Annotated in this window: 93 protein-coding genes and 5 pseudogenes (2 of these 98 running past the window's edge); 33 read left to right on the top strand and 65 right to left on the bottom strand. The window is 63.2% G+C overall.

The window, feature by feature from the left end:
- Positions 1 to 188, top strand: partial view of a TetR/AcrR family transcriptional regulator gene (locus AL755_RS09825; RefSeq protein ID WP_054010850.1) — the end only. Its footprint begins 469 nt before the window's first position; only the last 188 of its 657 coding nucleotides appear in the window; its start codon lies beyond the left edge, outside the window; the stop codon is at positions 186 to 188.
- A gap of 69 nt (positions 189 to 257) precedes the next feature.
- Here AL755_RS09825 and AL755_RS09820 read toward each other — a convergent pair whose 3' ends face one another.
- From AL755_RS09820 to AL755_RS09760, 13 genes and pseudogenes are all read right to left on the bottom strand, one after another.
- Positions 258 to 1,328: a glycoside hydrolase family 130 protein gene (locus AL755_RS09820; RefSeq protein ID WP_054012981.1), complete on the bottom strand. Its 1,071-nt coding sequence runs from the start codon at positions 1,326 to 1,328 to the stop codon at positions 258 to 260.
- A 2-nt stretch (positions 1,329 to 1,330) separates the two neighbouring features.
- Positions 1,331 to 2,437 (bottom strand): glycoside hydrolase family 130 protein, encoded by a 1,107-nt coding sequence (locus tag AL755_RS09815; protein WP_237762650.1) that lies wholly within the window; start codon positions 2,435 to 2,437, stop codon positions 1,331 to 1,333.
- A gap of 11 nt (positions 2,438 to 2,448) precedes the next feature.
- Positions 2,449 to 3,387, bottom strand: coding sequence for an ABC transporter permease subunit (locus tag AL755_RS09810; RefSeq protein ID WP_082369058.1), 939 nt, complete (start codon positions 3,385 to 3,387; stop codon positions 2,449 to 2,451).
- Positions 3,384 to 4,355, bottom strand: coding sequence for a carbohydrate ABC transporter permease (locus tag AL755_RS09805; protein WP_054010849.1), 972 nt, complete (start codon positions 4,353 to 4,355; stop codon positions 3,384 to 3,386). The genes AL755_RS09810 and AL755_RS09805 overlap by 4 nt, the downstream gene beginning before the upstream one ends.
- A 5-nt stretch (positions 4,356 to 4,360) precedes the next feature.
- A complete protein-coding gene (locus AL755_RS09800) occupies positions 4,361 to 5,656 on the bottom strand; it encodes an extracellular solute-binding protein (protein ID WP_237762649.1) in 1,296 nt (431 codons plus the stop codon).
- Positions 5,657 to 5,671: 15 nt separating this feature from the next.
- A complete protein-coding gene (locus AL755_RS09795; RefSeq protein WP_054010848.1) occupies positions 5,672 to 6,709 on the bottom strand; it encodes a LacI family DNA-binding transcriptional regulator in 1,038 nt (345 codons plus the stop codon).
- Positions 6,710 to 6,871: 162 nt separating this feature from the next.
- Complete coding sequence (locus AL755_RS09790; protein WP_054010847.1) at positions 6,872 to 7,309, bottom strand: hypothetical protein; 438 nt, start codon at positions 7,307 to 7,309, stop codon at positions 6,872 to 6,874.
- Positions 7,310 to 7,342: 33 nt separating this feature from the next.
- On the bottom strand, positions 7,343 to 7,795 hold the full coding sequence (locus tag AL755_RS23705) for a cupredoxin domain-containing protein (protein WP_202813549.1): 453 nt from the start codon (positions 7,793 to 7,795) through the stop codon (positions 7,343 to 7,345).
- A 1,070-nt stretch (positions 7,796 to 8,865) separates the two neighbouring features.
- Positions 8,866 to 9,069 (bottom strand): hypothetical protein, encoded by a 204-nt coding sequence (locus AL755_RS09780; protein WP_054010846.1) that lies wholly within the window; start codon positions 9,067 to 9,069, stop codon positions 8,866 to 8,868.
- Positions 9,070 to 10,018: 949 nt separating this feature from the next.
- A complete protein-coding gene (locus AL755_RS09775) occupies positions 10,019 to 13,885 on the bottom strand; it encodes an NPCBM/NEW2 domain-containing protein (RefSeq protein WP_150117086.1) in 3,867 nt (1,288 codons plus the stop codon).
- Positions 13,886 to 14,600: 715 nt separating this feature from the next.
- Positions 14,601 to 15,512 (bottom strand): hypothetical protein, encoded by a 912-nt coding sequence (locus AL755_RS09770; protein WP_150117085.1) that lies wholly within the window; start codon positions 15,510 to 15,512, stop codon positions 14,601 to 14,603.
- Positions 15,509 to 17,875 carry a tetratricopeptide repeat protein gene (locus AL755_RS09765; RefSeq protein ID WP_054010843.1) on the bottom strand — a complete coding sequence of 789 codons (2,367 nt, stop codon included), beginning with the start codon at positions 17,873 to 17,875 and terminating at the stop codon, positions 15,509 to 15,511. The genes AL755_RS09770 and AL755_RS09765 overlap by 4 nt, the downstream gene beginning before the upstream one ends.
- Positions 17,833 to 18,719, bottom strand: a pseudogene (locus tag AL755_RS09760) (DUF5107 domain-containing protein). The gene AL755_RS09765 and the pseudogene AL755_RS09760 overlap by 43 nt, the downstream one beginning before the upstream one ends.
- A 203-nt stretch (positions 18,720 to 18,922) precedes the next feature.
- Here AL755_RS09760 and AL755_RS09750 point away from each other — a divergent pair.
- A complete protein-coding gene (locus AL755_RS09750; protein ID WP_054010840.1) occupies positions 18,923 to 19,780 on the top strand; it encodes an AraC family transcriptional regulator in 858 nt (285 codons plus the stop codon).
- Between the two features lie 56 nt (positions 19,781 to 19,836).
- Here the strand turns inward: AL755_RS09750 and AL755_RS09745 are convergent, their stop codons facing one another.
- From AL755_RS09745 to AL755_RS09730, 4 genes are read right to left on the bottom strand one after another with little or no spacing between them, the layout of a single operon-like run.
- Positions 19,837 to 21,561, bottom strand: coding sequence for a glycoside hydrolase family 36 protein (locus AL755_RS09745; protein ID WP_160318882.1), 1,725 nt, complete (start codon positions 21,559 to 21,561; stop codon positions 19,837 to 19,839).
- Between the two features lie 9 nt (positions 21,562 to 21,570).
- Complete coding sequence (locus AL755_RS09740) at positions 21,571 to 22,416, bottom strand: carbohydrate ABC transporter permease (RefSeq protein ID WP_054010838.1); 846 nt, start codon at positions 22,414 to 22,416, stop codon at positions 21,571 to 21,573.
- Positions 22,416 to 23,348: a carbohydrate ABC transporter permease gene (locus AL755_RS09735; protein ID WP_054010837.1), complete on the bottom strand. Its 933-nt coding sequence runs from the start codon at positions 23,346 to 23,348 to the stop codon at positions 22,416 to 22,418. Before AL755_RS09735 ends, AL755_RS09740 begins: the two co-directional genes overlap by 1 nt.
- A 60-nt stretch (positions 23,349 to 23,408) precedes the next feature.
- Complete coding sequence (locus tag AL755_RS09730) at positions 23,409 to 24,752, bottom strand: ABC transporter substrate-binding protein (RefSeq protein WP_054010836.1); 1,344 nt, start codon at positions 24,750 to 24,752, stop codon at positions 23,409 to 23,411.
- 156 nt (positions 24,753 to 24,908) lie between these two features.
- Here AL755_RS09730 and AL755_RS09725 point away from each other — a divergent pair, with 156 nt between their 5' ends.
- A complete protein-coding gene (locus AL755_RS09725; protein ID WP_237762648.1) occupies positions 24,909 to 27,002 on the top strand; it encodes an alpha-galactosidase in 2,094 nt (697 codons plus the stop codon).
- A complete protein-coding gene (locus tag AL755_RS09720; protein WP_054010834.1) occupies positions 26,999 to 28,405 on the top strand; it encodes a hypothetical protein in 1,407 nt (468 codons plus the stop codon). The genes AL755_RS09725 and AL755_RS09720 overlap by 4 nt, the downstream gene beginning before the upstream one ends.
- A gap of 19 nt (positions 28,406 to 28,424) precedes the next feature.
- Here AL755_RS09720 and AL755_RS09715 read toward each other — a convergent pair whose 3' ends face one another.
- The 13 genes and pseudogenes from AL755_RS09715 to AL755_RS09660 form a co-directional block, all read right to left on the bottom strand.
- Positions 28,425 to 29,495, bottom strand: coding sequence for a LacI family DNA-binding transcriptional regulator (locus tag AL755_RS09715; protein ID WP_082369055.1), 1,071 nt, complete (start codon positions 29,493 to 29,495; stop codon positions 28,425 to 28,427).
- 153 nt (positions 29,496 to 29,648) lie between these two features.
- A complete protein-coding gene (locus AL755_RS09710) occupies positions 29,649 to 30,425 on the bottom strand; it encodes a crotonase/enoyl-CoA hydratase family protein (protein WP_054010833.1) in 777 nt (258 codons plus the stop codon).
- A gap of 61 nt (positions 30,426 to 30,486) precedes the next feature.
- Positions 30,487 to 31,419 carry a cytochrome b/b6 domain-containing protein gene (locus AL755_RS09705; RefSeq protein ID WP_054010832.1) on the bottom strand — a complete coding sequence of 311 codons (933 nt, stop codon included), beginning with the start codon at positions 31,417 to 31,419 and terminating at the stop codon, positions 30,487 to 30,489.
- Positions 31,420 to 31,548: 129 nt separating this feature from the next.
- Entirely contained in the window at positions 31,549 to 32,523 is a 975-nt protein-coding gene (locus tag AL755_RS09700) for an electron transfer flavoprotein subunit alpha/FixB family protein (RefSeq protein WP_054010831.1), read from the bottom strand.
- A gap of 12 nt (positions 32,524 to 32,535) precedes the next feature.
- Complete coding sequence (locus AL755_RS09695) at positions 32,536 to 33,042, bottom strand: electron transfer flavoprotein subunit beta/FixA family protein (RefSeq protein ID WP_337589598.1); 507 nt, start codon at positions 33,040 to 33,042, stop codon at positions 32,536 to 32,538.
- A 116-nt stretch (positions 33,043 to 33,158) separates the two neighbouring features.
- Positions 33,159 to 33,311: pseudogene (locus AL755_RS24375) on the bottom strand (electron transfer flavoprotein subunit beta); the annotation flags it as partial.
- A gap of 58 nt (positions 33,312 to 33,369) precedes the next feature.
- The gene (locus tag AL755_RS09690) at positions 33,370 to 34,533 is read right to left on the bottom strand and encodes a thiolase family protein (protein ID WP_054010830.1); all 1,164 of its coding nucleotides are present in this window, start codon (positions 34,531 to 34,533) and stop codon (positions 33,370 to 33,372) included.
- Between the two features lie 42 nt (positions 34,534 to 34,575).
- Positions 34,576 to 35,343 (bottom strand): SDR family NAD(P)-dependent oxidoreductase, encoded by a 768-nt coding sequence (locus tag AL755_RS09685; RefSeq protein ID WP_054010829.1) that lies wholly within the window; start codon positions 35,341 to 35,343, stop codon positions 34,576 to 34,578.
- 35 nt (positions 35,344 to 35,378) lie between these two features.
- Complete coding sequence (locus tag AL755_RS09680; protein ID WP_054010828.1) at positions 35,379 to 36,527, bottom strand: acyl-CoA dehydrogenase family protein; 1,149 nt, start codon at positions 36,525 to 36,527, stop codon at positions 35,379 to 35,381.
- Between the two features lie 52 nt (positions 36,528 to 36,579).
- A complete protein-coding gene (locus AL755_RS09675) occupies positions 36,580 to 37,779 on the bottom strand; it encodes a CaiB/BaiF CoA transferase family protein (protein WP_054010827.1) in 1,200 nt (399 codons plus the stop codon).
- Positions 37,779 to 39,068, bottom strand: a complete 1,290-nt coding sequence (locus AL755_RS09670; protein ID WP_202813548.1) for an MFS transporter — start codon at positions 39,066 to 39,068, stop codon at positions 37,779 to 37,781. The genes AL755_RS09675 and AL755_RS09670 overlap by 1 nt, the downstream gene beginning before the upstream one ends.
- A gap of 441 nt (positions 39,069 to 39,509) precedes the next feature.
- Positions 39,510 to 40,538 carry a LysR family transcriptional regulator gene (locus AL755_RS09665; RefSeq protein ID WP_237762707.1) on the bottom strand — a complete coding sequence of 343 codons (1,029 nt, stop codon included), beginning with the start codon at positions 40,536 to 40,538 and terminating at the stop codon, positions 39,510 to 39,512.
- A gap of 288 nt (positions 40,539 to 40,826) precedes the next feature.
- Positions 40,827 to 41,483 carry a GntR family transcriptional regulator gene (locus tag AL755_RS09660; protein ID WP_054010825.1) on the bottom strand — a complete coding sequence of 219 codons (657 nt, stop codon included), beginning with the start codon at positions 41,481 to 41,483 and terminating at the stop codon, positions 40,827 to 40,829.
- Between the two features lie 135 nt (positions 41,484 to 41,618).
- Here AL755_RS09660 and AL755_RS09655 point away from each other — a divergent pair, with 135 nt between their 5' ends.
- Together AL755_RS09655 and AL755_RS09650 are read left to right on the top strand one after the other, a co-directional pair.
- The gene (locus tag AL755_RS09655; RefSeq protein ID WP_202813547.1) at positions 41,619 to 42,752 is read left to right on the top strand and encodes an ATP-NAD kinase family protein; all 1,134 of its coding nucleotides are present in this window, start codon (positions 41,619 to 41,621) and stop codon (positions 42,750 to 42,752) included.
- Entirely contained in the window at positions 42,753 to 43,511 is a 759-nt protein-coding gene (locus AL755_RS09650; protein ID WP_054010824.1) for an SDR family NAD(P)-dependent oxidoreductase, read from the top strand. It abuts the gene before it with no gap.
- A gap of 343 nt (positions 43,512 to 43,854) precedes the next feature.
- On the opposite strand, the gene AL755_RS09645 is transcribed toward AL755_RS09650, so the two are convergent.
- The 12 genes from AL755_RS09645 to AL755_RS09590 all read right to left on the bottom strand — a co-directional run bounded on the left by AL755_RS09645 (position 43,855) and on the right by AL755_RS09590 (position 60,949).
- Positions 43,855 to 45,594: an amylo-alpha-1,6-glucosidase gene (locus tag AL755_RS09645; RefSeq protein ID WP_054010823.1), complete on the bottom strand. Its 1,740-nt coding sequence runs from the start codon at positions 45,592 to 45,594 to the stop codon at positions 43,855 to 43,857.
- Complete coding sequence (locus AL755_RS09640) at positions 45,594 to 46,490, bottom strand: carbohydrate ABC transporter permease (RefSeq protein ID WP_237762647.1); 897 nt, start codon at positions 46,488 to 46,490, stop codon at positions 45,594 to 45,596. Before AL755_RS09640 ends, AL755_RS09645 begins: the two co-directional genes overlap by 1 nt.
- Positions 46,491 to 46,495: 5 nt before the next feature.
- Positions 46,496 to 47,434: a carbohydrate ABC transporter permease gene (locus AL755_RS09635; RefSeq protein ID WP_054010821.1), complete on the bottom strand. Its 939-nt coding sequence runs from the start codon at positions 47,432 to 47,434 to the stop codon at positions 46,496 to 46,498.
- Positions 47,435 to 47,438: 4 nt separating this feature from the next.
- Positions 47,439 to 48,731 (bottom strand): ABC transporter substrate-binding protein, encoded by a 1,293-nt coding sequence (locus tag AL755_RS09630; protein WP_054010820.1) that lies wholly within the window; start codon positions 48,729 to 48,731, stop codon positions 47,439 to 47,441.
- Positions 48,732 to 48,817: 86 nt separating this feature from the next.
- Entirely contained in the window at positions 48,818 to 50,380 is a 1,563-nt protein-coding gene (gene gcvPB, locus AL755_RS09625; RefSeq protein ID WP_054010819.1) for an aminomethyl-transferring glycine dehydrogenase subunit GcvPB, read from the bottom strand.
- Between the two features lies 1 nt (position 50,381).
- Positions 50,382 to 51,752, bottom strand: a complete 1,371-nt coding sequence (gcvPA, locus tag AL755_RS09620) for an aminomethyl-transferring glycine dehydrogenase subunit GcvPA (RefSeq protein ID WP_054010818.1) — start codon at positions 51,750 to 51,752, stop codon at positions 50,382 to 50,384.
- 190 nt (positions 51,753 to 51,942) lie between these two features.
- Positions 51,943 to 54,018: a beta-galactosidase gene (locus AL755_RS09615; protein ID WP_202813546.1), complete on the bottom strand. Its 2,076-nt coding sequence runs from the start codon at positions 54,016 to 54,018 to the stop codon at positions 51,943 to 51,945.
- A gap of 669 nt (positions 54,019 to 54,687) precedes the next feature.
- Entirely contained in the window at positions 54,688 to 56,151 is a 1,464-nt protein-coding gene (locus AL755_RS09610) for a CYTH and CHAD domain-containing protein (RefSeq protein WP_082369053.1), read from the bottom strand.
- Positions 56,152 to 56,210: 59 nt separating this feature from the next.
- Positions 56,211 to 56,483, bottom strand: coding sequence for a hypothetical protein (locus tag AL755_RS23485; RefSeq protein ID WP_054010816.1), 273 nt, complete (start codon positions 56,481 to 56,483; stop codon positions 56,211 to 56,213).
- A 214-nt stretch (positions 56,484 to 56,697) separates the two neighbouring features.
- Positions 56,698 to 57,381, bottom strand: coding sequence for an alpha/beta fold hydrolase (locus AL755_RS09600; RefSeq protein ID WP_054010815.1), 684 nt, complete (start codon positions 57,379 to 57,381; stop codon positions 56,698 to 56,700).
- Positions 57,382 to 57,472: 91 nt separating this feature from the next.
- Entirely contained in the window at positions 57,473 to 60,232 is a 2,760-nt protein-coding gene (locus AL755_RS09595; protein ID WP_082369052.1) for a LuxR C-terminal-related transcriptional regulator, read from the bottom strand.
- Between the two features lie 105 nt (positions 60,233 to 60,337).
- A complete protein-coding gene (locus AL755_RS09590) occupies positions 60,338 to 60,949 on the bottom strand; it encodes an NADPH-dependent F420 reductase (RefSeq protein ID WP_054010813.1) in 612 nt (203 codons plus the stop codon).
- 369 nt (positions 60,950 to 61,318) lie between these two features.
- Between AL755_RS09590 and AL755_RS09585 the strand changes: the two genes are divergently transcribed.
- On the top strand, positions 61,319 to 62,149 hold the full coding sequence (locus tag AL755_RS09585; protein WP_054010812.1) for an alpha/beta fold hydrolase: 831 nt from the start codon (positions 61,319 to 61,321) through the stop codon (positions 62,147 to 62,149).
- Between the two features lie 60 nt (positions 62,150 to 62,209).
- Here AL755_RS09585 and AL755_RS24555 read toward each other — a convergent pair.
- Both AL755_RS24555 and AL755_RS09580 read right to left on the bottom strand, forming a co-directional pair.
- Positions 62,210 to 62,395 (bottom strand): annotated as a pseudogene (locus AL755_RS24555) (three-helix bundle dimerization domain-containing protein); the annotation flags it as partial.
- A gap of 36 nt (positions 62,396 to 62,431) precedes the next feature.
- The gene (locus AL755_RS09580; protein ID WP_054010811.1) at positions 62,432 to 62,854 is read right to left on the bottom strand and encodes an AraC family ligand binding domain-containing protein; all 423 of its coding nucleotides are present in this window, start codon (positions 62,852 to 62,854) and stop codon (positions 62,432 to 62,434) included.
- 36 nt (positions 62,855 to 62,890) lie between these two features.
- Here AL755_RS09580 and AL755_RS09575 point away from each other — a divergent pair, with 36 nt between their 5' ends.
- Positions 62,891 to 63,322: a hypothetical protein gene (locus AL755_RS09575; protein WP_237762646.1), complete on the top strand. Its 432-nt coding sequence runs from the start codon at positions 62,891 to 62,893 to the stop codon at positions 63,320 to 63,322.
- A 307-nt stretch (positions 63,323 to 63,629) separates the two neighbouring features.
- Here AL755_RS09575 and AL755_RS09570 read toward each other — a convergent pair whose 3' ends face one another.
- The gene (locus AL755_RS09570; RefSeq protein WP_272946711.1) at positions 63,630 to 64,643 is read right to left on the bottom strand and encodes a saccharopine dehydrogenase NADP-binding domain-containing protein; all 1,014 of its coding nucleotides are present in this window, start codon (positions 64,641 to 64,643) and stop codon (positions 63,630 to 63,632) included.
- A gap of 83 nt (positions 64,644 to 64,726) precedes the next feature.
- On the opposite strand from AL755_RS09570, the gene AL755_RS09565 reads away from it, so the two are divergent.
- The 5 genes from AL755_RS09565 (at position 64,727) to AL755_RS09545 (ending at position 70,903) form a co-directional block, all read left to right on the top strand.
- Positions 64,727 to 65,308, top strand: coding sequence for a TetR/AcrR family transcriptional regulator (locus tag AL755_RS09565; protein WP_054010808.1), 582 nt, complete (start codon positions 64,727 to 64,729; stop codon positions 65,306 to 65,308).
- A 14-nt stretch (positions 65,309 to 65,322) separates the two neighbouring features.
- On the top strand, positions 65,323 to 66,201 hold the full coding sequence (locus AL755_RS09560; RefSeq protein WP_054010807.1) for an AfsA-related hotdog domain-containing protein: 879 nt from the start codon (positions 65,323 to 65,325) through the stop codon (positions 66,199 to 66,201).
- A gap of 299 nt (positions 66,202 to 66,500) precedes the next feature.
- A complete protein-coding gene (locus AL755_RS09555) occupies positions 66,501 to 68,072 on the top strand; it encodes a TULIP family P47-like protein (RefSeq protein ID WP_160318881.1) in 1,572 nt (523 codons plus the stop codon).
- Entirely contained in the window at positions 68,069 to 69,604 is a 1,536-nt protein-coding gene (locus AL755_RS09550; RefSeq protein WP_082369049.1) for a TULIP family P47-like protein, read from the top strand. Before AL755_RS09555 ends, AL755_RS09550 begins: the two co-directional genes overlap by 4 nt.
- Positions 69,605 to 69,640: 36 nt before the next feature.
- A complete protein-coding gene (locus tag AL755_RS09545) occupies positions 69,641 to 70,903 on the top strand; it encodes a TULIP family P47-like protein (protein WP_054010804.1) in 1,263 nt (420 codons plus the stop codon).
- Between the two features lie 293 nt (positions 70,904 to 71,196).
- On the opposite strand, the gene AL755_RS09540 is transcribed toward AL755_RS09545, so the two are convergent.
- Positions 71,197 to 71,604, bottom strand: coding sequence for a VOC family protein (locus AL755_RS09540; protein ID WP_054010803.1), 408 nt, complete (start codon positions 71,602 to 71,604; stop codon positions 71,197 to 71,199).
- Positions 71,605 to 73,789: 2,185 nt separating this feature from the next.
- Positions 73,790 to 74,776 (bottom strand): nitrilase family protein, encoded by a 987-nt coding sequence (locus AL755_RS09530; protein WP_054010801.1) that lies wholly within the window; start codon positions 74,774 to 74,776, stop codon positions 73,790 to 73,792.
- Between the two features lie 168 nt (positions 74,777 to 74,944).
- Here AL755_RS09530 and AL755_RS09525 point away from each other — a divergent pair, with 168 nt between their 5' ends.
- Positions 74,945 to 75,835, top strand: coding sequence for a LysR family transcriptional regulator (locus tag AL755_RS09525; RefSeq protein WP_054010800.1), 891 nt, complete (start codon positions 74,945 to 74,947; stop codon positions 75,833 to 75,835).
- A 1,569-nt stretch (positions 75,836 to 77,404) separates the two neighbouring features.
- On the opposite strand, the gene AL755_RS09515 is transcribed toward AL755_RS09525, so the two are convergent.
- Both AL755_RS09515 and AL755_RS09510 read right to left on the bottom strand, forming a co-directional pair.
- On the bottom strand, positions 77,405 to 78,682 hold the full coding sequence (locus AL755_RS09515) for an FAD-dependent oxidoreductase (protein ID WP_054010798.1): 1,278 nt from the start codon (positions 78,680 to 78,682) through the stop codon (positions 77,405 to 77,407).
- Complete coding sequence (locus AL755_RS09510; RefSeq protein WP_107503922.1) at positions 78,675 to 79,886, bottom strand: MFS transporter; 1,212 nt, start codon at positions 79,884 to 79,886, stop codon at positions 78,675 to 78,677. The genes AL755_RS09515 and AL755_RS09510 overlap by 8 nt, the downstream gene beginning before the upstream one ends.
- A gap of 177 nt (positions 79,887 to 80,063) precedes the next feature.
- Between AL755_RS09510 and AL755_RS09505 the strand changes: the two genes are divergently transcribed.
- The 5 genes and pseudogenes from AL755_RS09505 to AL755_RS24550 all read left to right on the top strand — a co-directional run bounded on the left by AL755_RS09505 (position 80,064) and on the right by AL755_RS24550 (position 85,153).
- On the top strand, positions 80,064 to 80,831 hold the full coding sequence (locus tag AL755_RS09505; protein WP_192841665.1) for an IclR family transcriptional regulator: 768 nt from the start codon (positions 80,064 to 80,066) through the stop codon (positions 80,829 to 80,831).
- 149 nt (positions 80,832 to 80,980) lie between these two features.
- Positions 80,981 to 82,114, top strand: a complete 1,134-nt coding sequence (locus AL755_RS09500; protein ID WP_054010796.1) for a cupin domain-containing protein — start codon at positions 80,981 to 80,983, stop codon at positions 82,112 to 82,114.
- Positions 82,111 to 82,935: a fumarylacetoacetate hydrolase family protein gene (locus AL755_RS09495; protein ID WP_054010795.1), complete on the top strand. Its 825-nt coding sequence runs from the start codon at positions 82,111 to 82,113 to the stop codon at positions 82,933 to 82,935. Before AL755_RS09500 ends, AL755_RS09495 begins: the two co-directional genes overlap by 4 nt.
- Entirely contained in the window at positions 82,935 to 83,654 is a 720-nt protein-coding gene (locus tag AL755_RS09490; RefSeq protein WP_054010794.1) for a maleylpyruvate isomerase family mycothiol-dependent enzyme, read from the top strand. Before AL755_RS09495 ends, AL755_RS09490 begins: the two co-directional genes overlap by 1 nt.
- 313 nt (positions 83,655 to 83,967) lie before the next feature.
- Positions 83,968 to 85,153, top strand: a pseudogene (locus AL755_RS24550) (integrase core domain-containing protein).
- Between the two features lie 402 nt (positions 85,154 to 85,555).
- Here AL755_RS24550 and AL755_RS09480 read toward each other — a convergent pair.
- The 7 genes from AL755_RS09480 to AL755_RS09445 form a co-directional block, all read right to left on the bottom strand.
- Positions 85,556 to 85,786 (bottom strand): hypothetical protein, encoded by a 231-nt coding sequence (locus AL755_RS09480; RefSeq protein ID WP_054010793.1) that lies wholly within the window; start codon positions 85,784 to 85,786, stop codon positions 85,556 to 85,558.
- Positions 85,787 to 85,805: 19 nt separating this feature from the next.
- A complete protein-coding gene (locus AL755_RS09475) occupies positions 85,806 to 86,840 on the bottom strand; it encodes an LLM class flavin-dependent oxidoreductase (RefSeq protein ID WP_054010792.1) in 1,035 nt (344 codons plus the stop codon).
- Positions 86,837 to 87,487, bottom strand: a complete 651-nt coding sequence (locus AL755_RS09470) for an alpha/beta hydrolase (protein ID WP_054010791.1) — start codon at positions 87,485 to 87,487, stop codon at positions 86,837 to 86,839. Before AL755_RS09470 ends, AL755_RS09475 begins: the two co-directional genes overlap by 4 nt.
- A 337-nt stretch (positions 87,488 to 87,824) precedes the next feature.
- A complete protein-coding gene (locus AL755_RS09465) occupies positions 87,825 to 88,190 on the bottom strand; it encodes a hypothetical protein (protein ID WP_054010790.1) in 366 nt (121 codons plus the stop codon).
- Between the two features lie 177 nt (positions 88,191 to 88,367).
- Positions 88,368 to 88,649, bottom strand: a complete 282-nt coding sequence (locus AL755_RS23990) for a tyrosine-type recombinase/integrase (protein ID WP_054010789.1) — start codon at positions 88,647 to 88,649, stop codon at positions 88,368 to 88,370.
- A 1,132-nt stretch (positions 88,650 to 89,781) separates the two neighbouring features.
- A complete protein-coding gene (locus tag AL755_RS09450) occupies positions 89,782 to 90,930 on the bottom strand; it encodes a sensor histidine kinase (RefSeq protein WP_160318880.1) in 1,149 nt (382 codons plus the stop codon).
- Between the two features lie 86 nt (positions 90,931 to 91,016).
- A complete protein-coding gene (locus AL755_RS09445; protein ID WP_192841664.1) occupies positions 91,017 to 91,685 on the bottom strand; it encodes a response regulator transcription factor in 669 nt (222 codons plus the stop codon).
- 439 nt (positions 91,686 to 92,124) lie between these two features.
- On the opposite strand from AL755_RS09445, the gene AL755_RS09440 reads away from it, so the two are divergent.
- The 4 genes and pseudogenes from AL755_RS09440 to AL755_RS09420 form a co-directional block, all read left to right on the top strand.
- The gene (locus AL755_RS09440; protein WP_160318879.1) at positions 92,125 to 93,474 is read left to right on the top strand and encodes a ferredoxin reductase family protein; all 1,350 of its coding nucleotides are present in this window, start codon (positions 92,125 to 92,127) and stop codon (positions 93,472 to 93,474) included.
- 12 nt (positions 93,475 to 93,486) lie between these two features.
- Positions 93,487 to 94,011 carry an FMN-binding protein gene (locus AL755_RS22385; protein WP_082369046.1) on the top strand — a complete coding sequence of 175 codons (525 nt, stop codon included), beginning with the start codon at positions 93,487 to 93,489 and terminating at the stop codon, positions 94,009 to 94,011.
- A gap of 20 nt (positions 94,012 to 94,031) precedes the next feature.
- Positions 94,032 to 94,760: an FAD:protein FMN transferase gene (locus AL755_RS09425; protein WP_237762644.1), complete on the top strand. Its 729-nt coding sequence runs from the start codon at positions 94,032 to 94,034 to the stop codon at positions 94,758 to 94,760.
- 74 nt (positions 94,761 to 94,834) lie between these two features.
- Positions 94,835 to 95,182 (top strand): annotated as a pseudogene (locus tag AL755_RS09420) (VOC family protein); the annotation flags it as partial.
- A 364-nt stretch (positions 95,183 to 95,546) separates the two neighbouring features.
- Here AL755_RS09420 and AL755_RS09415 read toward each other — a convergent pair.
- The gene (locus AL755_RS09415) at positions 95,547 to 96,743 is read right to left on the bottom strand and encodes a HAMP domain-containing sensor histidine kinase (protein ID WP_054010781.1); all 1,197 of its coding nucleotides are present in this window, start codon (positions 96,741 to 96,743) and stop codon (positions 95,547 to 95,549) included.
- A complete protein-coding gene (locus AL755_RS09410) occupies positions 96,740 to 97,390 on the bottom strand; it encodes a response regulator transcription factor (RefSeq protein ID WP_054010780.1) in 651 nt (216 codons plus the stop codon). The genes AL755_RS09415 and AL755_RS09410 overlap by 4 nt, the downstream gene beginning before the upstream one ends.
- A 111-nt stretch (positions 97,391 to 97,501) precedes the next feature.
- On the opposite strand from AL755_RS09410, the gene AL755_RS09405 reads away from it, so the two are divergent.
- Entirely contained in the window at positions 97,502 to 98,239 is a 738-nt protein-coding gene (locus AL755_RS09405) for a hypothetical protein (RefSeq protein ID WP_054010779.1), read from the top strand.
- A gap of 233 nt (positions 98,240 to 98,472) precedes the next feature.
- A complete protein-coding gene (locus AL755_RS09400) occupies positions 98,473 to 99,171 on the top strand; it encodes a response regulator (protein ID WP_054010778.1) in 699 nt (232 codons plus the stop codon).
- A 30-nt stretch (positions 99,172 to 99,201) separates the two neighbouring features.
- On the opposite strand, the gene AL755_RS09395 is transcribed toward AL755_RS09400, so the two are convergent.
- Positions 99,202 to 100,983, bottom strand: coding sequence for a molybdopterin-dependent oxidoreductase (locus tag AL755_RS09395; protein WP_082369045.1), 1,782 nt, complete (start codon positions 100,981 to 100,983; stop codon positions 99,202 to 99,204).
- A 218-nt stretch (positions 100,984 to 101,201) separates the two neighbouring features.
- Between AL755_RS09395 and AL755_RS09390 the strand changes: the two genes are divergently transcribed.
- On the top strand, positions 101,202 to 102,680 hold the full coding sequence (locus AL755_RS09390; RefSeq protein ID WP_054010776.1) for an amino acid permease: 1,479 nt from the start codon (positions 101,202 to 101,204) through the stop codon (positions 102,678 to 102,680).
- 39 nt (positions 102,681 to 102,719) lie between these two features.
- Complete coding sequence (locus AL755_RS09385; RefSeq protein ID WP_054010775.1) at positions 102,720 to 104,636, top strand: pyridoxal phosphate-dependent decarboxylase family protein; 1,917 nt, start codon at positions 102,720 to 102,722, stop codon at positions 104,634 to 104,636.
- Positions 104,637 to 104,729: 93 nt separating this feature from the next.
- Here AL755_RS09385 and AL755_RS09380 read toward each other — a convergent pair whose 3' ends face one another.
- Both AL755_RS09380 and AL755_RS09375 read right to left on the bottom strand, forming a co-directional pair.
- The gene (locus tag AL755_RS09380) at positions 104,730 to 104,954 is read right to left on the bottom strand and encodes a hypothetical protein (RefSeq protein ID WP_054010774.1); all 225 of its coding nucleotides are present in this window, start codon (positions 104,952 to 104,954) and stop codon (positions 104,730 to 104,732) included.
- Positions 104,955 to 105,022: 68 nt separating this feature from the next.
- Positions 105,023 to 105,490, bottom strand: a complete 468-nt coding sequence (locus AL755_RS09375) for a universal stress protein (protein ID WP_054010773.1) — start codon at positions 105,488 to 105,490, stop codon at positions 105,023 to 105,025.
- Between the two features lie 171 nt (positions 105,491 to 105,661).
- On the opposite strand from AL755_RS09375, the gene AL755_RS09370 reads away from it, so the two are divergent.
- Both AL755_RS09370 and AL755_RS09365 read left to right on the top strand, forming a co-directional pair.
- The gene (locus AL755_RS09370) at positions 105,662 to 106,117 is read left to right on the top strand and encodes a universal stress protein (protein ID WP_082369044.1); all 456 of its coding nucleotides are present in this window, start codon (positions 105,662 to 105,664) and stop codon (positions 106,115 to 106,117) included.
- Positions 106,118 to 106,120: 3 nt separating this feature from the next.
- Positions 106,121 to 107,761, top strand: coding sequence for an ABC1 kinase family protein (locus AL755_RS09365; RefSeq protein ID WP_054010771.1), 1,641 nt, complete (start codon positions 106,121 to 106,123; stop codon positions 107,759 to 107,761).
- Here the strand turns inward: AL755_RS09365 and AL755_RS09360 are convergent.
- Together AL755_RS09360 and AL755_RS09355 are read right to left on the bottom strand one after the other, a co-directional pair.
- Positions 107,755 to 108,177: a pyridoxamine 5'-phosphate oxidase family protein gene (locus AL755_RS09360; protein WP_054010770.1), complete on the bottom strand. Its 423-nt coding sequence runs from the start codon at positions 108,175 to 108,177 to the stop codon at positions 107,755 to 107,757. The two genes, AL755_RS09365 and AL755_RS09360, sit on opposite strands and share 7 nt — an antisense overlap.
- Positions 108,178 to 108,249: 72 nt before the next feature.
- Entirely contained in the window at positions 108,250 to 109,974 is a 1,725-nt protein-coding gene (locus AL755_RS09355) for a sensor histidine kinase (protein WP_337589580.1), read from the bottom strand.
- Positions 109,975 to 110,156: 182 nt separating this feature from the next.
- Here AL755_RS09355 and AL755_RS09350 point away from each other — a divergent pair, with 182 nt between their 5' ends.
- From AL755_RS09350 to AL755_RS09340, 3 genes are all read left to right on the top strand, one after another.
- Positions 110,157 to 110,627 carry a pyridoxamine 5'-phosphate oxidase family protein gene (locus AL755_RS09350; protein WP_054010769.1) on the top strand — a complete coding sequence of 157 codons (471 nt, stop codon included), beginning with the start codon at positions 110,157 to 110,159 and terminating at the stop codon, positions 110,625 to 110,627.
- A 94-nt stretch (positions 110,628 to 110,721) separates the two neighbouring features.
- On the top strand, positions 110,722 to 111,186 hold the full coding sequence (locus tag AL755_RS09345; protein WP_054010768.1) for a pyridoxamine 5'-phosphate oxidase family protein: 465 nt from the start codon (positions 110,722 to 110,724) through the stop codon (positions 111,184 to 111,186).
- 39 nt (positions 111,187 to 111,225) lie between these two features.
- A complete protein-coding gene (locus AL755_RS09340) occupies positions 111,226 to 112,305 on the top strand; it encodes a zinc-dependent alcohol dehydrogenase family protein (protein ID WP_054010767.1) in 1,080 nt (359 codons plus the stop codon).
- A 62-nt stretch (positions 112,306 to 112,367) separates the two neighbouring features.
- Here the strand turns inward: AL755_RS09340 and AL755_RS09335 are convergent, their stop codons facing one another.
- Both AL755_RS09335 and AL755_RS09330 read right to left on the bottom strand, forming a co-directional pair.
- Positions 112,368 to 113,237 (bottom strand): universal stress protein, encoded by an 870-nt coding sequence (locus AL755_RS09335; RefSeq protein ID WP_054010766.1) that lies wholly within the window; start codon positions 113,235 to 113,237, stop codon positions 112,368 to 112,370.
- 68 nt (positions 113,238 to 113,305) lie between these two features.
- Positions 113,306 to 114,223 (bottom strand): slipin family protein, encoded by a 918-nt coding sequence (locus AL755_RS09330; RefSeq protein ID WP_082369042.1) that lies wholly within the window; start codon positions 114,221 to 114,223, stop codon positions 113,306 to 113,308.
- 381 nt (positions 114,224 to 114,604) lie between these two features.
- On the opposite strand from AL755_RS09330, the gene AL755_RS09325 reads away from it, so the two are divergent.
- Positions 114,605 to 115,343 carry the 5' portion of a lysylphosphatidylglycerol synthase transmembrane domain-containing protein gene (locus tag AL755_RS09325; protein WP_160318878.1) on the top strand. Its footprint extends 290 nt past the window's final position, so the window shows 739 of its 1,029 coding nt (coding positions 1–739); it begins with the start codon at positions 114,605 to 114,607; the stop codon falls past the right edge of the window.

Raw genomic sequence — 115,343 nt, 5'->3', positions numbered from 1 at the left:
GTTGGAGCCCGGATAACCCGGCTACGGAACCGATCCTGCTGCGCGCGCAGCTCGCCATCGCGACGATGCTCGGCGTGGTGATGCTGCGCACGGCTGCCGCCGCGCAGCCGATCGCGTCAGCCGGACGCGACACACTCGGCGGTCCGCTCGGGCAAGTCCTCCGCATGCTGCTTGCCGACGACGACTAGCAAGACATTCGGCGGGGTGCAGGAGCCTTCGATTTGGTCGAACGCGGCACCCCCGCCGCCGCACGCACCCTAGGCCCGTTCCGCTGTCCGGTCCAGGCGGGCCACGCCAATACAGGAATCGGCCATGCCGTAGAACACGTATGGGACACCGTCAACAAGTTCAATGGCGGTGGGAAAGACCACGTTGGGAACGGTCCCGCTCCGTTCTTGCTCGGTTTCCGCGGACAAGAGCGGTTCCGTGGTCCGGGCGATGACTTTCCACGGCTGGTCGGCGTCGAGGATCATGGCGCCGGCAGCGTAGTTCACATCCTGTTGCTGCGCCATGGCGCTGACCAGGGTTCCGGTGACGCCGTGGTGGATCACCAGCCAGCCTTCGGGAACCCGCAGTGGCGCCGGGCCGGCACCGATCTTGAGCTCCTCAAACGGGTATTCCGGGCCGGCCAGGAACAGGTGGCTGGACCAACGCGCCAGGGCCCGTGGGTCTGCGAGGGCGTCGGCGAGGTGGATGAAACTGATCCAGATACTGGGGCGCTCCTCAACCAGCCACCCCGGCTGCGTACCGGACTCCCCCGGCCTGACTTCGCCCAGGTCCCACATCGGCCGGTGGAGCACGGCCAGGCTGGGGACGCCGTCGGGGCCCGTCACCGATTCAGGAAAGAAGACCGTGTCCTTGTTGTGGTACAGGCCAAGGTCCACGTCGAGCGCGTCGTCGTAGTCGAAGGTGGCCGGACCCAGCCGGACCCAGCTCCGCAGGTCCGTGGACGTGGCGACGGCGGTCCGCGGCCCCAGCGGACCAAAAGCCACGTAGGTCATGACATGCAGGCCCAGTTCAGCTATGAAGGTGATGCGGGGGTCCTCGACGCCGGCGTTCTGCGCGCCTTGCTCCCAGCTGCGGTCCGGTTCGAGCACCACTCCTTCCCGGCTGACCGAGGAGGGAACGCCGTCGACGACGTTGACCCTCGCAATGCCGATGCGTGAGACATTGCCGCGGGCCACCAACCGGGGCAGGAGGTACAGTTCGCCATCCGCTCCCCTGCCACTGGCGGGATTCAGGACACCCTCGACTTCCAATTCGTTGCCGTGCTCGGGGGCCATGATCATGCCGGCCCTGGTCAATGCGTATGGAAACTTTTCTGACATGTTCACGCGTTCACTGCTCCTGATCGATGTTTGCGGTGCTTGCGGGACTTAGCTGGATTCGGTGCGGTAGAAATACATTTCCCGGGATCCGGCCGGGGCGTCCCAGCCTTGGGCGAACATCCACTCGCCACCGAACTTGATGAGCCCTCCCCAGGCCAGGGATCCACCCGGGTTGACAGCCTTTTGGGCAAAAGGCTCGTGTACGTCGTACACGGCCTGGGCCGCGGCGAAGTCGCCGTTGGCGTCGCTGTAGAAGAAGTCCAGCACCAGCTCGGTTTCGGCGTCGTCAACGATCGCGCACGCCACCTCGTGCAGCGAACCACCCAGGGGCCGAGGTCGAGGTATTCCTGGGGCGAAAACGTCCAGTTCACCAGGTCCGGGGACCGACCCACGTGGGTGACACCCCCACAGCCTTCCGAGAGGTACATCAGATATTCCCCGGCAATCTTGACGGCCTCGCCATTGGCCCGGCGCGGGATCACCGCACCCTTGGCCCAGAACTGCGAGACCTCGTGCGGCACCACCAGGCCGTGCTTCTCCCAATGGACTAGGTCGTCGGATATGGCCAGGTTGATGTCGCATCCGACGTCGCCGAGCGGGTAGTTATCGGGCTGAAAACCGGAGGGCCGGTCGTCCTTGCCGATGGTGAAGATGCCGTTGTAGAACATGTAGTACCGGCCGCCGGCGGCGTAGACCTTGGGATCCTCGCAGCCGAGGACCTCATTGTCCCGGGTGGGGAAGATGACGGGGTTTTCGGCGTTGTCCCGCCACCCGGTCGCCGGGTCATGGACCGCCATGCCGATGCGGCTGGCGATCGATTCCTTGCGCGGGGAAGCCCGGTAGAACAGGTGGAGCCTGCCGTCGCGCTCCATGAGGGACGGGTTGAAGATCGAGTCCGACGTCCAGCCAATGCCGGTTGGATCGGGCCAATCCTGCTCTTGCCGGAAAGTCAGGCTGCCATCCTGCCGGAATGGTCCCACGGCCCAGGCGGGCCGCTGCGGATACGTCGAGGAGAACTGTTCGGTTGAAATGACGTCGGTCAGCGGATTGCTGAATTCGAGGGCCTGGTTCAGGCTGTCAAGCAGTAATTCTTTGGTGATGGGCTGCACGGAGGTGATTCCTATCCTTTGACTGCGGCACCGATGTCGGTGGAGATGAAGTACCTCTGGAAGGCGATGAAGATCAGCACGACCGGCGCTGCCAGGACCACGGCTCCGGCCAGGATGGCGCCGAAGGGGTTGGCGGTGGAATTTGCCACGTTGCTGATGTAGTTGGCCAGGGAAACTGCCAGGGGCTGCATACTGGCGTTCTTGGTGATCAGGAACGGCCACAGGAACTCGTTCCACGGACCGATGAAGGTAATGAGGATGACCGTCACCAGGGCCGGCCGGACCAGCGGCAGCGCGATGCGCAGCAACAGTTTCACCTCGCCGGCGCCGTCGATCCGAGCCGCATCAAACAACTCCCGCGGCACTTGCAGGAAGTACTGGCGGAAAATGATCACCGCGGTCGAATTGATCGCGAATGGCAGGATCATGCCCAGATAGTTGTCCGCCAGGCCGTAGTCGCGGGCGATCAGCACGTACAGGGGAATGGTCAGCAACTGGAAGGGCACAATCTGCACCAGCAGGGCCAGACCGAACGTCACACCCCGGCCCCGCCATTGCAGGACCGCGAGGGCGTAGCCAACCAGCACGCCGAAGACCACGGTGCACAGCACCACGCCACCCGTGAAGATGCCGGAGTTCAACAGCCCGGTGAACAGGTTGATGCCGGAGTTGATGGTGGCGTAGTTGCTGCCGGTGAGGTTGGCCGGGTTGGGAAATGCGCCGGCGATGGAGGTGTCGGGCGATTTTTGCAGGGACCCGATCAGCATGTAGTAGAACGGAAACAGGAACACGATGGCGCCGATCCCCAGGACTACGCCCTGCAGGACGGACTGGCCGCGGGTCAGTTCCAACTGTCCCCGGCGACGGCGCAGGCGCGGCACTTTCAGCGTTCGGCGAGTGGCGCCGTCGTCGTAGCTTGTGGCGGGCCGATTCGTTGGCTGCGGGCTCATGATTTCTTCCCTCCGGCAAAGCGATTTTGGATAAAGGCCACGATGAGCACGCCGATGACCAGGACAATCCCGATGGCGGACGCGTAGCCCGGGTGCCCCTGTTCGATGCCCTGCTGGTACATGATCAGGACGGGTGATGTCGAGGCGCCGTTGGGCCCGCCGCCTCCAGTGAGCAGGTAGGGCTCGGTGAAGAGGTTGGCGCCGACCACGGTGGAGAGGAGCAGGACCAGGACGGTTGCCGGCCGGACGCTCGGGACGGTGATGGAGAAGAAGGAGCGAATCTTTCCGGCACCGTCGGTGGCGGCGGATTCGTAGAGTTCCTTGGGAACGTTTTGCAGTGCCGCCAGGTAGAGCAGGATGTAAAAGCCAAGCTGTTTCCAGGTGACGAACAGGGCAATGGTGGGCATGGCCCAGGCGGAACTGATGAGCCAGGACGGGCTCGGAGCCAGGGGTCCCAGCAGGTGGTTGACGAGTCCGGAGCCGCTGAAGAGGAAAAGCCAGACGCCGACGACGGCGACGCTCGCCGTGACGTAGGGGACGTAGAAGCTGACCCGGAAGAACGTGGCGAACCTGACCACGCTGTTCAGCGCGGTGGCCAGCAGGAGCGAGAGCACCACGGTTAGCGGGACGTTGATGAGCAGGAAGACCCCGACGTTCGCGAACGACTGCAGCACGGCCGGGTCGGAGAAGAGTTGTACATAGTTTTGCAGGCCGATGAAGGGACGGTCGACCTGGGCACCTGGGGCTGCGAAGAAGTAGTCGAAGAAGGACATGTAGACCGCGTATCCGATGGGATAGGCGAAGATGGCCAGCACGAACACCAGATAGGGTGCGCTCAGGATCCAGCCGATGGGATTCCGGCCGAAGACCCGCAGCTTCAGGGCGCGCCGTGGTTTCGGGTGGGTCCCGCCCCCGGCGGGCGGCACGGGGGCGGCTCCCGCCCTGGGCGAGACGGATAGTTTCGACATTTCTGTCAGTTCCCTGCGGCTTGCGTGTTGATCTTGTTCGCCGCATCCTGCAACGCGGATTCAACGCTGCCCTGGCCGGTGATCACGGCCTTGGAGTAGGCGTCGCGGAGGGCCTGGAGCTCGGCGATCGTGTTGGGGCCCGTGGGGTCGTCAACCGTACGTTCTGACTGATTTGCGAAGGTCTTGTACGCCGGGTTGGCCGCAAAATAGCTCGCATACGTGGTTTGCAGATTGGTCCTGATGGGCATCTGTCCGGTTGCCTGGAGCAGTTTCCCGTCCTGCTCCTTGCTGGTGGCGAATTTCATGACATCCCATGCGGTGCCCTGGTTCTTGCAGGAGCTGTACATGCCCACATTCTTGGCGTCCGGGAACGTCCAGGTCTTGCTGGCCGGGGTGCCGGCCGGGGTCGGGACAGGCACTGATCCCCAGTTGACGGCACCCTTGTAGACCGAGATGGCCCATGGTCCAACAATGGCCATGGCGGCCTGGCCAGTGGCGAAGGAGTCACCTTGGGCTTGTTCCTTGCCGGCGAGTCCGTCGGCGTAGATCGTCTTCCAGAAGTTCGCCACTTCAGCGCCTGCCGGGCCGGCGATGGTTGCCTTGCCGTTGGCGACAAGCCCCTTCCCGCCGGTTGCTGCCGCGTACAACGGCAGGAAGTCAAAGTTGGGCTGGAAGAATTCGCTCGTCGGTGCCGGGTAGATGGCGTAGGGTGCGGCACCGCTGGACTTGATCTTCTGGGCTGCAGCAAGGAATTCGGCGTAGGTGGACAATTTGGGGTTGTTCGGATCAAGGCCGGCCTTCTTGAAGATGGCCTTGTTGTAGAAGATCATGACCGGGTTGGACTTCCACGGCATCTGGAAGAAGTCACCATTGGGAGATTTGTACTGTGCCGCCGAGGTGCCGCTGCGGGCTTCGATATAGGCGTTCGCGCCGGAGAACTTGGACAGGTCAACCAGCCCTCCCTGCTTTTCGAACTGACCGGTGGCGGCCGGCAGGTTGTTGAACACCAGGCAGGGCGTGGTCCCTGCGGTAATTGCCGCACCGATCACTTCCTCCGTGGTCTTCCCGGCCGGAACCTCCTGGCCGGTGATCTGTTCAGACTTGTGGGCGGCGTTCCATTCGCTCACCATTGACTTGCCCCAGGCGACCTCCTGGGCGTTGTTGGAGTACCAAATGGTGATGGGGCCGTGGGCGGTCATAGCGGCTGCGGCATTGGGGCTGCCGCCTCCGCATGCTGCCAGCGAGAGTGCCAATGCGGCGGCGATGGCCGTTCCGGCGAGGATTTTGCTTCGTTGCATCATGGTGTTCCTCTGATTTCAAGCTTTGATGTTCTCTGCGGGGTGAACCGCAGGCGCGGTGGACCCCCTGATGACCAATTCGGCGGCGGGAAGTTCGGCGTTGGGCGCCTCGCCGTCGTCAATCAGCTTCAACAATGTGAGCGATGCCGTGCGGCCCCATTCGGCGGGGTCGTTCTTGAGGGTGGTCAGTGACGGAAACACGTACTTTCCGATTTCCGACCCGTCCATTCCACTGATGGACAAATCCGTCGGCAGTTTCAGGCCCCGCTCTTGGGCCACTGACATGCCGGCTATGGCCATGGGGTCGTTGGCGAAGATGATCGCCGTCGGCCGTTCGTGCAGGTCCAGCAGGTATCGCGTGGCTTCGGCGCCCTGTTCGGCGGAGAAGTCGGTGGGGACCACCACCGGGTCGAATCCTTCCTGTCGCATGACGGCGGAGTATTGGTCGCGCCGATGCATTCCATGGAGCATCCTTTCGTCGCCGGCCACATGCGCTATCCGCTGGTGGCCGAGTGAAATGAGGTAGCTGGTGAGTTCGGCGATGCCGGTGTCGTAGTCACGGCTGATCGCCGGGAAGGGGCTGCGAATGTCTGGGATGCCCAACGTGACCGCCCAAACTCCCAACTCCTCAACCAGCGCGATGCGGTAATCGTCCTTGAGCAGGTCGGTCAGGAAGAATCCATCGACGCGGTTGTCCCCGGCAAGCATGCGGTAGGCCTCCTGCTCCGCCTCGGCGTCCGGGACGACGGTGAGCACCAGGACCTGGGCCTTGTGGGCCAAAGCGGCTTCGATGCCGGCGATGAACGCCGGAAAGAAGGGGTCCGCCTCGATGATCCTGGGGTCGCGTCGCACCACGAGTCCCAATGCGTAGGCCCTGCGGTTGGAGAGGCCGCGTGCGCTTGCGTTGGCCCGCCAGCCGATGCTTTCAGCGGCCTGGCGGATCCTGTCCTTGGTTTCGGCAGCCACGCCGGGCCGGTCGTTAAGCGCAAGCGATACCAGGCCCTTGCTGACTCCCGCCGCGACGGCAACATCGGCAATAGTTGGTCTGCGCAGCATCAGATTTCTCCTTGGGACGTGAATTAAACCGGTTTAGAAGCAATCTATACCGGTTTAAGAGGTGATGTCAATCACGTCAAGGAGTTGCGCTGTCGGGATGGAGTCTGATCCGAAGCACTTCCGTCACTCGGCACGGCGGTGCCGGAGGGCAGCGGGGGCGGGTCAAGCCCGGCGGGTTCTCCGGTGGAGGATCAGCGCGGCGGCCGCCAGGATCACAACGGCGGCCTGGGCGAACGCGGTCAGTGTCTTGTCAAAGAACCACACTGGTTCGTACATGGCGGGGAAGGGCCCGAATGCGGGCAGATCGATGTAGCGGTAGAGCAGAAGGACTGCCAGGCCGCCGCCGGCAACAAGCAGGGCCAGGACCCAGGCCGGCCGGCTGCCGCGGATCAGGACATAGAGCCCGACTAGTGCGGCGGCAACGGCTTCGGCGACAAAGAGGTTCCCTTCCCCGAGGCCCCCGGGTGCGGCGGCCTGGTAGCCCGGGGCGAGCCGGGCATGGACCACGGCGTCCACGCTCAGGGCGGCCGCCGCCAAAACCCTCAACACCACGGCAACTGCGGTTTGGCCGCGATGGCGGGCCGGTTCTGATCGTTCCATTGGGGGGAACCTCTCTGGAGCCTTGGGTCGTGGTTATTTGACTGTCAATGTCCCGTGCATGCTGCCGTGGTAGTTGCAGTGGTAGGTGTACGAGCCTGGTTTTGTCGGGGCGGTAAACGTGACGCTTGCGCCGGGTTCGACGACGGCGTTGAAGGAACCGTCGTCGGCCGTCAGCGTGTGGGCCTGGGAGTCCAGGTTCGTTACGGTGACTTTTGAACCGGCCGAAACACTGTCCGGGCCGGTGTAGGCAAAGGACTTGATTTGGATGACCGCATCGGCTGCGGTCCCAGTGGTCGCCGTCACGGACGCTGTCGGGGCCCCACTCATGTCCGGACCCATCGATGCGGAGGACGGCGCCATGGCAGCCGGAGGGGCGGCCGAAGTGTTGGTTCCCGTACCGGCGCTCCCGCAGGCGCTGGCCCCGAAGATCGTTGCGGCGGAGACCAGGGTGAGAATTACGCGCCGGCGGTTATTTGTCATTGACATGGGATTTCCCTTTCATGGAGCGGACGAGGGGATTCCGGCTCTTGATGTGGCGTCGGAAGTGTCCTCAGGCGAAGTTCGACTCGACTGCGAAGCAGTCCGGTTCCGGCCATGGTTGAGAGTTGCTTCGTCGTCGAGGTCTCCGTTGACATGGGCTTGGCCGATCGGGTCGCGGCGCCCCGGGAACGGCGCACCTCAAATAGTTTTGTCCGCAGGATATTTTTGAGTACTTAGGTTGTTCGTTGCCGTGGACGGTTCGGATTGCCTTGGCCGGCATCTATTACGTGGGGCCGGACCGCCCCGAGTGGGTTTGGCCCCACAGCTTCCCGAATTGGCGCCCAATTGCTCGTTAGCGTGCGGACGGCTCTTCGCCTGCGACAGCGAGGCATGGCAAGAACTTGGAGGAGCTAGCGAAATGGGCCGACGTAGAGCGACCAGGGTGGCTACGGAGGCCCGCTCCAAAGGTGGGATTCGAACCAGCTTCCACCCCTTGCAAACACTGGGAAGCGGCGGCCTCTTGCGGATATTCGATCCATTCCGATGGGGTCCTGGCCAGTCCGGACTGCAAAGTGTTCCCGACGTGAACGCGTCGAGATATCGCCGAGTACTCCGAAATTTGCCCTGTCCGGCGGCTGTCTCAAGACCCGGCAATCGTGTGAAGTGACCGCCGCTTTTCCACTCCGCACTGGTGCCCCTTCCGCAGCAGAGGCGGACCAGAAGCAGCATCCGGCCCGGCGCCTTCCCACGGTCCCGTTCGTGTTGCTACTTCGTCGACGTGGCTAACTGGTCGAGGTCGCCGACGCCCGCATTGGCAGCCCCTCGAGGGGCTCTGGCGCAGGGACGGTGATATCAGCGCGGCAATGATCGCGAGCACGGCAGCTCCCATCATGGAAAGTCCGGTGGCGATGACCCGCCTCGGTATCGACGTTCAACACGCACGGGCACTGCGGGTGGCGGGCCATCCCGGTGACCGCTTCGATGGGCTGGGAGTCGGGTTTGCAGGACTCGCGAAACCCAAAGTGCCGCCGCAACTCCGCGTTGCGACGGCACTCTCTTATTGGCTGGCTGGGGCCCTAACTGAGGTCGATCAGTGAGTCCGAGGAGGTCCCGCCGGCCGCGCAAACCGTGTACAGGTTGGGCCCGCTGCGAGTGATCCTCACCAGGTCCTTCGGTGCGTTTGCCTTTGAGGAAACGTGGGCAATGGCCGCTTCCAACGTGTGGTCGATCGTTGAGTGGTCCCAGATCTTCAGGGTCATAGTGTGCGATTCAAAGTTCATGCGCCGTTGCTTTCTTTGATTGGTTCACCGCCACCTCGTCCTTGAGGCAGCCGCATCAGCCTATGCGACCATCCCCTCGCGGCAGATCGCAATGTGACTGACGGCACAGAAATGCGCCGCCGGATGCGTAATCAAGGCGGCAGTTCTTGGCGAACATGGTGCTGGCGCAAGGGCGGCGACTCAATATTGGACGGCAACGCCACACGGTCCATCGATGGACGACAGAGAACCGACGCGGAGATCCTTGCCACCCATAAGCGCCTCCACTTCGAACGCTGGACCCCAACGAAATCAACGCCGGTAACGGACCCCGGCATGGACACCCGAAGCCGACACCCGAACATTCACTATCCGCGCAAACGTCCACGAGGTCTCCAGCAACGAAACCCCCGACGCCGGATCGGCCTTGGACCTTGGCCCGTGGGTTTTGCGGATCCTGCAGGTCCTGTGACGTCTGCGCCGCCAACTGCCGGCCACTCAGCTGAATTGGATCGTTCGGCGTGCCGGCGGATCCCCGCCCACTCCTCAAGTGCGCACGCGATGTGCCCCGCCTAGCAAGATGCTCCGTGTCGCTTGAAAACGCCGTCCACAGTGGCGAGATCTTGGCGAATTTTGGCCCGGCACCACTGACCCCGGCCGAAATTGCCCCGTCACCAATTTCCGGGCCGAAGGTCGAGAGCCGGGAATTCTTCACATTCCACTGCCGGAACCGCGGAGTCAAGCCCAAAATACGGCCATGCGTCCGCCGCCAAAGGACCTGCATTGGAACAGCGATTCCCAAACAGTCGCCGGTGAGGAAACCCAGCGTGAGTCACGGCCTCTTCAATTGGAATTCGGGCGCAGGGGCCGGGGTATCCCAGCAAAAACGTTGGCCACCTTTCCCCACACCGAATCGATGCGGGGAACGGCGGCCAACGTTCTTAATTCTTTGTCGACTTGCTGCTATTTCTTAGCCGTGGCTGCGGCGGCGGCGAACCAATACGGTTGCCGCACCTGCAAATACGGCCAGCAATGCGAAGGCCAGGATCGGCAAGGCCCCGTTGGCGCCCGTGCTTGCCAGGCCATCTGTTGTTGCCGCAGTCGTGGCAGCTACCGCACTGGCGGGCTGGCCGGCAACGGCGCTTGTGACTGTCAGTGCGATACCGAGGTCCACTGGCTTGCCCCCGGCGCTGGTACCGGCAATGACAACCGTGTGCTTGCCGGCGGGTACGTTGGCGGGCAGCGTGGTGGTCAATGAAGCCGTGCCGTCGGCCGCCGCCACCGAGGTGCCCAACAGGATCGGCTCGGAGTGCAGCGTGAACGTTGCCTTGGTCCCGGGCTTGAAGTTCTTCCCCGTAATTGTCAGCTTCCCGCCCGGTGCCATCGATGCTGAGCTGACGCTGCCACTGACGGTGTTGGCGGGACCGGCCGACGGCGTCGTGCCGGCGCTTGGTGTTGCCGAGGGCTTGGCAGTCGGTGTTGCAGACGGTGCTCCTGACGGCGTTGCCGATGCCGAAGCGCTGGGTGTGGCTGAAGGCGTGGCCGACGGCGTCGTGCTCGGTGTTGCTGTCGGGGTGGCCGTCGGAACCGTTGTGCTGCAGCTGAACTTCGCGTCTGCCCAGTCCGCCCACTCGTCACCGAAGGAGATGACCTTGATCTTGGCAACGTCCAGGTCGATGTAGCGGACACCCGTGACATCGACGTTGAACTTGTAACCATCGCTGTCGACCGTCAGCTGCGGTGAGGTGGCAAGGGTCTTCCCGTCGCCCACAACCGTGAACACGACGTTGCCGCGGTGCGCCTTGGTCAGCTTCGCGTCGTCAATGCCAACAATTGCGCTGAAGTTGGTGCACTGACCGCCCAGGTAGTAGCGGATGCTGGAGTCGGCATGGGTGCCGAGACCCTTCGCGTAGACCTTGGTGTCGATCGTGATCGGTGTTCCGTCGCCGGCGGCATCCTCACCGTTGTTCATGTCGCGTTCGACAGGACCCCACTCATTGGCAGGGGTGCCAACAAATGGCAGGTCGCTGGCGTAGCTGTCCTTCGCGGGTGCCGGCGGAAGTCCGCCAACTATGCTGATGACGACGTAGCCGGTGGCTGCTTTTCCGTTTCTGTCGGTGCCTGCCACGTTGATGGTTGCAGTGCCCACGGCCGCATCCACAGGCAGTGTGCGCTTCAGGGTTGCCACTCCCGCGACGTCGGCCGTTGCCGTGCCCAGCACCGTGGCGCCGAGGGAGAACGTGGCTTCCGTGCCGGGCTTCAGATCGCCCACCGAGACAATGTACTCGCTCCCCTGCCCAATCGGGCCGCCCGGGTTGACCACGGGGGTCAGGACAAGTGGCGCGGCCTCGCCTGAACAATGGAACATGGCGTCCGCCCAGTCGGCCCAGTCATTGCCGTTTCCATCGCCGGCATCTTCAACCACCAGATCCACGTACTTAGCGCCCTTCAGGTCGACGTTGATGGGCAGCGCCGGTGAGGAGCCATGCCGAACATCGGACTTATACAGTTCCGTGCCATCGCCCAGGACGGAGAAGACCACCGAACCGCCGTCCTTCTTGAAGTAGTCAACGCCGATATCGGCGGTCAGCGCGGTGCACTTTCCGCCGGCAAAGAACTTGATGCTGGAGTTTGCGTGCGCTCCCAGGCCCTTGGCGTAGGTCTTGCCATCGAGTGTCAGCGGCGGCCCGTCGTTGGGAGCCTGCTCTCCATTGGCGCTATCCTTTTCAACCGGACCCCACCCGTTGGTGGGAGTGCCGATCCACTTCAGCTCGGACGCGTAGCTGTCCGTTGTGGGTGCCACCGGCGTATTGGTGTCCGGCTTCCCCTCAATGACCGAGAAGTTGTCGAACTGCTGGGTCTGGAAGCCCACCACGCCCATCCCGGCCTGGCCGAAGTCATACTGGCCGTCGGTAGCGCTCCCGACAGTCACGCCGTCGATCTTTGCGGACAACGTGGTGCCCTGAAGTTCGAAGGCAATGTTGTGCCAGGTATTGGTGCCGAGGGGCGCCACGGTACCGCTGGCCAGCGTGGTGAAGGTCCACTTGGAATCACTCTTGAGGATGGACCAATCACCATTGCTGCCGACCCGCATGTGGTAGGCATTGAGGCCGTTGTTGTTACGGTTCTGCTGGTTCAGGCGCCCCAGGAGTTCCACCGATCCGTTCTGTTCCATCATGGTGTCAACGCTGACCGTGTAGTTGGCCCACGTCTGGTCACCGAGGAAGGTATACGGCGCATTGTAGGGCTCGTCGGTCCAGCGGATCGGCGATATCGGCGCCATCTGGCGCACGCACTTTCCCGTTCGGCCGGCGCCACAGTCCACGCGGGCAAAGGCGCCGTTCATGTCCGTGAAGTACTTCGGGGAGGTGCTGCCCGCGGGGGTTTCAAAGTTGTCCGAGTAGGGCAGGCCCAGGTCTGCGCGGTCCGGCGAGACGCCCGCACCCTTGCCCTGGCCGGTGGTGGTTGTCACGCTGTAGACGAATCCGGGCTGTAGCGTCAGGGTGAACTTGCCGTTCGACGGCGTGACGTCCTGGGTGTGGACGAAGTAATCCTTGGTGTCGGTGGAATTTACGTTCGTGGCCCAGACCTTGACCGTCCCCGTGGACAGGCCGCCGGAAACCGTGAACGAGGCCGTTTGTTCGGCAGTGGCGTCCATGGTCTCGATGATGGTGCTGAAGTCGACGTTGTTAGGCGATTTCAGCGTCACGTAGCTACCGTTGCCCCGGTCGCCGCCAAGATACCCGCCGGCTGAATCAATGTAGTGCCAGCCGGGCTTGGTGAACTGCGTGGTGTGCGCCGTGACCCAGCTTGTCTTGCCGATGCTGTAGGCGCCGGACCACGGCTGGTTTGCCACTGCCATGCCGTCGGTTGAGAAGTACAGGTTTGGATACATTGCCCCGATGAGCGGCCAATTCATGTACGAGGTCATGCGTCCGTCGAGGTATCCACGATTGATGGCCCGAGCAACCGGCGCGGCCCCGGTATTGAAGTCCTGGGATCCGCCTTCCGTTGCCCACAAGGGTTTCCCGGAACTCTGAGCGTTCGGCGTGCTGGGACACGAGGTATAGGCCCCCAGGTAGCCGCACGGATAGTGCGTGCCGATGATGTCGATGGCCGCGGCGAACTCCCGGTCCGTCTTCATGGCGTCGGCAACGCCCCAACCGGTGTCATCGCCGACCACCTTGGTTGCGTAGCCCTTTGCCCGGAGGGTCGCATGCAGGTTCTTGTACCAGTCTTTGTCGAATCCGCGTTCGTTCCATCCGCCCAAGGTGTCGATCGTGAATCCATGGCTGTCGGCGCAGCCGAGCCAGCCCATGAGGTAGTCGATCATGTCCTGGGACCAGAAGTTGCCGCCGCCTACCCAGCCCGGGGCACCCCAGGCCAGGGCAGAGAATTTGAGGTCGGGATTGCGCTTTTTCGCCTCTGCCATCATCCACCACTGGTAGCCCTGGTTGCAGTCAACGGCACCCTTGGAGTGCTGGAAGCTCGCCTCGGCGCCATCGGTGGAGTTTGTGTCGCCACCGATCTCGACCTTCAGGATTTGCAGCCCGGCACCGTAGCCGGGCTTGAACAGGTAATCCAAGATCTGGGTGCGCTGCGGCTCCGGATAGTCGATCAGCAGCCGGGAGTTGCCGCCACCACCGGAAATTGCGCCGACACCGTCGAAGGCAAGGCCTGACCCCGAACCATTTACGGCGATGGAGGTGGAGACTGGCACGGCGGCAACTGCCCGCTCCACGGGAGCCATCCCCACCAACCCCACGCCGGCCACCAATACAGCAAGAGCCGCCCCCAGAATGGCTGTGCCGCGAGTGTGGAGGGCACTCCGGCTCACGGGCGCTTGCCCAGCACCGAAGCGCCCGCTTGCACCAGTGGATATGGGCGGGTTACCGCGCTTGCGCCAGGAGAATGCTCTTGCCTTCTCGTGCGGTTCTTTACGCTGGGGGTTCATGGAGTTTCGGGCCTCTTCCTCGGGGCTAAGACGTGCGGATCCATGTCAGCGTAAATGGTTTGTTATCGATACCACAATACTTTTCAAGAACGCTGAAAATAGCTCACGAGCCAATTCAAAGCATGGGCAGGTAGCGGAGCCAAAGGCATGCGGAAGATGTGACTATAGGCATTCCTCGGGCAACAAGTGCGCAAACCAGCCACCAACGGGCCTTCGGGCCGCGATGCGCGAGCCACGTTGCAGTAAGTGCATGGCGATTTACAGCGCGTCGAACTACGCCAATCATTTCGGGAAATCAATCAAAACATTTCAAATAGACGCCGTAATGATGCATTTTCAGGCCGTAACAAACCCGAATCGCCGTCATTTATGGTGAGCTTGAACAGATTACTAACATTTTTGAACAAAAACACCTGCCACGCGCCTTGGCCCGCCCATAGGCCGTCATCACCAACAGCTTCAAAAGGCACGCCAGTGGAAGCGGCCGGACATCATTGAATCATCACTGGATTGATATGTCCGTCGCGCGAAAGCAAGGCATCAGCAATCCTCATGGCTACTACTCCTAGGATCTCCCAGCCTCCTGTCCTCCCGGGCGTCAACAAGAGCCGGGCCTGGTCCCGCCGCCTGATCCCGCAGACAAAGCCAGCACCCAGTCGAGCGGACGCCCGCGGCTGAGGGTCAGCACCCGCCCCTCCTGCGCCGCCGTCGAAAGCCGCTCGCCCCACGCGGTCGACGGTTCGACGGCGATCACGGGTTGGGCGGCAAACTCGCCGTTGTCCCAGAACAGCCCCAGAAACGGCAGCTGATCAGGGTTCCAGCCGATCCGCAGGGTGCGGCCCCCGCCGACGGCGAGGACCGCGGCATCGGCACGGACTCCGGGATCAACGAAGGCCTTCAACGAGGTGTCCGGAGCCAGCCGGGCGTGCAACGGTGCGGTCGGGAACGGGCGCTCCCGCCCGGCGTGCGGGTACATCTCGCAGAGTGCGGGCGCGATGGATTCGCCGCCCGCCTCGAGCGAAACGGCGGTTCCGGCCGGGGCCGCGAACTGCGGATGCGCGCACCACAGCAGCGGCACCGGTTCCGGGGATTCGGTAACAGCACGGTAACTGAGGGTCAACCCCGTTGCACTCGCGGCGATGGTGCGCTCCACAACGACCGGCAGGCTGTGCAGGTGCACCGATGTGGTCAGCGAGGCCGGCGTGGCCTCGTGGACGCTCCACGGGACGTTCCAGACATCGCCGTGGTCGGGTCCAGCGCCTGGTCCCCCGCCGGCGGCGATCCTGAAACCGGGATCCGCCTGCACCGTGGGCGCCACCTCGTCCCACCCGCCCATGCCGGGCCGCACAAACCTTTGGTCGCGGCCCGGGGCTGCGGTTCGCGTGCTGGGTACAAGCCATTCATGCCCGTCGTCGCCGCGAAGGCTTACGATCCGGGCACCCCGGTCCGGTTGCACCTCGGCGCGCAGTCCGGGGCCTGTCACCACGGCGCGCACCATGGAAGTGGTCATGCGGGCTGGCCGCACAAGTCACCGAGCTGCTCCCGCAGCCGGGCGACCAGGCGGTCGCGGCCTTCCTGCGGGTCCTCGTTGAACAGCAACATGGTGGGCAGGGAGGTGGCGAAGTAGTCAATGGTCGCGGGAGCCACGGCAAGTTCCGCGATGTACGCGGCCAAACCGTCGGTCAGCAGCACCGACTCCGCCCCCCGGCCCAGGCGCCGCAGGGCGAGCACCGAGAAACAGCTTTGCTCGCTGTAGCTTTGGACGTTCATGGCTTGGAAATCACCGCGGAACGACGCCGCGTGCTCCCAAGCCGCGGCCGCCTCAGGTGCGCGCCCCAGTGCCGCGAGCGTGTCACCGCGCAGCAGTTGCAGCCGCGCCGAGTTGGCCAGCGGGTGCCGGGCCTCGCCCAGCGACGCGGGGCTGGCGATGGCCGAGTCCAGCCAACGCAGCGCGGCCACGGCGTCCCCGGCCGCCAGGGAGTGTTCGGCGAGGGCAATGTTCGCGGCGTCCCAGGCAGCAAGCGCCTGGCCCTCGCCGCCTTCCCAGGGCTGGAAGACGCGGGAAAGCAGCCAATTGCGGGCGTCATCGGCGCGGTCGGCGGCGGTGAGCAGGCCGGCGTAGACAACGCTGAGGTCATCCCGGGATTCGACGAGGGCCTGGTGCTCTTCGAGGCATTCCAACCGCACCTCTTCCGTGGCGTTGAGCCGGGCGGCGAGCTGGTCAAACTCGAACAGGAGCTTGGCGTCCTCCGGCGCCAGGGCTCGTGCGCGTTCGAAGTATTCGAGGGCATGGGCGCCGTCGCCGAGCACATTGTGTGCGGCGATGCCGAGATTGCGCAGCACAATCACCAGGGACTCTCGATCCTGGGCGCCGGGGTCCGCGGCGAGCAGTCCGGTTTCGGCCCGCTGCCACAGCCGGATCGCCTCAACGTAGCGGCGTTTGTCGTAGTGCCAATTGCCCAGCAGCATGGCGGCCAGTGCGTCGTCGCCGTGGTCCAGGGCGCTCCGGAGGGCGTCGATGTCGGCCGTGCGGGAGGGCTGGCACAGCGCGCGGTCCACCTGGTGTGCCCGGGTGCGAGCCGCCCGGCCTTCCTCCGGCCGGCCGGCGGCGTCGAGCAGCATGGCCCGGTGGTAGTGCACCAGAGGGGCCACCTGCACCTGGCCCAGGGCGTTGTGCCCGGCCGCCGCGGCGGCGAGATCCAACACGCGCAGGGCGTCGTCGGAGAATCCGGAATGGGCATAGTCGATGGCGACGTCCAGCAGGGTGGGTGCATCAGCCGTTAGGGGCAGCTCGGCCAGCTCACGGGCCCATTGGTCCAGCGGGTCGCGTTGCAGGGTGTCCGCCAGATGCCGCTCCGCCTCGGCGTGCCGGCCCTGTTCCCGCAGCACCCGGACCAATAGGTCGGCCGCCTGCAGGTGGGCGCCGTCGAGCGTGAGGACCTCGCGCAGCTCGGCCGCGGCGCCGTCGTAGCGGCCGGCACGGGCCTTGAGGCGGGCCAGGGCGAACCTGGCCGGCACGCGCCAGGCCGCATTCCAACTTGCCTTCGCGAGGTAACTTTCGGCCTCGGCGTCGCGGCCCGTGCGGGTGAGGAGGATGCCCAGGCGGTAGTGCGCCTCGCCGTCGGCCGGGTTCGAGGCGTATGCCGCGATCCGCGAGATTGCAGTGCGCAACAGGGTCTCGGCTTCCGCCAGCTCTCCCGTCCGCAGGGCGCTATCGGCCAGCGCGATGTTGGAGCGCACCTCACCGGGGTCCCGGCGCAGGGCCTCGCGCCAGTACGGTTCGGGCAGGCGGGTCGCGTGGCGGTACTGGCGCAGGTACTGGCCGATGTAGAACAGTTCGTCCACCGAACCGACATCCTCCGGCGCGGGCGGTTCGGTGGCGGCGTCTGCCACCTCGCCGTCGGTGTTCGTGCGGGTGCGCGGCTGCCAGCGGATCAGCTCGGCATCCCCCTGGCGCACGGTCAGCACCAGTTCGCTCGGCTCGAGGCGGCGCCCCAGCTGCAGCGTGTGCACGAGCGGAGCGCCGGGGGTGAGGTCCAGGGCCCGGGAATGGAGCAGCTCGCCGCCGGCCGTGTGGAGTTCGACGACGCTGGCGGGCAGTTGCTCTGCCGCGGCCACCCCGAGATCGACGGCGGTGACGTCGCCCGACACGGTGGCGTGGAGGCTCACGGCCAGCTGGGTGGTGGCCTGGTGCACGGGGCCGATCTGCTGGATGGGGTACCAGAACTGGCTAAACGTCTTGGTCTCCCCCGGGGCCAGGAAGGAAAAGTCGGGCTGGTTGTCGGTAAACACACCGGCCATGAGTTCAATGTACGGGCCATCGCCGTCGGTCAGGGCTGCGACCCAGGCATGGCCGAACGGGGCGTCCCCCATGTCCAAAGCTTCTTGCCGGGGGCGTAGTTCTTGTCCGCCCAGTGCACGAATCCCGCGCCGCGGCCGTGGTCGTAGCCGCCAAAGAAGTCGTCCTCGGTCTTTGTGACCATGTAGGAAGTGGGGACGGTGATGTTGCGGTACCAGTCGAGGCGGTCGCCGTCGGGTAAATCTTCGCTGCGCCGGGCCGGGTAGTCCACCCCGTAGTAGCTGCCCGTTACGGCCGGGTAGCTGGCCGTGGCCCGCTTGGCATGATCGGCCACCTGGTCCACATCCGTGGGGAAGAAGGCCTGGTAGTTGCCGTCGACGGCGGCGGCAACGTTGGCCCACCACAGGAACGTCTGGGTCTCCTCGGTGCGGTTGTACAGCCGTACACGCGCCTCGATGGCGGCACTGTCCGGACGCAGGCGGATCCCGTGCATGCCCTTCATCCGGGTGAACGGGTCATGGTCGGAGCACCACACCGTCACGGCGCCGTCGTCCTCGTGTTCAATCTCGAAGTCGGTGGCAGGAACGTGGCCGGGCGGTGGTGCTGGGGCCAATTGAACTCGACGCCGCCGGAGATCCACGGCCCGGTCAACCCCACCAGGGCCGGCTTGATGACGTTGTTGCGGTAGAAGAAGTCATAATCGGCCACCTTGTCATAGCCGATGTGGATCCGGCCACCCAGTTCCGGCAGGACCACCACGCGCAGCCACTCATTCTCCAGATGCACAGCCGTCCAGGAATGCGGACGTTTCTCCTGGCTGACCCGCTCGTGGAAGGGCAACGGGAAAACGCCGCCGCCGGACCCCTGGTAGACCCTTTGTTCGAAGAATGCCGGCTTGCTGTCCGGCGCCAGCGGCATGTAGGTATCGATCGTGAGCGGCTCGGACCAGCACGCGACTGGATGGGCCAGCAAATGGGCGGGGACGGGCGGCAGTTCGATGCGTGATGCAGCGGAAACGTGGGTAGTCATGATGCCAGCCTAGGGAGGGACGTACAGCCGGCGAAAGCACCATTCTCATTAAATAACTGGACAAAACAATGATTCTTAGCGAGTGTGGTGCCATGACGGTTGAAGAAGGGTTCCCGGGCCAGCGCCTGCACGTACTCCCCCGCCCCCTGGTCCGCGCAGCGCTTTCACGCCCCGGCACGCGGTCCTTGCTGGTGACCGATTCCGGCTACTTCCCGCGCGCCAAAGCCCACGGCATCCTGCGCGAAAAGCCCATCCGGGAGGCGGTTATCCTGGTATGCACGGGCGGCAGCGGCTGGTGCACCGTGGGCGGCATCGAGCACACGGTGCGGGCCGGCCAGGCGGTAGTGATTCCGCCGGAGACCCCGCATTCCTACTGGAGCAAACTGGACGATCCATGGACCCTGTGGTGGATGCACCTGGACGGCAGCGAACTTCCGGATTTGCTGCCGGCTGCAAGTCCCGCACCGGTGCACACGCCCGCCGAACAGGTCCGCGCGGTGACGCTCATCGAGGAGATCGTCGAACAGATGGGGTGCGATGAAAGCCAGGCAAGCCTGTTTGCCGCCGCCGCGGCCGCATGGCATTTCCTAGCCGTGATTTCAACCTCCGCAGACAGTGCGGGAACCCCGGACGGGGTTGTGGACCGGGCCAGGGAATACCTGCAGTCTCACCTGGCCGAACGCACCAGCGTCACCGAACTCGCCACGCTGGCGCGCCTGAGCACCTCCCACTTCGCCGCCCTGTTCCGCAAGCAGGTGGGGACCTCCGTGCTGCAATACCAGACCCAGTTGCGGATGGCCCGGGCCCGGGAGCTACTCGACACCACCGAACTGCCTGTCGCGCGGATCGCCGCGGAGGTGGGCTACCCGGATGCGTTCTACTTCTCCCGGCAGTTCCGCCGCGTGCACGGCACAACGGCGCTGCGCTACCGCGCACTGGGCAAGGGCTGAGGCATTAACGAAACCGGTGCGGATGCCATCGCGGCACCCGCACCGATGACTCCGGGCTACTTGTCGAGCGGAACCCGGGTAATTCCCCACGGAGTGACATCGACAAAGCCACGTTCGCTTCCATCGTGGTCATCGCCGTCAGCGATCAGCGAGGCCCCGGGAAGGGCTGCGCCGACCGCCGTGTACGGCAGGGCCTGGGACGCCGTCGAGTTCAAGATGACGAGTTCGCCGATCCCCTCCAGGTCCAGGTCGAGGTGCCGCGGCTGATAGGCGGCAACCACCAGGGTCGAACCCAGCCGTGCGGACACCACGGGGTAGCCCTCGTTCGGCAGCCCAACACACAGCTCGCCATTCAGCAGTACCTCGCGCAAGGAGCGCCATTCGGTCAACAGCTCGGTGACCCTCGTCTGGTGGGCGTCCGGGAGGCTGTCCATCGGCATCGAAATCTGCGGCACCGAAAAGAACGCATTGAGCAGCTGCCGGGACACAGTCTCCACGGGCGCCGTGGGATCCCACATGACGGGGTCGGAGTGGACGATCTGGTCGATGGCGAGCAGCCGCAGGTTGATCGTCGAGCGGCGGTTCTGGTCGGCGTCGGCCGGGCAATCATTTGCCCGGATGACGTCGGCAAACGGTGCCACGGCCGGGGAGATGTAGGGCTGCCGGAACTCGATGAGCGCGCCGGGGCGCGCATTGTCAACGGCCTTGGCGATCTCGCCGAGCACCAGTGTCATGGCGTCGCCGACGTCGGCCACGTCGCCACCGGACGGGGTGCCGGCGTAGACCATCACGTTGTTCAGGAAGTCGATCTTCAGCCCGTCCAGGGCGTAGTCGGTCATCAGCCGCGTGCACAGGGCAACGAGGTGGTCGCGCACCTCGCGGTGGCGCGGGTCAAGGACCCAGGTCCGCAGCGTCTCGGAGTAGTGGCCCATGTAGGGGGTGAGGTCCGCGTAGGCCGCGCTCTGCTCGCCCACCAGGAACGGGGCAACCCACATGACGGTTTCCAGGCCCGCTGTCCGGAGCTCGGACACCGTGCCGCGAAGGTCGTCGAACTTGGCGGTGTCGGGAACCCAGTCGCCGCACCCGGCATACCAGCGGCCGTCGCCGAACTTTTGCCAGCCGTCGTCGATGAACACGGATTTGCAGCCGATGGAGCGGGCCGCCTCGGCATTGCCCATAACGATATCGTGCGAGATTTGCTGCGAGTAGGCGTACCAGGTGGAGTAGACCGGTTCGAGGGCGATCTCCGCCGGGGCCCGGCCTGAAATGCCGTCGTGCAGGATCGCGGAAAGCTCGCGGATCGCCTCGACGTAGCCCGTCTCGGGCGCAACCACGGCGAGCCTGACGATCGAGCGTGCCGAGGCCAGGCTTTCGCCGATGCCCAGGCGCGCAACGAACGTCTTGGCTTCCTCGGAGGCGCCGAATTCAAGCTCGCCTTCCTGGGTCAGGCAGTCGAAGGCGAACGCGAAGGTGCTCCGGCCGTCAGCGTCGCAGAGGACTCCGATCGGCGCCGAGCGCACGGCACTGAAACCAATGCGGCCCTTCCAGTCGGCCGGCAGGCAGTCGCCCGGGTCGAAGCCCGGGTGCCAGTAGGCGGTGGCGTTGCCCAGGGGTGCCTCAAGGACGATCTGTCCCCCGGCGGCAATGCTCACGGTGATGATGTCGACGGGGCCGCGGCGTTCGACGCCCTCAACCAGGCAGCCGCCCCCAACACCGAATTTGATGCCTCGCGTGAGCTCCGTCCACTGCACGGACAAGAGCTGATGGTCTTCAAGTAGCACGGTGATTCCTTATTGCTTCACGGCGCCGGCCAGGATGCCCGCGACGAATTGACGTTGGAGAAAGAGGAAGAGGATCAGGACCGGCAGCATGGAGAGCATGGTGCCCATCAAGAGTTGTCCGTAATCGGTGGTGCCAATGCCCTGGAGCGAGGCGAGGGCAACGGGCACGGTGTAGGACTCGGGTGAGCGCAGCACCACGAGCGGGTAGACGAAGTCGTTCCACTGGGCCAGGAACAGGAAGATCGCCAGTGCCGACAGCGCGGGGCGAACCGTGGGAAGCACGATCCGGCTGAAGACCTTAAACTCGCCTGCGCCGTCGATCCGTGCAGCCTGGATCATCTCATCCGGAATGGCGTACATGGTCTGGCGCATCAGGAAGATGCCGAACGGCAGTGCGAGGTTCGGCAGGATCAGTGCCTGGTAGCTGTCGAGCCAGCCGAGCGAGACCATGATCTGGAACAGCGGGACCAGGGTCACCTGCGAGGGCAGTGCCAGCGTCACCAGCAAAGTACCAAACATGATCGTTTGACCGCGGAACTTGAACTTTGCAAAGGCGTATCCCGCTGCCGTGCACACAATGAGCCCCAGGGCCGTGTAGGTGGTCGAGACGAGGATCGAGTTGACCATGGAGCGCCCAAAGAGGGTGTCCCGGAAAAGGCCCACAAAGTTCTCGACAAAGGCCGGGCCGGGCAGGAAGTGCGGCGGCGTGGAGAAGATGTCATGCGCACCGTAGGTGGTGGCGATCAGCAGCCAATAGAACGGGAGGATCATCAGCACCGCACCGGCGGCAATGACGGTGGTCAGCACCAGTGAGCGTCCGGGCTTCTTCCGCGCCACAATGTTGATGTCGGACATTAGGATTTCTCCTTGAACAAGCGCAGCTGGATCAGCGAGATCACGCCGATGATGATGGTCAGGGCGTAGCCGATTGCGGAGGCATAGCCGAAGTCGAAGTACTTGAAACCGTTTTGGTACAGGTACATGCCCACCGTGAGGGTCGCGTTGTCCGGCCCGCCGTTGGTCAGCACATACGGTTCATCGAAGAGTTGCAGGGTCCCGATCGTGGAAAGGATGACCGTGAGCACGATCGCCGGACGCAGGCCCGGCAAGGTCACATGCCAGAAGCGTTGGAATGCGCTTGCACCGTCAACATGGGCAGCCTCGTAGAGCTCGCCGCCAATCGATTGCATCTGGGCAAGGTAGATGATGGCGTTCTGGCCGGTGTAGTGCCAGGTCATCGCGATGACGATCGAGACCTTCGCCCACAGCGGATCGGCGAGCCACGGGATCGGGCCCATGCCGATGAAACTGATGAGGTAGTTGACGAACCCCTCGTTCGTGTTGAACAGCGCCCGGAACAGGATTCCGTATGCGACAAGTCCCATGACGATGGGCACGAAGTAGGCGGTGCGCCAGAACGAGCGGAACTTCAGCAGGATCGAGTTGAAGGCAACAGCCAGCACGATCGCAAGCACCAGCATGATCGGCACTTGTACAAGGAGGATGATCCCCGTGTTGCGGAGCGCTGTGTAGAACAGCGGGTCCTGCAGGAGCCGGAGGTAGTTGTCCATGCCGGCGAACTCGATGTCGCCGCCAACATTCTTGGTCAGGCTCAGCCAGAATGCGGAGATGTAGGGGTACAGCTTGAACCCGACGAACAGCACGATCATCGGTAGCAGGAACAGGTACGGGGTGATGCGGGGGTAGCCGACCGAAGACCGCCGGCGCCGCGGCGCAGGAGCCTCCTCGGCCTTTACCGGCGCCGTGATTTGGAGCGTTGAATTCATGGTGAGTGCCTTTTCATGGGTGCGCCGGCCAGTGGCCGGCGCACCCTGGTTCGACTGCTACTAGGCAGCGAGCTTGCGGCCGGTCTGCTGGGCGACCTGGTTGGCGGCGTCGGTGAGCGCCGCCTTCGGGTCATCGCCCTTGAGGAGGATGCGCGTCTGCGCGTCGACGTAGGCCTTGAGGGCCCGCGCGTAGTCGCTCGTGTAGTTCACCGCGGGGGTGTTCTGGTTCAGTTCATCGATGAAGATCTGGTTTACCTTCTCCCCGCTGAAGTACTTGCTGGGGGCGGCAAAGCCGTCCGACTCAAGCATCGGCTTGAAGCCGGGGAACATGCCACCGCCTGCGTAGGCCAGCTTTTGGCCTTCCAGGGTGCCGAGCGCGAAGTTGATGAAGGCCCATGCCGTCGCCTGGTTGTTGCTCGACGTCGGTACCGAGAGGTAGGTGCCGCCGTTGACGGCGCCGGTCAGGCCGCCGGGCGTGACGGCGGGAGGCAGGCTGACGCTCCACTTGCCGGCCATGGCGGGGGCTTCCTGCTCCATGACGCCGGTCAGCCAGCCGCCGGATGCGGTGGTGGCCACCTTGCGCTCACCGCGGAGGGTGATCAGCAAGTTGTCCCAGCTGCCGGGGACGTCCTGGATAAGGCCAAGGTCATTGGCCTTCTTGATGATCCCCAGTGCCTGCACGCCTTCAGCACCGTTCATGGTGATTTCACCGGCGGCGTTGAAGTAGAACGCGCCCTGCAAGCCCATGAGCAGTTCGAAGAGGCCAGCGGAGTCGGCGACCGTGCCGGCCTTGTCCATGCTGAACAGGGATGCTCCGGTCTTCGCCTTGAGGGTGACGCCGGCCGCGAGCAGATCGTCCCAGGTCTTGATTCCGGCGTAGTCGATGCCGGCCTGCTTGAACAGGTCATTGCGGAAGAAGAACCCGGCCGCATTGACCTCGTAGGGAATGCCGAAGACCTGGCCCTTAGGGCCGCTGCCGCTCTTCCATGCACCGGCGGGGAACTGGGCGGCGAGCTTGTCCGCGCCCACGTCGCGCAGGTCGAGCAGCTGCTTGGGGAATTTCTCCACATAGTTGCCCATGTAGTCGATGCCGATGTTCAGGACATCGGCCAGGCCGCTGCCGCCGGCGGCCATGCCGGTGGTGATCTTGTCCCAGATGGCGGGATTGCCAACGTCCTGGACGTCGATCTCAACGCCGGGGTGCAGCTTTTGGAAAGCCGGGATGGCAGCCTTCAGGCCGCTGCCCGGGGCATTCCAGGTCCAGACGGTAATCTTGCCGCCGATTTTTCCGTCAGCGGCAGGCTTGCCGGTTTGGGTCCCGCAGCCAACGAGCGTCAGCGCGGAAGCGGCGGCAAAAGCCGTGAGCACCTCGCGGCGTCCGAGGTTTGTTGTGGAGAACTTCATTGTTCACAGTCCTTTCAAAGTGAGTCTCAGTGAGTGTGGTCACACGACAGTAACATGGTACTAGTATATATGCAGACAATTTCTGCAAAATTACAAAGGAGCAAAATGGAGTCCTCGCTTGTACATATGACCTGCGCCGGAGTGAGTGTCATCGTCGTGACCAAATCCGATTCACTACCCGTCGTGGCCTATTGGGGTGCCGAATTGGGACACCTGGATGACGCAAGCAAGGCGCGAATCCTGGCCGATACCATGCCGGTACGCGCCACAAGTGAGCCGGATGTCCCGCTCCCCATTGGCGTCCTGCCGGAGGCCAGGCAGGGTTGGATGGGCTTCCCCGGCATCGCAGGCCACCGCGACGGCCAGGGGTCCTTCGCGGATATGTGCAATGTCACATATCACTATACTCCTGCGGGTGATCCGGGAACAGGTCAACGGCTCATCGCCCGAGGCCTCGATGTGTCGGGCCTGCTCGGCGTCACCCTCGAAATCGAGCTGCTGCCCAGCGGCTTGCTGCGCATCCGCGCCACTGTGACCAACGACGGCGCCACCGAGTACCGCTTGGAGGGCCTGGATCTCGCGCTGCCCATCCCGGGCCGGGCCACGGAATTGCTGGATCTTTCCGGTCGTCATAACGGCGAGCGCCGTCCGCAGCGCCGTTCACTGGTTGACGGGACCCACCTGCGCGAAAACCGGCGCGGGCGCACCGGCCCGGACGCCGCAACCCTATTGTTCGCGGGCACCCCGGGTTTCGACTTTGCCCGCGGCGAAGTGTGGGCCATCCACAACGCCTGGTCCGGCAACCAGCGCGTCTGGGCCGAGCGCACCAACGGCGGACGCACCTTCCTGGGCGCCGGCGAGCTGCTGCACTCCGGCGAGATCGCCCTGGCCCCGGGCGCGGAATACTCCAGTCCCTGGCTCTATGCCAGCTACGGCGAGGGCCTCGACGCGGTCTCCGGCCGCATCCACACCATGCTGCGCGCCCGGCCGGAGCATCCCCCGGTGGGCCGCCCCATCACCCTGAACACCTGGGAAGCCGTCTATTTTGACCACTCCCTGCCGCCCCTGGTGGAGCTCGCAGACCTGGCCGCGAGGGTCGGCGTCGAACGCTTTGTGCTCGACGACGGCTGGTTCCTGGGCCGCCGCCACGACCGCGCCGGCCTGGGTGACTGGATCATCGACCCCACCGTCTGGGAAAACGGGCTGGCCCCGCTGGTTGACCACGTGCGCTCCCTTGGCATGCAGTTCGGCATCTGGTTTGAACCCGAGATGGTCAACCCCGATTCGGAGATGGCCCGCAACCACCCGGACTGGATCCTCGGACCCCAGCACCGCAACGCTCCCCTGGCCCGCCAGCAGCTGGTGGTCAACACGGCGCACCCGGAGGCTTTCGCCTACCTGCGCGACCGGATCGTCGAGGTCGTCACGGCGCACCGCATCGACTACATCAAGTGGGACCACAACCGTGACCTGGTGGAGCCCGTCAACCGCACCACCGGCGTCGCGGGCGTGCATGAACAGACCCTTGCAACGTACCGCCTCTTCGACGAGATCAAGGCTGCCTGCCCCTGGCTGGAGATTGAGTCTTGCTCTGCCGGTGGCGGCCGGATCGATCTGGGCGTCGTTGAGCACGTGGACCGCTTTTGGACCTCGGATTCCAACGATCCCCTGGAACGCCAGCGCATCCAACGCTGGACCAGCCTGCTCATGCCGCCGGAACTGCTCGGCTCCCATGTCGGCGCCGCCAAGGCGCACGTCACGGGCCGTACCAGCTCCATGACCTTCCGTGCCATCACGGCGCTCATGGGCAGCTTCGGGATCGAATGGGATCTGCGCGAGGCGTCCGAGGAGGACCTGGCCGAGCTCACCGCATGGATCCGGCACGTCAAGCGGCTCGCCCCGCTGATCGAGCGCGGCACGCTCCACCGCCTGGAGACCGAGCACGCGCACATTGCACAGAGCGTCGTCTCGGCGGACCGCAGCCACGCCATCGTCACGCTGGCCGCCATCGACTCGCCGCCGCACATCCCCGGCCCGGCACTGCGCCTGGCCGGGCTCGACCCCGAACGCCGTTACCGTGTCACCAAGGTGACCATCGATGGCGCCGTGGACACCATCTCCGCGCGCTGGCAGCCGTCCTGGTGGAACGAGGAGCTCGTGGTCCAGGGCTCCTTCCTGGCGAAGATTGGCCTGCCCATGCCCACGCTGCGCCCGCAGGAGGCGGCCCTTATCGAGGTTATGGCCGTATGAGCGGGGTTCGCATTGAATCCGACAGTGCCGAACTGACGGAGATCTTCGAGTGGGCCAAGCTCACGGCGGCCGAGTCGGTGTACGACGACGGTGCCACGGGCCCGCTCGACGTCTCCGAGGCACACCCCGGCCCGTACCGGCAGGTGCCGTACCGCGCAAGCTACCGGGCGGGTTATGCCCACCGCAGCGGCTACTACCAGCGCGACTTCGTCCACCAGGCGGTGGGCGCCCAGCTGCTCGGCTGGGCGCGCCAGAACGAGGACATGCTCAAGTCCCTGTTGGCAACGGCCACCGCCGAACACGGCGGCTGGCCGGTGTGGGCGCTGAACTTCGACGGCGAGACCCCGCTCGCCATCGATTACCGTTCTCCGCAGGAGTTTGTGCGCGAGGTTCCGGCCATCTTCGAGATGGTCGAGCTGGTGCACGTGCTGTACAGGTGGACGGGCGATACCCTGCTGCTGGAGCACCGCGACTTTTGGCGCAATACGCTCGGCGGCTTCCTCGCCGACCATGACACGCAACGTCCCAACGGTGTGGCCGAAGGCAGCGGCCTGGGCATCTTCCAGGGCGCCGCCAGCTACAACGAGCATCCCACGGCACATTTTCGGGAAGCCGGTGATGCGTTCGGCGCCCAATATGCCGCCACGCTGCATGCCGCCGCCCTGGAGCTGGCCTGTGGCGAGCCCGAGGCTGCGGCACTGTTCGAACGGACCGGGCAAGAGTTGGCCGCTTACTTCCGCGACACGTGGAGCCGCGGAAAGGCCGACGTCGTCGTCAACGGTTGGACGGTCGACGGCGAGCCGGTCACCGAATGGGGCAGGGAAACGACCTTCTTCATGCCCATGAAGGGGCTCCTGGCCGGGGATCCACGCTCGGAGCAGTTGTTGGCGGACATCGACAGGCTCTGCGCGGACCCCGTGGGCGCACCGGCCAATATCGAGGCGTTGACCTATGTGCCCGATCTTTTCCTGCGGCACGGTGATGCAAACACGGCCTGGCGCTGGATCCGGCACATCTACGCCCGCCGCAACGACCCGCACGTTGTGCCGCAGCAGGGGTTGAACGGCTCCTACCCGGAGGTGTCCTTCACGCTCGTCGCGCAGATCATTTCGGGCCTGCTCGGCGTGCAGCCAAACGCGGCCGGCAATGTGGTGACGACCCGCACAAGCCTGCCGCACGGCGTCGAACGGCTCGAGGCCTTCGACATTCCGTTCGGTGCAGGGACCATCGACGTCGGCGTTTCCGGGGGCACTCAGTGGCTGTACAACGGCACCGGGAGTCCCCTTGAGTGGCGGGTCTTCGCCGGGCCCCGGACAGGTTTCCAGGACCCGCACCTCATCGGTCCGGTCACCGCAACGCTCACGGTTGGCCCCGGCGAGCGCCGCACGTTGACGGCTAAATAGTCCCCCGCCCCGGCGCGCCCTAGACTGCGCGCACCGGGGCGGTGGACAGCCGAACATGCAATGCCGGCTCCATGAATACCTCGTCGGTGCGCACGGCACGGTTTTGCACCATGGTGACGACGGTGCGGGCCACGGCCTGGGCGAGGTGCTCCACCGGCTGGCTGACGCTGGTCAGCGGCGGGGCGGTGAACTCAAGGATGAAGGAGTCGTTGTAGCCGATGACCGAGACGTCCTCGGGAACCCGCATCCCCCGGCGGGTGATGGCCCTGATGGCGCCAAGGGCCATGTCATCGCTCGAGGCCACGATCGCGGTCACGTCCAGGTCCAGGAGTGCATCGGCGGCGTGCCGGCCACCGTCGACGGTGAAGTGGTGCCGCAGCACCAGGTCTTCCGCGCCGTCGATGTTCCGGGCATCCATCGCGTTCAAGAAGCCCTCGACCCTGCGGTCGGCGGGGATGTTGCCGACCGGGCCGGCACTCATGCCGATTCGGCGGTGGCCCAGGCCGTACAGATGTTCCACCGCGAGCTCGGCTGCCCGCCAGTCGTCGGTTGAGACCACGGGTGATTCGCCCGCCTCGAAGCCACCGTTCACGCAGACGTAGGGCACGCCCCGGGACTCAAGGAGCGCGCGCGCCGAATCGTCGGCGTTGACGAGGGTGTTGCTCGAGGACAGGAAGATGGCCGCGGCGATACCGGTGTCAACGAAAGCCTCCACATAGTCCCGTTCATAGACGGAGCCGGGCAGTACCGGCCCGATGACGGCACGCAGGCCGTGCGGGCTCAATTCGCTCTCGATGGCATTGCACATCTCGCCAAAGAACGGGGTCCTGAGGCCGGGCACGAGGACCAGGACGATCTCGCCCTTGAGTGTGCGTTCATACCCGATCTGGCGCAGGGCATCCTCGACCTGCTCACGCGTACGCGAGGAGACACCGTACTTGCGATTGAGCACGCGGCTGACAGTGGCCTCGCTGACGCCCGCGAGGGCGGCCACCTCGGAAAGTTTGGCCGAACCCGCAGGCGACCGGGTCTTCTTCCCGGGGTGCTGTTGGCCGCTTTCTGGCAGCTCGGAAATTCTCGCGTCAGTCATAACAACCCATTATGGTCGATACGCGCTGAAACTACCGGCCGACCGCACGGCACCTCCCCCGATTACGTCAGGTCCCGCCCCCGGTCGCCGAACGGCCGGAAGGGAATCTCGGTAATCACAGGTGCAAAAAGGGCGGACCCAACCGGCCCAAGGCTAGCTCCCGGACCACATGGGGACGCGCTTCTCGATGAAGGCCCGGGCGCCTTCAACAGCGTCGTTCGACTTCCCGATAGAGCCCACGTATTCCTGCTGCCGCGAAAACTTCTCGCCAACGGCCCAATCCCCGGAGTGGACCATGACCTGTTTCGAGGCGGTCAATGCAAGGGGGGCATTTTTGGCTATTTCTTCGGCAAGGTCCAGAGCGGCCACCAGTGCGCCGCCGGGTTCCGCGACCCGGTTGACCAGGTGAAGTCCTGCGGCCTCCGCCGCCGGAAGCATTCGTCCAGTGAGGACCAGCTCCATCGCAAAGTGGTACGGAAGGCGGTGCTGGATCCGCAGCAGGCCCCCGCCGTTGGCCGTCAGCCCGCGCTTGACCTCTGGCAAACCGAACGCGGCGTTGTTGGCAGCAACGATCAGATCGCACGCAAGGGCAATCTCGAATCCGCCGCCGAGCGCATACCCTTCGACGGCGGCGATGATTGGTTTCAATGGCGGCCGCCCTACCATTCCGGCGAAGCCGCGGGACGGAACGACGGGGATCTCCCCGCGGGCAAAGCCCTTGAGGTCCATCCCCGCACAGAACGTGCCACCGGACCCGGTAATGACGCAAACGCTGAGTCCGTCGTTGCCGTCAAACTCCTCGAACGCGTGTGCAAGCTCCTGTGCCAGCTGCAATGACATCGCGTTCTTGGATTGCGGACGGTTCAGTGTGAGGACGAGTATGCGACCCCGTTCCTCAATCAGCAACGGCGCTTCTTCGTAATGTTTCATGGTTTCGTCACTTTCGAATATGTGTGGATTCGGTGCATGCCGGCGTCGTCCGCGGTGGATGTCAGCGGCTGACCTTGCCGGTGAGGGAAGCAATTGGACCAAGGAACATCGGGCGGGCCACAAACCAGGCCAGGGCCATGACCACCACAGATGCCGCGAAGAAACCGAACCCTACCCAGCCATCATCATTACGTGACCCGTACATGTGGTTGAGATTGTTCAGCGCTCCCGTGCTGAACACCAGGGCGACGTGGATGACTACGAAGACGACGAAGTAGACCATTACCGGGACGTGCACGGCACGGGCCATTTCGATCGGGTATGCCTTGTTGAGGGCTGGGGTGTTCTTCGGCCATGCCGGGGACATCCGCAACCCGGTTACCAGTGCCAACGGCGCGGCGACGAACACGGTGAGGAAGTACGACAGGACCTGCAGGCTGTTGTAGTTGACCCAACCGTTTTCCAGGGGCCAGGACAATGACGCGTATTGCAGCAGTGCCGATGCCGCGTTGGGGAAAACATCCAAGCTGGTGGGCACGATCCGCATCCACTGCCCGGTTGCCAAAAGCATGATGAAGAAGACGATCCCGTTGAGCACCCAGAGCGAGTCCAGGCTCAAATGCAGCCACAAATCCAGGCTGATCTTCTTCGGCGGATTCTTTGTGCGCAGGGGGCCCTTGTTGTTGCGGGTCCAGTACGCCTTGGGCCTGGCCGTAGTCCGAACCAGCCACCCGGTACGGATGATCAACAGGATAAAGAATGCGTTCAGGAAGTGCTGCCACCCCAGCCAGGCAGGCAATCCCACCGGGGCCGACGACGGAAGCCTGGACTGGCCCGGGTACGCGGCAATGAAACCCTGCACCGGTGCCAGCTCTCGCAGCCAACGGGCCAGCAACACCAGCAAAGCCATGACCAGCAGCGCCGCCAGGATCAGGCCAACCCGCTTGAACGTCCTGCTGTTTTTCAGTGCGGGCATCGATTTCGTCATAGTCATGGGTCAACAAATTTCCTACTAGGGTGCCACCCCGTCCGGCCCGGGGCTTTTGGGGCCGGACGGACAGGACGGGATGGCGAAGGACATAAATCGCGGCCACAGATACGTCGGCCGGTTGCAAGGCAATGCCTAGCGGGTGCCGGCCTTCAAGGACTCCATCAGCTGCGGCACAACCTTAAAGACGTCACCGACTACGCCAAAGTCCGCGACCTCAAAGATCGGGGCGTCCGCGTCCTTGTTGATGGCCACGATCATCTTGGCGGTCTGCATGCCTGCCCGGTGCTGGATCGCTCCGGAGATGCCCAGTGCCACGTACAACTTGGGCGATACGGTGACACCTGTCTGCCCGACCTGGGTGGACTGGTCCGTGTAGCCGGCGTCCACCGCGGCGCGGGAGGCACCCACAGCGGCCCCCAAGGCATCGGCAAGCTGCTCAACCAACACGAATTCCTCCTTGGAGCCGAGGCCGCGGCCGCCGGAGACCACCTTCTCGGCACCGCGCAGGGCCGGGCGTCCCGAGGAGATAATGGCTTCGTCCACGGAGTCGATGGTGCCGAAGCGTGCGGGGTCTCCGGCGGTGGTCACCGTGGTCACGGCCGGTTCGGCTACGGCGGCGGCCCGCTCCTCGATGGAACCTTGGCGCAGGGTAACAATCGCAAGACCGCCCTCAACCACAGATTCGACCGTGTGGGCGCCACCAAACACCGAATGCGTGGCAGTGATCGTTCCGTTGTCGGAGCGGAGGTCGACGGCGTCGATGGCCAGTGCCGCTGCCGTTCGGACGGCCAGCCGGCCCGCCACGTCGCGGCCCAGCACCGTATGGGGAACAAGGACGGCGGCCGGTGCGTGTGTCTTGGCAGCCGAGGCGAGTGCCTCGAGTTCCGGCGCGGCCAACAGGCGTCCGGACTGTTCGGTTTCTCCAATGTGCACCAGTCCGGCCCCAAACCGGCCAAGTTGTGCCGTCAGCTCCGTTCCCTTGCCGGGGGCGGCGGCCACCACGGCCACCGGCGTCCCGAGCCTAGCTGCGGCCGCGATCAGCTCCGCAGCGGTCTCTGCAATCTCGCCTGCGGATGTGGTTTCAATCAGCGTCAGAATGTTTGCCATGTCAGATCCTTCCTAGAGCAGCCGGTTGGCCGTGAGGAAGTCTGCAAGCTGCGCGCCTGCATCTCCCTCGTCAACAATTTTGGTGCCAGCCTGGCGGGCCGGGCGGGCCTGGGTGGAAACCACCCGTGAACGCCCCAGCCCTGCAAACGCGGGGTCCAGGCCCAGCTCTCCCACCGAGATGACCGTCACCGGCTTGCGCTTGGCGGTGATGATGCCCTTGAAGTTAGGGAACCGGGCCTCGGCCACGTGCTCCGTGACGGAGACAACGGCCGGCAGGGATGCGCTGACCGCCATGGTTCCCTTCTCCACCCGGCGCTGACCGCTGACGGAACCTGGCGCGATTCCGAGGGAGCTGACACTGCCAAGATGGGGCAGCCCCAGGTGCTCGGCCACCATGGCCGGCAGGACGCCGCCGCGGCCGTCGGTGGATTCGTTGCCGGCAAGCAACAAATCGAACCCGGCGTGCTTTGCCGCTGCAGCCAGGACTGCTGCAGTCCGTCCCAGGTCCGCACCTGCCAGCGCGTCATCGCGGACGTGTACCGCCGAGTCCGCCCCATGGACAGGGTCTTGCGCAGTGCCTTGGTTGCAGAATCCGGCCCCATCGACACGACGACAATCTCGGTGCCCTTGTTTTTGTCCTTGTAGGCCAAGGCCACTTCCAGGGCGCGTTCGTTGATCTCGTCGGCAACATTCTCCCCGGACACCCGGTCAATCAGGCCGGACTGAAGGTCCAGGCTGCGTTCCTCTTCGGTGTCGGGCACCTGCTTCACCAATACGGCGATCTTCATGATGACTCCTTACTACAATCTTCGCCGCGCCGGATTACCCCGGCGGCGGCTGGTTGGGTCAGTTGGCGGAGATCCGCAAGTTCTCGTAGATGGTCGCGTTGGCCATGCCGCCGCCTTCACACATCGTGTGCAGGCCATAGCGGATTTCCTCGCGGATCATTCGGTGCACGAGCGTGGTTGCCAGACGTGCGCCGGAGCCGCCCAGGGGGTGGCCGATCGCGATGGCTCCGCCGTCGGGGTTCACCAGTGACCGCTCTGCCCCGGTCTCCCGGAGCCAGGCGCCAACAACGCTGGCAAAGGCCTCATTGACCTCAAAGGTGCCAATGTCGCCTAGGGACAGGCCCGCACGCTTAAGCGCCTTGGCCGTTGCCGGCGCGGGCGCCCCGAGCATGGACACAGGGTCGTCCCCCACCACGGTGGCGGTGTGGATTCGCACCAGCGGCGCCAAGCCCAGTTCGCGGGCCTTTTCACTCGTGGTGACGATCATGGCGCTCGAGCCGTCAGAAATTTGTGAGGAGTTCCCGGCCGTCATGCGCCCGTCCTCGCCAAAGACGGGATTGAGGAGGCCCAGCTTTTCAAGGGTCGACCCACGGCGGATGCCCTCATCACGGGAGAACGCACCCTCGGCCGTGGTGATGGAGAGAATTTCCCCGTCAAAGTGGCCCGCGTCCTGTGCGGCAGCGGCACGCATGTGTGATTCGAGGGCAAGCTCGTCAAGCCACTCGCGGGAGAGTCCGTAGCGTTCGGCCAGGATTTCCGCACCCGTTCCCTGGTTCAGTTCGACGCCGCCGTAGCGAGCCAGCAATTGCTCGCTGAAGGGGTCTCCGGGACCGTTGCGGCGGGCCGTTCCCAAGGGGATGCGGGTCATGTTCTCGACGCCGCCGGCGACCACCAGGTCATTCTGGCCCGAGATCACGGTTGCGGCGGCAAAGTGGATGGCCTGCTGGCTGGAACCGCATTGGCGCTCGATGGTTGTGCCGGGAACGGATTCCGGCCAGCCGGCGGACAGCACCGAGTTGCGTGCAATATTGCTGGCCTGTTCGCCTGACTGGCCCACGCAACCCCACATCACGTCGTCCACCAGGGCGGGGTCAATGCCTGCGCGCTCCACGAGTCCGTTCAGGACTGCTGCGGACAGGTCGACCGAATGGATGCCGGCCAGGGAACCCCCACGCCGGCCGATGGGGCTTCGCACCGCGGCGGCAATTACAGCGTCACGCATTACTTCTCCTCTTGTTAAGAAACGTCAATTCATGGCCGCCATTTAGCGCGGGGCCATGCGGATTGCGCCATCGATCCTGATGGTTTCGCCATTGATCATGCCGTTGCTGATGATCTGTTCGGCAAGGGAGGCAAATTCGTCCGGGTCACCCAGCCTGCTCGGGTGGGGAATACTGGCTGCCAGTGCGTCGACGATGTCGGGGCGGCCACTTTCGGTCAGCAGCGGGGTGGCGAACGTGCCCGGGGCGATGGTGCAGACCCGGATGCCCACCTTGGCCAGGTCGCGGGCCGCGGGAAGGGTCATGCCCACGATGCCGGCCTTGGCGGCTGCGTAGTTGATCTGGCCAATCTGACCCTCATACGCCGCCACGCTGGCCGTGAGAACGCAGACGCCGCGGTCGCCGTCGAGCAACTCATGCTTGGCCATCTGCTCCGCGGCGAAGCGGAGGATGTTGAAGGTGCCGATGACGTTCAGGTTGATGATGTCGGCGAACGAGCTCAGCGGGGTCACCGCGCCCTCACGGTCGAGGATGCGCATGGGCTTGCCACGTCCGGCGCAGTGCACCAGGGCACGCACGGGAGCGAATTCACCGGCCCGGGCGAAGCCTTCGCGCACCTGCTCTTCGCTGGTCACATCGACCCCGACAAACTGGGCCGCCTCCCCCAGCTCGGCTGCCCTCTCGGCGCCCGCAGAATTGGGCAGGTCCATGATGGTGACGTTTGCCCCGTGGGCGACGAGCCGCTTTGCGGTGGCCAGGCCCAAACCGGAGGCACCGCCGGTGACGACTGTGTGGATTCCTTCAATACGCATTTTTGTTTCTTTCTTCCTGGGTGCCGGTCAGCAGCTCAGAGACCAATGGACTTGGCGATGACTACTTTCATGACTTCGCTGGTGCCGCCGAAAATGCGGCTGACGCGGGCATCGGCGTAGAGGCGGGAAATGGGGTATTCACGCATGTAGCCGTAGCCGCCGTGCATTTGCAGGCACTGGTCAACGATCTTGCCCTGGGCCTCCGTGACAAACAGCTTGACCTTGGCGGCATCCGCCGGGGTCAGCTTGCCTGCATCCAACGCCAACACGGCCTGGTCAATCATGGCCTGGCCGGCCGCCAGGTTCGTGGCGCAGTCGGCCAGGACAAACTTGGTGTTCTGGAAGTGCGCGACCGGCTTGCCGAAAACCTTGCGCTCCTTGACGTAGTCGATCGCCAGCTGGTGCGCGGCCGTTGCCGTCGCCTGGGCCGTGATGGCGATGGAGAGGCGTTCCTGTGACAGGTTGTGGCCCAGCATGCTGAAGGCCGCATCCACGTGACCGAGCACGTTGGCTGCCGGGACGCGCACGTCCTGGAAGGCCAGTTCAGCCGTGTCCGAGGAGCGCAGGCCCAGCTTTTCCAGCTTGCGGCCCTTGGTGAAGCCCTGCATGCCATCTTCGACGACGAGCAGGGTCAACCCGTGCCGGCGGTCATCGCCGGCGCTGCTAGTGCGGGCCACAACGATCACAAGCTGGGCGTTGGTACCACCGGTGATAAAGGTCTTGGAGCCGTTGAGGATGAAGTCATCCCCGTCGCGGACCGCCGTGGTGGCCATGCCGGCCAGGTCGGAGCCGGTCCCAGGTTCCGTCATCGCGATGGACGCGAGCAGGCTGCCATCGGCGAAGCCGGGGAACCAGCGCTGGCGCTGCTCCTCATTGCAGTAGTCCAGGAAGTAGGGCAGAACCGTGTTGAGGTGGACCTGCAGGCCGCCCAGCGACGAGGCCGCATAGCCGATTTCCTCGAAGGCGATCATGTTGAACAGGAAGCTGTCCATGCCGCCGCCGCCGTATTCCTCGGGAATCTGGAGGCCGTTAATGCCAATTTCCGCGGTGCGGGTGTAAATCTCCGGTGGAACCATACCCTGGTCTTCCCACTCGTCCATGTTCGGAACGACTTCGCTTTCGAGGAAGTCGCGGACAACCTCCCGGAATGCTTCGTGGTCTTCGTTGAATATGGTGCGTTCCATGAAATGAGTCCTTTGTGTCCTGGGGAAAAAATTGATGAAGTGGGTGCCGGTGTTACGCGGTCACGGCGGTTTCGGCGATGCCGACGGCGCCGGTTGTTGCCAGGGCCACGATCTCTTCGACGGAGAAGCCAAGCTCGAGGAGGACCTGTTCGGTGTGCTCGCCCAAGGCTGGGGCTCCGCTGGTGTTGCGGGGGCCGGCATTGGCAAACTGCCATGGGGCCCCGACGGTTTCGATCTCACCCAGCGGTCCGGTGGTCTTGATCAGAATGCCGCTGGCTTTGACGTCCTCGTTGGCGGCGATGTCACCATAGGTGCTGATGCGCCCGGCCACAACGCCATTGCTGGTGAGCAGCGCCAGGGCCTCATCGGTGGTGAACTTGCCGAATTCCTGGCGGAGCTCAGCCAACAGGGCGGCCTTGTTTCGGACGCGGGCGGCGTTGGAGGAGAAGCGATTGTCCTGGACCATGTCGCGGCGGCCGATCAATTCGCACAAGCGGGCGAAATGGGGTTCAGAGTACGCCGAGACAATGAAGGCGCCGTCGCTGGTGGTCATGACGTCCGCGGCCGGGGCCACGGTAGGCTGGCCGTTGCCAAGGCGCTTGGGTTCCACCCCGGTGGCAAAATAGGCGCCCAGCATGGGGGCCTGGACGTGGGTGGCCACCTCGAGCAGGGATGTCTCAATGACCTCACCCCGTCCCGTGCGCAGGCGGTTGACGTAGGCTCCAAGCACGGCCGTGGCTGCCGCGTAGGCGGTGGCCGCGTCAATGATTTGGCAGCCGACTTTCTGCGGTTCACCTTTGGGGTCACCGGTCATGTGCATGATGCCGCTCTCGGCCTGGGCCGTGATGTCCAGGCCCGGACGAAGCCGGGACGGGCCCGTGGACCCCCAGGCAGTGATACTGGCATAGACAATATGGGGGTGTTTGGCAACGACGTCGCCGCCGCCCAGGCCAAAGGATTCCATGACACCAGGGCGCAAGTTTTGGATCACGATGTCGGCTCGGCCGACGAGTTCCACAGCAACCCGCAGGCCCTCCGGGCTCTTTAGGTCCAGGGCGATGCTGCGCTTGCCACGGTTGAAGGCATTGACCATGGCCTGGCCGTGGACACCGATGGACCGGGCTGAATCGCCGGTCTTTGCCTCGACCTTGATGACGTCGGCGCCGAGATCGGCCAACAGCTGGGTGGCGGCCGGGGCGGCAATGAACTGGCCAAAGTCGACGACCCTGACACCCTGTAATGGCGAATTCATCAGAGAGTTTCCTTGTTGTTGGCAGTGTTGGCGTCCGCCCATTTGCGGATCCTGATCAAATCCTTGTCGGGCCGGATGAGTGCTGTGGCGACGACGGCTCCGACGACCATCATGATGCCGACCGCGGCGAAGCCCTTGTCATATCCTTGGGCCGCATTTGCTGCGGCGCCCACGGTGAATCCGATGAACAGTGGCGAGACGATTCCGGCAAGGCTGGAAAAGGCCACGATCCCGCCCATGATGCCGCCGCGCTTTTTGCTGTGGATCAAGTCACCGAGCGCCGTAAAGCCAACGCCGATTGATGCCGTGTTGAGCGAAAATGCCAAGGTGACCAGCACCATCTGGAAAACGCCCTGGGGTACCACCGTGAAAGCCCACATGCACACACCTGATGCCACCACAAGGCCACCGGCCAGGTACCCGCGTGCCACCTTGCGGGAATAGCCCCGCTTGTAGAGCCAGTTGGAGAAGAACCCGGCAAGAATGGAAAACACTGCGGCTGCGGCGAAGGGGATCCCGATCAGCCGACCCACTGAGAGCGTGCTGTAGCCGAGGCCTTCCGAAAGGTAAACCGGAAGCCAAGCCACCTTGAGGCTGGTGGACCAGTAGCTGAAGAAGTTCAGCAACGCGATGCCGATGACCGTCGTCGTGCCGAGAAGGACGCGGTAGGGAACGTTGACGGGTTCATTGGCTGATGCCTTTGCCTGCGATGCCACGGCCTCCCTCGAGTCGCCTCCATCGCCCTGCTTTGCCTTTGAGCCCACCTTGGAGGAACCACCGAACAGGAGCCACAACGCAGCCCAAACGATGCCCGCGACTGCCAGGACCCCGAATGCCGTGTGCCAGGACCACTGCACAATGATCCAGGTCAGGATCGGGGCCATGACCAGCGGGCCAAGCGACGAACCCGCGGTGACAATGCCCGAGGCAAGTGCGCGTTTTTCCGGCGGGAACATGGACTGGGCGGAGTGATTCGCCAAGGCGTAGGCGGGGCCCTCAGCAAATCCGAGCACGAGACGGCACACAAGCAATCCAGTGAATCCAACGGTGCCCATGAGAGGAATCATGGTTGCCACCCACACCAGCATCAACGCGGCCAGGTACCACCGCAGGTTCACGCGACTCGCAAGCGCGCCAAGCACGATTGCACCGATTGCAAAGATCCAAAAGAAGGCACTTTGGATGATTCCGTATTGCTCGACGGTAATGCCGAGATCCGCACGGATTTGAGTGCCGGCAAGACCGAGCAGTGACTTGTCGGCATAGTTGATGAACAAAAAGATTGCCAAGAGCGCCGTGATGGCCCATGCCCGCGCCGGTGTCATTTTCAGCTGAGGTCGGCCGAGTTTTCCCGCGGGTTTTATTGTTTCCGATTGATTCAACATGTGATTCCTTGCCAGTCGAGTGCGTCGTTGCACTGCGGTGCGCCGCAAATTGAGAGTGATGAGATATGGACCACATTCCCCTCAATCCATTTGAATACACAACAACCGTTCGTGTCTAATACAAATTGCCGCACATTCTGACTGCAAATACCTATCAAACACTTTGTGGGCGCCCGCAACCGGTTCTACAAAGGAGTCGGATATTCCGATCGGGGATTGGAAATGGTGACTGCGACATCAGGTGAACTTGGATGCCAGAAGTGCTTCATGCACGGACCGCAGCTACACCGGGCCCGGTTCTCGCGCCGGACTGCAGGGATGACACAGCGAATCGAGCGCCGAGGTTCAAGACCTTAGGCGGTGGTCCCAAGCTTCGAGGGCCGCTGCCGCACGTTCAATCAATGGGGTTTCGGCATCGTCCGCCATCTCCAGGGCCCGAACCCAGAGGTCAAGAGATGATCGTGCAGCCGCAAGAAAGGCACTTGCGGCGGAGGTCAGTTTTCCCTGTCTGTACACTGCATAGATTTTTGTGGCTGGCACCGGGTCAAGTTCTCGCACAACCCCTCCCCTTTGCCAGAAGCTGACCGCGACGCGCAAAGGAACAATTCCGACAGCACATCCCGAGAGGACGAGAGGCAAAATTGCCTCGCGTTGCCGAATTTCGACGGCGATACGCGGTTCGACCCCATGTTCGCGAAGAATCTGCTCCATGTATTCGCGCGTCCCCGTCCCCTGCTGGGCCAAGACAAAGGATTCGTTTCGCAAAGACGATATGGGCACCGGATTCGGCCAGCGGTCCTCGCTGCCTGGCGGACAGATCAGAACAAATATTTGCTCCACAAGCTCATCACATTCCAGGTCGCCGAGGGCAGGCATCGAGACAAAACCCAGTTCGCTTGAGCCAGTTCGAACCTTTTCCGTGACGGCAGAGAGGTCATCGCCTTCCTCGACGCGGCATTGAACGCCGGGGTAGGCCATGAGGAAGTTCGCGATCCAGGTGGAAACCGGATCGATCGCAAGGTCCGAAAGCGACGCAACGTCTATGGATCCACCCCGCAGAGCCGCAATTTCGGTCACCGCCCTTTCGGCGTTGTCGACTTCACGCAGAATAGACCGCGCTGGTCCCACCAAGCCTTCACCTGCCGGCGCCAGGACAATCCCCCTGCCGATCCGATGGAACAACTGCGTTCCAAGGTCGCGTTCGAGCGCACGCATTGTTTGTGACAGCGACGACTGTGCGATATGAAGGGCCTCCGCCGCACGGTGGACGCCGCCGTGATCAACGATTGCGAGGAAGTAGCGCAGTTGGCGAAGGTTCATGCCTGACAGTATGGCATCCGCGAATGCCATGAACGGGACTGGACCGGGTTTCATGGCCACCCCAAAGAAGCACCATCCTCAAACCATTTTGGGAAACCAAACCTTGGGGCAGCTCAGAGGGGCAAGGACCAACCCAACAAGCCTTGGCCGTCCCAACTGCCCTCAACCTCTCCTCGATCACTGAAACCACGTCGATGGCTATTCCAGCGCAGCCCAACCCCGGTCTCGACACCATGAACCACCCCACCCAGGCAGCGTCGATATCCGCCCGGTCAAATCGGAAGATCCGATGGCCTGTAAACTCGGCCGTGGCCTTATGGTTTGTGACCTTCCGCCGGCCTACTACCCCGCAGGAACGCGACTCTTCAGCGCATTGATGATCCGCGGTACGCTGTTGAGCCAATTGTCTTCCAGCGCCGAGATGGCGGCCGGCAAGTCACCGGCGAGCAGGGCGTCGGCAATGGACTCGTGCTCAGCCGCGGCACGTTCCATCAGGTCGGTGTTGCCAACATAAAGGCGCTCGTAACGGCGCAGGGCCAACTTATAGGAGGCCAGGGTCTCCGCCAGGCGCACATTAGGGCTGCCCGAAATGAGCGTGGCGTGGAATTCGTCGTCATGCTCGTGGATGTCCTGGGCGGAGCTGACTGACGCGGTGAAGCTGCGGGCCTGTTCGGCCAGCTGCCGTCCGATGGCGACAAGTTCCGACGCCGGGGTCAGGTGCAGCGCCAGGCCCTCCAGGGCGGCGATGATCTGCACGGTTTCGGTGAAGTCGCTGGCCCCGATGGGCGTCCAGCGGAACCCCTTGCCCGAGACCCGGCCAATGACGCCCTGCTGCGAAAGCGAGATGAGGGCCTCACGCAGCGGCGTCCGGCTGACGCCGAGCTCGACCGACAGGGCCACTTCATTGATGTTTTCCCCCATGCGGAATTCACCGGCCCCCACGCGATCCATAATTTCCGTTTCAATCTGCTCGCGCAGAGTTTGGCGTTGAATGGACACCCGTTCCTCCTTGCACCGCAATCTGGAAAAAATAAAGTGGCACCGCGGTGGATCTACCACTCCATCGTAATGTCAGTATACTGTATACAGACGAGGAGGCGAGTTTGTATGGACAGTGTCAGTGTAGGACTTATCGTGAATCCCATTGCGGGACTTGGCGGACCCGCCGGCCAAAAGGGCAGCGACGCCGCGGATATCCGCGCAATTGCCGACAAGGCCGGCTACGCCTTGACGTCCCCGGACCGGGCGCGGCGCGCCGTGGCCCAGTTGGCGGCGCTCCTGGATCGCAACGGCCGCGGACTGCGACTCCTCACCGGCCCGGGCCTCTTGGGCGAAGACGCCGCGGAAGGCCTGTGCCCCACCACCGTGCTGGGGCCCGCCGCGCCCGCCTCGAGCTCCGCCGACACGCGGGCCCTGGCCTCGCGCCTGGCCGAGGCCGGCGTGGACCTTATCCTCTTTGCCGGCGGCGATGGCACGGCCCGGGACATCCTGGACTCCGTGGGCGGCGCCGTCCCCGTCCTCGGCATCCCGGCCGGCGTCAAAATCTACTCTGCGGTCTTTGCCCTGACACCCATGGCGGCCGGTTCATCGGCGGCCGCCTGGCTTTCCGGCACCGGGCGGGCCACGGCCCGGCGCGACGTTGTAGATATCGACGAGGACCTGCTGCGCGCCGGGCTGGCCTCCCCCACCCTGCACGGCACACTGAACGTGCCTGTCGATCCAAGCCGGTTGCAGGCCCGGAAGGCCGCCACACCGGCATCGGACGCGAACTCGGTGGCCGCCCTGGCCCGCGCCTTCGTTCGCGGCATGGCGCCGGACCGAAGCTACGTCCTCGGTCCGGGCGGAACCACCAGCGCGATCGGCCGCGAGCTTGGCCTGGCCACGACGAGGCTGGGGGTCGACGTCGTGCGCAACGGAGCGTTGCTGGCCGCCGACGTCGACGCCCAAGCCCTCGAAATTGCCCTGGACGGCAAGGAAGCCACAGTGGTGCTGACTCCGCTGGGCGGCCAGGGCTTCGTCGTCGGGCGCGGAAACCAGCAAATCACCGCGAAGCTGCTGGCCCGCCTTCCGCTGCAGATCGTCGCGACGGACGGCAAGCTCGCCTCCCTGGCCGGGCGCCCGCTCTGGGTGGATTCCGGCGACGACGACGTCGACGCGAAGCTCAGCGGGTACGCGAAGGTTTTCACGGGTGCGGGCACCCACACGGTCTACCCGGTCCACCGGGTGTTTGAAGAAACCCAAGGCACCACCATTACCAAGGAGTACTGAATGCGTTTGCAGGACAAAAATGCCATCATCACCGGCGGCGGTTCCGGAATCGGCCGCGCCACGGCACTGGCCATGGCCGCCGAGGGCGCCAATGTGGCCATCTTCGACATCAATGAGGCGGCCGCGAAGGCCGTGGCCGACGAAGCCGCGGCACTGGGCGTCAACGCTATCGGGGTCGCCGTGAACGTGGCCGACGACGAGCAGGTCCAGGCCGGCGTAGCCCAGGTGGTCGACGCCTTCGGCGGCGTCAACGTGCTCTTCAACAACGCCGGGATCATCCGACGTGCCAACGTCTTGGAAACCTCGGTGGAAGACTGGGACCGGGTCATGGCCGTCAACGTGCGCGGACCGTTCCTGATGAGCAAGTACGTGGTGCCCCTGATGAAGGCGGCCGGCGGCGGAGCCATCGTGAACACGGGCTCCGGCTGGGGCCTGAAGGGCGGCGGCGACGCCATCTCGTACTGCACGTCCAAGGCCGCCGTCGTCAACATGACCCGCGCCCTGGCGATCGACCACGGACCGGACAACATCCGCGTCAACTCGGTCAACCCGGGTGACACCAACACCCCCATGCTGCGCGAAGAAGCCCGCCAGCTCTCCCAGGAGGAGCAGAGCTTCCTGGCCGAATCCAACGACCGCCCGCTCAAGCGCATGGGCACGCCGGAGGAAATCGCGGAGGCCGTGGTGTGGTTGGCCAGCGATGCCAGCTCCTACGTCACCGGCTCCGCCCTGGTGGTCGACGGCGGCGGCATCGCCTAAGCCTGCACGCAAGGAGGCCCGCCCCGAATTTCGGGGCGGGCCTTTTGTTGGCAACGCCAACGTTCAGTGCCGGCAGGCAGCTTGCCACCGGATGGCATGTGTTTTTGGACAATGGCGTGGAGGGCACGGTTGGCATGCCAGATGCTCGAATAGGTGATTTTGTTGCAGGTCGCCACGGGCGAACCCCTTCCATGAAGAGTATTCGCGTGGCTCATATCCACACTTGAACGCCATTCAACAGTGGCGTCCCAGGATTCACATCTATATGTGTCGTACAGCACAAGCTATATCGCACATGCCAGTGCCCCGCCCCGAATTTCGGGACGGGGCATTGCAGGGGCGCCTATTCCGGGCGGTCCCCCGCCGCCAGCCAAACGGCCAGATCCAGGAACAGTGCCGCGGACCAGCCAAAGCCGGTGGTGGCACCGGCTGCACGGGCACCCGTCAACGGATTCCAGTACTCGTGGATGCCGCCGCTCTCCCGCACCATGGTGACGGTCCGCTCGGCCAGATCCGCGGCTTCGGCCTCGAGGCCGCTGCGCAGCAGGCCCTGGACCACCAGCCAATTCACGTTCAGCCAGACGGGGCCGCGCCACATCTTGTCGGCGTCGAATTCCTGTTCCGCCAGCCCCACGGTGGGCAGCGGGTGGGCAGCCCCCAGGGAACCGGGCGCGGTCAGCGATTCCCGCAGGGATTCAAGTACGGGACCGGGAAGCCGGCCGGTCAGCAGAGGCATCAGCGCAAACGGGGTGAGCGTCTTTCGCGTGCCGGCCGGGGTCAACGCCACAAACTGGCCCAGGTCCGCGTCAAAGCGCTTCGCCACGAGCCGTTCCGCCGTCTCTGCGGCCAGGGACCGCTGGGCCGCCGCTTCTGCGGCGTCGCCACCGTCATCTGCCAGTGCGGCCATCGAGTCAAGGGCCATGACCAGGTAGCTGGGCAGGTCGGGCGCGAATACCGGGCCGCCGTCGTCGAAGAGCGGGGAATCGTCCAGTCCGGAGGAATAGACGTGCTCGTAGCCGGGCAGCCCGTCCGGGGAGGGCCGGTCAAACCACCAGCGGTGGAGCCGGTCCAGTCCGTCCTTGAGCTCAGCCTGAACGGACGTGCCCGCAACCTGGTCAACTGCGCGGGCCGCCCATGCGGCCAGCGGCGGTTTCGTGATGGGCATCTCCGCCTCGGTGACCATGGGCGAGTCCGGGCCATGGATCCGGGCCAGCGTGCCCAGGTCCCCCGGCGGCATGTCAGCCACGCGGGCCAGTGTGCCGCCGTCGTGGACCACGTCCGGCAGGCCGCCGTCGGGAGCCTGCTCGGCAAAGAACAGCCGCAACTGGTCCGCCGCAAGCCCCGGATCACCGTGGCGCAGTCCAAAGCTGATGAAATAGGAGTCCCACTGCCACGCGGCAACGTAGCCCTGCTTGGAGGGGACCACGGCCTCGATATCCGGATGCGTGGCCAGCCGGACGATGTTGCTCGCCAACAACCACCAGGCGTAGCGGGCCATGTCGCGGTCCGTTTCCCGCACGGCCGGCAGCTTGGCGAACCAATCGAGCCAGCGGGCCGTCGACGCAGCGAGGTACCCACCGTGGCTGCCGGGTTCGGGATTCTCCCGGACTTCCCCGCCCATGCGTACACTCACGCTGCCACCGGCGGGAAGCACCACGCTGGGGGCGTCAGTACTGGAGGGGCCCTCGGTGCTGCTCCAGCGAATGGGCGCACCGTCCACCTCTGAAACTGGCCGGCCGTCGCCGCCGCTCCCAAACGCTTCAAGCAGGACGGTGACGGGGGTTCCGTCATCCGCAACGCCGACGCTCAGCGTTTCGGTGTCAACGAACGTTACGGACGCTGCGCCGCCGGCAAAGCTGATGCCTTCCGGACCCACGTCGGTGACCGGCAGCTGCACGCCGTCGGCCCCCAGCAGGGCGAGCCGGCGCAGGTGCGTGCAACGGTCCGCGTTGCGCTCATAAACCGCCCCGGCCACCCGAAGACTGCCGTCGGGACGGGCGAAAATCAGCAGGCGCGAGCCACGATCGGTCAGCGGCACGGCGTCGAGGTCGATGAACGCCCCGGCTCCGGGCCAGGACTGCATCAGGAGCCGCCCATTCCGGACATGGCCATCGAGTTCAGGATGCGCCTGTTGCCGATCAGGAAGGCGATGAGCATCGGCACGATCGAGATCGCGGACGCCGCCATGACCAGCGAGTAGTTGATGCCGCCGTATTGGCCGGTGAACTGCGAGAGCAGCAGCGGAACCGTGAACTGGTTCTCGCTGTTGAGCACGATCAGGGGCAGGAAGAAGTTGTTCCAGGCACCCAGCGCCACCACGATCGACAACGCTGCCAGGCCGGGCTTGATGTTCGGCATGACGATGCTGAACAGGATCCGCCAGCGGCCGGCACCGTCCAGGCGGGCCGCCTCCTCCAGCTCCACGGGCAGAGAGCGGATGAACTGGCGCACCAGGAACACGGCGAACGGGTTGCACAGCACGGCCGGGATGATGAGCGCCAGGTGCGTGTCCACCCAGCCGAGCTTCGAGAAGATCATGTAGAGCGGTACGATCGTGACCTGCTGCGGGACCATTTGGGTAGCCAGGAAAAGGATGAACAGGAATTTGCTGCCCTTGAACTCGATCCGGGCGAACGCATACGCGGCCATGGAGGCGGTCAGGATGGTGCCGGCCACGGTCAGCACGCAGATGTAGATGCTGTTCCAGTAGGCCAGGCCGAACGGGGCGGCGTTCCACGCGTCCACGTAATTGGCGAAGTTCCAGGGGGCGGGGAAAAGGCCCAGCGGGTTGGCCAGGATTTGCGGCAGCGTCTTGAACGACGTCAGCAGCATCCACAGGAACGGCGCCACCATGAGGAAGCCGCCCACGGCCAGCAGCACGTGCAGGATGATCCGGGACATTTTGACACTGCGCGCCGGACGCCGGCGAGGCGACAGCCGGACAATGCGGGCCGGTCGTTGTTGAAGTGAAGTAGCCACGTGTGTCAGCTTTCGTAGTGAACGAACCGGCGCTGCAGGCCAAGCTGCACGGCGGTGACGACCAGGGTCAGGACGAGCAGGATGATGGACGCGGCGCTGGCCATGCCGAATTGGAAGTGGACGAAGCCCTCGTCATAGATCTGATAGACGATGGTCCGTGCCGAGTTCTCCGGCCCGCCGCCCTTGGTGAGGATGAAGACGACGTCGAAGGTTTGAAAGGAACTGATGACCGCCACCACGGTGGAGAAGAACACCACGGGAGAAAGCAGCGGCAGCCTGATCTGCATCATGGTTCGCAGCGGGCCGGCCCCGTCCACGCGGGCGGCCTCGAGCACATTCGGGTTGATGCCCTGCAGGCCGGCCAGGAAGATGATGACGTTCAGGCCCATGGAGGACCAGATGGTCACGATGCTCACGGCCAGCAGGACAAAGCGTGGGTCGCCGAGCCAGTCCGGGCCGGGGATGCCGAACACCTTGGTGAAGGCCTCGTTGAGCGGACCGTCGGCCCGCAGGATCTGCTGCCACACGAGTGAAACGGCGATGGAGCTGGTCATGACGGGGGCAAAGTACAGGAGCAGGTAGCCCGTGCGGCCGCGCAGCCGGTCAAGGGCGACGGCGACCAGCAAGGACAGCGCCAGGCCCACCGGCACCGTGATGAGGGCCAGGCCCAGGGTGTTCAGCATGGAGCGCAGGAAGACGGGGTCGGCAAGTTGCGCCTGGAAGTTGGCAAACCCGACCCAGGTGAGCTGGGTCAGGCCGTCCCATTGGGCGAACGCCAGGACCAGGCCGACGGCGAACGGCAGCAGCACGAAGGCGATCATGCCGATCAGCTGCGGGCTGACGAAAACGAGTCCCCACCAGCGGTCGCGTTTGCGCCAGCCGGCTTCCTTGCGTTCCACCGGTGGGGCAACTGCCGCACCGGTCTTGGTCAGGAGTGCGGTCACGGCGTCAAACCGCCTTTTCCATCAACTTGCCGACGGCGGCGATGGTGTCGGCCGGGCTGGACTTGCCCTGGTACATGGTGAGCATGGCGGTACTGACGTCGGAGGACAGGCCGGGAACCTTGGCTTCCTGCGCAAAGTCCTCGAAACCGGTGTCCGTCATCGTCAGGAACGACTTCGCGTGGACGGGGTAGTTGCCGCCCAGAACCACGGAGTCGGCACCCTTGACGGACGGTACGGCGTTGCCGCCGTCGGCCAGGCGAAGGGTCTGGCCCTTGGCGCTGAGGAAGTCCCCCACGAAGGTTTTGGCCGCTTCGGGCGCCTTCGTCTTGGCATTGATGACCAGGTAGGACGCGGCGACGCCGGACGGGCCGGGCTTACCGGACACGGTGGGCCAAGGGGCGATGTCGTAGTCGTCCTTGCTGCCGGACTGCTCGGCCGTGGCGATGCCGTAGCGGCCCTGGACGTAGAAACCGGCCTTGTGCGAGACGAAGAGGCTGTCCGGGCCGGAGCCATCGGGCAGGGTGTCGGCCACGGTGAACGACTTGCTGGTGAAGCCCTTGGCCAGCGACTCGATCGCGGCGACGCTCGTGGGATCCTGCGGGAGGACAAACTTTCCGGCCGCGTCAAAGACCTTGCCACCGTTTGCCGCCACCCAGCTCCAGTGCGTGGACCAGTAGTTCCAGAACATGGCCCCGGTCATGCCCTTGGCAGCCAGTTTGGCGCACATGGACAGGAACGTTTCGATGGTCCAGTTGCCGGCGGCCGCAAGCTCGGCCGGGTTTTCGGTGATTCCGGCCGCGGCCAGGGCCTTCTTATCGAACCAGAAGACGTCCGGGTTGCAGTCATTGGGCAGGGCGAAGAGGCCCTTGTCCGTCTTGCCGGCCCCGAACAGGGCGGCGTTGAAGTCCTCCATCTTGACCTTCGCGGCCGGGCCCGTGACCACGGGGGTCAGGTCCATGAGCACACCCGCGGAGACGAACTTGCCGATGTAGTCGTCACCGACATAGAAGACGTCAGGTGCCGTGCCGGAGGTGAGCTGGGTCAGCAGCTTGGAGTGGTAGTCGGAGTAGGACGGCACCATCTGCAAGGTGGCGGTGATGCTGGGGTTGTCCGACTTGAACTGGGTGTTGAACTTCTTGAATCGCTGGCCCTCTTCCGGAGTACCCCAGGTGGACCAGGTGATGCGGGAGGCGGCGTTGCCTCCGGCGGGCCCGCCGCAAGCGGCGGTTGCCAGCAGGGCGCCGACGCCCAGGGCGCCTGCCACGAAATTCCGGCGACTAAGGATGGTGCTGTTCACGGGATACTCCTGGTTCGTTGATGCTTGGTGGGTGGAGTTGGCCGGCGGCGGCACGCGGGCTGCGTGCCGCCAACCGTTTGATGCGTTTAGTTGTTCAGGTGCTTCTTCTGGTAGGCGCGCCAGGTGATGGCCCAACGGGCCGGGTCATCCAGGTCGTCGTGGTGGATGTGGTGCACCGTCTGGTTGTGCGGGGCGGTGCGGACAATCTCCGGATTGGTGCGGGCCTCGTTGGCGACGTGGGCCAGCACGGCCACGTACTCGTCGATCTCCGCTTTGGAATAAGACTCCGTCGGCTCGAGGGTGAAGGGCTGCGGGACGAGGTACGGGTGGTGGCTGGTCCAGTAGTGCATGCCGAAGTCGGACATCCGGATGCCGATCTCCTCGGAGGAGACACCGGTGTCCTCGAAGAGTTCCTGCCACGAGTACCGGACCTGCTCGATGCGGCGCTTGCCCTCCGCATAGGGGGCGGAGGCGCCGGGGATTTCCAGGACCTTGGCGAGCAGGTAGTTGTTGTTCAGCACCGCGATTTCGGCGGCCTGGCGCAATCCGTCCGCGCCAAGTGCCATGATCCAGGCGTAGGCGCGGACCACGTTGGGGGCCACACCATAGAACGGGGCCACGGTTCCCACGGACTGCGGGTGGTCGCGGTTGATGACAAACCTCTCCCCCACCTTGTCGATGGTGGGGCCGGGCAGGAACGGCACCAGCTTCTCCGACACGCAGCTGGCGCCGGCACCGGGTCCGCCGCTGGCATGCGGAGTGCTGAACGTCTTGTGCAGGTTGAAGTGGCACAGGTCGAAGCCGGCGTCGGAGGCCCGGGTGATGCCCAGGATGCCATTGGCGTTGGCCTGGTCGTATGCTGCCAGGGCGCCCACCTCATGGACGATGTCCACGAACTCGCGGATCTTGGCGTTGTAGATGCCGGTGTCTTCGGGGTTGGTGATCATGAGCGCAGCGGTGCGCGGGGAGACGGCCGCCCGAAGCGCCTCGATGTCCGGGTAGCCGTCGGCGTCGGGCATCAAGGTGATGACCTTGTAGCCGGCCGCCTTGGCGCAGGCCGCGTTGGAGGGGTGGGAGAAGATGGTCGTGATGACCTCGTCGCGCACCTCGCCGTCGCCGCTGGCCTCGTGGTAGGCGCGGATCATGGCAATATTGGCCCAGATGGCTGCGGAACCGCCCTGCGTCTGCAGGCTGACCCGGGACATGCCCGAGATCTCCGCGAGCAGTTGCTCGGTGCGCCAGAAGATTTCCAGGACGCCCTGGATGCTGGCCTCGTCCTGCAGCGGGTGGACGTCCATGAGCTTGGGCGTGCGGATGATCGTTTCGTTGACCTTGGGGCTGTATTTCATGGTGCAGGTGCCCTGGCCGATGTCGATGTTGAAGTCGGCGCCCAGGTTTTCCTGGCTCAGGCGCAGGTAGTGGCGCACCACACGCATCTGGGCCAGTTCCGGCAGGGCGGGGGCCTTGGTGCGGCGCAGCGGGGCCAGACGCTCTTCACGCAGGGCCAGGGCCTCGACGGAGGCCGGTTCGGGCTGCTGGACCAGGATGCCGCGTTCACCGGGCGTGGTCAGCTCAAAAATGATGGGCTCGTCCCAGCTGGCCTGGTGGAAACGGCGCAGGGCGGGCTTGGGGGCGACGGGAAGCGCCATGTCAGTTCTCCTTCAAAACGGAAGTCAGGGTGGCGGCAAGGGTGTCGATGTCCGCGGCGGTGAGCTGTTCGGTCACGCAGACCAGCAGGCGGTTGCCGGGCAGGACGACGCCGGGCTCGATCCCGCGGGCGCGCAACGCCGCGACAGCCTCGGTGCTGCTGCGAGAGGCGTTGGAAAAGTCGACGGCGATCTCGCGCAGGTGCAATGCGGAATCGCACAGTTCAAGTCCGTCCACGGAGGCCAGTTGCTGGGCCGCGTAGGCGGTGCGGGCCAGCAGCGTCTCCCCCAGCTCGGCCATGCCGGCCGGACCCATCGAGGACAAGTACACGCCGGCGGCAATCCCCCACAGGGCAGCGGCGGTGCCCACCCATTCCTTCCCCTCTTCGCGCAGGGCAAAGGATGTCCGGTCCCAGGCGACATCGCCGAAGCCGTATTCACCGGGTACGTCGGTGGATTCGAGGCCGAAGAGCCGGGACGGCATTTCCAGCACGAACGTGGGGTCGTCGTGGACGGCGATGAAGCCGCCGCGTCCGCCGCCGAACCACTGGTGGATGCCCAAGGACTGGATGTCACCGCAGACGATGTCCGCTCCCCAGTCGGCCGGCGGGGTCAGGGCGCCGTAGGCGATCGGGTCGGTGCCGACGACGGCGAGTGCCCCGGCGTCGTGGGCCAGCTTGGCTAATTGGGCCCCCTGTTCCTCGAGGGCGCCGTGGTAGCTGGGGGTCTGGATCCAGACGGCGGCTGTCTCTGCCCCGATGGCCAGCGCTGCGGCGTCCAGATCGGCGGTGCCGTTGTTCGTGGTGACGATGTGCAGGTCCATGAAGGAACGTACATAGTCGGAGACCTTGGAGAGTGTGTCCGGGTTTGCGTCGCTGACCAGGACGATCCCGCGGCGGCCCGTGATGCGCCCGGCCATGGCCAGGGCGGTGGCGGTGGCCTGCATGCCGTCGTAGGTGGGGACGTTGACGACGTCCATGTTCAGGAGCTCCGCCATCATGGACTGGTACTCGAACAGTGCCTGGAAGCGGCCGTGGTCCTCGTAGGGCTCCCCCGCGTAGGCCGTCAGGAATTCGCTGCGGCCAATGACCTCGTCGACGACGGACGGCACGTAGTGGTTGTACGTCCCGGCGCCCAGGAAGCTTAGTGTCTCGCGGGTGCTGGTGTTCTTATTCAGCAACGAGCTGACGTGCCGTTCCAACTCGGCCTCGGACAGGAACGGCGCCGGCAGCTTCAGGCTGCCCTGCACCCGCAAGCCGGCCGGAATGTCCGCATAGAATTCCTCGATGTCCGCGGCGCCAACGGCGGCCAGCATCGCGTCCCGCACGGCCGGAACCGAGTTGGGGATGTAGGGGTGGGTTACTGGGTTGTTCATGGATTCACCTCAGGGGTTGTGGCGGACGTACCGCCGCATGGTGCGATAACAGCAACTGAATTCTGTATACAGTACACATTATTAGCCACATGTGACGCAGTCAACAGTTTTCCGGGCAAATTTTCAGCCCACCCCGGCCAGTCGAGCCGGGATGGGCTGAAGGGGGCCCGCGCGGGGCAAAAGAAGGTGCCTAGACAGCCTGTAGCCGCGCACTTTCGGCCACGACACGCACGACGTCGGAGTGATCGTGCGTGACCACCAGGACCCCGCGGGCCGGCAGCCGGCGCAGCCCGCCGGAACCCGGCACGGCGCCTGAGGCGGCGGCATCGCCCACCAGCACGGCCGCACCTGCGGGCACCGCAACGTCCAGGGCGGTCGTTCCGCGGTTGAGCACAAAACTAAAGGAGGCGTCCGCGCCGCGGCGCACCACCACCTCGACGTCGGGCCCGGCACCGTCACGGACAGGCACGCCGGACTCGTCGAGGATCCGCCGCATCAACGTGAGCATGCCGGCGTCGGCCAGCGCGCCGCTCACATACCAGGCGCCGCCGTCGCCATGCTGGCGATTTGTCACAGCCGGGCGCCCATCGAGTTCCCCGCCGGAATAGCCGGCCACGGTACGGGCGTCCACGGCGTCGAGCCATTCGCTCACGGTGTGGACCTCGTACCGCACGCCGTCCATCAAGACCTGGCCACTTTGACCGTCCGGCAGCGGCCACACCTCGTCCACCTCGACTCCCAGCAGTGGGCGCAGTGGTCCCGGTGCGCCGCCGGGGTGGACGTGGTCGTTGCGGTCAACGACCCCGGAGAACGCGCCCACGACGACGGTGCCCCCGGCGGCAGCGAAGGCCTCCAGTTGGGCAGCCAATTCCGGCGTCGCCAGGTACAGATTGGGCACCAGCAGCACCTTGTAACCGGACCAGTCGGCCCCGGCCCGGACCAGATCCACCGTGACGCCCAGTTTAAAGGTGGCCCGGTGCCAGTCGCGGGCCTGGCCAATCCAGCTCAGCCGGTTGGTGGGCAGGGAGTCCGGGGCAGCCAGGGCCCACTTGGCGTCCCAGTCCAGCAGCATGGCAACGTCGGCCACCACCCGGCTGCCCTTCAGCGCGCCGAGTTGTTGCAGTTCGGCGCCGAGCGCGCTGCATTCGACGAAGGTGCGGCTTGCCTCGCCGCGATGGCCGAGGATGGCGGCATGGAATTTCTCCGGGCCAAACTTGGCGGCCCGCCATTGGAAATACATGATGCCGTCGGCGCCGTGGGCCAGCGCCTGGTAACTGTCCAACCGCATGACGCCGGGCGCCTTGGGCACGTTGACGTCGCGCCAGCTGACAGCGCTGGCCGACTGCTCCAACAACAACCAGGGCGCGCCGCCCTTGGCCCCGCGCATCAGGGCGTAGTTCAGGGAGGCGTCGATGTGGGCGCCGGGATCGGCCGGATCCGGGTAGGCGTCGTCCGTGACGATGTCCTCGGCGTCGGCGAACGCAAAGTAGTCCAGATCGTGCAGGATCGACATGAAGTTGGTGGTGACCGGCAGCTCCGGGGTGACTTCACGGAGCGCGGCCACCTCGGCGGTGAACAGTTCCAGCATGGCGTCGGAGGAGAAACGCTCGAAGTCGAGCCGCTGGGTGGAGTTGACGGGCCCGGTGGATTCGCGCGGCGGTTCAATCGCGTCGAAGTCCAGGTAGTGCTGGCCCCAGCAGCTGGTACCCCAGGCCTCGTTCAGGGCCCCGATGGAGCCATACTTGCCGCGCAGCCAGCTGCGGAAGTGGACCGCCGAGGCGTCGCACCAGCAGCGTGAGACGTGGTCGCCATATTCGTTGGAGACGTGCCACAGCCGCACGGCCGGGTGCTTGCCGTAGCGCTCGGCCATGGCGCGGGTGAGGCGCAGCGCGTAATCGCGGAAGATCGGCGAACTGAAGCAGTAGGCCTGGCGGGAACCGAATTCCAGGTGGGTGCCGTCGGCCGTGACGGGCAGGATCTCCGGGTATTTTCGGATGAGCCAGGCCGGCGGCGTCGCGGTGGCCGTGGCGAGGTCAACGGCAATGCCGTTGACGTGCAGCAGCTCAATGACGTCGTCGAGCCAGCCAAAGTCGAACCTGCCCTCTTCCGGTTCCAGTAGCGGCCAGGAAAAGACGGAGACGGTAATGAAGTTGACCCCCGCCTGGCGCATCAGCCGAACGTCCTCCTCCCACACCTCCCGCGGCCACTGCTCCGGGTTGTAGTCTCCGCCAAAAGCGATGCCTTCAAGTTCAAGCGTCCGGGTCATCCCTTATCCGCGCCTCTCATGAGTCCTGATGCAAATTGTTGGTGATAATGATCGCGACATCACACTTCCGGTCTCGAGAAACGTCGCTGTATACAGTACACACTGTAGTTCCACCCGGACGTGACTTTCAACACGTGCTCACGGCCTCACGGCACGAGAACCGTCCCATCAATTTGGTAGGCGCGTGTTGCCCTGTCCACCTCACCACTCCGATAGGCCCCACTGCGGAAGGCGCTATGGGACTATCCAGCCAAACCACAGGCGGCGGCAGATAGTGAAAAGGGGGCGCCTTCGTGGATCAGCATGGACACGTGCGTGTGGCGAAGGTCGTGGATTCGAGGTGTCTTCACCAGAGCGCACCCTGGGAGCCTTTTCGGCGAGTAGCCAGGTTCGCTGCCTGGTGGATCCGCACTGTCGCCGGGTGGGTTTCCAGCTCGAGATCGTCGATCGCCACTGCGGCGGCTATGGCAAAGCAGGTGCCGGACATCGATCTCAGCGACGTCCATGGTCCCGATCAAGGGTGCAATATGGTGCTCCACCATGGACCGGTACGTCCGCATTGTCCCGGACGAGGGGCGAACCCGTCTTGCCCTCCCGCCAACAAACCAGGTCATCATCCGCAGCCAACCCCGTCGCTGTTGATTTTTCCGGTGGTCGCAATCGTCCAGCTCAGTGCGGCAGCCGAAGGCCGGATGATCGCTTTCGGGCTTTTAGGTACTTCTTCTTGGCGGAATGGGCCGCACGTTCCTCGGCTCTTCGCACGCGGCGGTAGGCGGTGAGGGCAATCTCGGGTGTCGCAGGGTTGTTGGTCAGGCCGTCCAGGAATGCCCGGACCACCACGCTGTCCTGGTGGTCTCCGAGGATTTTCTGGAACCGGTGGGCGGCCTTGGACAATTTTCGGGCTCGTTTTCCGTGGATTCCTTGTACGGATTCGGCGGCATGCTGCAGGCGTTTGGCGTCTTTACGGACTTGGTGGAGTGCTGCGTCGCCGGCACCGCCGTTTTTGGCGCGTGCGGCGGCCCGATGTGCGCGATCCAGGCGTTTGGCTTGCTTGTTGACGAGTCCGGCTGTCGCCTTTCGCGCAGGTTGGGAGGCCCGGGATTTGGCGGGTGGAAGGCGGAGGAACTGTTCAAGATTGTCCAGGAGCCTGTAATAGCGCAGCGTTTCAAGGGCCTGAAGCACAGCCTTGTAACCGACGTTGTAGGAGGTTCCCAATTCATCTTCGACAGGTCCAGTAACAGTACCGTTCCGCAATGCCGGCGGCAGACCCTGGAGGCGACAGCGGAGCCGTTCGCGCATGACTTCGGCATCGCGTGGGCGGCCCAGAATTTTGGCGAGCCACTTCAGTTCAGCTTTGAGTCGATTGGTCTCGTTCTTGGCGAAGAGGCTGCCATATGCCGTCAAGACCGACCGCTCCCGCCGCGTTGCCGACCGCATCCGGTGGATGGCGTCCGGGCTCCCCATCCTCACGCCGGGATCCAAGGCCAGAATTTCGCCAAGCTGGCGGTCCAGGTAGGCGGTCACCACGTCGAGGGCCGACCCGTTCCCGGTTGGCGTGCCGGCGCCGGAGACCCGGCCGGACGGGTATGAATCCCCGAGGGCCCGAGCTAGTTCGGAGTCCTGCACCGGGCGGTTGAGACCGGCGGAGGTGAGGGTGCTTGCGGCTTCGCCGAGGAAATCACCATTGCCGTGGACGAGTTCGATCCGCCACTCGCGCCACGCCGTCTCCGGTGTGCCCGGGCGCACTGCCACAGCCTGGACCCGGTCATCAACGAAGTCGGCAAGATGCCCTCCGCCGGGCCCGTAGAGCCGGCGAGTGCACCGTCCCGTGTCAATCCTGGCGACGGGCATCAGCACGGCCCCACGGATGAAGGGCAGCACGCGGTAGAGCAGTTCTTCCGGGACGATGTCCGAGCTGCCCAGCGGTGCCTGGATCCTCCGCGTTCGGTGACCTCCGGCGGGGAGCTCGAGATGCCAGCCGTGGTCCGTTCCTCCGGTGCGCCGGCACAGGGTGATCCCCCGTGCCGCGAGCGTCAGGGTGGCGGTGTCGAAGTACACGGTGGCGATCCGGTTAAGGCCCGGCCCGCCGACCCGTTCCACCCCTGGCATGTCCACCAGGTTGGGGAGGTCCATGGCATCATCGGCTTCCCAACTGCGTATGGTCGCAAGCCCTTCCGAGGATGCCACGGCGCTCAGGCGCCCGCGCCGGACGCGCCTTCCAGTCGTGTCGCGAAGATCGCGGATGCGACGTCTTCGCGCAGGTAGTACCGACGGCGGAGCGGGTGGTCCAGGGGTTCGAGGCGTTCGTGGACAACGTAGTAGCCACGGCCCTCCCCTGGTCCACCGGCGGCGCGGTCCAGGGCATCGACCATGGCCCGCTCCAGGATCTGCTCCGGGCCCCGCTGAAGGAGAGTGGCCAGGTCTTCGGGTCGCAATGCATCGATGAGCGCCGGGATATTGGGCATGGTTGGCATCCTTTGCCGGCACCGCACGAACGTGGATGAGCCCCCCGGTGGGCGTGTCCCGGGAGTGCCGTGACCGGTTGCGTCCACCACGATTGTAATCCCGGCAGGAACTGCACGGCCAGTGCCTTGACAGCACGGCCAGGCAGGACCGTGGAGCTCGACGGCGCCGCATCCCCGCTGCCGACGGAGCGCCGGCAGCGGGGTTTCGCGCGAACTAGTTGAGTGTTGCGGCGGCCGCCCGGATGATGTCGGCCACTACTTTTGGTTGTGAAACGTAGATTGCGTGGCTGCCGGGGGTTTCGCTGACCGTGGCACCGATGCGTTCTGCCATGCTGGCCTGTGCCGCAGGAGGGATCATTCTGTCCTCCGTGACGTGCAGGTACCAGCTGGGCTTGATCCGCCAGGCCGCGGAGGTGATGACGCCGCCGAGCGCGTCCAGTCCCCACGGGACCTGGGCGTTGGCAAAGAAGGCTGCTTCTGCCGGGGTGACGTCGCCGGCGAACGACTCGTAGAACTTGTCGCGGTCCAGGAACAGGTTCCCGTCGACAGGGGGCAGGATCGGCGGCTGGGGGCCGTCGGTGGGGAACGTGCCCAGGAGCGAGTTGACGGATTCGCCTTGGTCCGGGGCGAACGCGGTGACGCATACGAGTGCTTTCACGTTGTCGTGGTTTCCCGCTTCGGTGATGACGGCTCCGCCGTAGGAGTGGCCAACGAGGACGACGGGCCCGCCGGCTTCGTCGAGGACCTGCCGGGTGGTGGCGACGTCGTCGGTGAGGGACTTCGTTGGGTTCTGGACGACGCGGACCTCATAGCCGTCCGCGGTGAGGTCGTCAAAGACTCCGCGCCAGCCGGATCCGTCGACGAATCCGCCGTGGACAAGAACGATGGTTGCTTTCATGGATTGCTCCTAGGGTGTGGACATCAAGAACGTGAACAAGAGCAACGTTATGTTTTCGCGCGCCGGCGGTAATCCGTCGGTTGACGTATATTCAATGACGCAATTCCCCGCCCAGACCGGTGAGTGCGTCACGCATGCCGGCCCGTGATGAGATGCCGAGTTTCGCGAAGGCCCGGGACAGATGGGTCGAAACGGTGCGCGGTGAAAGGAAGAGGGATTCGGCGATCTCTTTGTTGGACAGTCCCGTCGCAGCGAGGTTCGCGACGGCGGTTTCCTGCGGGGTGAGCGCCGTGGTGCGTGTCTCGTGAGCACCGAGGGCGGCGAGTTCTCGATCGGCACGCCGGGCCCAGGCTCCGGCCCCGATCCCGAGAAAAACCTCCCTGGCTTCAGTGAGCATGGCTTTGGCGGCCGTCCGCTCCTTCTCACGCCGCAGCTGCTCACCGAACAACAGCAGGATCCGGGCCCGGTCAAAGGGCCACCGCCCGCTTCCGATCATCGCCAGGGCCGCCTCGTAGTGTTCCCGCCAGCTCGGCCCTTCCTCGAGCAGGCCGTGGGCGGCCAGGACCAGCGCCCGCAGCCGGGGAGAGTAGCCGGCGACGTCGGTGCCTTCGAAAGCGCGCAGGTGCATTTGCGCCTGGACCCGCCGGCCCGTGCGTGCGGCGGCCTCGATGAGGTCAAAGGCTGACCAGATGGCGTGTGGGATGTAGGGCGGAAAGACTCCCGGCGGGCTGATGGTTGCCGCATGCGTAAAGGCCTCGGCAAAACGACCCGCCGGCAAGGCGGTCATGCACCGGATATGGGAGGCATAGGTGGCCAGGGCCACCAACCGGCGGGGTGCGGCCCAGATAAGGATCTCCTCCGCGGCGGCGTGCGCCCGTTCCTCCTCACCGCGGGCGGCGTCAACCATGGCGCGGAGGAACCTCGCCGGTGCGGTGGTCAGGGCATATCCGTGGTCCACCGCCAGGTCCAGGCCTTCCTGGGTAATACCGTCCAACTCGTCCCAGCGGCCGGCAAAGTAATCATCATTGGCGAGCAGGAACAGGGCCTGAATGGCCGGGGTGATGGCCTCGCCCCGGCGTCCGTCCTCGACGACCCGCCAAAGCGCTTCACGCATGTCGCCCAGAGCGTCGACATATGCCCCTGCGGTCGCGAAGCGGACGATATACAACGGGTCTGCCGTGAAGCGCAGGCGGTCAATGGCATCATGGTAGCGGTCGAGTGCCGGCCCGGTCGCCCGGGCGACGTCGACGAAAACGTCGATCTCGAACTGCAATGCGTCGGGCAGGGCGCCGGTATCCGGAACGTGTGCCATCACGGTCCGCCAGAACTCCCCGACTCCGCCGAAGAAACCAATCAAAACCAACGAGTAGAGAGCCTCGATGAGGTCCGCCGCAATGGGATTCTGGCCCGAGTCCAGGCCTTGTGCGGAGTCCCGGGAAACCCGGGCCGCCAGTGCGGCCAGCAGGAGCCGCTGGGCCGTCGAAACGTCACCCTCGCCGTTGAGCAGGTTGTAGGCCACGGCAATGACTGTCGCCAGGTGGGGGGACCGCTCCGGGTTTCGAAACGCCTCTGCCAGCAGCCCCGGGCTGTCACCGATGGTGCCGGCAACGAGCGAACCCAGGTAGGCCGCGCGGGACAACCGCCGATCGTGCTCGCTCGTGGACGGTGTCAGTTCGGCGGCCCTGAGTATGGCGGCCGTGGCCCGGGTGCCGTCGCCGATCTCCAGCAGTCGTTGGGAGACATTCTCCAACAGGGCAGCGATTTCCTCGCTTTGGCCGGTGGTGGCCTGCCCCAGATGCCATGCCTGCCGCTCGGGGTCGTCCGCAAACGCTTCGGCGAGAGCCGCGTGCACCCGCCGTCGTTCTTCAGCCGTTGACAGCTCAAAGACGGCCGAACGGACCAGGGGGTGGCGAAACTCCCACCGGCCGGACCGCGCGTCATAGACCACCAGTCCCGATTGTTCCGCGGGCGGGAATGCGGTGCGGGCAGCACCATTGGGGATGGCCTTTTCAAAGGCGACGGCGTTCTCGCCGCCGCCCAGGACGACGAACAACAACATCTCCCGCGTCTGCTCTGGAAGGGCCGTCAGCCGATTTTCAAAGAGCGCCCTCAGCCGGTTGCCGAGCGGCAAAACGGCAGGCACACGGTGATTGTTGGACGTTTCCAGGGCAGCGGGCAATTCCAACAGGCCCAGTGGGTTTCCCAAAGCGTCCCGCTGAATGCGGCGTCGCACGCTTGCAGACATCGCGGGGAACCGCTCGGCCAGCAGGGCGTCGGCGTCGTCGTCGGACAACGGCGGAAGCACCACGGTGGGAAAACCGCTGCGGACAAAGACGTCGTCCTCGTCGGTTCTGGCGCCCACCAGGATCCGCACGGGGACCTCACGCAGGCGCCGGCCCAGGTAGGTCAACGTCATGGCCGACAACAAGTCCATCCACGGAGAGTCATCCACCATCAGCAACAAGATGTGCTCCGTCGAGGCGTTCAGGCGCAGCAGGGCAAGCGCGGCCGCACCGGCGATGAGTAGGCCCGGCACCGGCCCCACCCGCAAACCGCAGATGACCTCGATGGCTTCCCGGTGTTCATTCGCCAGTTCTGAAAGCGGGGCGAGCAAGGGAATCAGTAGTTGGTTCAGGGTGCTGTAGGGAAGGTCAGCCTCAAACTCCAGGGCCTTCGCACCAAGTACCTGGGCACCGTTGCGGGCTGCCTCTTCCGCGATGAGGTCAAGTAGCGCGGTTTTCCCGATTCCGGCGTCGCCGCCGACCACCAGGAGGGAATCCCGTCCCGGCCCACCGAGGAAGGCGCGAATTTCCTCGGCCTGATCCTGCCGACCCCGCAACTGTGTTTCCATGTTTGCGATTCTGCCTATGACGTTCCGCCGAAATGCCCGAACTAATCGAAACACTAAGAGCCCGGCGCGACGATGACAAGCATGTTCAGCCGGGCACAGCCTGCCTCAGCGAATGACCGAGATGTTGACGTTGGTGGTTTCGAGGCTCTGTGCGATCGCGAATGAAAGGAAAATGAAGTGTTCCGTGGCGCGCGCCTGGCTGATGTCACCGAGGTCGATGTGCCACCCCGGCTCCCACCCCAGATCGGTCAATAGTGTGGCGACCGTCGACTTCGCACCGGCGTCATCACCGGCAAGGAAGACAGTGCTCGGTGACGGAAGAACGGCCGGGTTGGCCATCAAGGGCGCCTGAACCGTATTGAGTGTTTTGACCACTCGGGTCTGCGGAAAGGCTCCCTGCACAGCAGCGCCCAAGCTCCCGTTGGGGTAGTTGAGCTCAAAATTGGGTGACAGGTCGTTCGCGACCTCCATCAGGATCTTGCCCGCCAGCACAGCGGTCCCCAGCGCGCGCAGGGCATCCATGACGGCCGAACCCGGGATGGCGTCCACCACGACGTCGGCGTCGCTGACTGCCGCCCCCACCTCCACTGCGGGCCCAGGCAATCCGGCCTGCCGTTCGGGATTCCGGGAAGCGAAGGCGACATCGTGTCCGGCGGTGGCGAGCCCGCCGCCAATCGCCCTGGCGACCCTACCGGTTCCGAGGACTGCAATTTTCATGGCGTCTCCTTCAGTGCGTGGTTGAGAACAGTCTCCACCGATTGCCACGGTTTCGCATAGACCGTGGCAGTCATCGTGGCCGCCAAAGGGCGGTGATCCGACGGCTCGTTCACAGGGGGCAGGCCTACGCGGTGCGCCGCCGTCGTTGTGCTGGTCTATCGAGCGGTAGGTGCGTGCACGGTGAACAAAATTCCCAAAATTGAGTCACCACATATACGTCAATCGACGGATTGCTGCCCGTGCCCGGCTCGATAGCGTGGTCTTTCACCGATGCCACGGCGGGCCACGAAGGCACCCATCAATCGCTTTCACGACCGCCCGGCCCCGTCACCCACATCAGAGCCATCTAGTTTCAATGAGGAGATCACCATGGGCACAAACTTTTCACGCCGCCAGTTCCTGGGCGCCGGCGCAGCCTTGGCCGGATCGGCGGCACTGCTGGCCACGACCCCGATCGGCGCGGCCGCTGCCGAGCCCAGGCCGAAGGCCAAGCCGACCATCGTGCTGGTCCACGGCGGCTACGCGGACTCGTCGTGTTGGAACGGCGTCATCGCCAGGCTTCAGGACAGAGGGTACACCACGATCGCCGGGTCCAACCCGCTGCGGGGCATTCCCACCGATGCCCCCTACATCGCGAGCCTGCTGGACTCCATCAGCGGGCCGGTCGTGTTGGTAGCGCATTCCATGGGCGGAACCGTCACCACTAATGCCGCGGCCGGAAAGAGCAACGTCAAGGCATTGGTCTACATCGCTGCGTTCGTGCCCGACATCGGCGAAACGCAGGGAGAACTCATCAACAAGTTCCCCGGCAGCCAGGTCCTGCCGGTAAGCGTGCCGGTCCCCTACACGAAGCCCGACGGTACCACCGGAACCGACTTCTACCTGGGCAAGGACGGCCAAGCCGCCTTCGCCGCCGATCTCCCCACATCCACCTTCCGAATCCTGCAGGCGACGCAGCGCCCGTTCGACGCCGACTCGTTCATCTACCCGACGACGGCCGCGGCCTGGCACAGCATTCCCTCCTGGGGCCTGGTCGCCGGCCGAGACAAGGCCATCCCGCCGGCGTGCGAACGCTTCATGTATCAGCGTGCGAATGCGCGCAAGATTGTGGAGGTTCCCACGTCCTCCCACGTCGCGATGATCAGCCACCCCCAGACAGTCGCAGACCTTATTGAGGACGCCGCCAAAGCAACCGCATGACTTCCGCGCCGGCACCCCGGCCTTCCCTTATGGCCCGGGGTAGCCCCGAATTTCCGCCATTCATGCATTCACCCAAGCGCTCGGTTGCGCCAAACGGGATTCGGCGGCACATTCGACGAAGACGGGTACATAGCCGCGGATTTGCCCGGCACCAAGCTTCCCGCACTCCTCATGGACCATGGTTTCAATATCAGAGCAAGGCATCAGAGGGAAACGCGGGGACAGCCGGGTAAAGACCACGCCGAGGGCCTTTGCCTCATGCTCTTTCGACCTATGGGTCCGCTATTGGGGAAACATCATGCCCAGTTCCGAGCGGAAAAGACGGGAGAGGGTTCGTTCACTGGCCCAGGCCTCCGTCCCGAGTGCGCCGAGCGTGCGGTCGTCGGCGGGATCCGCCTGCGGGGTGGTGATGGTGGGGTTCGCCGGGCACTGGAGTAGCAGCTCGCGCAACAACGGGGACACGATCAGGACGGTGGGCTCATCGAGACTGAGTGGATTCTCCGAGGCCGGCAGTCCTAGCATGTGGACGGCGAGGTGCCCATGGGCGCGCCAGTGGTGGGCGGTTCCGGCGGGGATCCAGAGCGCCCGCGTCGCCGGGGAGAACCAGGCCCCGGCGTCGGTGATCGCTCCCAGGACCCCTGAACCGGCGGACAGGATCTGATGGCCATCGTGCCGGTGTAGATCTGTGGTGCCCAGCAAGGGCACGGGCCGGGCTTCGGTGGGCGCAACGGAGCGATGTTCGTGGACATCTACCAGGGCTCGGTCGCCGCCCTGGCAGGGATGACCGGCTCCTACCTGGTGACGCTGGTCCGGGTTGCCCTCTCGGGCATCGGCGTAGCCGCACACCATCCTGCGGGCGCGGGCGCGGCACTACGCAGCATGCCCCACGCCGCTCCGACAAATCACGCCACCCAAGCAGCGCTTCGGGATGTTGATTGGCGCTCCTTCGGCGAGCTCATCGGCGCGATCGTCCGCCGGACCATCGTGTTCGTGGGCCTGTCGGCCTTCATCCCGATCTACACGGCGCAACGAGTCGGTGGCACCACTCTGCAAACAGCACTGATTCCCCTCATCGTCCTCCCCGGCATCGGCTGGCTCTTCCTCCGTACCCTCCGCGAACCGGGCCAATCCGCTGCGAAACTCGCCATTCCGGTCCCAGGCGGTCGGCGGTGAAAACACCCTCTTGTGCCCAGCCGTCGATGCGGCAGGAGACAGAGGGCACCATGACAAACCAACAGGCCTGGCGGCCAATGAGTTTGGACAGCTCGTTGGACATAGTCCGTGGCGTTCTCTTTGACACCGACCACACACTCGTTGACCTCAGGTCCACAGTGACCGCCGCGTTGAAGGAAGCCGGCAAACATCACCTGCCGGCATCATTTCGGGACGGTTCACAGTGACGCACTATTTGGCGAGCATATTGACTTGGGGCAAGGCGAGGTGCAAGGGGCACCATGTGCCCAGATTGCGCCGCTACGTGTCAGAGGTCCACGATGCGGGCGCCGGCCAAGTGGGATATCTTCCCGTTGCCGAAAAGCTGGCCCGCAGTGGACGCGCCCGGCTGTGCCCGAAAAATAAGGGCCTGCGCCGCCCACAGGGCCGTGTCCGCGGCAATCCCGCTCCCCCTGCCGCCATGGAGGCAGCTCGTGGCCGTGTCGCCGGACAAGTTCGTGGCCCGCAGCCAGAGCCGGGTGCCGGCGTCGGGAGTGAAGCCCGACTCCGGCCGGCGAGGGGTGGTTTTTCCGGGCAGGACGCGGGCCGCGCGTCCCAAGATTCGAGCGGGCGGAACGGCGATCTTCGCCAATCCGACGCTCATGGTGGTGCTGGCGTAGGCCGTCACGTTGGGGACGCCGGTGGCGCGGGCAATCGCAAAGGTGTCGCCCAAGGCCACCGGCACCGTGGCACGGGTGCCTTCGGGCAGCTCGCAGCTGGCGACCCGCAGGCCCCGCGCGGACCATTTGCCATGCCGCACGCCGGCCCCTGGTTGGGCCAACAATTCGCGGACGGTGGCCTTGACGCCGGGCGTCCCCCTTCCGCCACCGGATGTCCGGACCAGGGTCACGGCATCCGCGTGCCGGATCCGGCGCAAGACGTGGTCCGCAAGTGCCTCGGCCGCCACCGTGCCGAAACCGGCGCCGGGAACAAGGCTGACTCCCGCGGCCCGCGCGTCGTCGTCCAGCGACCACGCGTCCAGGAAGGTGGCGGCCTCATTGGACAAGTCCACATAGTGGCAGCCGTTGCGGATGCATGCCCGCATGATTCCGGCGGCCGTGTTGGAGAACGGCCCGGCCGCGTTCACCACGACGTCCACCTTGGCCAGCATGGCATCCAGCCCCGCCGGGTTCCCCGGATCGGCGCTGCGCCACGGCACGTTCAGGGCGGCAGCCTCCGCCGCGAGTCTGGCAGGCGAACGTCCGGCGAGCACGACGTCGAGCCCGGCCCGGACCGCGAGTGTCGCGATCCGCAGGCCCATGGATCCACAACCATAGATCAACAAAATTGTGGCGACCTTTCCGCGTTGCCTTGCCTTGACCGGCCAAATCCGGCGTTACACTGCGTATCATTATGGTGCCATCAATGGGACGTCCGCGTAACACCGAGCTGGATGCCGCCCTGCTTGACGCTGCCGAGGAACTGCTCCTTGAGCGCGGCTTCAGCGCGATCACCGTCGAGGCGGTGGCGACCCGCGCCGGCACCACCCGCCCGGCGTTCTACCGCCGCTTTGACGGAATTCCGCAGCTCGTCCTGTCCCTGCTGCTGCACAGGTTTGCCATTGACCTTGACCGGGTCATCGACTGCGGTAACCTTCCGGCGGACCTGGAAGCAATCCAGCGGGACCAGGTGGAGCTGTTCGCCAACCCGCTGGTCAGCCGGAGCCTTGCCGGTTTCCTCGACGCCGTGCAAACGGACGCGGATCTGCGTGCCGTGTTCGTGCAGGAATTCCTGGCACCACGGCGATACGGGGCCGGCATGATCATTCATCGGGCCGTGGCACGGGGCGAAATACCCGACAACCCCAACGTCGAATGGGCGTGCGATCTGTTGACGGGTCCGCTGCTGATGCGTGCCCTCATGCCCGGCCTGTCCGGGTTGGATGACGCGCTGATTGGCCAGTCGGTGTCCAGCACATTGCACGCGTTAGGTTATCGGTCACCCTAAGGAGGCAAGGATCCATGCGGCAGTCCATTGAAGGTTCCCTCGTCCACAAGTCGTCGCCCAACCAAGTGCTGCTGCTCTCCGCCGATGCGTCCCAGGACGGAACGCTCAGGCTCATCGTGGGGTTGTCGCCACAACACCCCTCCGCCGGTAGCCTGCCCTCGGCGTCAACGCTGGTGGGTGTTGAACTAATGCGCCAGTGTGCCATTGCCTTCGCCCATCTCTCCGGCGGCGTCCCGCGCGGCTGGGCCTTCATCATGAATCAGCTCAGCTTCGCCTGGCTGGAGGGTGCCATGCCCACCGCATCGGAACAGTTCGCCGGCCATGTTGACGTGCGGCTGCGGGCCGTGAAAATGCGCCGGGACCAAGTCAGCGACCTGCAGCTGGAAGCGGATTTCATGGCCGGCGGGGTGATCCTCGGAAGCGGTTGCGGGGATCTGTCCTGCCTGCCGCCGCGGGCCTACCAGGCCATCCGGCGCAATGCCCCCACCGAGGCGATCGCCAGCACCGGGCCGCTCGGCGCCGTGCTGGCCGACATTCGCCGGTCCGACGGCGAACTCGAGGCGCAGCTGGTGTGGAATCGGGGCGACACCTTTATTTTCGACCACCCCAGCGACCACGTCTCCGGGATGTTGCTGGCCAGCGCGCTCCTGCAATCCCATCATCTCCTGGCGGGGTCACAAGCCGGGGACTTCAGCATGCAGTGCCATAACTTCGGTGAATTCAACGCTCCCGTCACGGTTTCCGCCGTGGCGCACGGTGCCGGCCGGACGGTTGTGACGATGACACAATCCGGACGCATCATTGCCAGCGGCCAGTGTGGCAAGCCTGTCGGCGCACCCGACGCCGGGCCCGCCGTCGAGCGCTTCCATCGAGTGCTCACGCCCGCCGGCTAACGGCCCCGCAAATCTCGCAGACGTCTCCTATTGCCATATCCGACAGTGGGTTTTACAGTTACATTACGTCACAGCACGTAATAGAAAATACGGGGTTTTTGACCGTCTCCGCGAAGCGTTTTTCGCACGATTTTGTCCGGGCCGGTCCATGCGGAACCCGAGGCAGTCTTGGAGCGCCCAACCCGGGTCAGCCGCCCGGCGCCGGTCCGCGTCCCCTTTCCAGAAATCGCCCTTCTCGCACTGACATTGCGCCGGCCGCGACAGCGCCCCCGACGCCCGAGGCATTAGGAGAGATCACTTTGACAACCACGACAGACGCGGTGACCGCTGCGTCCGAATCAACGTTCCACGCCTTCGTCGCCCCGGCGCCGCGCGACGTTCGCCCGCAGGTCTTTCGGCGACGCGAGGAAATCCCCAAGGCATTGCTCGCCGCGGAAGCCACGACCTACGGCTGGGACACCGTCAACTGCATCAAGGCCGGCATCGTCAATGACGTCCTGGCAAAATCCGGACAGTATCCGAGCAACCTGGCCATGGTCCTGAACCCCGACGAAAACTGGCGCATCGACACGAACTACGGCCCCTGGCAGATCGCCCCCGGCGGCTCCGGGGCCATCCTCATGATGCGCCTTCCGCTCACCAGCGCCACCTTGACCGCGGGGACTGAAAACCTCACTTTCACCGGCGGATCGGTGAAGATCTCCATCAAGCTCCGGTATCTCCCGCAGACCCCGCCGGAAGCACGGAACGCAAACCAGGCACCCGTCGATATCGAGAAGCTGCTCGCGGACGCACAGGGGCGGTCCGCGGACGACCCCGCCGTCGTGGTCCAACAAGTCGACTACGGAACCGCCAAACCCACGGAGCAGCTGAAAGCGCTGTTCACGGCCTCGGTGGCACTGCTGCTCAATGAAAACCTCGCCAAGTTCAGCCATGTCTTTGCCGTGGTCAACCTCAACCAGAGGGCCGACGTCAAGGAATTCTTCTGGCTCAAGCCGACGTTCACCAGCTACGCCTACTTCCAGGGCGTGGACGACGCGAGCAGCTATTTTGCCGTGCTCAACCAAACGGAGAACCGCAGCCCCGAAGGGCTCACCAACCAGGTCGCGGCCTCCGCCATCCCCGCCGGCATGAACGCGTCGGTGCTGATTTCCAACACCATGTTCATGCGTCAGTTCGTGATGCCCGGCATGCCCCGCGCCTTCCCGAACGCCGATGAGGAGACCTTCAAGTTCATCACCAAGGGCCAGGGCATCGAATCGACCAAACCCGTGCGCCTGGACGGGGTGAAGGTCGGTGCCGTGACATACACGCCAAACATGACAAGCTTCCGGCTCCAGATTGTGGGCGACGAGATCCAAATCCAGACCAAGGTCACCATCCCGATCAGCCCGGGGATTGTCGCCTTCGTCGATGCGACGTACTTCTACGTGCTGGGCCTGGTGAAGAAGGACGACGGCACCATGACGCTGGGGTTCGTGCAATCCTCGAACCCCCTGGTCACCACCTGGTACACGGTGGCGGAGTGGGTCACCATCACACAGTTGATCGTCTCGATCATCGGCGCCGTGATCGGCGTCGTTGCGGGCACGCTGATCGAAAAGGTTGCGGTCAAGATCATCGTGGTCGTCCTGATCACCATTGTCGCCGGAATCGCCGCGGCCACGCCCGCCATCATCGCCGACGTGATCAGCAACGGCGCCGCCTCGGCACTGCCACCCATCGGTCCCCTGGTCGACGAGGCCACCGGTCCCATCAACTGGCCAAAGTCCTCCGGCTTCGAGCTGAAAACAGCGGAGCTCAACGGCGCCCTCCAGCTGGGCGGCATGCTTGTCCCCTCCACCGACCTTGACGGGAGCACCAACTCATGAGCGTAGAAACAGAAGTCATGCGGCCGCAGGCATTCCACAGCTTCACCCTGCCGCGGCCGGCAGAAATCCGCCCGGACATCTTCGTCCACCGCAGCGAGGCTCCCAAGGAACTGCTGGCCGGCGAAGCGGACACCCAGGGGTGGGATACGGCCAGCGCCGTCCGCCTCAGCCAGGTCAACGAGGCCCTCGAACGGACGGGCGTGTCGCCGCCGCGCTTCAATGCCGCCGTTACCTCCAACTGGTCGATCGACGGAACCTTCGGGCCCTGGCGGATGACGCGCGGAGGGTCGGGTTCGATCGTCTTCCTGAAGACCCCGATCCCCGCGGCGACAATGTCGTTTGCCGGCACGACGACCACGATCACGGGCGCGTCGGCAACCATCCAGGTCAAGCTCAAGTATTTGCCGCAGCCCGAGGGCGAAGTCCCGTCGAACCCGTCGGCCGGGGACAAGAACAACCTTTCCGGTGACGCACAGTCCCGCTCCGAGGACGACCCGGCCGTGGTCGTGCAGCGGATCGACTATGGCAGCAGCAAGATCGACGCCATGGAGAAGGCGCTCTTCCAGTCGGCGATCGCCGCGTGGTACAACCAAAACCTGGGCCAGTTCACCTACGTCTTCGCCGTCGTCGCACTGAACCGGGTCTCGGATTCTCCGCAGTTCCAATGGCTGGCGCCCACCTACACGTCCTATGCCTACTACGACGGTTCCAGCACCGATCCCAGCGAGGACGCGGCCTACTTCGGCGCACTGACCATGAACGGCCGCGATCCGGTCGGCCTGGCTAACCAGCTGCCGGCGTCGGCCATCCCGGCGGGGCAGGGGGCCGCCATGCTGATCGGCATGCGGTTGTACATGGAAAACATGGTCCTGCCCGGGGTGCAGGCCGCGTTCCCGGGATCCAGTGTCACGGACTTCAAGATCGGCAACGCCAACACCTCCGTGCAGTTGGCGCGGAACCTCGACATGGAAAAGATCAAGGTTGGGCTGGTGTGGTACCAACCCACGGCGGAAGACTTCACACTGCAGGTGATCGGCGACGAAATCCAGACGAGATCCAAGATCCACGTTCCCATCAGCCCCGGAATCGACGCCTACGTCCTGACCGAGTCGTACTACCGGATCCAGCTGGTGACCAAGGACGACGGCACGCAGACCATCGGCTGGGTTGAATCGCGGCCCGCCAAAAGGGACCACTACTACACCAAGGAAACCTGGGTGGTCATCACCGAGGTCATCGTCGGAATCATCGGCGCCGTCGCAACCTTCGCGGCCGGGAAGATCCTTACCGGGGTGCTGCGCGTCGTCGTCATGATCATCATCATCGTGATCGCCGGCCTCGCGGCGGCCACGCCGGAGCTGATCGCCCGGGCCATCTCCGACGGTGCGGCCAAGGCGCTGCCATCCATGAAGACGATGCTCACGGAGCTCCTGACGCCGATCGAGTGGCCAACCACCACGGGCTTCACACTCATGCGGGCGGAACTGAACGGCAGCCTGCAGCTCAGCGGCAACTTCACCACCAGTACCTGAAACCCCGAAACGCCCGACGAGGAGAGCAGCGACACCATGAAGACTTTTGGATGGGACACGGTTTTCGCCATCAAGACCGACCAGGTCAACACCATGTTGGCGGCCAACAGTGAAAAGACCGTCCTGGACTTCACGGTGCCGCTGCCGGGCGGAGGGGACCGGACCGCGTCGGGGCGCTTCTTGGCCTGGCAAATCACAGATGGGGGATCCAGCGAGATCATCCACCTCAAGCTCACGATTGCCGGGGGGACGTTGTCCGACGGCGCCACGTCGTACCCCCTGCAGGGGCTGACCCTGGTGATCGCAACGCACCTGAAATGGATCGAAAGGACAACCCAGGAGGAGGATCTCCAGTTCGACTACAACCGGCTCGGCGAACCGGACAATCCCCCGGAGCGCGGAGAGCTGGCGGTCATCGCCCTCCGCGATCCGGACCGGGTCCTGCCGCCGGATTTGAACGCACTGTTGGCGTATGCCCTGGGCGGGTTCCTGGTCCAGAACGCCGGCAGCGTTCGGTTCGTCTTCGCGGCCGTGAACCTCATCCCGCCGGCAACGAACTCCTGGCTGACCCCCAGGCAAAACGCCTACGGCTACTTTCAGGCCGAGGGCAGCCTGCAGGGGTTCCTGGTCATCTACAGCGTCACGAACGACAGGGACATTTCCCAACTTCAACGAACCGTTGATCCCACCGTCCTTCCGACGACGACCAACGCGAGTTTCACCATTTCCGACGAGCTGTATCTGACCAACATCATTGCCCCAAGCCTTGGCAACGCCTTCAGCACCGGCACCGACGCTTTCCGCTTCGACGCCGGCCAGGGCGTCCTGCGGAACACCCGCCGGCTGCACACGCGAACCGTGCGATCCGGGCTGATCAACTACTACCCGTTCATCGACTCACTTGAAGTGCGCAGCGGCGAGGGTGCCCTGCAAGGGCGGTACGCGGGCGGCGTCGACCTCAAGGCCGGAATCAGCATGACGTACACCATCGGCGCCAACAATGCGGCGCGTTTCACCGACGGAATCCTGCAGTTCGCACCGGACCCGAGGCCCAGCGAATCGCATACGGCCCATATTCCCTGGTACTGGTTTATCGGCGGCTTGATCGTCATCGCCATCATCGAGATCGTGGTGCCGATCATCAGCAACGACATCGCCCGGCAAATCAGCAACGACAACCGCGAGCGGCTGGCCCTCGGAAAATACCCGCCGTCATCGATCCTCTGGGGCGGTTCGAGTGCCCTCACGGTCGCCGACATCAGGGTCAATGGCGCCATGCAGTTGTCAGGGAACATTTAGGCGGCCCCGCGGTATGAGGCGTCCATGGAACTGTACTGTCCTGGTGGCGGAGGTCTGGCGGAGCGGTCATCTGATTAGGGTCCAATTCATAGACCCAGGCACTCCCGTTCGAACCGCTGGACGACCTCGAGCACAGCCAATCGGATACCAGCCCTGTGACTGTCATTTGACCCGTGATTCTCCACGAACAGGCTATTTTCTCCACAACTCAGACCGGCTTACGTCGGTAGCTTGATGAAAACGGCGGAACCTCAGAGCGCGGGCGATTCCGGACAGCAACGGTCAACGACCGCCTAGGGCAGCCAGTCTGCTGTTACCTGCCAGACATGACCGTCAAGATCAGCAAAGGCTCCTACATAACCCCAAGGCTTTTGCCCAGGCTCGGAGACAATTTCACCACCGGCCTGCACAGCCTTCTTAACCAGCTCGTCGACTCCGGATTCACTGCCGGCAGTGATGCTGATGACGCATTCGCTGTGGCCGCTTTGCGCAACCGCCCGATTCCCCACAACCCACCCAAAGCCTTCCGTGGGAATGAGCATGAGACGGAGCCCGTCATTGAGCTGGAACTGCAAAGGTTCCGACAAGCCGTCCTCGGCAATTTCGCCAACGGGCAGCAGGCCTAGTCCGGCGGCGTAGAAGTCGAACGATTTACGGCGATCAGCGATGGGCAAGCCGACGATTACTGGCGAGATTTTCATGCCTTCATTATGCGCCTGGAGACAGCCTGGCCTGCGTTGTTCGGTCGCGCCGCAATTCAGGCGAGGCGACTGCCGTCGTCCTTTGACATACTTCAGCGCCCGGAGCCGCCGCCTACTTCCAGCGGGCAGCACGACGCTCGCGGCGCGTTGATCTAGCCGGGCAAGCGCGTGAGACTTCCAGGCATTGCTCGAGAGTCTCCTGAACCAGGGGCAGGCCCGGTCTCTTGTCTTCTGATACGGGTGGGAGTAGACATAGCCCATCACGTTCGCTTCGGTGTGGGAGACAACCATGTCTACGAAAACTGGGTTTCGGCGGCTTTTTGTTGACGGCTGCCCTCCCACCCCTTCGACGCGAGTATCGGGCGATCCTGTCACGATAGGCAACGTGCAACTCGCGGCGTCTTGTTGGATGGATGGATCCGTTTGGTCCTGGAGAACGGTATCGATTGCCGGCAAATCGTGGATCGGGGTTTCAGTGGTGGCGTCCGGGAACGTCCCGACACCATCTACGGCGCACGTCCGAGCGGACGCCATGACCGGCGGGAAATTCTCGAGTCCTAGCGGCACCACCGCCGCTCAACTTCAGTCCGCTGGAGCTCTTGGTGGCCGCGTACTTAGCAGTGCCACCGCGGCTCCCGCACCGTCAGCTGCCGGGACAATCATGGTGTCTGGAACGACCTCCACTGACGCCAACGTCTCCGCCCAAGCCGCAAGTGGCGGTCAGCCCGTCATCACAGGAACGACATCGCTGGACGGGCAGTTTATCGGTGGAAAGATCGCGACAGCCAGTACTGTCACGGCGGCCAATCGTCCCGTCGAAACGCCGGGGGTCCGCGTTGGCTAGCATCCGCGGTGTCTTGAGTAGGCACAAATGGATGTGGCTTCTGATCATCATGCCAGTGCCCGTTGTCTACGCATGGGGTCTCTTCGTGGTCGCATCGATCAATGTCTGTGGCTTCAGCAGCTGCAGATCAGACCGACCCGGAATGCACTTGGGAGGTCCATTGCTTGCACTCACTGGGGCAGCATTGGTCATTGGCATCCCGCTGGCAATGGTTCCGTGGATTCCGCGCGTCAAGCTCCGAATAGGACTTTCCGCCCTGATCGCAGTCCTGCTGGTAGGGGGCGCCTTTGCGCTTGGCCTTTCGACGAAATTCTGAGCTGGACCCGAACTCGGATATTCAAGGTATGCGAAAACAACCGCGCCAGCTGATAGTTTCCTCGCTGTGCGGGCTTGGCGCCGTGCACGAACCATCCCTGATTTGATGCCGCCTTCTTGCTTGTTAGGAGAACGCCGCCAGGCTCCCGGTCCTGGGCTACGGTTCTTCTCAGGTGTCTCGTCGTCCGCGTACGCGCCGTGCGTATCGATGCCTGGCGTCGACGACGTCTTGGAGGGGCCTCGGGCATGAGGTGAAGAGCAGCCCACTCCCCTGTCACCCCGTCTTACGGGGGCCAGTTGTTCCACCAGGGACGGTGCAGGGAGACCTTTCGTTTGCCGGTACCGGCGTCGGCTAGATCCATGTCGTCGATGGCCACGGCGGCGGCTTAACCAAACTGGATACCGGTCATGACCAGAAACCGCACGAACACCTGGTACTGCTCCCCCGCCGGGAGGCGCATGCCACGGCCCGGACGGCGAACTCCATCGCCGAAAAGACCAGCCGCGGGGCATCTAGGGTGTCGATCCATGGCCAAAGGCTCTTCGACGGCAAGCCACGGTTCGCCAACAGGCATGGATCCGGAGCCGTGGTCAAAGTTAGTCATGTCGGATCGGCTCCACGAACCATGAATGGGTGCCAGGAATACCATCCACCAGCGACCATGCAGAGGGCAGCCACAAACCGACCACTAAGGCAGCGTCACCGAACCACGCCCCTGCACAACCAGACCCCCTGGGGAAAAGCCGGGTCTCGACAAGCTCGACAAACGGGTCGGATAAGAAGAATGACCCCCTGTTTCCAGGAGGTCATTCCTCGAACAAATGCGCCCAAGGTGGGGTTCGAACCAGACTTTGGCCAGCGCGAACACTTGAATGTAGCGAACCACCGCAGAAGTGCGGCTCAGGAGGGACTAGTCCGAAGCGAATAATGTTCCCCGCAGGAACACTCCGTAAAGCCCCGAAGAATTGGTCGGAAATGCCAACGCTTCGAGGCACCTAGTCCCACCACTCAAGTGCGAACGGCTCCTAACGAATTCCAACCGGGTCTTGGGAGAATCGTGCAGCCCGGGCATCCAACTCGTAGCCCTGGCGTTGGGTCAGGAGGGTGTAAAGCTCGGGCTTGCGCCCGCGAATCCAACGCTGGCCCGTTGAAAGCGGTATGAGGCCAAGGTCGAGATCGGCTGTCACGATCGCCTCGTCGGCTACCCAGGTTTCGGCGACAATCGCTCCGTAAGGATCGATGATCATTGCGTTGCCTGTGCGGATTTCGTCATCATCGCGGCCCACACCGTTACTGAAAAGAACGAAGATTCCGTTGTCGTGCGCACGCGCGGGTAACCAGCGCATAAGCCAGCCGCGGCCGTGCGGCCCTCGGAAGGCCGCTTGGATCGCGACCGGGTCTGCTGCGCGATTTTCCCATAGCTCGACCGGGATGGGCTTCATCCCATGAGGGCTTGGGGAGTTCGTTCCGCCCGTCTGGTGAGGGGCCACGAGCACCGTGGCGCCGAGGAGCGCCGTTGCGCGTACGTTCTCGACCAGGTTGTTGTCCCAGCAGATGAGGATGCCGATTTTGACTCCCCACGGGGTGTTGAAGACCGTGAACTGGGAGCCACTCAGTATGTCATCGTGCTCGAACGCATGGATCTTGCGATGTGTGTGCTGGGAACCGTCCGGAAGGCATATCGTGTAGGAGTTATAAAGCAGGCCGTCGTCACCGGCTTCCAGGTATCCGACGCCTATGCCAACACCCAAATCGAGGGCGAGTTCCTTAACTGCACGGAGGTATGCGCCAGTCGCGGGTTCGGCCAGATGCTGCAAGCGTTCGGTTGTCTGGTTACGAAGATGCCAGTATCCGATCAGGCACATCTCGGGGAATGCGACCAACTGCGAACCGTCGCTTGCCGCCTTAGTTGCGAGTCGCCGAACGGTCTCGAGGTTGAGGTCTGGGCGGTCAGGGACTGCTTCGAACTGGACGACTGAGACGCGAAGAGTGGGCAGTGAATCGTGGGGCATCGGTTCTCCTTATGTAGTGACACCTCTCATGCTTGTCACAGTCCAACATTCTGTCTAATGAAACTTGGATGCCTTTTGATTCCATTTGGGAATACGCGTTGCGTCGAAATTGGCGATTCAGGGCATCATGGAAAGGAATTGATGCATGGCGTTCGATAGTGTTGCGGAATGGAACTACGTCTGTTGCGCTCATTCATCGCAGTTGCAGAAATCCAGAACTTCGGCGCAGCTGCGAGGGTGCTGCTGATGACCCAATCTGCACTGACCAAACAGATCCAAGTCCTGGAACGGCAGACCGGGAACACGTTGTTCACCCGGGGCCGGCACGGTGCAGCCCTAACCCCAGCCGGGCAGGTGTTTCTGGCCGATTCGATCGACATTGTGCGCAGAGCAGATGCCCTTACCGAGCGCATGAAGCGTGTTGCGGCGGGAGCGGAAGGTGTGATTAACGTGGGGTTTGGAATGTCAGCGATCGACGTCGCCCCCCGCGCGGTCGCTGACTTCCGGATCAACCACCCCGAGATCGATATCAGGCTGGAAGACATGTCCTCGTCCGCGCAGTTCGCCGCCATCCGCAAGCGAACGCTAAACATTGGATTTGTGCGACTGCCGGCCCCACCAGATATTGCCACCCGGGTGATACGTCGCGACATGCTGGCCCTCGCGGTCCCAGACGGCGTGGTGGCTCCGAAGCCAGACCGAGAATCATTGCGGATATGGCTCGATGCCCGTCCCCTGATCCGCCTCCTTACAGCCCGCGGTCCGGGCATTGCAGCCCAAACCAGTGAACTATTCCGCGACCTAGGCTGCAGTCCGACTGTCCTGTCCGAGACGTCCGACCTACTGACCGTGCTGGCGCTAGTCGCAGCCGGCGCGGGGTCCTCCATCGTGCCAGCCAGCGCCTCCGCGGTCGTTCCCCACGGAGTACAACTGATTCCGATCGACCTCGAGTCCTCAGCGTGGACCATCGGGACCGCCTGGCTCAACGGGAGCGACGACCCCTTGATTCCCCTATTTCTCCAATCGGTCGAGGCCCTCGGAGGAACGGTCCGCCAGTAGGCTAGCTCAACGAAGACTGCATCCGGGCGGGGTTGCTCTAGGAAGGAAACCACGCTGAGGCTCGGATCAAGGAGCTGGCTTCGACCGGGCCGTGGAGCAAGTATGACCACGGATAGTCCAAGGCTTGTCTACTGTCAGTGTCAGCCACGGACTATGGTCCGTATAGCAGCCACGGATGGCCACCAATATCGACACCGAGACGACCCATGCTAGGTCCACCCTATAGGGAGTGACCACCACGACGGCAAGTATCAGGCCATCACGGTGACCATCGCCGCCGAAATTCATTCGATTCAGCGACAAACTGGGGGCTCACGATCATGCGGTCACGTCAACTGTCGCGCACTGCGCGAGTAGGGCGTGCAGGACACTGCACGCCCTGCCAGGCATGGAAGAAACGTCTTCCGAACCTGCGCACGATGGATGTCCCCGAAGATGACGCCCTGGCGGGTCCGAAACGACTACCATGAACCTTCCAAAGACGCCTTCGACGGCTAACAGGGATGAACGCGTGAAAGGACCCATCAGGAGCAGGTCGATCCGAACTGCGATCCCCAACAAAGACGGCCGCCGCGCTTTCGACCTACCCAACCGCGACTGAACAATCCCTGGTTTGACGACGCGATCTCATCAACTCGCAGCATCAAACCAGGGACGCTCCAAGCAGCCGCAAACCCACCAAGTTCAGCGTCAACGAACCAAGACCCTGCACCACAAGACCCCCTGGGGGAAAGCCGGGTCTCGACAAGCTCGACCAACGGGGCCGGAAAACAAGAATGACCCCTGTTTCCAGGAGGACATTCTTCGAACAAGCGTGCCCAAGGTGGGATTCGAACCAGACTTCAACCCTTACAAACAAAGGGAAGTCCCGGGCTCCTGCCCAAGTACGGCCAAGTACGACGCAGTCTGGGCCGGTCCGACAGGAAAAGTGTTGGCACTATCAACGGGCGACGTTGGCCCCAATAACGTCGACCACTTCCAGCACAAGAGTTGCGATTGTCACTATTCCGTGACGTGAATGGATGACGGAAAGGACGAGATTATGACCTTTGAGAGCCCCATAAACACACCAGCTGTGGCCGGAGCATTGATCCGCCACCAGCGGTTGAATCACGGACCGACCCACCACGCGTTGGCCGATTCAGCAAGGGTGTCGCGGAAATTCCTCATCGCTCTCGAATCGGGCCACGAGCGCGCCGAACTTGGCAAAACCATGACGGTCCCAACATCGCTAGGCGTATCCCAGACCGCCACAATTTCACCACGACTGCAGTGAGACTGCAGGACCATCTCGGGCCACTGAAGCAGCAACGCAGAATTCGACGTGTGCTCTTCAAGAACGAGCTTCTCCAGCTCCCCGACCGAATCTTTCGGAGGCCGCTGATTCATTGCCATGCCCCGTGGTATCTGGGCGGTACGATCTCAACCGCGATTCCGGTTCGTCGACCCCGGTCAGAGTGCCCGTCCTGTCAGTTCGCAGGATTCGCATCGGCTTCACCCAAGTACGGTTCAGCCCCGGACCAGAGAGTGCCCGCCCCGGAAGAGGGACGGGCACCTTGTGGCTTCGACCTAGCCGGCGAGGACTTTCGTGCTGTTCACCTCTATTGAAGGCACGCCGTCGCCGGACTGGCCGTAGAGCCAGTCGTTGTACTGGTAGTTTCCGTCACCCCGGCTCTTGAACAACAGATTCCGCAGGGTGCGGGCGAGGCCTGAAACATGCCATGACGCGCCCCAGACACGAGCCGAGCGCTGGACGCGCGCCGTGCGGCCGGCGCGGGCTCCGTTGAACTCCTTGAAGGCACCTTCCCAGGCACCGGCGTCGATCCCGGACTCGGTGAAGACGGTGCCCTGCGTGACTTCCTGCAACACGGCAGCATCTTCGAGTGCCTGGCAGGCCCCCTGGGCCAGGTACTGGAGCATGGGGTGGGCGGCGTCGCCAATCAATGTCATGCGGCCGCTGACCCAGTTCTCAATGGGGTTCTTGTCGTACATGGGCCAGCGGATGCCGGTTGCCAGGTTCTTGAGGGCTTCCTGAACAGCAGGAACACATTGCTTGTAGGCCTCTTCCAGCTCGTCAACGCCACCGTACTGCTCCTCGCCACGCTCAAACGACGGCGACTTGAATACGGCGACGGTGTTGAGCAGCTGGCCCTTGCGCAGCGGATACTGGACCAGGTGGCAGTTCGGGCCGAGGTAGACAATGACGTCCTCCAGGTCAGCCTTCGGGGTGGCGTCCGTGATGGGCACCGTGCCACGGTAGGCAACATACGACGACGGAACCGGAACATCCTCGGATACAGCCTTGCGCAGGGTTGACTTCAAACCATCCGCTGCCAGAATGGCGTCGGCCTCATAAACGTCTCCGTTGGCGGCAAAGGCGCGAGCTTTGTCCCCTTCGGTCTCGACCTTTTCAACAAAGACGCCGTTGAGCAGCGTCACGCCGGACTCTTGGCAGGCCTCCAAGAGGATCCTGTGGAGGTCGCTGCGGTGAATCACCACGTAGGGGGCGCCGTAGCGCTCTTCGAATTCAGCACCAAGGGTCTGGCGGGTCAGTTCTTCGCCGGTGACGGCGTCGCGGAAGACCAAGTGCTTGGGCTGCACACCGATTTCCAACGCTTTTTCCAGCAAGCCCCAGCGCTTCAAAACACGCGACGCGTTCGGGGCCATCTGCAGTCCGGCACCCACTTCGCCAAACGCCGGAGCGTTTTCCACGAGCGTGACACTGGCACCATTTTCCCGCAGGGCGAGAGCACCGGCCAAACCGGCCATGCCGCCACCAATCACCAAAACGTCCTGGACAGGGGTGGTATTGATCTTCTCTGTGGTGGAACTGGATGAGTTAGACATGACTGCTTCCTACGTTATTAAGTGAATTCGATGATGAGGTAGATGAGGCGCTGGCTTTGACCCGGACCGAGATGACCCGGAGCATGATCGCTGCAATAGCTGCGGCACCGGCGAACGCCAGGAAATTGGAGTTCACGCCAAGTCCGGCTGCGAGCAGGAATCCGCCCGCCTGTGGGGCTGCTACGGCACCAATGCGTCCGACGCCGAGTGTCCAACCAAGTGCGGTGCCGCGCAGGTGGCTGGGGTAACGGGTAGCCACGGCGGCGATGATGAGGCACTGAGTACCATGGGTGCCGACGCCGGCCAAGACCAGCATGGCGTAGACAAGGAATACCGGCGGCGCCGTCATGATGACTGCCAGAGCCGCTGCGGCGACAGCTGCTGCGACGATTCCGGTACGGATGGGGCCAAATCGGCCCCCGGCCCAGGCGGTAATGATGGATCCCGCCACGGCGCCCAGGTTCAGTGCGACGGCAAAGGTCAGGGCCGAGCCAAGGTTGTACCCGGCCATTTGCATAAGGTTGGGCAACCATGTGCCCAACCCGTACCACGCAAACAGGGTGGCAATGGTGGCCAGCGCAAAGAGGACGCTGGCACCCAGATAGGGAGCCTTCAGCAGGGCACCGAAGCCGCCGCGCTCTCCCGTCGAACGCGGAGCGGCCGTCTTCGGCAGGTACTTGATTCCCAGGGGAACAACGATGACCAAAGCCAATCCGGCGATCAAGAACATGACGTGCCAGCCGAAGAGCGGGATCAACGGGATGCCAACAAGTGCCGCCAGGGTGCCACCAATGGGCACGCCGGACATCATCAAGGTGGCAATGGCGGAACGCCACTTCTCGGGCACCATCTCGGCCACCAGTGCGTTGGCCGAAGGAACCAGGCCGCCCAAACCAATCCCGGCCAGGAGCCGCAGTGCGCCAAAAACGTAGGCATTGGGGGCGAAGGCACATGCTGCACTTAGAACCGAGAAGGCGACAGCGCAGGCCAAGATGGTGTGCCGTCGGCCAAGCGCGTCAGCGAGCCGGCCGGCAACGATAGCGCCAATCATCATGCCCACAAACGCCAGCGATCCAATCGTGCCGGCTGTTGCCTTGGTCAGGCCCCAGCCTGTGTCGTTGATCAGCGAGGACTGGACGGTGCCATAGACAATCAGGTCGTATCCATCAAAGACCACCAACAGCCAGCAAACCAGAACGGCCATCAGTGATGCACGCGGGAACTTGGCCGGCTGCGCTGCTGGCCTGGTTCGGGTCACACCGGCGGTTTTGCCGGCCGTGACGGGGTTGTTTGTGTAATCCATCCCATAAGGGTGGCCCACTTCACACCCGAGGAGCAATATAATTCTATTGTGCAGAATAATGAGTTTCGAAAAAAGCCCATGTATCCCATCGAGGCCGTGGACAACGCCCTTCTCCTGTTGCAGCTCCTGCGCGACGGCGGCAAGCTGCGGCTCAAGGATGCCGCTGCCGAGCTGGGAGTGGCAACGTCCACGGCACACCGCCTGTTGGCGATGCTCGTCTACCGCGGCTTCGCCGTCCAGGACGAGTTCAAAAATTATCTTCCCGGGGTAGCCATCGGAGTAGGTCCGGCGGGTCTCGGCTGGACGCGCCAGTTGCGCCAACTGGCTCAGCCCCATATGGAGCTTCTGTCCAGTCGCCTCAACGAAACCGTCAACCTAATGGTCCGAGTGGGCACCAAGGTCAGGTTCCTCAGCACTTCGGAGGGAGGCAGCGCGCTCCGGGTTGGCGACAGGCAAGGCAGTGTCATGCCTGCCCACAGGGCATCCGGAGGCAAGGCCATGTTGGCCGAACTCGATGCCGCCATGGTCCACAAGCTTTTTTCGTCCAATAGTGCGGAGATCGGTGGAGATTACATTTCCGAACAGGAGTATCCCGCGTTCATGCGCGAGCTTGAAGCCGTGCGCCGCAATGGTTTCGCCGCGAACTTCGAGGGCACGGAGGAGGGCATCAGCGCGCTCGGCATGGCCCTCCACAACGGAACCGGCGACGTAGTGGGCGCCATGAGTGTTGCCACGCCCGTGGCCCGCTTTCGCCCGCTCTATGACGCGGGGCTGGTACAGGCCTTGGCCGAGTCCCGGCGACAGGTGGAACTGGACATAGCCGCGAATCCCGCCAATCGAGAGTGAACCAAACTGGCCGGCGGTGCTAGGGACGTAGTTCCTTCCCTTAGATTCTGGCGTGCAGAATATGTTTGGATGGGCGACCCACACACACATACGGTTGTGACGAGAGCAACATTCATTCCGTTCACATAGTCCACAACCGGAGGCCAGAAGTGTCCATCAACGCCGATCGCATCACGCATGAGTCAGTCGCCGTCGGGCAATCCGCGCCCGAGGCATCGCCGGAGGAGGCTGCCGCGCTGGAGGTTCTTTACCAGGACTTCGAGCAGGAGAACCTCATCCCGTTGTGGACACAGATTGCTGATCTGATGCCCATGGTGCCCACCCCCAAGGCCGTGCCGCATGTGTGGCGCTGGAACACGCTACTGCCTTTGGCTGAGCGTTCCGGGGACCTGGTCCCTGTGGATCGTGGCGGGGAACGCCGGGCGATTGCCTTGGCGAATCCCGGTTTGGGCGGTAAGCCCTATGTCACCCCGACCTTGTGGGCTGCCATCCAATACTTGGGGGGACACGAAACAGCCCCGGAGCACCGGCACTCCCAAAATGCCTTCCGCTTCGTCGTCGAGGGCGAAGGTGTTTGGACGGTCGTCAATGGCGACCCCGTGCGGATGTCGCGCGGTGATTTCCTACTGACCCCGGGGTGGAATTTTCACGGCCACCACAACGAAACCGATCAGCCCATGGCCTGGATCGATGGCCTGGACATCCCGTTCGTGCACTACACCGACACCGCCTTCTTTGAATTTGGCACCGAACGGGTCACTGATGAATCCACACCCGACATCTCCCGCTCCGAACGCCTCTGGGCAAACCCGGGTTTGCGTCCGCTCTCCGGCCTGCAAAACACGATCTCCTCCCCCATCGGCGCCTACCGTTGGGAGCACACCGACCGTGCGCTGGCCGAACAGTTGCGGCTTGAAGACGAGGGCCACCCGGCCACGGTCTCTCAGGGACACGCGGCTGTGCGGTTCGTCAACCCCACCACCGGCGGCGATGTCATGTCCACGATCCGGGCCCAATTCCACCGCCTGCGCGCCGGCGCCTCCACCGACACCGTCCGCGAAGTCGGCTCCAGCGTCTACCAGGTCTTCGAAGGCCGCGGCTCGATCGTGATCAACGGTGAAACAAGCACCCTGGAAAAGGGTGATCTGATCGTCGTTCCGTCCTGGGCCGCCTGGTCGATCCACGCCGAGACCGAATTTGATTTGTTCCAGTTCGGTGACCACCCCATCATCGAACGCCTCAACCTCAACCGCAGCTACATCGAAGGACGCGCCAACTCATGAAACTTCTGACTCTCCGCACCCCCCACGGCACCCAGGCGGTTCGCCAGGACGGGGACACCCTCACCGAAATCACCGGTTACGCATGCGTTGGCGAGCTGCTGAAGAACCCCGGGTGGAAGGCAGTTGCGGCAGCCGCCCACGGCGCTACCCACGCGTACGACGGCGCCGACTTGGCCGCCGTCGTCCCCGCCCCGGGCAAGATCATCTGCGTGGGCCACAACTACCGCAACCACATCAAGGAAATGGGCCGGGAGGTCCCCCCGTACCCGACCCTGTTCGCCAAGTACGCCGAATCCCTGATCGGCCCCAATGACGACCTTGCCCTGCCACAGGAATCGGACGCCGTGGACTGGGAAGCGGAACTGGCCGTGATCATCGGCAAGCCCGGACGCCGCATCGCCGAAGCCGACGCAGGCGAGCACATCGCCGGTTACGCCGTGCTCAACGATGTGTCCATGCGCGACTACCAGTTCCGCACCATCCAGTGGCTCCAGGGCAAGACCTGGGAGAACAGCACACCGTTCGGCCCCGCCCTGGTCACCACGGATGAATTCACGGCCGGCCCGCTCATGACCAGCGAAGTTGACGGAGAAATCATGCAGTCCACCCCCACGGGAGATGTGGTCTTCACCCCAGAATTCCTGGTTCACTACATCTCCACCATCATCACCCTCAACCCGGGCGACGTCATCGCGACCGGCACCCCCGGCGGTGTGGGCCACGCCCGCGACCCCAAGATTTATCTGCAAGAGGGACAGATCCTGACCACCACCATCGAGGGCCTGGGACAACTGAACAACAAAGTCATCAAGGAAGCCTGATGGTCGCCCGCCGCGACCTGACGACCGATCCAGGCCTGCAGGAAGCCCTCCTGCAGGCCCGGCGCGGCACCGCGTTCTTCGCCCGCAAACTCAACGAACTCTCCGATGACGAGCTCGACGGCGACTCCCTGCTCGCCGGCTGGACCCGCCGGCATCTCACGGCACACGTTGGCTACAACGCCCGCGCCATCGCCCGCCTGGTTGAATGGGCCGCCACCGGGGTAGAGACACCCATGTACTCCTCCCCCTCCGCACGCAACCAGGAAATCGACTTCGGCGCCACCCTGTCCCCCATCGCCCTGCGCAACCTCTTCGACCACTCCGCCGTGCACCTCAACGTCGAATGGCGAGACCTGCCCGACGAAAAGTGGTCCAACCAGGTCAAAACCGCCCAGGGCCGCACAGTGCCCGTGTCCGAGACCGTGTGGATGCGTACCCGCGAAGTCTGGCTCCACGCCGTCGACCTCAACAACGGTGCCAGCTTCTCCGATATCCCTGCAACCATCCTCGAGCGGCTGTTAGCCGACATCGCCGGCGCCTGGAAAACACGCGGCACCGACACCGGCCTGATCGTGCACGTCGAGGAAAATGACGCCCGCTATGGAGACGTTTCCAACCCCGACGCCGTCGAAGTTTCAGGATCGTTGATAGCAATCACCACTTGGGCAGCAGGCCGCGGCACCATCGCCAGCGCATCCGCGGCGCCCGCCTGGATCTAGTGGATCCTCTGTTCTGAGTAAAACAGCATTGCCGGCAAAGGTCGAGGACAGCTGCGCAGTGGTCGAGCGCGCATGTCCGATTGAGGAGCACGGATGAACCTCCTTACTCAGGTTTCGAAGTCAAATCCAGATATCGCCAAAGGCTCTTCACGGGAGCATCATGGGAACACGGTGGGAACACTTAAACACGAAAACCCCCTGTGATCAGGGGGTTTAGCGTGCCCAAGGTGGTGTGTGATCTCAGGACATAGTTCCCAGGTGATACTTCCTCGATGTCTCGGGTCATAGTTCCCGTTTTGGTTGAGCGTTGTTTCTGGGAATGAATAAAGTCATTGTCTTGGCCGTGCTCGAAGCGGGGATGGCGCAGTCGGAGGCTGCCCGCCGCTACGGCGTCTCGCGCCGCTGGGTGTACGAATTCTTGCTTCGCTACGCCAGTGACGGTGATGCGGGATTGGAACCGGGTTCCCGGGCCCCGCATTCCAATCCGCACCAGGTCCCGGAAGCCATGCCCGGATCCTTCCCTTGCGCCACGAGTTGTCCTCTACCGGGTTGGATGCCGGGGCGGCAACGATCGCCTGGCACTTGGAACAAGAGGGCCTGCCAGCGCCGGCAGTGGCGACCACTGCCCGGTTGCTGCGCCAGGGCGGGCTGGTTGTTCCGGAACCTCATAAACGGCCTCGGTCCTCGCTGCGGCGCTTTGAGGCGGCCCAGCCCAATGAGACCTGGCAGTCAGACTTCACCCACTGACACCTGGACACCTGGACACCAACCAAGAAGTGGAGATCCTGAATTTCCTCGATGACCACTCACGGCTGCTCCTGGGCTGCACCGCCCACACGCGGGTTACCGGCCCGATCGTGGTCGAAGAATTCCTGGCTTGCACCCCCATCTACGGGGTTCCGGCGTCAACGTTGACCGATAACGGGATGGTCTACACGGCCCGGTTCTCCGGGGGCAAGGGTGGTCGCAACGCTTTTGAACACACCCTGAACCTGTTGGGCGTCAAGCAGAAGAACGGTGCTCCCAGCCACCCGCAAACCCAGGGCAAGATCGAACGCTTCCATCAAACCCTCAAACTCTGGCTCGCTGGCCAACCCGCCGCCTGGACCCTAGATGAGCTCAACACCGAGCTGAACCAGTTTCGGTACATCTATAACGAAGAACGCCCGCACCGGGCCCTGAACCGGAGAACACCGGCGACCGCGTACCAGGCCACCCCGAAAGCCGCCCCGACACTGGGTGCGGGCCAGCAGCATTTCCGTGCCCGGATGGAGCGGATCGATGACACCGGCACTGTGAGCCTGCGCTACGCCGGCCGACTCCGACATCTCGGCATCGGACGGGCCTACAAACACGAGAAAGTCAGAATCCTGATCAAAGACACCGACGCCCTCGTCACCCACCACGACACCGGGGAAATCATCGCTGAATTCGACCTCGACGAGACCAAGGACTACCAGCCAAAAAAGAAACACCCCGATCCGAAGACCGGGGTGTAACCAATTTTTCGCCACATGACGTGGGAACTATGACCCGAGACATCACATAGGTGCCCAAGGTGGGATTCGAACCAGACTTCAGCCCTTGCAAACACTGGGAAGTGGCGAGTTTATACGGAAGTACGCCACAGTACGACGCGGTCCGAGGCAGTCCCGAAGAAAAGTGTTCCCGGCGGGAACACCTCCAAACCCAGTATCTGCGACGCATTTGAGCACTCCGATTGCGGCGGCTTCAGCCAGATTCTTCCACCCACGCGTCAAGCTGCAGCGTGACGCAAGTGTGGAGGATCTGCGATCACCGCTATGGGGCCACCTAGCCGTAATGGCCGGAGTCGGTGCTCTCGATCCAATCGAACATGGTGTCATTCCCCCGTCGCATTCTTTTGGCAAAAGCCACCGGACTCATTGTCCGTTTTTGGCGGCCATATCGGCGGAGATTGCCTCGGCCGCAGCCACAACAGTGCCGGCGGCGTCAACGAGGTTTCGGTAGCCACGCGGGTCAACGTTGCCCAGCCCCGGCACTACACCTTGGCCGCTACCCAGAAGTGCGCCGTCGACAACCAGCTGGTGCGCCGAAATGACGTCGAAGTCTGGGATGTCCCGGGCCGCAATGAACAGCTGCCGGAAAGCCACATCGTCCGCGGAGGAATCCTTAACGCTTCAAGGCTGCCCGGACTACAGGGAGTACCTCGGTGGCAAGCAACTCGATGGAGCGCAGGGTCTGCGTCTGCGACAGACCACCCAGGCCGACCTGGGCCAAGAAGCGGGTGTGGCCGAGGATCTCGTGTTCCCAGAGGATCTTCTCCACGATTTCGGCGGGGCTGCCGGCGAAGAGCGCGCCGTGTGGTCCAGCCCAGGCGTCAAAGCTGGCTCGAGTGAGGCGGCCGGCACGCGGCATGTTCTGTTCAATGTATGAGGCATAGTGCGGGAAGAAGGTCTCTTTGGCACTCTGTGAGGTCTTCTCGACGTAAAAGTGTGAAGTCACTCCAATCTGCCCCGGTTCCTGGCCGGCGGCCCGTGCGGATCGGCGGTACAGGTCGGCCAGGGACGTGAACCGTTCCGGGCTCCCGAGGATCGCCAAGTACAACGGCAGCCCCAGTGTTCCGGCACGCGCCGCAGAGGCGGGCGTCCCGCCAACCGCCAGCCAGATCGGGAGGACGGCCTGGGCCGGCCGCGGCCAGACTCCCGCATCGGTCAGCGGCGCGCGGGTGGTCCCGTTCCAGGTGAGCGGGTTTTCGTCCCGGATCCGCAGCAGCAGATCGAGCCGGTCCTCGAAATACTCGTCATAGCGCTCCAGCGGCTGGCCAAAGAGCGGAAAGGACTCCAGGTAGGCGCCCCTTCCGGCCGTGATTTCCGCGCGTCCGGCACTGATGAGATCGAGCATTGCGAAATCCTCGAAGACGCGCACCGGATCAGCGCTCGAGAGGACGGTGACGGTACTGGTCAGGCGGATGCGCCTGGTCTGGGCGGCTGCCGCGGCCAGCAAGACGGCAGGCGAGGACACCGCGAAGTCCTCCCTATGGTGCTCGCCGACGCCGAATACGTCCAGGCCGGCGTCGTCGGCGACCCGCGCCCATTCAAGAATGTCGCGGGTGCGCGCCATGGCATCCATCGGCTTGCCCTCCGCATTGCGGGTGAGCTCGCCGAAGGTGAAGATGCCGATCTCGAACGTGGTCGCGTCGCTCATGCGTGGACTACCGCCGCGGCACCGACTTCGGCAGCGAGGAAGTCGCGTACGTCGTCGAGCTCCGGTGCGTTGATGCCGTGCGCCAGTCCGGGATACACACGCTCAATGAGCGAGGTGTGCAGTGGCAGGTATTCGCTGCTGCGGGTGATTGCTACGGGGGCGATGACTCTGTCTTCGGCGCCGCGTCCCCAGAACAGCGTGGGGCGGCTGCCGCTCAACGTCTCATCACCGGGCTGCGGTGCACCAAGGACAAATCCGCCCAGCACCACGGGAGCCACGACGCGTTCGGGGCGCGTGCGCAGCAGCTGGCTGGCCATGAGTCCACCCTGTGAAAATCCGATGGGCACGATCCGGGTGGTGGGATCAACGTTGGCCTCAACCCAGGACCAGATGGCCTCGGTTGCTTCTTCCACCGGCCCCGCATCGGGGACGCCGGGGGTGGTGATGGCGAACCATGCTGCTCCGCCGTTGCCGAGCTCGATTGGAGCCCGAAGAGACGCCCAGGGCAGGTTTAATCCCAGCGCCGGCGCCAGTGCACCCAGGTCGTGCTCGTTGGAGCCAAAGCCATGCAGGAAGAGCGCTACCGCTTCGGGAGCGGCACCGGTGGTCCAGCCGTGGGAGCGCACGTCGCGCAGTGTGATGGTCATTCGAAGGATCAGCTCCTTGGGTTAGTCCGGGAGCCGGGGTCCGGCTCAGGCGCCACGGATCCGAGGGAGGTTCGCATGGGCGGTCGTAGCCGGCCACAAGCGAACCAGCGGGAGCCGGGCAGGATTAACTCTACACGAATTACTTGAAGATTCAAGTATATTTTCGACCTCCCCCCACATTGCCCCTTCCCCCCATTCCGAGTGAAATAGTGCGCGCGGATCAAGGATGGCGATAAGTTCCGGTGCCAGGTACGGGCGTGGGGCATCCTCAACGACCGCATCATCGCCTCCATCTCGGCGGGCAGGGGTGCTGCGGTGATGTTGATAGGGGTCGTGACTATCCTCCGTTGGCGGTGGTGTTGGCGGTGGTGTTGGCGGCCCAGGCACTGGTGCCTGGGGTCAGGGACGTGCCTTCGTTCGCGGCTCGGGTGAGGGTGTTGGCCCGGCCGGCTTGCAGGATTGAGGCGAGGTCTCCGTGGGCGAAGCGGCCAAGGATCGCGGCGGTGCCCAGGGCCCGGTCAACATCAATGACGCCGCCGATCTTCGCCAAGGACACGGCCTCGGCTATTTTCACGTTCATCCGGGACGTGCCGACCACGGCGACTTCCTTCAACCAGGCCCCGGCCCCGCCGCCGATGGCCAGGAATTCTGCCTCGGACCCGGTCCGGGCCCGGGGCGTGTAGTCGCCCCGGAACTTTTCCACATATCCGGGAAAGTGCTCATCATTGAACAGTCCCGGGAATCATCCCGCCGTTCTATTGGTGCCGCCGACAGGTAACGACCCAATTTGTCGAGCATAGAACTGCCCCTGACCTGATGCAGCCTCCCTGCCGGCGAGGAAGAACTCGACCAGGTGTCAGGTCAGGGATTGCGGGTCTTCTCAGGCGTCTCGTTGTTCGCGCAGGCGTCGTTCGGGACACTCCATGGCGTCGGCGGCCTCTTGGAGGGCTTGGGGCATGAGGTGTCCATAGACTTGCTCTGTCGTGCTCGTGGAGGTGTGGCCGAGCCGGCGCGAAATGGTGAACAGGGGGACGCCTTCGTGAATTGGCCAGGACACGTGCGTATGGCGCAGATCGTGGATCCTCGGGGTCTTGGCCAGGCCCGCGTCGTTGGCGGCGGCAATGGCGGGAACCCAGGTTTTCTGCCAGAAGGTGCTGTGCACAATTCGCTTACCCGCCTCCCGGCTGTGACCGGGGCGACTTGTTCCACCAAGGACGGCGGCAGGGACACTGTACCTTTGCCGGCGCCGGTCTTGGTCGGCCCCACATAGTAGGTATTGTTGCCGTCTCGTTTCCAGGCCACGCTAATCCGTACCGTTGCTGGGTGGGATTGCAGTTCGAGGTCGTCGATGGTCACGGCGGTGGCTTCACCGAAACGGGTGCCGGTCATGACCAAGAACTGCACGAACACCTTGAACTGCTCCGGCAGTTGGTCCAGCAGCAGTGCGAACTCCGCCGGAGTGAGGAACTGGGCGTAGTCCCCGGCCTTCTCCCCTACCGGCAAGTGCATGTGGCGGAAAGCCGATAGGCATGTGCCCGGAAACCACGATCAAAGCTAGTCACCTCGAATAGACCCGCGCGAGCCATGAATAGGTGTCAGGGAAACTATTCACCAACGACAACGGAGAGGGCCGCCACTGGAAACCGCTAGATCAGCATCGGGTAACCAGCAGGGGTAAATGCCGGGTCTCGGCAAGCTCGACCAACGGGGCCGGAAAACAAGAATGACCCCCTGTTTCCAGGAGGTCATTCTTCGAACAAGCGTGCCCAAGGTGGGATTCGAACCAGCTTTCAGCCCTTGCAATCAAAGGGAAATAGCAGACTGCTCCGGAAGTACAGCCCAGTACGGCGCAATCCGAATCAGTCTGAACGGAAATGTGTTGACACTGTCAACAGGCCCTAGCTAAGACAGGATCCGGGCTCAAATCCCGCAAAAGCTCGATTTACCGGCCACCTAACGGCGTTGACAGACAGATAAGGGATCGTCTCCTGCCGGCACGGCTATTTGTTCTCATTGGGATGATCCGTATGAATCTGTTCCAGGTAGGCCACGTGGTCTACAACGTAGAACCAAATGCGCCCATCACCTTTGAGCATTGGTGTGTGCTGCCATCACTCATGGGCAGAACCATCCCGGGTCACATCGCCCAACTCACCGCACAAGCAGTAATTGTTGGGGGTAATGCCCACCGCGACCTTCCTGCCGCTGCGTCTTGTGGCCATGACCCGCTCCTTTCCGTGTGCTGGTGAGGTACTCCCCCCCATCATCCCCACGGATTCTTTGCCCTTCCTTAGTCAGGGATTAACATCAGCTATTCGCTTCCGCAGCACCGGCAGGACGACCACGACGGCGGCACCCGCGCCGGGCGCGATCGGTTCGACCATGATTTTGCCGTTGTGCAATGCCACGATCTCCGCCACAAGGGCCAGCCCCAGCCCATAGTGGCGGGTGCCGCCGGAGCCGCCGGCTCCAGGGCGCGCCGAGGAGAACCTCTCAAAGACCCGGCTCTCAGTTCCAGGGGCAAAGCCAGGCCCGTCGTCGGTAACGACAATGCGCGCCTCCATGCCGCGAACGCCGACTTCGACGCTGACTGCTGTCTCGGCGTGATCCAGGGCGTTGGAAATCAGGGAGGTGAAGACACGCAGGAGCGCCACGGGGGAACCCAGTACCTTGACCGGGCCCCCGGCTCCGACGGAGTCCAGCCTGATGGCCTGCTTCAGGGCCTGCGGGCTTGCCAAGTCCACCGCACTGTTGGCAACGCCCACCAGATCGACGGCCGTGTGGTCCACGGCGCCCCGGGGGTCGGCTGAAATCAGCAAGTCATCCAAGATTCCCGTGAGCATTTTTGAGTCCTCGACAATTCGGGCCACCTCGGTGGACACCCCTTCCGGCGGGAGCCCGGTTCCGGCCAGTTTTCGGCGCAGCAGTTGAGCCCTGGTGCTGAGCAAGGTGAGCGGCGTCCGAAGCTCGTGGCTGGCATCGGCCACAAATCGTCGCTGTAACGCCAAGCTCTCCACCAGGGGACGCATGGCCCGCCTGGCCATCCACACCGAGGATGCTGCCGCCAGCAAGGCCGCCGTCGCGACGGCAACGACCATGGCCCACACGAGCCTTTTCAGCGCTTCGCGGCCCTCGTGGGTGTCTACCGCGGCCTGGACTACGCTGTCTCCGCGAAAGATCGTCAGCACCTGGTACGTTCGCCCGGCGACGGAAAAGTCTCCCTGTTCATCCGAGTGTGAGGCTGCCACGCGGTTCATCGTGTCCGTGTCTGGAAGCCCGGGCGGCATCACCGGCGAGGCGCTCAGGCGTCCGTCATCGGAGATGGCCACATAGACGCCCGCGGGTGCATCACGCGGCGAATCTACTTGTGTCGCGTTGGTCAATGATTTGTTCATGGCCTCTGCCGAGCTGGCGGCGACGATCGAGTAGAGCAACGCGCCCATCAAAGCCAACAAAACCACTATCAGCGCAGTAAATTGCAGTGACAATCGGACCACAGCGCGTCGGAGTTCTGCCGCGTCCCTCGTGTTCATCCCAGCGGCCCCAGGACGTATCCCAGTCCCCGCACCGTCAAGACGCACGACCGGCCCAACTTCTTGCGCAGGTAGTGCACGTAGGTGTCCACCACGCCGCCGTCGTCGGCATCGGCAAAGACCGACTCAAGCAGGCCGGTCCTGGTAAACACCTGCTGTGGGCGGCGCGCGAGGTGTTCCAGGAATTCACATTCCCGCTCGGACAGGACCACCCGGCCTTCGACGTCGAGCATCACCGTTCGCGAGCCGACATCGAGGGTCCCTCCGGGAACCCGCACCTTGGTGGAGGTATCGACGTGCCGGCGCAGGAGGGAGCGGATCCGGGCCAGCAGTTCATCAATGTCAAAGGGCTTGCCCAAATAGTCCTCCGCGCCCCGGTCCAGTCCTTCCACACGGTCCGCAGGATTGCTCAGCGCCGAGAGAATAAGTGCAGGCGTAGTGATTCCCTTGCGGCGCAAGCGCTCCAGGACGTCCAAACCCTCAATGGCCGGCAGCCCCCGGTCCATCACCATCACGTCAAAATGCCCGCTCAGTCCCTCATGAAGTGCCCGCTGCCCGTCACTTGCCACCACGACGTCGTAGCCTTCACCAACTAACAACTCGGCCAGCATCGAGGCCAGTGCGGCATCATCCTCCACGACCAGCACACTCGGTTCAACAGCCATGAAGTGAAGTATAGGCGTCGTCAACTATCGCGCAGTTGGGGAGGGCGCCCAAGCAATCACCAAGACAGGCCTCGCAGCCTTACAGCAAGGAACACATCCAGCTCTCGCATGATCGACCTCGTGAACGCCACCATCCATTGCCCAGGAAATTGGCAGATTACCAGATGCGCAAAGCACGCATAGGGTCCCGGCGACGGCGCGCTATGACCACTTTCGGTTCTTTGACTACGCCAAGCCGACAGTTTCCAGGGTTGTGGCGGAATCCCTGGCATGGTTTGTGTCCTCCTTGCCTCCTCAAGGGTCGTTGGATTGACCCCACCGGGTGGTTGATAACTCTCGGAAGAAATGGTGGGTGAGTAGTCTGTTCCGACACCTGGTTGGGGGATGCTGACTAAGATTCCTCTAAGATTGGGTGCGTAATCTCTGTGATATGGCACCAATGACTGCACGCACTCCTGTGCTGCGAAAGCGCGCTCTCGGCAGGTCCGGGCTGCTTCTTCGCATACTGATAGCCGCAGGCGTGGTTGGTGTCCTTGGCGCATGGTGGTTTGCCGCCCCGTCCCTGCTGACCTTGAGCCCGGCGTCCACGGCAACCTCCCTGGGTGAGCTCAGCGGAATGGTAGGTGCGTTTCTGGTTTGCGCGCAGGTTTTGTTGATCGCCCGCATTCCCTGGTTCGAGCATGCCGTTGGAATGGACCGTTTGGTCAGCTGGCACAGGACGCTGGGCAGCACCGTCCTTTTCCTCATCATCAGCCATGTGCTGCTCATGATCCTCGGGGTGCAACTACTCACCTCCGGCACTCCGTGGGGGGCAACATGGCTGGTCTTCACCTCCTACCCAGACATGCTCACCGCACTAATTGGTACCTTGCTGTTCTTCGTCGTCGGCATCAGCAGCGCCAGGATCCCCCGCGGAAGGATTTCCTACGAAGCCTGGTACTGGCTCCACGTCACGGCCTATGGTGCGATCTTCCTGACGTTCTTCCACGAGCTGAGCGCAGGGGTCCACTTCGTCAACGACCCCGCCAATCGTGCACTCTGGATCATTCTCTATTTCGCCACTGCCTCCGCCATCCTCACCTGGCGGTTCATTCTCCCTGCAGCAGCTGCGTGGCGACACCACATGATGGTCCACCACGTTGTGAATGAGGGCAACGGAATCACCAGCATCTGGCTGGCAGGCCCACATCTGGACGAGCTCGGCGTACGTGCGGGCCAATTCATGATTTTTCGATTCGTCACCGTTGGCCATATGCTGACCGCCCACCCATTCTCCCTTTCACGATTGCCTTCAGCCGGCCTGATGAGAATCACCGTTGGCGCGCTCGGCGACCACAGTTCCCGCGTGCCTCACCTTAAGCCCGGAACCGTGGTCTTCGCCGAAGGACCTTTCGGCCATTTCACCCCCGAGACAAGCCACTTGCACAAAGTGCTGCTGATCGCCGGTGGTGCCGGAATCGGCCCAATTCGTGCCCTCGCCGAGAGCCTTGTCAACGAAGGACGCAATGTGGTGATGGTGTACAGAAGTACCAGCCATGACCGGCTCGCCCTTGAGGCGGAACTGCGAGCCATTCATCCCTTGGTTTTGCACACCGTCGTTGGGAGCCGAGCTGAACTGGGACACGATCCCTTGGACCCACGGGGCCTTAAGTGGCTGGTCAAAGACATCTCAGAACGCGAGGTTTACATCTGCGGCCCTGAGGGGATGGGACTGACCGTTGAGAACTCACTGTCAGAACTTCGCATTTCCAAGCGACTGATTCACCGCGAAATATTGAGCATGGGATAGGCAAGGGTAAGGATGAAGAACGGAAAGTGGAAGGGTACAGCTCTCTTTTTGGCGATCTTCGTCGTCATCGGCGCAACGTTCGGGCTACGCCTATACATGGGCTCGGAACATTCGGCCGTCACCACCTCACTCTCGAGCGCGCCGGTTTCGCCAGGTTCCTCGGGCACGACGTCGACACAAGGCAATGTCGCATCGCCAGCCACTAAGTCCAGTCCGTCGCCCAGTGCCTCGCCAGCAACGACGAGCCCAAGCGCAGTGGCGGCTGCCACGACGATCACGGGCGCCACGGAAAGCACCCCCTATGGCGACGTGCAAGTATCGGTCAGCTTCAGTGGAAAGAAGATTACCGGTGTGACCGTATTGCAGGTTCCCAATTCCAACAATTACGACCAGCGGGTTGCCCAAACGGTGCCTCCCGTCCTCGAGCAAGAGATCCTCTCATCCCAGTCGGTTGCCGTAAACACCGTCAGCGGCGGCACCTACACCTCCGACGGCTATCTGCAGTCCGTCCAGTCGGCCATCGATAGGTTACCCTGATGAGGTTCTTGGATACCGTCATGGGCATTCCAATGTCCATTGACATCCGTGATGCCGGGGACCACCACGTTGCAGCGGCTGAAGCCTTCGCAATCCTGCACGAGGCCGATGACATCTTCAGCCCCTACCTTCCGAACAGCGAACTTAGCCGGCTTAACCGCTTCGAGCTCACCCTTGAGACCATGGGCGAGTTGTTCATGGAGGTGCATGAACGCGCATCCCAATTTGCAGCACTTTCCGGTGGAGTGTTTTCACTACACACCGCTTCGGGCCAGTGGGACCTCAACGGCATCGTCAAGGGCTGGGCTGCCCAAGGGGCGGCCGACAGGCTACGGGCACAGGGACTGGCAAATTTTTGCATCAATGCCGGAGGAGACGTGATCGCCGCCGGGACCTTTGAACCGGGCAAGGCATGGAATGTGGGGATTCGATCTCCGCAGTCCCCCAAACACATGATGGCGGTGCTTGCTCTTGACGATATGGCGGTCGCAACTTCCGCCACCTACGAGCGGGGTGGGCACATCATTGACGGGCGCACGGGATGCACCGCCCACGGATTCTCAAGCGTCTCGGTGATCGCATCAGATCTGACCACCGCAGATGTTCTCGCAACGACTGTCTTCGCGATGGGTTCGAAAGGGCCACGGTGGGCTGCTGAAAGATTCGATTGCAGCGTTCTGGCACAAACTGAGAACGGCACTTTCATCGATGCTGGAGATCTGAGGCGCTGGCTGGCGCCCGCAAAGTAATGATGCGTCCCTCAGATTCGTCCTGGTGGGATACGACGTCAGCGCCCTCCGATTGAGGTGGGGCCTTTACGTTCTACACGACGGGACTTGGACTTCGCCCCATGGGAGAGCTCGCCGAGGACGGCGTCCCGGAGCCGCTGCAGTTCGAGCTCAACGACGGCGACCGGCTCATGCTCATCCCCACCGGAGGTTTTGGGTGGGTCGTGGGAAACCGCGAAGTGGCCCACAGCAACCAAAGTGAAAGTTTCATCAGCATCACGGCCGGGAGCGAAGCGGACGTGGATGAGCGGCTCCGGAAGGCCCGGCAGCCTGGGGCCACCATCGTCACCGATGCCGCCCTTCAGCCATGGGGTTATACCGGCACCTTTGCCGATGTGGACGGCCATCTCTGGCTGGTCACCTCGTCTTCCCCGCCGGACTGAGCTCGCCGGATGGTGCCCATCGTGGGCGCCGACTTGTGTCCGTTCTTGTTTGGATGGCGGCTTTGCCAAGGATCGACCAGGGAGTGAGTGGCCTTCGACGGGGCCCAACCAGCACGCGGTTCGGGACCTCTCCCACGACCATCTTCGTCTACTACAGACAAAACCGGATTAGAGAACATTCCTGGTTTCCCGGTTCTCACCCCAGGCGATCAAACGTATTTGCTCGCTCCCTGTGGTGCCGTCCAGCCCGACACGTAGGGACCAGGGATTTAACTGGTTCAAGTGCAACGGTCCGTGCGTCGCACCTCCTACCCGCATTACTGTTGTCCAAACAGTCCCGGGTGCTCCGATTCTGTTCCCGGCTTCACCGACTGCCGTCTATGGCGGGCTGACGAGCCGGCAATTCGACGCTGATTGCCATTCCGCCGTCCGGGCAAGCGACGGCCGTGACGTTGCCGCCATGTGTTGTGGCAATGGACTTTACGAGCGTCAGGCCCAGCCCGTGGCCTCCACTACCGACGCGTTGGTGGATGCGGGTGAACGGGTTGAAGAGGTCATCCAGCTGGTCGGAGCCGATAAGCGGTCCGGTGTTGGTGACATGCAGGACGGCCATTCTGTCCTGTGAGAGTGTCGTAATCTGAACGGTGCCGTCGGGTTTGTTGTAGCGGATGGCGTTGTCGATGAGGTTGGCGACAAGCCGCTCGATCAGTACCGGATCTCCCGCGGCAGGTGCTGGCTGTAGCGAACGCGTAGGGCGGAGGTTTCCCCAGCTTGCCGTGCTTATGACTTTATCGGCTATGCCGGAAAGGTCCAGTGGCTCGCGGACCAGGGTGCCGCTCTCATTGCGGGCCAGGGCCAGGAGGGTCTCGATCAGTGAGTCAGCCTGCTCGACGGCAACCCTTACCTCGTTACCCATCGCGGCCAATTCGTCCGTAGTGGGCGCCTTCTTGGCAAGGACGACGTCGAGGGTGGTCCGCATGACCGTCAGGGGTGTACGGAGTTCATGGCTGGCGTTAGCGATGAATTGTTGCTGGCGGGCAAACGCCGCTTCAAGCCGGTCGAGCAACGCGTCAAACGTGTCGGCCAGTTCCCTCAGTTCGTCCTGTGGCCCCGTCATACCCAAGCGGACGCGAAGATTGCCAGCACTGGAGGCGCGGGCGGCCTCGGTCATTTGGTGGATTGGCTGCAGGATCCGCCCGGCCAGATACCAGCCCAGAAAAGTGATGACGATGGTTACGGCCAGGAGGACGAGTGTCGAAGTGAGCAGGAGGTTATCCAGGATGCCTTGGCGCTGGACGCGTGCGGCCGCGGAGACGCCGTTGGCCAGGGTGCTCGCGCATTTTGCTTTCAGCGTGGGATCGGTTTCAGCGGTGGATGGATTCATCCGGGCACAATCCTCGATGAAGGTTGGGTCGGTGGCGGGGGTGCGAATGCTTCCAAGGCTGAGGTTTTGGGCGACGAGCAGGTAGGTGGCCACGATGACAATCGAGCCGCCGATGGCAAATAGCACGGTGAACAAGACGGTGAGCCGGGCGCGGGCCGTGAGCATGTGTACTTTCACATCCGGTACCCCCTGCCGACTACCGTTTCAATCACCACTGGTTCACCGAGTTTCTTTCGCAGTCGCGCCACAGTGACGGCCACGGTGTTGCTGAAAGGGTCGATGTTTTCATCCCATTCGTGCTCGAGGAGTTCCTCGGCACTCACCACCGCCCCGTTCGCCGTCGCGAGGTGCGCGAGAACCGCGAATTCCTTCTTTGTGAGGCGGATTTCCTGTCCGGACCGGCTGACCCGGATTCGGGCCCGGTCTATGGTCAGATCCCAACGGTGGAGGATGGCCGGTTGTGAGGGCTCCCTCCGGGCCAGGGCCCGGATGCGGGCGGTCAATTCCTCGAAGGCAAATGGTTTGCACAGGTAGTCATCGGCTCCGAGCTCGAATCCGTCGATCCTGTCATGAACTTCCGCGGACGCCGTGAGCATGATGATCCTTGGAGCGGGTGTGTAGCTCGCCAATTCCTTGCAAACCCGGTCACCATGGACCACGGGCAGATCACGATCAAGAACGACGACGTCGTAGGGGACACTCGCTGCTGAATCAAGCGCCTGCCGTCCATCGAACGCCACATCAGCGGCCATCCCGGCATCGCGCAGCCCTTCCGCGATCCGCTCAGCAAGTACGACGTGATCCTCGACGACTAGAACCCTCATGCCTTCATTGTGCGCCGATCGGGGTGACATCACCCTAACAATCCACGTTCTGCTGATGTCACAGCCACCGGGCTACTACTGAGGTATTGATAGTGACCGAAGGAGGAAACGATGAATCTCGAACACTATTTTGACGCCATCTACTACTCCATGAATGCCGCCGTGTTCTTGTTATTGGCAGCGGCCGTCGGCCGCGGAATCGTGCTCACGCGGCGGCCGGGAATCGCGAGCGACATTGAACATGGTCGGGGAACCGTCTTTGCGGGAGCAGGGACCATGGTTGCCCTCGCCGGCGGATTGATGGCCGATGCACTGCTCAAGACATCGGTGTGGTTCCAGCAAGTACGGTTCGGCCTCTACTTCCTCGGCTTTGCACTCATCATGGTCGGCACATGCACAATCCTTCGCGGCTCTGAAAGGGAAGGCATCGGATTCCTAAGCCACATCCGCCGAATTCTCTTGCCATTGTTTGCTCTGACGGTGATCATCAGCGGCTTCTTCCTCTCGGCGCCGGAGACGTTTATTCACAACAGCAACAACCAACAGATCCAGTTGGCGGTCTATTGGCTTCCCCTGCTGCTCCCCACCGCCGTCGGGTCAATCGCCCTGTTTTCCGCCGCTGCCCTGTCACGGTCCGAGGGCCGCCGAAGGACAATCCTTGTGGGAGCGTTTGAGAGCCTGCTGTTCCTCGGTCTTCTCAGGGAATCCGGGATACTGCAGGACCTTGGCGACCCGCTCATCAACCTTCTGGTGTCCTTTGTACCGTTCATGCTTGCCGCGCTCTTCCTTTTCGCCGGTACGTTCCCACGACGGCAACGGCAACGGCAAGAACACAACACCGGGCTCTGACAGTTAGCCCTGACATGGACACCCGAGCAATGCAAGAGGCTCCACCCTGATATCTCCTGGTCCCCTAAGCAATTGGGATCGAAGTGGCGTGCAAGCCGGCAGCGGGACGTTTGGCCCTTGTGGCGGGTTGGTGCGTGCGAAAGACTAACAAGACTGACGCAGTACCACCTCAAACGTCACAGAGTCGAAATTCCAGATCAGGATTCTTCATCGCCGCCGGGGAGAGAGCCGTAATGAATAACGTAGCTTCATCCGAACACAAGGTGGCGGCTGCCCGGGTGGGGCCGATCACCGTTTTCATCCTTGACGACCACGAACTTGTCAGGCGGGGGCTGAAGGAACTCCTGGAGGGCGAGGGATTCAGTGTAATCGGCTCCACCGGGTCCGCATTAGAGGCCACCCGGCGCATACCCGCCCTACATCCGGACGTCTCGGTCTTGGATGCCCGGCTACCGGACGGCACCGGCATTGAAGTTTGTCGTGACGTCAGATCCGTGGACCCGTCCTTACAATGCCTGATTCTTACCAGCTACGACGACGAACAAGCGCTGCGAGGGGCTGTTCTCGCGGGGGCTGCCGGCTATGTGCTCAAGGAAATTGATGGGACAGACCTCCTGACGTCTTTGCACCGGACGGCCAAAGGCGAGTCGCTGTTTACGGCCGACGTCATGGCGAAGGTTGTTCAAGGCTTGGCGGAACCTGACCGCGTGGATCCCCGAATATCAGCACTGACCCCGCAGGAAGGCCGGGTGCTCAAACTCATCGGCCGGGGTTTGACCAACCGGGAAATCGGCCTTGAAATGTTCTTGGCCGAAAAGACCGTCAAGAACTATGTATCGTCACTGCTGGCGAAACTGGGCTTTGAACGCCGTACACAAGCGGCCGTGTTCATCACCGACACAAAGTGGATGGCCCAGCCCGAGCACGGCTGAGTGCCTGCCACCCTAACAAAACAAACCACGTCAAATCGATTGCCGGTACCCGAAGAATTCGTGGTCGTTGTTGTATCCGCCCAGCCCGCCACCGATGTCGGTGAAGTCCTGGACAAACTCGATGCCCTTGACCCATTTGACCATCTTGAAGCCGAGCTCCGATTCGTTGCGCAGCCGCAGTGGAGCACCGTGGCCGAACGACAGGGCTTCGTCGTTCATGTCGTAGGCGAGCATGGTCAGGTGGTGCCCCATCTGATCGATGGGTTGGGCATCATAATAGAGTCCGCCTTCGGGTCCGAAGGCGAAGGAGTAGAAGATGACCCACTTCGCCTCAGGTTTCGGCTTCACCATGTCCAGGATGGTTTGTAGGGAGACGCCACCCCATTTAGCGACCCCTGACCAGCCCTGGATGCAAAAATGCTGGGTGATTTGCTCGTGATGGGCCAACCCCCGCAGCTTTTCCATGCCCAGCTCTACAGGGTTCTCAACGAGCCCGTTGATGCGCAGTCTATAGTCGGCGAAATTGACGGCCAGGAGTTGCTCGTATTCCTCAGTGTTTGGGTAGTTGCCGTTGTGCCAAAAGTACGGGGAGATGTCCTTCTCCGTGTACTGGCCGGGCTTGGAGTCGACGTGTTCGAACAGGCGTTGTGTCGGCCCAATGAGGGCGAAGCCGACTCTCTGGACGACCCGCGGGTGCCGGTAGGTGAAAGGGGTGGCCGCCACCCACGCGACAATCACCACGGCCATGGCTGCCGCGAAAATCCAAAAGCCCGTCCATGATTCTGTGTCCTGGGCGGCGAACATATGGTTGAGGTTCTGCAGGGCGCCGGTGGTCAACACGAGCGCTACGTGGATCACGATGAACATCACGAACCAGCACAGAACCAGAAAATGCAGGGACCGGGCGACCTGGATGCTGAAGATGGAACTGATACGCCGGAATTTGGTGGAGAGCGCCGGGGACATGCCCAGCCCCGTGACCAGCGCGAGCGGGGCGGCGATGAAAACCGTGATGAAGTACGCGATCAGTTGCAGGCTGTTGTAGTTACTCCACCCGCTCTCGGCCGGCCAATCCAATGACAAATACTGGATTGCCACAGAGATCGCGTTCGGAATGACATCCCAATGCAATGGGATCAGGCGCACCCATTGCCCGGTCGTGAAAAGCAGGACAAAGAAGACTATGCCGTTGGCCAACCACAGGGTGTCGATGCCCAGGTGCCACCAGCGGGCCAGGCCGATGGAATGCCGGCGTCCAGGCAGGCCAACCCCGTCCGGCAACGTGATCGAATCCTCCTTGGCCGTGTAGAGCGGGTTGGACGGTACCGGTTTCTGGACCCGGAACCAGTCCCTGCCCGGGGTGGAGTGCCGGATCCAATAGAGCCGCGGATGGTCGGAGAGAATCGTGGCACCGGAACGGATGATGAAAGTCATGAAGAACAGGTTCAAAAAGTGCTGCCAGCCGACCCACGCGGGAAACCCGACGGGCGCATTGCCGGGCAGCTCCGACATCCCCGGATACCGATGAATGAAATCCTGCACGGAGGGGAGCCCCCTGATGCCCTTGGCAATTCCGACGGCGACCAGGAGTAGAAGAAACCCGATCGGGATAAGCCACAACAAATTGAACCATTTGCCTTGACCAACCCGCACCCGTGGAGCCACACCGTATTGGGCAGGTACTCCCCCGGCCCACGTCTCATCAACCACAGAGAACCGACGGCGATCAAGCTCCGAGCGAAAACTCGCGCGTCCACCGCCGGCACCGATATCTGCAGCAGGACGAGGGGGATCTTCCGGCAATGGGGTCATGTTTCGAAGCCTAGCCATGCTGGTCCGGCACGGCTAGGGCCAAACTCGATCGGCAACAGGGGTCCAAAGCCTCTGATCGCCCGACCTACCGCGACGTAAGTTGACGATATGACCCACTCCCACGGAATCCGGTGAGAGCGAAGGCCGGTAAGCATACAGGCTTCTGCCGTACCGCCGTCGTAAGTAAGTTTCAGCCACACTGCTAGGAGTGTCCGACCATGAGCCTTGACCAACGCACCCGCCGACCTAAAGTGGTCACCATCAGCTTGTTCGGTTTTGTGATGGTCACTTCCGCCGCGCTGCTAAGCATTCGCACTTTCCCCACTGAAGCGCTTCTGGGCTGGCAGTCGGTCATATTCAACATTGCCGCCATCGTCATGTTCTTGCTTCCCGCCGCCTACGTTGCGGCGGAACTCGCCTCCGGCTGGCCTGGCGAAGGCGGCGTGTATGAATGGGTCAAGCAGGCTTTTGGTGAACGTTGGGGATTCACCGCGGTATGGATCCAGTGGTTCCAGATGACCATTGGTTTCATAGGCATCCTTGCGTTCATAGCCGCCGCACTGGCCTATGTGTTTGCCCCCGGGCTTGCCGGGAGCAAACTGTTCGTGTTCATTGTCATCGTGGTTGTTTGGTGGGGGGCCACACTCGCCAATCTTCGCGGATTGAAGGTTTACCAACGCCTGACCACCTGGTTCGCCGCCGTCGGAACCTTCCTGCCTTTCATTGCTCTGGTTATCGGCGCAGCCATTTACCTCTCGGCCGGGCATGCCCCTCAGATTCCGCTGATGCCGCCGTCGTGGCAGTCCTTGATGCCCAACTTTGGCTCGGCGAACAACCTGGTCCTGCTGGTCACGTTCGTCTTCTTCTTCATCGGCATTGAGGTGACCGCCGCCCACGTGAACGACATGAAACGACCAAGCCGTAACTACCCCATCGCCATCCTCATCGTCAGCGTCGTCATGGCCATCATCAGCATCTCCGGTGCCTTGATCGTTGCGTGGCTGGTCCCCGCAAAATCGATGAGTCTCAACGCCGGCATCATGCAGGCCTTCGCCATCATTGTTGGACCAAGCTCGACCTGGATTGTCCCCACGGTCGGCATCCTGATCGTCCTTGGTGCCGTCGGCGAGGTTGTCGCCTGGGTCCTCGGCCCGGTGCGGGGCCTCCTGGTAACTGCCCGCCTTGGATCGCTGCCACCTATCTTGCAAAAGACGAACAAGCAGGGCATGCCAGTGGGACTGCTTATCGCCCAAGCCATCCTGGTGACCTTTTGGGGTCTCGTGTTCCTTTTCTGGCCCGGAAACATCAACGCGAGCTTCTGGGCGTTGTTCGCACTGACCACCACCGTCTACATCGTCATGTACTTCCTCATGTACGCGGCCGCCATCAAGTTGCGGACAAGCCAGCCAAATACGGTGCGGCACTTCCGGATCCCAGGCGGAAAAGTGGGCGTGTGGATCGTCGCAGGCTGGGGATTCCTGGGCATGGTATTCGTCTTCCTAATCGCCCTTCTGCCGCCAAGCCAGGTGGCCGAAAACGCCACACCTTTTGAGATCTTCATGATCGTCGGCACCGTCCTTGTCACCGCCGTCCCGTTGATTATTTTCCGGTTCCGCCGTGCATCCTGGGTGCCCAAGCCCGATGAGGAACCGCAAACAGAAACCGAATCGGGAACCGTGCCTACCCCCGTCAGCTGACAGCCTCACGCCACACCGACCCAAAATGAGAAGGTCCCCATGCCCGACGCCACAAGCAGCCCAAACCGCCACTCACCCATCGATGTCAGACCCCTCTTCCTTGGCCCGAAGGCGGAAAACCGCAAATTCTTCAAAGAGGCGGTGGACGGTCTCGTCCAGGAACATATTCACTGGAGGCGCGATTTCCATCCGGAAGACGCCGACATCATCAGCCCGGCCGAAACACGCGAAGCCTCGTTCGAGGCCGCCGTGGACCGCAGCCAGCAGGTCCTTGAGGAATTGACGTCCCGACTCAAATCAACCTCGACTCCTTGGTTCTCCACACGCTACCTCGGACACATGAACTCCGACACCCTGATGATCGCCAATCTTGCTGAAATAGCGACCATTCTGTACAACCCCAACAATGTCGCCTATGAATCCTCGGTAGCCACATCACAGATGGAAACCGAAGTCGGACGGGATTTCGCGACGCTCGCGGGATGGAGCCCGGACACCGCCTGGGGCCACCTCACCACGGACGGAACAGTCGCCAACTACGAAGGACTCTGGCTCGCCAGGAACCTTAAGTCCCTTCCCCAGGCCATGAAGCAAACCTGCCCGGCCCTGGTTGAGGGAAAGTCCGAATGGGATCTGCTGAACCTGCCGGTCGACGTTGCGTTGGACCTGCTCGACACCATCAAGGCCGACAGGGACCTCTTCAAACGCACCATCGCCGAATCGAGCCGGGGTCGAGGCTCCGGCAACGGTCTTTTGGGAAAAGTGCTGGTGCCAAGCACCCGCCACTACTCCTGGGACAAGGCCATGGACCTGTTGGGGATCGGGATGGAGAACCTCATCACCATCCCCGTCGACCAGCACTACCGGATGGACCTGGGCGCCCTGCAGTACGTCATTGACGAATTGGTGGAGCAGCAGATCCCCATTCTCGCACTGGTCGGCGTCGCCGCCACCACCGAAGAAGGGGCCGTCGATGACATCGCGGGGATGCGAGACCTCATAGCCACGAACCGTGCAAACGGCGTCAATTTCTACTTCCACGTCGATGCAGCCTACGGGGGCTACGCCCGGTCGTTGTTCCTCAACGAGGACGGCTCCTTTATGTCCGCGCCGGAACTCCACGCGCGACTGGCGGAAGAAGGGTACGACGACGGCTGGCCCAGCGAGAGTGTCCGGTCAGCTTTTGAGGCTATCGGATCCGCGGACTCGATCACCATTGACCCCCACAAGATGGGGTACGTTCCTTACGCTGCCGGCGGAGTCACCTTCCGCGACCGCCGCATCCTGGCCCTGATCTCCTACGCCGCCGCGTACGTCTTTGAGGACGGCGGCAATCTCGATGAAAGCCTGGGCAGTGTTGTCCTGGAAGGGTCCAAATCAGGGACCACGGCCGCCGGTGTCTGGGCCGCGCACCAACTACTGCCCCTGAACCATAGCGGGTACGGGCAGCTCATGGCCCGAAGCTGGGCCGGAACCCGGCACTTCCTGGACACGTTGAAGACCGTTGAACTCTTCCCCGTCGCCGGCACGATGGTCACGTGCCTGCCCTTGATCCCGGATCCGGATTTCAATATCGTCTGCATGGCATTCAACGTCGTCGGAAACACCAGCCTGGCCCGCATGAACGCCCTGAATCAGGAGCTCTATCACCGCTTTTCCTACGAGTTTGGGCCCCTCTACAGCGACGACTGGATCACCTCACACACGGAACTTCGCAAGGATGTATACGGCAATGTGCCGCAAGAATTCATCGAACGGATGGGGATCACGGCATCAGACTGGGACTCATTGGGCACGGTGACGGTCCTTCGGAGCTGCGTCATGCACCCCTGGCTTGCCCACACCACCGAATACCCGGAACTGTTCCAGTCGTATCTGCAGATCTTGACGAAAACCGTGGGAGAAATTCTTGAAACGACGCAGGCACACTTGGTGGTCCCAGCCCCCGCCATCTAAGACAAACCGGTTGCTAAGAATCCCTGCATTCTTAGCAACCGGTGCGTCTCCCCAAAGGGCCGACGACGCTCGGCAGCTAGGGTGGGCATCCCCTCACATCTGCCGGTGGTCAGCTGGCCCACGCCCAAAGTCATGAAGGAACTTCAGGTCTTTCTCGGTCAGCGGCATGATGCCGTCTTGGTCGACCTTGATGTGACCGGCGTAGCCGGTGCTGATGATATTCACGAGCGTTCGCGGCAACGCCCGGCACCCCGGGTTTTGCCTAAACCAGTCTTGAGACTTAGGGTCTAGCCCCTGCCAAACGTCTTGAATTTCCATACCTGCCGAACCCCTTTGTGATCGAAAATGCCGTCTGCCCCAACCGCACCCGCGGCGGGGTCGTGTCCTTAGGTGGCGTGTCCAAGCAAGTCGTCGGAGTCCTCATCAGCGTGCACCACGAGCACGGGACACAGTGCATGGCTGATGCAGGCCGAGCTGACCGACCCGATCCGCAGACCCGCGAAACCGCCGCGGCCGCGCCGTCCAACGACCAGCATTGCGGCATCCCGGCTGGCTTCGATCAGGGCTGGACGGGCCGGGGCGTGCAGCAACTTGCTGTCCAGGTTTTCCGGTGTGTTCGTGCCAAAGGCTGCCTCAATGCTCTCACTCAACGCTGTCTTTGCTTCCGCTTCCAGGTCTTCCGGGCCTAAGGCCATCGGTTCGGCCCAGATGCTGGGGTAATCCCAGCAGGTAACCGCCTCCACACGCCCCTTCAGTGCAGTGGCTATCCGTTCGGCCTGGTGCAGGGCGTGGACCGAATTGGCGGATCCGTCTACGCCGACGACGATCCTGACTGGTTCTGATTCCGGAGTCACGGTGAATCCCCTTTTTGGATTGCTGAACGTTCGCTCACGGTTCAATGCTGGCCCATCCGTGTCGACTCTCCTAGAGGCCAAAGTCACATTCTGGTCGGGCCTCCGATTGGGTCATCGGGTCAGGGCCTTCGACTCTAGTAACCTCCGGCACCGCTGAGCACACTGGGTCCTATGACTGGATCTGCAGCTGTCACGAATCGAATCGTCGTTGGTGTCGATGGTTCGGAAAATTCTGCCCTGGCCTTGAAAAGCGCCGGGACGTTGGCCACGGCTTTGGGGGTGCCGCTGGACGCGGTCATCTGCTGGAGGAGGCCTGAGAGGTATTACATGGCGGAACTGCCGGTGGGGGGATTTGCCGAGCGCGACAGTTTTGTTGACGATGCACGCCATTTGGTGGACCGAGCAGCCGAACAAGTATTTGGGCCCGAGCTGCCCAGGAGTTTCCAAATAGTTGTCAGGTACGGCCACCCCCCGCAGGTTCTCGTCGATGAAAGCCGCACCGCGGGCATGCTGGTCCTTGGGCGCCACGGTCATCGGGGCTTTCTCGGGCTGAGCCTCGGATCGGTATCCGACGCGTGCGCCACTCACGCACATTGCCCGGTTCTGATCGTCAGCGACCACGGGTAGACCATGAACACTCATCTGGAACGCCTGGCCCAGGTCGCCGAGATCTTCGCCCGCCATGGTTTGGGCTATCTGTCTTCGGCCACCACCTCGGAGAAGTGGCATCCGGGGCGAAGCCCAGGATCAAAAACCGCTATCTCCACGCCCCAACGACTCAGGCTTGCCCTGGAAGAACTGGGCCCGGTGTTCATCAAGCTCGGGCAGATGCTCTCCACGCGCCCGGATCTACTGTCACCGGACTATCTTGCTGAGTTGTCCAAACTTCAAGATAGTGCCCCGCCTGTTCCTGCGGACGTTGTTCGCTCACTCATCCGCCAGGAACTGGGCGCGACGCCGGAGCAGTTTTTTGCCGCGTTCGACGACGCCCCCCTGGCCAGTGCATCTATCGGCCAGGCTCACGCAGCAACACTTCTTGACGGCACCGCCGTAGTCATCAAGGTTCGCCGTCCAGGTGTTGTCGCCGTGGTCAACGAGGATCTGGAAATTCTGCAAAATCTGGCCACCCACGCTAGCCACAATTGGGCAGCCGCTGCCAACTACAACCTGACCGGTATCGCGGCAGACTTCGCGGCAACACTGCGGGCAGAACTTGATTACCTTCAGGAGGGCCGGAACGCCGAACGCTTTGCGGCCAACTTCGCGGCGGTGCCGGACATTCACATTCCCCGGATTTTTTGGGCCACAACAACGTCTCGCGTGTTGACGATGGAACGCATCCGCGGGCTCAAGGTCGACGACGACCATGCCCTCACGGCGGCGGGCATCGACCGGCATGAACTGGCCGATCGCGCAGCCAGGGCGGCCGCGAAAATGGTTTTCGACGACGGCTTCTTCCATGCAGATCCGCACCCCGGCAACTTGTTTGTCGAACCGTCAGGTTCGATCGGCCTGATCGATTTCGGCATGGTCGGCGAGGTCACCATGCAGCTCCGTGAACAGCTTGCCAAACTGCTGCAAGCTTTCACCTCAAATGACCCCAGCCGCATCAGCAACGCATTGCTGGCACTTTCTGTCTCTCCTCCGACAACGGACCGCAGCACCCTGCGACAAGATACGGCCGTGTTTATGCGGCTGTACGAGGGCAAGAAATTGGGGCAGCTCGACATTGCCCCGTTGATCACCCATATGCTGGCCATCCTTCGCAACCATCACCTCCAGCTCCCCCGCGAAATGGCACTGCTCATCAAGATGCTGCTCATGACGGAGGGGATGGGCGCCCGACTGGATCCAAACTTCAGCCTGGGTGTAGTGCTCAAACCCTATGCCACGCGTCTTGCGCTGGAGCGTTTCAAACCCGGCAATGTCGCACAACTGGTGGCCAGGCTCGGACTGAGCGCCGCGGATCTCGGAGCAACCCTGCCGGAGAGACTGGACCGGCTGGCAGGACGCTTGGACGACGGCGTCGAGGTGCATTTGCGGGCCGCGGAATTGGAGCCGTTGGTCGCCCGGGTCGAAAAGATTGGGAATCGGCTGGTTGCCGGCATGATCGCGGCCGCCTTTATTCGAGGCCTCGGAGACGTGGCGACGGCCGACGGCGATCGGCTCAGGACGTGGGGCAAGCCCCTGGCCGCCGGTGGCATCGGCGCTGTGGGTGCTTTGGGCGCCTACCTTGCGTGGACGGGCCGGCGCCGCGGTGGGCGTCAGTAGCGTTCAGGTTCTGCGCCCAGCGCAAAGCGGCGGCCGTTGATCGATGTCGGCGTGATCTCCACATACGTCCATTTGCGTGACTGGGTCCATGGCTGCAGTGGTAGCTCGTTGGCGGCATCTATCTCGGTCTGTGACTCGAGGATCCTGGCCGTGCCCTTGACCACCACGCTCCACGCTTCGTTCGCTGTGACGCAGTCGGTTTCAAAGGCGACGGTGGCGTTGACCGCTAGTTCGGCCAGTTTGGTGCCGGGGTTCGTCCGGATCAGCAGCAAGCCGTCGTGGGCAAGGAAGTTCAGCGGGAAGATATCGGGGTTGTTGGCGACGCTGACGGCGAGGCGGCCGAACTGGCTGCCTTCAAGCAGGCTCCACGATTCCTCGGTGGATAAAATACTTTCGAATTCTTCGTTTGTAGGCATAGCCCGATTGTCCCCGCGCCATTACGAAGCTGTATAGGGCCGGACGGCACGGTGTATGGGGCATCGCTTCGATCAGGAGAGGACTTCTTCAACGGGCACGGCCCACGTCAGGCGTGTACCAGTGTCCGCGGAACTCTCAATCGCGAAGGTGCCGCCCAGGATCTTGGCTCGTTGTTCGACGTTAGCCAACCCGCTGCGACGGACAGGGCTACCCAGCCCGACGCCGTCGTCGTCAATGACGACCGTCACGTTGTTGATGTCTACGGCAACGCTCACCTCAATAGCCCCGGCATCGGAATGGCGGACGGCGTTGCTTAGCCCCTCAGACAAGACCGCGAGCAGATGCTTCGCCGTCTCATCCGAAATCGTTGAATCGATGGGTCCGGCCAGATTGAGCCGGGGAGCGAAGGCCAGCGGTTTGGCCGCATTGCGAACGGCCCGCAGGATGAGGTCACTGAGCAGTTCCGTTTCCCCGGAACTGACGCGCAGCGAATAAATGGTGTTCCGCAGGTCCCGAATGGTTTCATCGAGCTCCGTCGTCACCGCCCTTATCCTCGCGGACGCCGTCTTATCAGTGATAAACCTCTGGAGACTTTGAATACTCAGCCCTGCCGCAAACAGGCGCTGAATCACGACGTCGTGCAGGTCCCTGGCAATGCGGTCCCGGTCCGTGAATACCATGATTTGCTCACGGAGCCGGTGCGTCCGGGCCAGCTCGAGCGCCAACGCAACATGGGAACCAAAGACAGCGCTCATTTCGACCACGATCTTTGAATAGCTGCCCGTCCCCTGACTCTTCGCCAATATCAACAGGCCCTGGTTGGTCCCCTGGGGTCCTAGTGGGATGACAATGATTGGACCTAAGGCAGTACCGTCCTCTTCGCCAAGAAGATCCGTGGCATCGTTGAAAACGGTCGGCAACCCGGTGCTCAAAACCTCGGCGACGGCCGGCGAATCAAGGGATATGGAACGGCCTGCCAGCAATGCCGCCCGTTCGCCGGCAGCCGCGGCAACATACAAATCGGGGCCATCATCGGAGGAGACACCGATTAGTGTCAGGTCCGATTCGGATTCCTCCAAGGCCGTAGTCGCAATCATGTCCAAACCGCTTTCGGTGATGTTCCGCTCGTCACCCATCATCCGGCCCACCACGTACATGCATGCTTCAAGCCAGCCCGAGCGGCGCCTGCCATCCTCGAACAGCCGCGCATTCTCAATCGCGACACCCGCGGCGGCGGCCAGGGCAACGGCAAGCTCCTCGTCCTCGGCCGTAAAGTCCCCGGCACCTTCCTTCTCGGTCAGGTACAGGTTTCCGAAGACGGTATCCCGGACGCGCACCGGGACTCCAAGAAAAGACACCATGGGTGGATGGTTTTTCGGGAACCCATAGGACGCCGGATGGTCGTGCAGATCATGAAGCCGCAGCGGCCGCGGATCACTCGTCAACAGCCCAAGCACGCCGTGACCGGTAGGTAGCGGACCAATCTTTCGAATCAAGTCCTCGTCAATGCCGACGGTGATGAAATGGCTGAGCGCCCGATCTTCACCAATAACTCCCAGTGCGCCGTACCTGGCGTTCAGCAAGGTGCAGGCGGATGTAACCACACGTTCCAACACTGCGTCGAGGCTGAGGTCTTCCGCCACAGAGACCACGGCAGACAACAGTCCCTGCATCCGTTCCTGGGTGGACAGGAGTTCTCCGGCCCGGTCCACGAACTCGCGGAGCAAATCCTCTATCCTCGTCCCGGCGGAAGCCGGCAGAATTGGCTCATCAGGAGCCTGGTTGGGATCTCTCACTGGGCCCACCTTCGATCGAATTTCGGCCACCTGATAGCAGCGGTACGCTGAGGCTGACACTGCTTCTGCCAGACTACCCCTGGCATCACAAGAGTGTCTGCAAGCACCGGCTGGGATCGAGAAGCAACTTCGGGGACTTAGTGCCCTACACATGTTGGGCCGTGGGGCCTACGGTTGGCCACATGACGAGTAAACCAGCCCCGGCAGTGACCACGGCCCTGAAACCAGATGAATGTTGGAAACTACTGCGCACCGTGTCCGTGGGTCGGCTCGCCGTTTGGGTTATGGACCACCCTGACATTTTTCCCATCAACTTCACAACAGACCACGGGACACTTGTCTTCAGGACCGGCGAGGGAACCAAACTGGCATCCGCTCTCGGCGACACCCCGGTCGCCATGGAGGCCGACGGGGTCGACGCGAACTCCGGGATCGCTTGGAGCGTCGTCGCCAAGGGCAGCGCCACTGCCATACTCGCCACCGACGACGTCCTCGGCACAATAGGGCTCCCCCTTTTTCCCTGGGAAGCGGGGCACAAGGACCATTTCATCCGGATTACCCCCACCTCGATCACCGGGCGCCGTTTTGTTGTCACCGAACCCTCGACCTGGTGGGGTTCGCTGGACTCCGCCCCGCATACAGCGAGCGAATAGCCGCCCCGCACATCAGGCCGAGTCTCCTGCGGGTGGCACAGGTTAGGACTTTCGCCCCTAACCGGCCACTCGTCAGGACCGTAACGTCATTGTTATGACAATCGATGAGTCCCCCGACATTGAAACCCTCCCCAAGACCGAATGCTGGGAACTGCTCCAGGGACAGGTCATCGGACGGCTGGCGGTCGTCGTCGACGACGACCACCCCGACATCTTTCCGATCAACTATGTGGTGCACAACGGCTCGGTCATTTTCCGAACAGCCCCGGGAACCAAACTGTACGGCTCGGTCAACAACACCCCGGTGGCCTTCGAAATCGACGGCTACAACCCCCACACCGAACAGGCCTGGAGCGTCGTGCTGCGCGGACGGGCTCAGCAGCTCGAATCCACAACCGGATTGGCCAAAGCCCTAGCCCTGCAGCCCTGGCAGGGCGGTGAAAAGAACCATCTCATTCGCATCAACACCCTGAACCTCAGCGGTCGACGATTCCATGTCACAAAACCCGACATTTGGACCACGCCGCTGGCTGATGCCCGGCGCGCATCATTTGAATAGGCCCAGCCTCCACGACCGAACCCAACGCAAGGAATCCCAGTGAAAGCACTCGTTTACGACGGTCCAGGAAATATCAGCTGGTCGGACGTTCCCCCGCCCGTGATCCTCCATCCAAGTGATGCGATAGTGCGCGTCGACACGACAACCATCTGCGGGACCGACCTCCATATTCTCAAGGGCGACGTTCCCGCCGTCGAACCGGGACGCATTTTGGGCCACGAGGGCGTGGGGACGGTCACCGAATTGGGAGCAGGTGTCAGCAACATCAAGGTGGGCGACCGGGTCATCATCTCCTGCATCAAGTCATGCGGCCACTGCACCAATTGCCGGTCAGGGCTCTATTCACACTGCCTGGGCGAGGAAGGCCGCCCAGGAATCGGCTGGATCTTCGGACACCTCATTGACGGCACGCAGGCAGAATACGTCCGCGTGCCCTACGCAGACAATTCCCTCCATGCGCTGCCGGAAAACGTCAGCGACGAACAGGGCGTGATGCTGTCCGACATTCTGCCAACGGGTTTTGAAATTGGTGTCCAGGCCGGCCACGTCACACCAGGTGATGTTGTGGCCGTCATCGGCGCCGGCCCCGTGGGTCTTGCCGCGATTTCGACGGCCAACCTCTATGGAGCAGCTACGATCATCGCCATCGATCTCGACGAAGGGCGACTCAAACAGGCAAAGGACTTCGGTGCCACCAACGTCGTCGCCTCCGGTGCACCCGGCTGGAAGGAAGAGGTCCTTGCACTCACCGACGGCGCCGGTGTGGACGTTGCCATCGAAGCCGTGGGGACGCCGCAGACGTTCACCATGGCCGTTGACCTGGTCCGGCCCGGAGGCCATGTGGCCAACGTTGGCGTCCATGGGCAAGCCGTCACACTGAACCTGGCGGAACTGTGGATTCAAAACATCACCATCAGCATGGGCCTCGTCAACGCCAGCACCACACCCATGCTGCTCAAGCTGGTGGCCCAAGGCAAAATCCCGGCAAGCAAATTCGCCACTCACCACTTCAACTTTGCCCAGATCCTAGACGCGTATGACACCTTCTCTCGTGCAGCAGAAACCAAAGCACTCAAGGTGATTATCAGCCGGTCTGCCAAAACCGATTCCACCCGCTGATCGGCAGGGGCAATAGTGGTGGGGGCCGGAACGGGTTCGTTCCGGCCCCCACCGTCCCCGTGCTATGTGCCCTTGGCCGGCCGGGTCAGGATAAGGGGACAGGGAACATGCAGTAGGACATCTTGGGTCACCGAGCCCATGAGCGCGTGCTGCACGGCTCCACTGCCACGGCTTCCCACCACGAGCAGCTGCGCACCTTGCGCCGCATCGATCAAGGCCTTCGCCGGCCCGTCTCCCGTTTCCAGACGATCACACACGGTGAGGTGAATATAGTGGGCACGCAGGCAAGTTACGGCCGTTTCCAGGATCATGCGCCCGGCAGTCTCGTCCCACGCGGCAATCCTTGGCCCAACGGTACTGCTGCTCAGCCACCCGGAGTGGGCGCGTGAAGCATGGATGAGCGTCAGTTCCGATCCGCCGCTGAGGGCTTCGGCAGCGGCAAAGTTTGCGGCTTTCGTTGAGTGCGCGGAACCGTCAATGCCAACAACGACGCCGGCATACCCGGCAGCTGAGTAGTGTGCCGGAATGACCGCCACCGGGCATCTGGCCACCATGGCAATCTGCAGAGTGACCGCCCCGAACCCCTCCCCATGACCATCAGCCGTCCTGTCCGTCCCGACCACCACCATGGCAGCGTCGCCAGACAGCTGCGCAAGCACGGGTACCGTCTCTCCGAACATCAGCTTCGTCTGCACCTCCGAAGAGGGCGCAAGTTCACGAGCCCGGATTGCCTCACTCTCCAGAAGACCCGCGATAGCATCTTTGACATTTTGATATTCCAGATTCCCCGGAGAAACCAGGTAGTCCGGAATCACATGGACCAGAAGGAGCGCAAGGTGAAGGCTTTCGGCCCGGCGGGCGCCCCATTCGAGGGCCGCCCTGCTTGAGGCTGATTGATCCACTCCCACGAAGATCGGGTGCTTCGTTGACATTGCATTTCCCTTCCTTCACATCGACCGCGCTGTGCCAGCACTCGGTGGGACAGTTTGCCCGGGCCTCTTCAGGAGACCGGCGCCAGGCCCTGTTCCTCGTCGGCCCTGTTGACACCGTAAAAATCTGCACGGCCTTGGTCATTGGCGATCATAAGCGGTTCCGCGTCCCCGGCAGGCTTTCCATTCGGGGCGATCCCGGGCTGGTTCACAGCGTTTGCCGATGCGGTTTCGCGGGCCAGGAAGGCGCCAAGTTCACTGATGGTGCTCATCAACGGTGCCGGGAAGACGACTGTCGTGTTCTTGTCGACCCCGAGCTCAACCAGCGTTTGGAGGTTCCTCAACTGGAGTGCCAGCGGGTGGGCCATCATGGTGTCCGAGGCGTCACCGAGTGCAGCTGCTGCCAAAGACTCACCTTCGGCGGCAATAATCTTCGCCCGCTTCTCCCGCTCAGCTTCGGCTTGACGGGCCATGGCGCGCTTCATACTTTCCGGAAGCTGGATGTCCTTGAGCTCCACCAAAGTCACCTCAACACCCCATTCCAGTGTGGTCACGTCCAGGATCTCCCGGATTCCCGAGTTGATGACGTCAGTTTCGGCAAGCGTTTCATCCAAAGTGTGCTGGCCCACCACTTTTCGTAGCGTCGTCTGCGCTATTTGGTCAATCGCGGAGTAAACGTTTTCAATGGCCACGACCGACTTCACGGCGTCCGCCACACGAAAATACGCGACAGCGGAAATGTCGACACTGACGTTGTCGCGGGTAATGATGCCCTGCGACTGAATAGGCATGGTGATGATACGCATCGAGACTTTCGGCATCCTGTCAATCACCGGGATGATCACCGCCAAACCGGGCTTCTTGACACCGCGGACCCGACCCAGACGGAAGACCACTCCCAACTCGTACTGATTGACCACATGGATGCCAAGCACTGCGGCGATCAGTAACACTACGACGACCACAATGATGACAATGAGGAATGTCATGACGTTTCCTTAAATGCTGACCGCTCGGGACGTTGCACGGGCGGACGATGAGCGCCAAGCCGGATGGACTGCCGCTGCGACGTGCCGCCATAAGTTCATGGACGGTGATACGGCGTTGACTTCAACGCTAGACGCATGGGTTCCGGGAATGGAGAGTCGAAAGACCCCAATCGCGCCGCGATCGGGGCCGAGCTCCCGTAGGATCCGGGCCTTTCAGCCCTAACCAAGGGCTGTCGGCGGGCATAGGCTCAAGACCACAGCAAGGTATGCCCGCGGATTCTCCCCTCACCGGCCGGCACGGCCAAACGAGATTGGAGGACAATGGACGCGAATCGATCAAAAGATGAAAGCCGGGCCCTCACATCTGCGGTAGGCGGCCGCGTGGCAGGAACGACGCCGAATCAGGCCGTGAGCCGGCACATCCCGAAGTGGATTCTCGCCATTGCTTCTGCGGTCGTGCTGTTTGTCTTGATGCGTTGGGTCATTCTGCCGCAATACGCCGGCGCCGTGCGGACGCTCGGCACTCTTGAACAAATCTCGTTTCCCCTCGTGCTCCTGGCCGGCATTCTGGAGATGGCTTCGCTACTCGCCTATTCGGCCCTGACTGCCACTGTCTTGGGTGCCCGACGGCCCAGTTATTTCACGCTGTTGCGCATCGATTTGGCTGACCTGGGCGTCAACCATGTGGTGCCGGGCGGTGGGGCCACGGCCGCGGCCGTTCGCTTCCGGTTGCTTCAACGTGCTGGAATCCACCCGACGAATGCGCTTGCCGCGGCTGCGATCGAGATTACGATTTCCAATCTTGTTTTGGCCGCCGTTTTTGCCGCGGGCCTGCTGCTCTCACTGACGGCGATCTCGGCGAACGCGTACTACCGGAGCGCTTCCGGCGTCGCCGTAGCGGCACTTTTGGCCACAGGCGTTGGTATTTGGTTCCTGACCCGCCACACAACCCGGGCCATTGCTGCAGCCCGAGGTATTGTGCGGCATCTACCTTTGGTGCAAGAGGATGCGACTGAATCGTTCCTACGCATGATGGTCAGCCAAATCCTCCAGCTGGCGAAAAACCCCCGCCGACTAGGCACGGATCTTCTCCTCGCAGCCGCCAATTGGCTTCTCGATG

Origin of the sequence: Arthrobacter sp. ERGS1:01 (assembly GCF_001281315.1) — a bacterium.
In the GTDB taxonomy this organism is placed as follows: domain Bacteria; phylum Actinomycetota; class Actinomycetes; order Actinomycetales; family Micrococcaceae; genus Specibacter.
The sequence above is the reverse complement of the archived record's forward strand: the minus strand, read 5'-3'. Positions and strand labels throughout refer to the sequence as shown.

Excerpts from the sequence above, each read along its gene's own strand:
- AL755_RS09805 (WP_054010849.1), bottom strand. The coding sequence starts at position 4,355 with ATGTCGAAACTATCCGTCTCGCCCAGGGCGGGAGCCGCCCCCGTGCCG.
- AL755_RS09820 (WP_054012981.1), bottom strand. The coding sequence starts at position 1,328 with ATGTCAGAAAAGTTTCCATACGCATTGACCAGGGCCGGCATGATCATG.
- AL755_RS09810 (WP_082369058.1), bottom strand. The coding sequence starts at position 3,387 with ATGAGCCCGCAGCCAACGAATCGGCCCGCCACAAGCTACGACGACGGC.
- AL755_RS09370 (WP_082369044.1), top strand. The coding sequence starts at position 105,662 with ATGACTGGATCTGCAGCTGTCACGAATCGAATCGTCGTTGGTGTCGAT.
- AL755_RS09740 (WP_054010838.1), bottom strand. The coding sequence starts at position 22,416 with ATGTCCGACATCAACATTGTGGCGCGGAAGAAGCCCGGACGCTCACTG.
- AL755_RS09675 (WP_054010827.1), bottom strand. The coding sequence starts at position 37,779 with ATGAATTCGCCATTACAGGGTGTCAGGGTCGTCGACTTTGGCCAGTTC.
- AL755_RS09610 (WP_082369053.1), bottom strand. The coding sequence starts at position 56,151 with ATGGACCTCCCCAACCTGGTGGACATGCCAGGGGTGGAACGGGTCGGC.
- gcvPB (WP_054010819.1), bottom strand. The coding sequence starts at position 50,380 with ATGGCGCTTCCCGTCGCCCCCAAGCCCGCCCTGCGCCGTTTCCACCAG.
- AL755_RS09350 (WP_054010769.1), top strand. The coding sequence starts at position 110,157 with ATGACGAGTAAACCAGCCCCGGCAGTGACCACGGCCCTGAAACCAGAT.
- AL755_RS09495 (WP_054010795.1), top strand. The coding sequence starts at position 82,111 with ATGAAACTTCTGACTCTCCGCACCCCCCACGGCACCCAGGCGGTTCGC.
- AL755_RS09525 (WP_054010800.1), top strand. The coding sequence starts at position 74,945 with ATGGAACTACGTCTGTTGCGCTCATTCATCGCAGTTGCAGAAATCCAG.
- AL755_RS09400 (WP_054010778.1), top strand. The coding sequence starts at position 98,473 with ATGAATAACGTAGCTTCATCCGAACACAAGGTGGCGGCTGCCCGGGTG.
- AL755_RS09530 (WP_054010801.1), bottom strand. The coding sequence starts at position 74,776 with ATGCCCCACGATTCACTGCCCACTCTTCGCGTCTCAGTCGTCCAGTTC.
- AL755_RS09710 (WP_054010833.1), bottom strand. The coding sequence starts at position 30,425 with ATGAAACATTACGAAGAAGCGCCGTTGCTGATTGAGGAACGGGGTCGC.
- AL755_RS09750 (WP_054010840.1), top strand. The coding sequence starts at position 18,923 with ATGACGGTTGAAGAAGGGTTCCCGGGCCAGCGCCTGCACGTACTCCCC.
- AL755_RS09730 (WP_054010836.1), bottom strand. The coding sequence starts at position 24,752 with ATGAAGTTCTCCACAACAAACCTCGGACGCCGCGAGGTGCTCACGGCT.
- AL755_RS09780 (WP_054010846.1), bottom strand. The coding sequence starts at position 9,069 with ATGAACTTTGAATCGCACACTATGACCCTGAAGATCTGGGACCACTCA.
- AL755_RS09475 (WP_054010792.1), bottom strand. The coding sequence starts at position 86,840 with ATGAGCGACGCGACCACGTTCGAGATCGGCATCTTCACCTTCGGCGAG.
- AL755_RS09585 (WP_054010812.1), top strand. The coding sequence starts at position 61,319 with ATGGGCACAAACTTTTCACGCCGCCAGTTCCTGGGCGCCGGCGCAGCC.
- AL755_RS09395 (WP_082369045.1), bottom strand. The coding sequence starts at position 100,983 with ATGACCCCATTGCCGGAAGATCCCCCTCGTCCTGCTGCAGATATCGGT.
- AL755_RS09450 (WP_160318880.1), bottom strand. The coding sequence starts at position 90,930 with ATGGGCGCGTTGCTCTACTCGATCGTCGCCGCCAGCTCGGCAGAGGCC.
- AL755_RS09705 (WP_054010832.1), bottom strand. The coding sequence starts at position 31,419 with ATGACTATGACGAAATCGATGCCCGCACTGAAAAACAGCAGGACGTTC.
- AL755_RS09510 (WP_107503922.1), bottom strand. The coding sequence starts at position 79,886 with ATGGCCGTTCTGGTTTGCTGGCTGTTGGTGGTCTTTGATGGATACGAC.
- AL755_RS09560 (WP_054010807.1), top strand. The coding sequence starts at position 65,323 with ATGCGGCAGTCCATTGAAGGTTCCCTCGTCCACAAGTCGTCGCCCAAC.
- AL755_RS09385 (WP_054010775.1), top strand. The coding sequence starts at position 102,720 with ATGCCCGACGCCACAAGCAGCCCAAACCGCCACTCACCCATCGATGTC.
- AL755_RS09735 (WP_054010837.1), bottom strand. The coding sequence starts at position 23,348 with ATGAATTCAACGCTCCAAATCACGGCGCCGGTAAAGGCCGAGGAGGCT.
- AL755_RS09380 (WP_054010774.1), bottom strand. The coding sequence starts at position 104,954 with ATGGAAATTCAAGACGTTTGGCAGGGGCTAGACCCTAAGTCTCAAGAC.
- AL755_RS09720 (WP_054010834.1), top strand. The coding sequence starts at position 26,999 with ATGAGCGGGGTTCGCATTGAATCCGACAGTGCCGAACTGACGGAGATC.
- AL755_RS09515 (WP_054010798.1), bottom strand. The coding sequence starts at position 78,682 with ATGTCTAACTCATCCAGTTCCACCACAGAGAAGATCAATACCACCCCT.
- AL755_RS23705 (WP_202813549.1), bottom strand. The coding sequence starts at position 7,795 with ATGTCAATGACAAATAACCGCCGGCGCGTAATTCTCACCCTGGTCTCC.
- AL755_RS09445 (WP_192841664.1), bottom strand. The coding sequence starts at position 91,685 with ATGGCTGTTGAACCGAGTGTGCTGGTCGTGGAGGATGATGCCGCACTG.
- AL755_RS09800 (WP_237762649.1), bottom strand. The coding sequence starts at position 5,656 with ATGATGCAACGAAGCAAAATCCTCGCCGGAACGGCCATCGCCGCCGCA.
- AL755_RS09715 (WP_082369055.1), bottom strand. The coding sequence starts at position 29,495 with ATGACTGACGCGAGAATTTCCGAGCTGCCAGAAAGCGGCCAACAGCAC.
- AL755_RS09795 (WP_054010848.1), bottom strand. The coding sequence starts at position 6,709 with ATGCTGCGCAGACCAACTATTGCCGATGTTGCCGTCGCGGCGGGAGTC.
- AL755_RS09470 (WP_054010791.1), bottom strand. The coding sequence starts at position 87,487 with ATGACCATCACACTGCGCGACGTGCGCTCCCACGGCTGGACCACCGGT.
- AL755_RS09365 (WP_054010771.1), top strand. The coding sequence starts at position 106,121 with ATGAACACTCATCTGGAACGCCTGGCCCAGGTCGCCGAGATCTTCGCC.
- AL755_RS09650 (WP_054010824.1), top strand. The coding sequence starts at position 42,753 with ATGCGTTTGCAGGACAAAAATGCCATCATCACCGGCGGCGGTTCCGGA.
- AL755_RS09330 (WP_082369042.1), bottom strand. The coding sequence starts at position 114,223 with ATGACATTCCTCATTGTCATCATTGTGGTCGTCGTAGTGTTACTGATC.
- AL755_RS09565 (WP_054010808.1), top strand. The coding sequence starts at position 64,727 with ATGGGACGTCCGCGTAACACCGAGCTGGATGCCGCCCTGCTTGACGCT.
- AL755_RS09335 (WP_054010766.1), bottom strand. The coding sequence starts at position 113,237 with ATGTCAACGAAGCACCCGATCTTCGTGGGAGTGGATCAATCAGCCTCA.
- AL755_RS09770 (WP_150117085.1), bottom strand. The coding sequence starts at position 15,512 with ATGACCACTTCCATGGTGCGCGCCGTGGTGACAGGCCCCGGACTGCGC.
- AL755_RS09685 (WP_054010829.1), bottom strand. The coding sequence starts at position 35,343 with ATGCGTATTGAAGGAATCCACACAGTCGTCACCGGCGGTGCCTCCGGT.
- AL755_RS09595 (WP_082369052.1), bottom strand. The coding sequence starts at position 60,232 with ATGGAAACACAGTTGCGGGGTCGGCAGGATCAGGCCGAGGAAATTCGC.
- AL755_RS09680 (WP_054010828.1), bottom strand. The coding sequence starts at position 36,527 with ATGGAACGCACCATATTCAACGAAGACCACGAAGCATTCCGGGAGGTT.
- gcvPA (WP_054010818.1), bottom strand. The coding sequence starts at position 51,752 with ATGAACAACCCAGTAACCCACCCCTACATCCCCAACTCGGTTCCGGCC.
- AL755_RS09490 (WP_054010794.1), top strand. The coding sequence starts at position 82,935 with ATGGTCGCCCGCCGCGACCTGACGACCGATCCAGGCCTGCAGGAAGCC.
- AL755_RS09540 (WP_054010803.1), bottom strand. The coding sequence starts at position 71,604 with ATGAAAATCTCGCCAGTAATCGTCGGCTTGCCCATCGCTGATCGCCGT.
- AL755_RS09360 (WP_054010770.1), bottom strand. The coding sequence starts at position 108,177 with ATGCCTACAAACGAAGAATTCGAAAGTATTTTATCCACCGAGGAATCG.
- AL755_RS09690 (WP_054010830.1), bottom strand. The coding sequence starts at position 34,533 with ATGCGTGACGCTGTAATTGCCGCCGCGGTGCGAAGCCCCATCGGCCGG.
- AL755_RS09410 (WP_054010780.1), bottom strand. The coding sequence starts at position 97,390 with ATGAGGGTTCTAGTCGTCGAGGATCACGTCGTACTTGCTGAGCGGATC.
- AL755_RS09425 (WP_237762644.1), top strand. The coding sequence starts at position 94,032 with ATGGGCATTCCAATGTCCATTGACATCCGTGATGCCGGGGACCACCAC.
- AL755_RS09550 (WP_082369049.1), top strand. The coding sequence starts at position 68,069 with ATGAGCGTAGAAACAGAAGTCATGCGGCCGCAGGCATTCCACAGCTTC.
- AL755_RS09665 (WP_237762707.1), bottom strand. The coding sequence starts at position 40,538 with ATGAAACCCGGTCCAGTCCCGTTCATGGCATTCGCGGATGCCATACTG.
- AL755_RS23485 (WP_054010816.1), bottom strand. The coding sequence starts at position 56,483 with ATGCCCAATATCCCGGCGCTCATCGATGCATTGCGACCCGAAGACCTG.
- AL755_RS09545 (WP_054010804.1), top strand. The coding sequence starts at position 69,641 with ATGAAGACTTTTGGATGGGACACGGTTTTCGCCATCAAGACCGACCAG.
- AL755_RS09645 (WP_054010823.1), bottom strand. The coding sequence starts at position 45,594 with ATGCAGTCCTGGCCCGGAGCCGGGGCGTTCATCGACCTCGACGCCGTG.
- AL755_RS09700 (WP_054010831.1), bottom strand. The coding sequence starts at position 32,523 with ATGGCAAACATTCTGACGCTGATTGAAACCACATCCGCAGGCGAGATT.
- AL755_RS09440 (WP_160318879.1), top strand. The coding sequence starts at position 92,125 with ATGACTGCACGCACTCCTGTGCTGCGAAAGCGCGCTCTCGGCAGGTCC.
- AL755_RS09590 (WP_054010813.1), bottom strand. The coding sequence starts at position 60,949 with ATGAAAATTGCAGTCCTCGGAACCGGTAGGGTCGCCAGGGCGATTGGC.
- AL755_RS09765 (WP_054010843.1), bottom strand. The coding sequence starts at position 17,875 with ATGGGGGACGCCCCGTTCGGCCATGCCTGGGTCGCAGCCCTGACCGAC.
- AL755_RS09390 (WP_054010776.1), top strand. The coding sequence starts at position 101,202 with ATGAGCCTTGACCAACGCACCCGCCGACCTAAAGTGGTCACCATCAGC.
- AL755_RS09790 (WP_054010847.1), bottom strand. The coding sequence starts at position 7,309 with ATGGAACGATCAGAACCGGCCCGCCATCGCGGCCAAACCGCAGTTGCC.
- AL755_RS09405 (WP_054010779.1), top strand. The coding sequence starts at position 97,502 with ATGAATCTCGAACACTATTTTGACGCCATCTACTACTCCATGAATGCC.
- AL755_RS09505 (WP_192841665.1), top strand. The coding sequence starts at position 80,064 with ATGTATCCCATCGAGGCCGTGGACAACGCCCTTCTCCTGTTGCAGCTC.
- AL755_RS09615 (WP_202813546.1), bottom strand. The coding sequence starts at position 54,018 with ATGACCCGGACGCTTGAACTTGAAGGCATCGCTTTTGGCGGAGACTAC.
- AL755_RS09345 (WP_054010768.1), top strand. The coding sequence starts at position 110,722 with ATGACAATCGATGAGTCCCCCGACATTGAAACCCTCCCCAAGACCGAA.
- AL755_RS22385 (WP_082369046.1), top strand. The coding sequence starts at position 93,487 with ATGAAGAACGGAAAGTGGAAGGGTACAGCTCTCTTTTTGGCGATCTTC.
- AL755_RS09600 (WP_054010815.1), bottom strand. The coding sequence starts at position 57,381 with ATGAAAGCAACCATCGTTCTTGTCCACGGCGGATTCGTCGACGGATCC.